Source organism: Nonomuraea sp. NPDC049695 (genome assembly GCF_040674955.1).
Taxonomy (GTDB): Bacteria; Actinomycetota; Actinomycetes; order Streptosporangiales; family Streptosporangiaceae; genus Nonomuraea; species Nonomuraea helvata.
This window is the reverse complement of record NZ_JBFANV010000018.1, coordinates 1-114352: the sequence shown is the minus strand read 5'-3', so window position 1 is coordinate 114352 and position 114352 is coordinate 1. Positions and strand designations below refer to the sequence as shown.

Below are 114352 nucleotides of genomic sequence, written 5' to 3'. Positions count from 1 at the left end.
CCTGGGGGCGTGACACCGACGCGGACGAGGCGTCCGCGCAGCTCCGCACGTTCCTGGAGGCCGGCGGCAACCTCGTCGACACGGCCGACGTCTACACCGGCGGCGACGCCGAGCGGCTGCTGGGGCGGATGCTGCGCGACTCCGTGCCGCGTTCGGAGCTGGTCATCTCCACCAAGGCCGTGGTGACGCCGGCGGGGCGCAGGCCGCGCGACGCCTCCAGGCGCCACCTGATCGCCGCGGTCGACGAGTCGCTCAACCGGCTCGGGGTCGACTACGTCGATCTGTGGCAGCTGCACACGTACGACGCCGAGGTCCCCCTGGAGGAGACCCTGGCCGCGCTCGACGCGATCGTCTCCTCGGGGCGGGCCGTCTACGCGGGCGTGTGCGACTACACGGGCTGGCAGCTGGCCGCGGCCGCGGTCACCCAGAAGTCCGTCCCCGGCCGCATCCCGATCATCTCGGCGCAGGCCGAATACTCGCTGCTGGCCCGCGAGCCCGAGCGCGAGCTGCTGCCCGCCGCCGCCCACCTGGGCGTGGGCGTGCTGGCCTGGTCGCCGCTGGGGCGCGGGGTGCTCACCGGGAAGTACCGCACCGGCATCCCCGCCGACTCCCGGGCCGCGACACCGCACTTCGCCGACTTCATCCGGCCTTACCTCGACGATCGCAGCCGCAGCGTCGTGGAGTCGGTCGTGACCGCCGCCGACGGGCTCGGCGTGTCGCCGCTGGCGGTCGCCCTGTCCTGGGTGCGCGACCAGCCGGGGGTCACCTCGGCCATTGTCGGAGCACGTACGCACGCGCAGCTCACGGGGGCCTTGACGGCCGAGGACGTGGTGCTGCCCATAGAGATTCGAGACGCCCTGGATGACGTGTCGTCACTGGACTGACCCCTCGCCCCCTGAACGAGAGGCTCTCTCGCGTATCACTACTCGATACCGAATCGCAACTTTACCCGGCAAACGCCTGCGTCCCATGCGCGATGTCCATAAAGATTTCCCCTGTAAGCGACGCAGGAGGGGATGGATGGGGAGCAGGGCCGCGATCTCGGCTGGAGTGCTCGCGGTGGCGCTGGCGGCCGTCCCGGTGGCGGCGCCTGCCGCGTCGGCCGCTCCTCAGGACTGCACGCGAGACGGTGGGCTGCTCTCCGGGGTGACCAACACGCTGTGCGACGTGGTGAACGGCATCACCGGCACGGTCGACGACCTGACGGGCGGGACGACCGACAAGGTGACGGACGGCGTCGACAAGACCACCGACGAGGTGCTCGGCCGCGTAGGGGAGGTGGTGCCCACCACCAAGACGACACCGGCTCCCAAGTCCTCCTCGCACAACACGCCCACTCCCTCCTCCACGGGGCTGGACGCCACACTGGGCGGCGTGTGCCTGCCGGTGCTGGCCTGCCAGGACCAGAGCGGGGTGGAGAAAGTGTCGCCCTCGCCCACCCTCGGCCGCACGTCACGGCCCCGGGAGTGGGGGGTGGAGTCCGTCGTGCCCACGACCGCGCCCACGCCGCCGGATGAACGGCCGCAGCTCATGGACACGGGGCGGCCGGTCTCCGAGGAGAAGACGGTCGTCGACACGGACGAGCCCCGGGTGGATCTGCTGTGGCCCAATCCGTTCGCTCATGAGCTGACGGTCCCGATGCAGGACCAGCGGGTGGTACGGCCCAGCCCGCCGGCCTCGGACGTGCTGGGGACGGCGCTGACGATCGCGCTGCTGGCGTCGGCGGTGCTGGCCACCCGGATCGTGCAGCAACGCCGGCACCGGGCGGAGCCGTCGGAGTCGATCCCCTTCGAACCGGCCCACGCCGGCAACAACGGCCGCCACCGCCTGGCCTGACCCCCGGACAGCCTCGCCCGCCCTTCTCCACGGCGCGCCCATCCACGGTGCGCGGCATGCGAGCCGAGGCAGCACCGACCACGCGCCCAGGGCCACCCCCTCCAGCACGCCGCGGACGCGATCTGGAGCATCCTCCCCCACAGCGCGACCGACGGTGCACGCCGCGCCCCCACGGCGCACGCCGCGCCCCCACGGCGCACGCCGCGCCCGACGCGCGTCGCCGCGCTGGACGCCGTGCTCATTGCGCCGGCCCCATCGCACCACATCCCACCGACGCGGCGCACCAATGCGCCATCAGCGCCACGTTCAAGGGCACTCGACGCGCGTCACAGCGCCGTGCTCATTGCGCCGGCCCCATCGCACCACGCCCCACCGACGCGGCGCACCAATGCACACCCTGGGCCGTGCTCAGCGATGTCGCGCGCTGCTGCGTCGCGGGCCGACCGCCCACCGCATGCGCGAGCCTAGGTGGCACCACCAACACGGCGGAGGCATCGCCTCCAGCAGGCACCGCCTCCAGCGCGCCACCGACACGGCCAGGATGCGCCCCCGGTACCGTGTGCGACGGCGCCGGGGGCGGGAGCCCCGAGAGCGGTCAGGCGCCGATGGCGTGGACGCCGCCGTCCACGTGGACGATCTCGCCGGTCGTGGCCGGGAACCAGTCGGACATGAGGGCCACGCACGCCTTGGCCGCCGGACCCGTGTCCGCCAGGTCCCAGCCCAGCGGGGCCTTCTCCGGCCAGCTGTCCTCGAACTCCTTGAAGCCGGGGATCGACTTGGCCGCCATCGTGCGCAGCGGGCCGGCCGCCACCAGGTTGACGCGGATGTTCTGCTTGCCCAGGTCACGCGCCAGGTAACGGCTGCACGACTCCAGGCCGGCCTTGGCCACGCCCATCCAGTCGTAGACCGGCCACGCCTTGGTGGCGTCGAAGTCGAGGCCGACGACCGCCCCGCCCTCCTTCATCAGGGGCAGGCAGGACACGGCGAGGGACTTGAAGGAGTAGGTGGACACGTGCAGGGCCGTGGCGACGTCGTCCCACGTGGTGTTGAGGAAGTTGCCGCCGAGTGCCGTCTGCGGGGCGAAGCCGATCGAGTGGACGACCCCGTCGAGGCCGTCCACGTGCTCGCCCACCCGGGCCGCGAGCGTGTCGAGGTGCTCGGTGTTCTGGACGTCGAGCTCCAGCACCGGCGCCGGCTCAGGCAGCCGCTTGGCGATGCGCTCCACCAGGCTCAGCCGGCCGAACCCGGTGAGCACCACCGTGGCGCCCTCCTCCTGCGCCAGCTTGGCCACCGAGAACGCGATCGAGGAGTCGGTGAGCACGCCGGTCACGAGGATCCGCTTGCCTTCGAGAATTCCCACGTCAGTGCCCCATTCCGAGTCCGCCGTCGACCGGGATCACGGCCCCGGTGATGTAGGAGGCGTCGTCGCCTGCCAGGAAGCGTACGACGCGTGCCACCTCCCCGGGCACGGCCTGCCGCCCGAGGGGGATCTGGGAGACGATCGCCTCGGCGTCGAGGTCGGCCGTCATGTCGGTCTTGACGAAGCCGGGCGCGACCACGTTGACCGTGATGTTGCGCGAGCCGTACTCGCGGGCCAGGGAGCGGGCGAAGCCGACGAGCCCGGCCTTGGAGGCGGCGTAGTTGGCCTGGCCGGCCTGGCCGGACAGGCCGACCACGGAGGAGATGAGGATGATCCGGCCGCGCTTGAGCTTCATCATCGGGCGGATGGCCCGCTTGGCGACGCGGTACGCGCCTGTCAGGTTGGCGTCGATGACGTCGGTGAAGGTGTCTTCCTTCATCATCGCCAGCAGCGTGTCCTTGGTGATGCCCGCGTTGGAGACGAGGACCTCGACGGGGCCCTGCTCCGCCTCGACCTTGTCGAACGCGGCCTCGACGTCGGCCATGCTGGTGACGTCGCAGCGCACGCCGAACAGGCCCTCGGGCGGCTCCCCCGATCGGTAGGTGACCGCGACGGCATCGCCGGCCGCGGCGAGTTCACGGGCGATCGCGAGGCCTATGCCGCGATTGCCCCCGGTGACGAGTACAGAGCGTGCCATGGCATCAGACGCTATCTCCTACCGGCCGGTATCCGGTTGTCCGGGTGACACAAGATCACAGGGTTAGGATCGTGGACATGCGCCAGATCGATCCCGACTTCCTGGAGCTGCCGCTGCGGCAGCTCGCGGACGCCGCTCTGCAACGCGCCCGCGACCTCGGCGCCGAGCACGCCGACTTCCGCCTGGAACGTGTCAGAGCCGAGACGCTCAGCCTCTATGACGCCCGGCTCGAAGGCGCCATGGACGCCGACGACCTGGGCTACGCCGTGCGCGTCGTCAAGGGAGGCACGTGGGGGTTCGCCGCGGGCATCCATCTGACGCCGGAGGCGGCCGCGACGGTCGCCGAGCAGGCCGTGCGGGTGGCCGAGGTGAGCGCCCCGATCAACAGGGAGCCCATCGAGCTGGCCCCCGAGCCGGTGCACGCCGACGCGGTGTGGGTGTCCGCGTACGACGTCGACCCGTTCGAGGTGGCCTCGGCCGACAAGGTGAGCCTGCTGGCCGACTGGTCGGCCGGGCTGATGAAGGGCGCCGACCACGTGTCGGCGCGGCTGCTCCAGGTCAAGGAGCAGAAGTTCTACGCCGACACGGCCGGCACGGTCACCACGCAGCAGCGGGTGCGGGTGCATCCCAAGCTCAACGCGATGAAGGCCCACGAGAGCGGCTTCGACGACATGTCCACCCTCGCCCCGCCGGTCGGGCGCGGGTACGAATACCTGACGGGCACCGGCTGGGACTGGCAGGCCGAGCTCGGCAGGCTGCCCGAGCTGCTGGCGGAGAAGATCGCGGCGCCCTCGGTCGAGGCGGGCGACTACGACCTGGTCATCGACCCGTCCAACCTGTGGCTGACGATCCACGAGTCGATCGGCCACGCCACCGAGCTGGACCGGGCGCTGGGCTACGAGGCGGCGTACGCGGGCACCAGCTTCGCCACGTTCGACCAGCTCGGCGAGCTGGTGTACGGCTCGCCGGTGATGAACGTGACCGGCGACAGGACGGTCACGCACGGCCTGTCCACGATCGGCTACGACGACGAGGGCGTGCAGGGGCAGAGCTTCGACATCGTCAAGGACGGCATCCTGGTCGGCTACCAGCTCGACCGGCGGATGGCGCTGATGAAGGGGCTCGGACGGTCCAACGGGTGCGCGTTCGCCGACTCGCCGGGCCACATGCCGATCCAGCGCATGGCCAACGTGTCGCTGGCCCCGGCGCCCGGCGGCCCTTCGACCGACGAGCTGATCGCGGGCGTCGAACGCGGCATCTACATCGTCGGCGACAAGAGCTGGTCGATCGACATGCAGCGCTACAACTTCCAGTTCACCGGGCAGCGGGCGTACCGGATCTCCCACGGGAAGCTGGCCGGGCAGGTCAGGGACTTCGCCTACCAGGCGACCACGACGGACTTCTGGTGGTCGATGGAGGCCGTCGGCGGGCCTGAGACGTACGTGCTCGGCGGCGCGTTCAACTGCGGCAAGGGCCAGCCGGGCCAGGTCGCGCCGGTCAGCCACGGCTGCCCCTCGGCGCTCTTCAGGGGCGTGCGGATCCTCAACACCGTTCAGGAGGGCGGCAAGTGAGCGAGCGGAGCGAGCGAACCAGTAAGCACGGATTCTCGGAGAGCCGATCCGGCTTGCCGGTCCAGACCTCTCCTCAGGAGATGGTCGAGAAGGCCCTGGAGCTCTCGGCGAACGACGACTGCGTGGTGCTCGTGGACGAGGGCTCCACGGCCAACCTGCGCTTCGCGGGCAACACGCTCACCACGAACGGCGTCGCCCGCTCCTCGCGGGTGACCGTGATCTCGATCGCGGGCGGGAGCACCGGGGTCGTGTCGCGGTCGGTCGTACGCGACGAGCAGCTCGCGGACGTGGTGGCGGCGGCCGACGCGGCCGCGCGGGACGCCCAGCCGGCCGAGGACGCCCGCCCGCTCGTCGAGGGCGTGCCGGAGTCGCCGCACTGGGGCTCCTCCGTCGAGCCGACCGACATCGGGGTGTTCGAGGGGTTCGCGCCGGCGCTCGGCGAGGCGTTCGCGGCGGCCGAGGCGGGCGGCAGGAAGCTGTACGGCTTCGCGGAGCACTCGCTGAACTCGACGTTCCTCGGCACGTCCACGGGCCTGCGGCTGCGCCACGACCAGCCGACGGGGCGGCTGGAGCTCAACGCCAAGTCGGCCGACCTGAAGCGCTCGGCGTGGACGGGCGTGTCCACGCAGGACTTCACCGATGTCGACGTGGCGGCGCTGGACGCCTCGCTGGCGCAGCGGCTGGAGTGGGCCAAGACCCGGGTGGACCTGCCGGCGGGGCGTTACGAGACGCTGCTGCCGCCCAGCGCGGTCGCCGACCTGATGATCTACCTGTTCTGGTCGGCCGGGGCGCGGGACGCCCTCGACGGGCGTTCGGTGTTCTCCAAGCCCGGCGGGGGCACGCGCGTGGGCGAACAGCTGGCCACGCTCCCCGTCACGCTGTCGAGCGATCCGGGGGCGGCGGGCATCGCGTGCGCGCCGTTCGTGACGGCGCACGCCTCCAGCAGGCAGAGCTCGGTGTTCGACAACGGGCTGCCGCTGGGGCCGACCGACTGGATCAAGGACGGCACGCTGGAGGCGCTGCTGCAGACCCGCTACTCGGCGGAGCTGAGCGGGCTGCGGGTGACGCCGGGGATCGACAACCTGATCATGTCGGGGCCCTCCGGTGGCGGCTCGCTGGATGACATGATCGCCTCCACGCGGCACGGGCTGCTGGTCACCTGCCTGTGGTACATCCGCGAGGTCGACCCCCAGACGCTGCTGGTGACCGGGCTGACCCGCGACGGGGTGTACCTGATCGAGCACGGTGAGGTCGTGGGCGAGGTGAACAACTTCCGCTTCAACGAGAGCCCCGTGGACCTGCTCGGGCGGCTCAGCGAGGTGGGGGCGGCCGAGCGCACGCTGCCGCGGGAGTGGAACGACTACTTCCAGCGCACCGTCATGCCGCCGGTCCGGGTGCCGGACTTCAACATGTCCACGGTCAGCCAGGCCAGCTGACCGTCTCACCCGCGCCCGCCCGTGCCCGTCGGCTCGGGCGGGCGTCCCCTGTCCGTCCCACACCGGCCGGGCGTTCCCTGTCCGTCCCACACCGGGCGGACATTCCCTGTCTGTCCCACGCCGGCCGGGCGTCCCCGACGCCGCCCCAACCGGCCGGTGTCCCCCCGACGCCGCCCCGCGTCCGGTGGACGGCTGCCGGGGCCTTCAGGGCCGCACACAGGGCCGCGGAGGCTGCCGGGAGGCTAAGCCCGGGCAGAGCGGTCAGGCGTCCTCGAGGCGGAAGCCCACCTTCATGCCGACCTGGAAGTGCGCGACCTCCCCCGCGTCGATGTAGCCGCGGATCTCCGTCACCTCGAACCAGTCGAGGTGACGCAGCGTCTGCGAGGCCCGCTTGATGCCGTTGCGGATGGCCTCGTCGACGCTCTCCCCGGACGTGCCAACGATCTCCGTGACACGGTACGTACGATCCGTCATCTCCACATCCTCCTTACTCGAAAGCCATGATCGCATGACCCCTTCCCGGCACCGGGGCGCTGTCGCGTCCTCCCCCCTCGGGGTCTACCGTGGAAGATATGAAGGGGTGGCGTAGGAGACCAGTCGTGCACCACGTCACGGACGCCAAGCCGTCCCTGACGGCCGACATCCACAAGCGCGAGATCGGCTACCTCATCAAGATGGGCATCCGTACGATCTGCCTGATCCTGGCCGTCGTGGTGCCGGTGCCGTGGCCGTACCGGCTGCTCTTCATCGCCGGGGCCGTGTTTTTGCCATACATAGCCGTAATCGGGGCCAATGAGAGGGGCAAGGGCGCCCCTCCGCCTACCTTTCACACGCCCGAAGCTAACCAAACCGAGATACCGCTGCATCGACGCGAGATCGGGTCGTGACTAAGTCTTGACGCATCCCATGGGTTGTAGGTGTACGCTTTAGCCAAGCGCTCCGGTCCCCCGTCGGAGTGCTGGTGCCGGCGTTCCGGGCCCCCGTCGGAACGCCGATGACGCGATGCCGGGTGGTTTGCCCCCGTAACCACCCGGCATCGCCTTTTCTCCGGCCGGCTTATTGATCAACATGACGACCGCCGGAGTCATCGGATCATCGGATAGGGCCGCTTTCCCGAAATCGTTTCCACTCCCTCCCGCCTCCTAATTCACAGGAAATCTTCAGGCAGGAGGGAGCTTGACTTCAAGAGTTCGTTCGAGTCTCAGCTGTCTGTCAACGTCTCGGCGGTCGCCTGTCCCCAGTTCTTCGCCAATGTGATCAGTTTCGCCACGGCGTCGTCGGGGGCGGTGCCGGCGCCCTGGGCCAGGCCCAGCAGGTACGCCGTCAGGGGCGCGGCCGGTCTGGCCACGCCGTGGGCGACCTCCTTGGTGAGATCGAGAATCAGGTCGCGGTCCACGCGGGCCGGGTCGATGCCCAGCTCCTGGCAGGCCAGGACGGTCCATTCGTTGAGCACGTTCATGCGAGCCTCCTCCAGATCGTCCATTGTGTCGCAGTCGAACCAGGGCCTGCCGGGCAGCGCCAGCCGGACGGCGACCAGCGGGCCGAGCAGTCCCTTGAGCGAGCGTCCCTGGTAGGCGGCGAGTGCCGCCTTGAGCGGGGCCGCCGGCCACGCCCCGGCCAGCCACTGCTCCCGGCCGCCGTCGTCCACCATCACGACCCCGCGGGCGATCTCACCGGGCGCCTGAGCGCCCGCCGCGGCCTCCAGCAGGGCCGTCACGTGGGCGGCGGTCATGAACGGCAGGTCGCCCGCCAGGAGCACCACCCACGGCGCGGCGACCTCGCCGAGCCCGGCGGCCAGGGCGGCGACGGGGCCGCTCCTGGGCGGGTCCTCACGGGCGAACAGCACACCGGGGATCGGGCGCTCGGGGCCGACCACGACCGTCGTGCCCGCGCCGGACACGGCCGCCACCACGTGCTCGACCAGGGACCTGCCGCCCACGGTGAGACCGGGCTTGTCGGCCCCGCCCAGCCGGCGCGCCTCTCCCCCGGCCAGGATCACCGCGTCGAAGGGCACCTGTACGGGCCCTGGGTGCGCCACCTCGCCGGCCTCGCTTTCCGCACGTGCCGATTCGTCCAAACTCGTCGCGTCATAGGCGTCGCGGCCCCGTGGCGTCACTCTCCACCCTTCCTGAAGGACCCCCGCCGAAGTGCGGTGCGAAAACGGGGGCTAGCCGCCGATGGCGGACATCGGCCGGGAGGGCTGGAGGAAGGACGGGTCGTCGATGCCGTGTCCGGCCCGCTTGCGCGCGACGGCGGCGATCCACCGTGCGGCCAGCTCCTCGTCGGACGCCCCGTCGCGCATGGCGCTCTTCAGGTCGGACTCCTCCGTGGCGAACAGGCAGTTGCGCACCTGGCCGTCGGCGGTGAGACGGACCCGGTCGCAGGAGCCGCAGAACGGCCGCGTCACCGACCCGATCACCCCGACCTTGGCGGGGCCTCCGTCCACGAGGAACCGTTCGGCCGGCGCGCTGCCGCGCTCCTCCAGGTCGTCGGCCGTGAGATCGAACGCGGCCGACAGCCGCTCGAGGATCTCGTCGGCGGTGACCATGCCCTCGCGGCTCCAGCCGTGCTGGGCGTCGAGCGGCATCTGCTCGATGAAGCGCAGCTCGTACCCCTGATCGAGGCACCACCGCAGCAGCGGCACGGCCTCGTGGTCGTTGAGGTCGCGCATGAGGACCGCGTTCACCTTGACGGGGGCCAGGCCGGCCTCGGCCGCGGCGGCGAGCCCGGCGATGACGTCGGCGTGCCGGTCGCGGTGAGCGAGCCGCTTGAACGTGGCGGGGTCGAGCGTGTCGAGTGAGACGTTGACCCGGTCGAGCCCGGCGGCGGCCAGCGGCCCGGCGAGCCGGGCCAGCCCGATGCCGTTGGTGGTCAGCGAGACCTGCGGCCTGGGGGCCAGAGCGGTGGTGCGGGCGACGATGTCGACCAGCTCACGCCGGATGAGGGGCTCACCGCCGGTGTAGCGCACCTCGGTGATGCCCAGGCGTTCGACGCCGATCGTCACGAGGCGGACGATCTCGTCGGCGGTGAGAAGCTGCGCGTTGGGGAGCCAGTCGAGCCCTTCGGGCGGCATGCAGTACGTGCAGCGCAGGTTGCACTTGTCCGTGAGGGACACCCGCAGATCCGTCGCCACCCGTCCGAACGAGTCTCGCAACACGGGGCGTCACCTCCTCTTCGCTCGCCAGAGGGCCAAGACTACGACGCCTGACCGGCGGCCCCCAAAATCACCCTTCTCCGCATGACCAACGCATCGGACCCTAGATCGATTCCACGCCGGACAGCCCGGCCACGCGGCGGCGCGGGAACCGGGTGCCGCCTACCGCGCAGCCTCGTACCACGCCTCCCGGGCGTGCATCAGCTCGGCCAGGTGCCGTCTCGACCACTCGCAGCCCGCGTTCATGGGCTCGATGAGGCTGCGGCCGAGGTCGGTCAGCTCGTACTCGACGCGCGGCGGGATCTCCTCGTACGCGGTGCGCGTGAGCAGGCCGTCGCGCTCCATGGCGCGCAGGGACTCGGTGAGCACCTTCGGGGTGATGCCGCGCAGCGTCGCCTGGAGCTCGGTGAAGCGCCGCGGGGCCGACTCCAGGCAGCGGATGATCTTCGCGGTCCACTTGTCGCCGACGCGGAAAGGCGCGGACACCGGCGGGCATCCGGTGAACATGTCCGGATCGAGAGGCTCGGCCATCCGGACATCGTACGTGCGGACTGCGCTACCTGCGGCGGAGGTGACTATCGTTGCGGAAAGCGACATCTCTCCCTTTACCGTCTGCGCGTGGCCCGGAGAGTCCGGGCACGCGGCGGGAGTGTGGTGAGAGTGAGCAGGATCGTGGTCTTCGGCGCCGGCGGGCGGGCCGGGAGGCGGGTGGTCGCGGAGGCGGCCGGGCGGGGGCACGAGGTGACGGCCGTGGTGCGGGATCCCGCGAAGTATCCGGCGCTCGCGGAGCCGCCGGGGGTGCGTGTGGTCGCCGGGGACGTCACCGACCTCGACGGCGTGGCGGAGGCGGCCGCCGGGCACGACGCGGCCGTTCAGGCGGCGGCCCGGATGGACATGCCGTCGGCGGAGTTCTACACGGCCGCGGCCCGGGCCCTGACCGGCGGGCTGGCGCGGGCCGGGGTGTCCCGGCTGGTGGCCGTCGGGATCGGCAGCCTGCTGGAGGTCTCGCCCGGGGTCCGGCTGGTGGACACGCCGGACTTTCCGGCGGACGCCCGGGCGTTCTCGCTGGGGCACGCGGCGGAGCTGGAGGTGTTCGAGAAGTCGGAGCTCGACTGGGTGGTGCTCGCGCCGCCGCCCGTCTTCCTCGACGACTCGGAGTCCAGGACGGGGCGCTACCGGATCGGCGGCGGGCAGGTGCCGGCGCTGGAGCCGCCGCTGTCGTTCGCCGACCTGGCGGTGGCGGTGGTGGACGAGGTGGAGCGGCCGGGGCACCACCGGGTCCAGGTCGCCGTCTCGTACTAGCCCCAAGCTTTCGTAGAGCACGTCGGCGGTCGTCCAGTGCATGGCATGGAAGGCCGCGTGCCCTTCCCGCCGGCGCCGGCCGGACGAAGTAGTGGGGCGGACAGACCGCCGGCGATGCCGAGGGCCGTGTACGCGCTGAACAAGATCAAGCCAAGTGTTGGTGCGACCGCCCGTGTCGCGTGCCGCCGCGTGCCCTCGTCGGGTGAGGCTGCCGTTCGGCGCCGGTGCCGGTTTCCCCCGGCCCGGTGGCTGAAGGCAGTTCTCTGCGACGAGAGGAACACCACGATGAGGCACATCCGAGTGATGTGTTACCCGGTCGCCGCCCTCGCGGCGGCGACCCTTCCGCTGACGCTGTTCGGCGCGGTCCCGGCCGACGCCGCTCCTGTCGTCACCGCCCCGGCCGCTCTGCGGGTCGCGCCGGATCCCGCCTCATGCCCCGACCAGGTGTCGCTGGTCAACGGCGGTTTCGAGCAGCCGGTCGTCAGCGGCGGGACATGGGGCTTGTTCCCCGACGCCTCGCAGACCGGCGCGCCGAACCACGTGCCCGGCTGGCTCACCACCGCCACCGACCACATGATCGAGCTGTGGGCCAGCCCGCCGAACCCGGCCAACACCCCGCCCAAGGAGGGCAGGCAGCTCGCCGAGCTGAACGCCAACCAGGTCTCGACCCTGTACCAGGACCGCGCGACCACCCCGGGGGCGAAGCTGTACTGGCGGCTGTCCCACCGCGGCCGGCTGGGGGTCGACACGATGGCCTTGGACATCGGCGCTCCGACGGCCCCGGTGCAACAGGGGGTCATGTCGGACGGCACCGGGAGCTGGGGCACCTACTCCGGCACCTACATCGTGCCCGCGGGCCAGACGACCACCAGGTTCGCCTTCCGTTCCGTCTCGGCGGCCGGAGGGAACCGCACCTTCGGCAACCTGCTCGATGACATCTCCTTCGCGACCGCGCCGTGCGTTGTCGTCACCAAGACCGCGAGCCCGCAGGGGCCGGTCGACGTCGGCGATGTGATCACCTACCGGGTCACCGCGGTCAACAAGGGAGGCGCCACGGCGGAGAACGTGCGCCTCGCCGACACCGTCCCGGCGGGGACCACCTACGTGCCCGGCTCGCTCCGGGTGGTCGACGGCCCGGGCAGCGGGGACAAGACCGATCAGGCGGGCGACGACCAGGGCGAGTTCGACGCCGCGGCCGGCAAGGTCTCCTTCACCCTGGGGAACGGCGCCACCCCCGCGGCCGGGGGCTCGCTGCCCAACGCCACGAGCCTGCCCGGCGGCACCACCGTGGAGTTCAAGGTCAAGGTCGGCCGGGACGCCGCGGGCAGGGAGGTCACCAACCAGGGGACGGTCGGCTACGAGAACCGGCTCGGCCCGGAGCCGGAGCAGCTGACCTCTACCAGCGGCGATGCCGTTACCAAGGTCAACCCGGCCGTGGACCTGAGCGTGGTCAAGTCCGCCGATGCGACCAAGGTGACCGTGGGCCAGACCGTCATCTACCGCGTCACCGTACGCAACGCCGGCCCGAACGACGCGACGGGGGTCACGGTCAAGGACATGCTGCCGTCCAACCTCACCTTCGTGTCCGCCACGGCCTCCAGCGGGACCTACACGTCGGCGAGCGGGATGTGGACGGTCGGCGCGCTGGCCAATGGCGCCTCGGCCACGTTGACGGTCCATGCCAAGGCCACAGCCGTCGGAGAGACGACCAACACGGCCACCGCCGACGGCAAGGAGCTGGATCTCGATCCCGCCAACGACTCCGACAGCGTCAAGATCTGCGTCGACCCTGAACCCTTCTGCCCGTACTGCATCAAGGGAACCGGGCAGAAGACGGAGAGCTAGACGACGAACGGAAACCTTCCTGCACATGCGAAACGCCCGGCCGGAGAACCGGCCGGGCGTTTCGCCGGGCGGTCAGCGGCGGTAGCCGACGACCCGCACCCAGTCCTTGCCCTCCGAGGGGGAGAGCCAGCGGGAGCCCTCGAAGACCGCGCGGAACGTGCCGGACGTGCGGGCGGTCACGCTCGTCGAGAAGTAGCCGCTGCTGCTGGTCCTGACGGTGTCCACGTACTGCCAGCGGTAGCCGCCGTCGGGCCGGAAGAGGATCACGATCCGCTTCCAGGACAGGCGGTGCCAGCGCTCCTCGTTGTTGCAGTTGTCGGCGTGGTGGACCGAGACGAGGCCGCTGATGTAGTCCTCGTCACACTGCACGGAGAGCTTGCCCTCGAGGTCGATGGGCCGGCCCCGCCATGCGGGCTCGGGGTTCGCGTCGAACGTCAGGCTGGTGTAGCCCGCGGCATCCGGGTCCAGGCCCGGGTCCGGGTCCGCGAGGGCGGGCGAGGCGGCGGTGGCCACCATCGTCGCGCCCAGGGCGGCAGCCGCCAGGCCGGCGGCTAGGCGTCGCATCTTCAAATCGAATTTCCTTCCCCGTCTGAAACTCGGCCCCGAGTCGAGGCACGTCATCGCCAATGACGCGTCAGGAGAAGGAAAAGTTGCGATAAAGTCGATCACGATTCGGCAACGGCCGGTTTTAGGCTACACCAGGGGCTATTTTCGGTTATTGCGTAATTTGTTGCGACTTAGAGAGATCTGGGGCGTAGTGTCCTGTTCCGAGGTAGCGGACGCGCCAGAAGCCGCCCGCGCGGCCCGTGACCGTCGTCTCGAAGGCCCCGGAGGCGTCCGTCGTCGTCTGTCCCGCCTTCTCCCAGGGTGAGGACTCGCCGAGGCGCCACAGGATCTCCAGCGACTGCTTGGCGAACGGGCCGTACCCGGTGTAGCCGCGCGGGTCCACTCTCCTCAGCGAGCCGCTCAGGCGTACCGCGCCGGAGCGGCCGGTCTCCTCGGCCGTCACCGACGTGAGCCTGGTGGCGCGCCTCAACTGGAACGAGGCGTACTCGGTGACCGTGGAGCCGTGCGCCCCCTTGGCGGTGGCGGTGATCGTCCAGGTGCCGGTCGGGTAGTAGCGGTTGAGCCGCTTGTCGGGCAGGAAGCGCCAGGTCGCCCAGCCGTCGCTCGCGCGTGGCGCCTGGAGGGTGCCCATGGCCGGCCACAGCGCCCGCGAGAGCCTCGCCGCGCTCATGTCAGCGGCGGGCGTGACCTCCACGCCGGGCTCGGGTGCCGCGGGCGGGCCGGGGGCCAGGGCCGGCGGCTGCGGCTGCGGCTCAGTCACCTCGTCGGTCACCTTGTCAGCCAGTACGGTGCCGGGCGGGGCGCCGGGCTCGACCTTCACGCTGACGCCGTCCTTGCCCCTCGCCCCCTTGGCGACCACGTCGATCACCAGGCGGATGGAGTCGTACGCCCCCACCACGGGCTCCTCGGGGCGTACCGTGATGGACCGGATGGCGAGCTCGGCCTCGGGCGGGGCCGCGGGCATGGTGAGCGGCCCCGCCGCGAGCGAGACGAGAAGAAGGCTTTTGATCATGATCGAGACGGTAGGAACCGCCCGGTAATGATCAGGACCTCGACACGCGCCGCGAATGGCAAAGCCGGGATCACCCGTGGCGGTCCGCCGGACGCGGCCCGCTGTAGAGACCTTCGATGATGTCGGCGTACTTGGCGTGGACGACCCGCCTCTTGAGCTTCAGGCTCGGGGTGAGCTCCTCCGTCTCGGCCGTCCACTCGGTGCCCAGCAGGGCCCACTTCTTCACCTGCTGCACCCTGGCCAGCTTGGCGTTGGCGGCCTCGACCGCGGCCTCCACCTCCTTGAGCACCTCCGGGTGCTCGGCCAGCTCCGCGAGCGAGGTGAAGGCGATGCCGCGCGCCTGCGCCCAGCCCGGCGCCACCTCCCCGTCCAGTGTCAGCAGGGCCACCGGGTGCGGCCGGTTGTCGCCGTACGCGAGGGCCTGGCCGATGAGCATGTGCTCCTTGAGGTGGTTCTCGATCTCGGCCGGGGAGACGTTCTCGCCGCCGGAGGTGATGATCAGCTCCTTCTTGCGGTCGATCACCCGGTAGAAGCCCTCCTCGTCGACCGTGCCGATGTCGCCGGTGTGCAGCCAGCCGTCGGCGTCGACGAGCTCGGCGGTGGCCTCGGGGCGGTTGAGGTAGCCGCGGGTGTTGAGCGGGCTGCGGGCGAGGATCTCACCGTCCTCGGCGATGCGGACCTCGACGCCCGGCTCGGCCCTGCCGACCGTGCCCAGGCGGTAGCAGGAGGGGCTGTTGCCGGTGAACGCGCCGGTCGTCTCCGTCATGCCGTACACGTCGATGACCTTGAGCCCCAGCCCGGCGAAGAAGTGCTGCACCTCCGCGGGCAGCGGCGCGGCGCCGGTGGCGGTCCACTGGGCGCGGTCGAAGCCGATCATGCCGCGGATGACCGACAGCAGCGAGGCGTCGGCCTGGTCGTAGGCGGCCTGGATCTCGGGGGTGATCGTCCGGCCGTACTGGCCCGCCTCCACGTACGCGGCGCCCGCCGCCATGGCCCGGCGTACGGCGGCCTGCTGCTCCTCCGGCTGCGTGGCGAGCACGGCGAGCAGGCGGGCCGCCATCTTCTCCCACACCCGCGGCACCCCGAAGAACATCATCGGCCTGACCTGCCCCAGCGTGGCGCCCAGGTTGGTCAGGTCGGTGCAGAAGTGCACGTGGGAGGCTTTGACCAGGGGCACGTACAGGCTGAGGATCCGCTCGGCGATGTGCGCGTACGTGAGATAGGAGACCTGGGTGCCCAGCAGGGGCAGCTCGGCGATGCGGTCGGTGGCGGCGACCTCGTAGAAGACGTTCGCGTGGGTGAGGGGCACGCCCTTGGGCATGCCGGTCGTGCCGGAGGTGTAGAGGACGGTGACCACGTCGTCGGAGGTGACCGCGCGCCAGCGGGTCTCGACCTCGTTCGGGTCCACGGCCAGCCGGGCGCGGCCCAGCTCCAGGAAGTCCTGCCAGGCCATGAACCGCTCGCCGGCGGGCGCCCCCTCCAGCATGATGATCTTGCGGAGGCCGTCGAGGCGGTCCAGCACCGGCTGCCAGCGGGCCAGCTCGGCGGGGCCGCCCAGCACGGCGTACCTGGCGCCCACGTCCCCTGCCACGAACGCGATCTGCTCGGGCGCGAACGTCGAGTAGACCGTGCAGCCCACCCCGCCCGCGTGCACCGCGCCCAGGTCGGCGAGCACGTGCTCGCTCCGGTTGACCATCATCAGCGCCACCGACTCGCCGGGCTGCAGCCCCAGTGCGGCGAACCCCGCGGCGATCTCCAGGACCCGCAGGCGCGCCTGCCCGTAGGTCAGCGTGGCCCAGCCGTCCCCGTCAGGGTCGGAGTACGCGGGCGCGTCCGGGTATCGCTCGACGGCGTGCCTGAGCTGCCCGCAGACGGTACGGCCGGCGATCTCGCGCTCGATCTCGGCCCGGACTTCGAGGACTTCGGCCATGGCACCCGCCTCCAGTCAGTGTTCACTTGCGTGAGTGGCCTGCATCGCACCACACCCGTCCCGGAGCGGCAAGAGCTCGCGGGGCAACACCCGCGTCCATCACGTACAGTAATCACACCGAATTCGTATTAGGGGGGCGAATGCGGGAAAACGCGGACAAAACGTTCTTTGGGCATCCACGGGCCCTGGCCACGCTGTTCGGCACCGAAATGTGGGAGCGGTTCAGCTGGTACGGGCTGCGGGCGATCCTCGCCACGTTCATGGCGGCCTCGCCCGCCCAGCAGGGCCTCGGCCTGCCGGACGAGACCGCGCAGGCCGTCGTGGGCGTCTACGGGGCGCTCATCTACCTGGTCGCGCTGCCCGGCGGATGGATCGCGGACCGGATCCTGGGGGCGCGCAGGTCGGTGTTCCTGGGCGGGTGTCTCATCCTGCTGGGGCACGTCAGCATGGCCGTGCCCGTGACCTCGCCGCTCTTCATCTGGCTCGGCCTGCTGCTGATCATCAGCGGCACCGGCCTGCTCAAGCCGAACATGTCGGTCATGGTCGGCAGGCTCTACCCGCAGGAGGACGACGGGCGCAGGGACGCCGGATTCTCGCTGTTCTACCTCAGCATCAACCTGGGCGCCTTCTTCGCGCCCATCGTGGTCGGCTGGCTGGCCGACGGCGACCGGTGGCACCTGGCGTTCAGCGCCGCCGCCGTCGGGATGGCGCTCGGCCTCGTCCAGTACGTACGGGGCGGCCGCGGCCTGCGGGGCATCGGCGAGCCACCGGCCCACGTGGAGCACGGCAAGCTCGGCCGCCTGGTGGCGCTCGGCGTGGGGGCGCCGGCGATCGCCCTGGCCGCCTGGGCCGCGACCGGCACCCTCACGATCGACCGGCTCACCGTGGCGATCACCGTGGTCATCGTGCTCGTGACCGTGGGGTACTTCGCCTACATCATGCTCGGCAGCCATGACCTCACCGAGGACGAACGCATCCGGATGAAGGCGTACATCTGGCTGTTCGCGGCCGCGTCCATCTTCTGGATGATCTACGACCTGGCGCCGAGCAAGCTGCTCTTCTTCGCCAGGGACCACACCGATCTGACGCTGTTCGGCATCGGCATCACACCGGCCACCACGCAGGCGTTCAACCCGCTGTTCATCATGATCTTCGTGCCGGTGTTCGCGGCGCTGTGGGTGCGGCTCGGGACGCAGGTGAGCACCCCGCAGAAGTTCGCGTTCGCGCTGGTCATGATCGGGGTGAGCTTCGTGGTCATGGCCGTCGCGGCCGCTCTGGCCGGCAACGGCCGGGTGTCGGTGTGGTGGCTGGTGCTCGTCTATCTGATCCAGGTGTTCGGCGAGCTGTCGCTGAGCCCGGTCGGGCTGTCGGTGACGACGAAGCTGGCGCCTGAGGCGTTCAAGAGCCAGATGCTCGGGGTCTGGTTCATCGCGTTCTCGGTCGGCGACGCGATCGGCGGGCAGACGGGGCGGCTCGGCCGCGTGCTGTCCGATCCGGCGTACTACCTGGTGCTGGCGTCGATGGCGGTCGTGGCGGGGCTGGCGCTGTTCATGTTCACGCGGCAGCTGCGCGTGATGATGGCCGAGCACCACGAACCTGCGATGCGATAAAGATTTCCAGTGTGACTGAGCTTCTCGATCTTGTCGGCATCTTCGTCTTCGCCCTGACGGGTGCGCTCATGGGGGTGCGCAAGCGGCTCGACGTGGTCGGGATGGCGGTGCTGGCCGAGATGACCGCCCTGGGCGGCGGCATCGTCCGCGACCTGATACTCAACGTCCGGCCCGCCGCCTTCCAGAGCCTCGGGTACGTGCTGGTGCCGGTGGTGGCGACGGTGATCGTCTTCTTCTGGCACCCGCACGTGGCCCGGGGGATGCCGGTCATCCTCGTGCTGGACGCGGCGGGGCTGGGCCTGTTCAGCGCCGTGGGGACGCAGAAGGCCCTGGAGTACGGCCTCAGCCCGCTGCACGCCGCCCTGCTCGGGGCGGTGACGGGTGTGGGCGGCGGGATGCTGCGCGACATGCTGGTCGGGGAGATCCCGACCCTCCTGTACGACCGGCAGTTCTACGCGGTGCCCGCCCTGCTGGGGGCGGGGGTGATGGCGGCGCTGTCGTCCTACGGGCTGCACGGGTGGCCGGCCACGCTGGCGGCGGCGGTGCTCGCGTTCGGGCTGCGGATCGGGGCCATGCGCCGCAAGTGGCGCGCCCCTCTGGCCCGAGGCACCGGCGAATGACGCGCGGTCCGGGGCGCGAAAGCCCTCACACCATCGCGATGAGCGCCTCCGACGGGCGCGGGGCGCCGGTGGGGCCGTGGTCGCGGGCGGCGCGGATGCGGGTGACCACGTCGGCCAGCACCTGGGGCGGCTGGGTGTAGGGCAGCCGGAGGTAGTTCTCCAGCGTGCCCTCCAGGCCGAACCACGGGCCGGGCGCGAGGCGTACCCCGTGATGGGCCGCCGCCTCCACGAGCGGGGTGGCGCCGAGGCCGTCCAGGCGCACCCACAGGGTGCCTCCGCCGCGCGGCACCGTGAACGTCCACTCCGGCAGCTGCTCGCGCAGGCCCGAGACCAGCGCGTCGCGTGAGGCGCGCAGGGTGCGGCGGCGCTCGGCGCGGGTCTCCTCCAGCCGGTCGAACAGCCGCGCCACCACGAGTTGCTCCAGCACCGGGCTGGCGATGTCCACGGCGGCGCGGAACATGGCCAGCCGGCGCGCGAGGGCCGCCGTGGTGCGCACCCAGCCGATGCGCAGCCCGCCCCACCACAGCTTGGAGGCCGAGCCGACGCTGATCACGCGGCTGTCGGTGTCGAAGGCCGCCGTCGGCGACGTGCGCGGCACCTCGTCCAGCGCCAGCTCCATCCATGTCTCGTCCACGAGCAGCACCGTGCCGGCGCGCCGGGCCGCGCCCACGACGGCGGCGCGGGTGGCGTCGTCCATGAGCGCGCCCGTCGGGTTCTGGAAGTCGGGCATGAGGTACGCCAGCCGCGCCCCCGACTGGCGCATGGCCCCGGACACCAGGTCGGCCTGCCAGCCCTCGTGCGAGATGCCCACAGGGACGACCCTGGCGCCGCGCTGCCGTGCCACGTCGATGGCGTGCGGGTACGTCGGCGACTCCACGAGCACCGGGTCGCCCGCGCCGACGAGCAGGCCGATCACGAGCTGGATGGCGTGCTGGGAGCCGGTCGTGACGAGGATCTGCTCCGGCCTGGTGGCCAGGCCCCTGGCGGTGTAGTGGGCGGCGATGCGTTCCCTGAGGACCGGCAGGCCCCTGGGGTCGTAGCCGTTGCCCATGCCGTACCGGGGGACGTCCTCCACCGCCTCCAGCATCACCTCCCGCAGGACCGTCGGCGCGGGCGGGGCGGCGCTCTGGATCTCGATGAGGCCGTCGCCGTCGGTGCCGAGCCACGGGTTGTCCACCGTGGTGGCCGGGTCGGGCAGGGCCGTCCAGCTGCCCGAGCCCTGGCGGCTCTCCAGGTAGCCGCGCTCGCGCAGCAGGTCGTAGGCCGAGGTGACGGTGGTGCGGCTGACCTTGAGGGTCTCGGCCAGGTGGCGTTCCGCGGGCATGCGTACGCGTACCGGGATCTGGCCGTCCATGATGCGGGCGCGCACGCCGTCGGCGAGCGCACGGTAGTACGGCCGCGCCGCCGGGTCGATCTGGACGAGCCGCGCCACCTGAGCAGCGGACAGATGCCTCATAATGAGGCCACTTTTCATGATTGGCCCTGTTTTGGCAAGTCGGGTCAATGCCACTGTGGGGCCACTATGAGCGAAACGACCGTCCCCAGGATCAGTCCCCTTCCCGCCCGTCTCGTCCGGTTGTACGGCGGGCTCGCGCTGTACGGCGCCGGCATCGGCCTCCAGGTGGAGTCCGGGCTGGGGAACGACCCGTGGGACGTGTTCCACCAGGGCCTGGGCATCCGGACCGGGCTGTCCATCGGGACTGTCATCATCGGGATCGGCGCGCTGGTGATGCTGCTGTGGATCCCGCTGAAGCAGCGGCCCGGACTGGGGACCATCAGCAACGTCCTCTTCCTCGGCCTGTTCGCGGACGCCGCGATCTTCCTGCTGCCCACGCCGTCGCACCTGGCCCTGCAGGGCCTGTACGTGGTGCTCGGCGTGGTCTCCATCGCCCTGGCCACGGTGCTGTACATCGGCGCCGGGATGGGGCCGGGCCCGCGTGACGGCGTCATGACCGGGCTGGTGCGGCTCGGCCTGTCGGTGCGGCTGGCGCGGTTCCTCATCGAGGTCACCGTCCTGGCCGCCGGGTGGCTGCTCGGCGGCACCGTGGGCGTGGGGACCCTGGTGTTCGCGCTGGCCATCGGCCCGCTGACCCAGCTGTTCACCCGCTGGTTTCCCCTGACGTGACCCCGTGGCCGGGACCGGACATGACGCGACATGATTGGACCCGGTCACGGGATCACCCCATGCGCGAGTAACGTCAAGGCATGCGGATCGAGGATTACGCCCTGATCGGAGACATGCAGTCCGCGGCGCTGGTCGGCAGAGACGGATCCATCGACTGGCTCTGCCTGCCCAGGTTCGACTCGCCGTCGTGCTTCTCGGCGCTGCTCGGCAGCGAGCGCAACGGGCACTGGTGGCTCGGGCCCACGGGCCGCCGCCCCGCCACGCGGCGCCGTTACCGTCCCGACACGCTCATCCTGGAGAGCGAGTGGGACACCCCGACCGGCACGGTCCGAGTGATCGACTTCATGCCGCCCCGCGACCGCAACCCCGACGTCGTCCGCATCGTCGAGGGCGTCTCCGGGAGCGTGGAGGTCTCCACGCAGCTCAGGATCCGCTTCGACTACGGCAGGATCGTGCCGTGGGTGCGCCGCAGCAACGGCCACCTGCAGGCCATCGGCGGGCCCGACTCGGTGTGGCTGCACTCCCCCGTGCCGCTGAAGGGCGGCGACTACGCGCACCGGGCCACCTTCACGGTGAAGGAGGGCGAGCGGCTGTCGTTCGTCTTCACGTGGCACCCGTCGCACGAGTCGATGCCGACGCCGATCGACGCCGACACACAGCTCGCCGAGACCGAGGCCATGTGGTCGGAGTGGGTGGGCCGATGCACGTACGAGGGGCCGTACCGCGAGGCCGTGGTCCGCTCGCTGATCACATTGAAGGGACTCACCTACTCCCCGACCGGCGGCATCGTCGCCGCGCCCACCACGTCCCTGCCCGAGGACCTCGGCGGGGTGCGCAACTGGGACTACCGGTTCTGCTGGCTGCGGGACGCCACCATGACGCTCGACGCGCTGATCAGCTCCGGCTACCTGGAAGAGGCCGCGGACTGGCGCTCGTGGCTGCTGCGGGCCATCGCCGGGCGGCCCCAGGATCTGCAGATCATGTACGGGGTCGCGGGCGAGCGCCGCCTGCCCGAGCTCCACCTGGACTGGCTCGACGGTTACGAGGACTCCCGGCCCGTGCGGATCGGCAACGAGGCGGTCAAGCAGCTCCAGCTCGACGTGTACGGGGAGGTGATGAACTGCCTCTACGTCTCACGCGCCCGCGGCCTGTCCGCCGACGACCGGGCGTGGACCATCCAGCGGCAGCTCCTCGACTACGTGGCCGAGCACTGGGACGAGCCCGATGAGGGGCTGTGGGAGGTGCGCGGGCCGCGCCGGCACTTCGTGCACTCCAAGGTGATGTGCTGGGCGGCGATGGACCGGGCGGTCAAATACGTCGAGCGGTTCGGGCGGACCGGGCCGGTGGAGCAGTGGCGGACGCTGCGGGACGCCATTCACGACGAGATCTGCACGAAGGGGTTCGACGCGCGGCGCAACACCTTCACCCAGTCGTACGGGTCGTCCGAGCTGGACGCGGCGCTGCTGATGATGCCCGTCGTCGGGTTCCTGCCGGTCGACGACCCCCGGATGGTGGGGACCGTCGCGGCCATCGAGAAGGAGCTCATGTCGGACGGGTTCGTGCTGCGGTACCCGATGGCGGCCGACAACGACGTGGACGGCCTGACGGGCGGGGAGGGCGCCTTCCTGGCGTGCAGTTTCTGGCTGGTGGAGGTGATGGCGATGCAGGGCCGCAAGGAGGAGGCCAAGGACCTGTTCGAGCGGCTGCTGGCGCTGCGCAACGACGTGGGGCTGCTGGCCGAGGAGTACGACCCGCGCTACGGCCGCCTGGTCGGCAACTTCCCGCAGGCGTTCAGCCACGTGCCGTTGATCCACGCCGCCCGCGCGCTGTCGTAGCGCCCGGGCGGGTCACGGGCCGGTGAGACGGCGCTCGCCGGCCGTGGTGATCACGAACACCTGCCAGTTGTAGTACGCGTAGTAGTTGCGCGGGTCCCGCTTCATCTGGCGGGCGTGCAGCAGGATCGCGTTCACGTACGCCTGGGACGGGTTGTACGCGTGCAGCGCCCTCTGGTAGTCGCGCGGGGCGCCCGACGCGCGCAGATAGTTGGCGGCGCCCATGACGGCGTCGCGCGGATCCCGCACGTCGCCGCCCATGCCGTACGCCTTCCAGGTCCCCGGCATGAACTGCATGGGACCCTGGGCGCCGACATAGCTGTTCGACCGCACCCGGCCGAACTTCGTCTCCGCGAACATCACCGCCGCCAGCACCTCCCACTCCACCCCGAACCGGCGCTCGGCCTTCTTGAAGTAGCCGAGCAGCTCGGCGGCGGGCCGGGGCGCCTGGACCTTGAACGTGGCCGACGGCTTGACCGGGTGGGCCAGGGCGAGCAGTTCGCGGATGGCGGCCGTGTCGTCCTTGGCCTCGGCGGCCAGTGCGGCCGGGAGTCGGGCGAAGGCCTGGGAGGCGAGCTTGGGGTGGCGGGCGGCATAGCGGTAGAGGCGCTGCTCGTGCAGGGCCAGGAGCTCGACGTCGCGAGGCGGCTTGCCGGTCTTGGGCCAGGCGTCGATGGCGGCGTCGAGCGCGGCGCTGTTCCGCTTCAGCGCGGCGGCCAGGCGGGCGGCGTCCTGAGGGATCGGCTCGTCGGGGGCGGGGAGCGTCTCACTCGCCTGCTGGCCACCCGGCGTGGCCGTGGACGGGGCCGTGGGCGGGGTCGTGGCCGTGGGCGGGGTCGAGGCCGCCAAGGGCTCCCGGGCCGCTCCCGAGGAGTGGGCCGGTGCGCCGCAGGCGGCCGCGCCGAGGAGGGCCGCGAGCGCCACCGCGCCCACGGCGCGGGTCGTGCGGGCGGGCAGGGGCTGGTGGTGCTGGCGTTCCTCCATGGTCGGCCAACCTACCCGGTCCGGGGGCCTGCTCTCACGTCACGGCGGTCACTTGCGTACCTCAAGTCGGGACGGCAAGGACGCGCGAGGTCAGGAGCCGGGCCTGCCCGCGCGCAGGGCCCGGGGTGAGGCGCCCAGCTCGCGGCGGCACACCTTGTTGAACGCCTGCAGATCCGGGATCCCCACCGCGGCCGCTATCGCGGGGATCGCGAGGGTCGAGTCGCGCAGCAGGTGCAGCGCGCGGGACATCCTTCTGCGGCGGATGTAGGCCACCACCGTCAGCCCCGTCTGGGCGCGGAACAACCGGGTGAGGTGATTGTGCGACACCCCGGCCGCGCGGGCGATGCCGGGGACGGTCAGGGGCGCGGCGAGGTCCGCGTCGATGTGCTCCATGGCGGCCGCCACGACGGCGTGCGCGCTGCCGGCCACGGGCAGGTTCGCCACCCGCCACAGCACCGTCCACACCTCCGCCGACGCCCGCGCCCTGGTGTCGGGGACGGCCGCGATGGCCTGCCGCAGCGAGGCGGCGATGAGCGGCGCCTGGTCACCGGCGTCCCGCATGACCGCGACGACCCGCCGCTCGTCCGCGCCGGGCAGCCTGAAGTGCGCGTACAGGTGCTCGGACCTGCCCCGGTAGTGGTAGTGCACCTCTGCGCCCGGCGGGATCAGGCTCACGTGGCCGGGCTTGATCGCGTGCGTGGTGCCCTCGAGCACCAGTTCGGCGGCGTACCCGTACAGGTGGAGCTGCCAGAGGTCGGGCAGCCGGAACACGTCGTGCGGGCTGACCACACCGTGCACGCCCACTCCCGCCCCGGCCACCGCGGGTGGCTCGGAGAGCGCGATCTCCACCTGCCGCACAGAGCCCTGTCTACACCAGTGAGGGAGAATGAACCAGTAGTTGATGATTACAACCCACGACACGGCTGATGTCCGGTTCTAGCGTCGAGGCATGCGAACCACTTTGCTGACGTCCGTACAGGTCGCCGGATTCGTGGCCGCCGGTTACCTGCGGCTCGACGGGGTCGTCCCGGACGAGCTCAACGACCAGGCGATCGACGTGCTCGAGGCGGGCATCCCCCGCTCGCCCTACGGAACCCCGGTCGCCAAGGCCTTCCCTGACGGGTCGTTCGCCCGGCGGCTGATCGAGTTGCCCGCCGTCGCGGGCGCCCTGCACTCGCTCGTCGGCCCCGACCCGACCGTCGACCACCACGCCGTGCACGTACGCGAGCCGCGTGAGGGCCGCGCGCAGCCGCTGCACGCCGACGCCATCATCGACACCCGCATGGACGCGTTCGACGTGCAGCTCATGTACTACCCGCGCGAGGTGAGCGCGGACATGGGCGGCACGCTGGTGGTGCCGGGCAGCCACCTGCGCCGGACCAACGAGAGCGACACCGGCCGCTACCAGAACCTGCGCGGCCAGACCCGGCTGACCTGCCCGGCCGGGACCGTGATGCTGCTCCACCACGGCATCTGGCACGGCGGCCGGCGCAACGACAGCGATGTGCGGCGCTACATGTTCAAAATCCGCTTCAACCCGACCGTGCCGCAGGTGCGGCTCTGGGACGTCTCCGACCTGGGCGACCCCGCCGTGGCGGCCGAGCTGGAGCGGCGTTTCCCCTGGTACGAGCAGGCGACGGGGCGGCTGGAGGTGCACAACCGGGTGCGGTTGTGGCGGGCCATGACGGGCGATCCCTCGTTCGACGTCGAGTACTGGAACACGCGTGTGAACAACCGCCCCGGGAGGGTCGCATGAAGCAGCAGGTGCTCGTTCTCTACCTGGCCACCTCCGCGCTCGACGCTCCCGTGGTGGGCTGGTCGCGCTACGACGGCACCGGGCGTACCGACCCGACGGCGGGCGACGGGGACGAGCCGCCGTACGAGACGGGGGTGGAGGCGTTGCGGGACGGGTGGCGGCTGTTCCAGGCGTCTCAGCTCATCCCGCCGTATCCCGGGCACGAATACGACACGTCGTTCTTGAAGCATGAGTTCTTCTTCGAGAAGCTGTCGTAAAACCGGACGTACGGGTCTTATTGTGTGATCGCCCGATGTGATCCGTGGAAGGAGCGGGATGCCGGACATGCGCCCGCTCCGGCCGGGCGATCCCGAGCGGATCGGCTCGTACCGGCTCGTCGGCGTGCTCGGCTCCGGCGGCCAAGGGGTCGTCTACCGGGGCGTCGGTGACCGCGAGGTGGCGATCAAGGTGCTGCACGGCCACCTCAGCCACGACGACGACGCCACCAAGGGCTTCCTGCGGGAGGTGGAGGCGGCGCGGCGGGTGGCCGCGTTCTGCACGGCCGCGATCCTGGACGTCGGGACGGTGGACGACCGGCCGTACATCGTCAGCGAGTACGTGCCGGGCGACACCCTGCAGGCCGTGGTCCGGACCTTCGGGCGGCGGGTGGGCGGGGCACTGGACCGGCTGGCCATCTCCACGCTGACCGCGCTGGTGGCCATCCACCAGGCCGGGATCGTCCACCGGGACTTCAAGCCGGGGAACGTGCTGATGGGCCCGGACGGGCCCATCGTCATCGACTTCGGGATCGCCAAGGCGCTCGACGCCACGACCGGCACCTCCGCGCCTGTGGGGACGCCGGCGTACATGTCGCCCGAGCAGTTCAGGGGCGAGCGGGTGGGGCCCGCCTCGGACGTGTTCAGCTGGGCGGGGACGATGGTGTTCGCCGCCACGGGGCGCACGCCCTTCGCGGGGGACACGGTGGCGGCCGTGGTGAACAGCGTGCTGAGCGGCGTCCCGGACCTTTCCGAGATGCCGCCGCACCTGCTGGGGACCATCGAGAGCTGCCTGTCCAAGGACGCCGCCGGCCGGCCGGGCCCGGCCGAGCTGCTGCAGCGGCTCATCCGGCAGGCGGGGCCGGGCGCCGGCGTCCTCCCGGGCCACGTCGCGGCCCACCCCGTCACGGGCACCCCGCCCGCCGGCTCGCCCCGACCGGCACCGGCCGCTCCGCTGGTGCCCGGTCCGCCTTCTGCGGGAGCGGCGCCGCCCGGCTCGCCATCCGAAGGAGCGAATGGAGCGGGGCCGTCGGGTTCGCCGCCTGTGGGAACGGTGCAACCGCCGAAGCCTCCGCCCGCCGGAAGCGCGCACGCCGGACCTCCGCCTCCGCGTGCTGCGAGGCCCCTTCCAGGCTCCGCGCCCACTCCGAAGGGACGGCCGCCGCTGGCCACCTGGACGGGATTGCCTGCCGGAAACGGGTCGGTGGCCGATGCGGACACGGCGCCCGGGCAGGGCCGGGCGGTCAGCCGGCGGGCCATGATCGGCGGGGCCGCGGCCGCCGCGGCCGCTCTCGGGGTGTCCGCCTTCGTCATCCTCCGGCCGCGGGACGACCTCCCTCCTCCGATCGGCCAAAGTACGACCCAGCCGGCTGTCGGGAGCCAGACCCCCACCGCCGCGTCGCCCACTCCTGCCGCGTCCGCGCAGCCTTTCGGTACGCAGCTCGCGGAGTCCGTACCCCTCCCCGCAGCGGACGGCGCCCCCACGGTGCTGGCCGCCGCCGGAGGGACCGTCGTGTGCGGGACGGCCAAAGGGGCGGTGTCCGCGTGGGACCTCGGCCAGGCGCGCACGGGGCTCGGGGACGGCGGTGGCTCGACGACGTGGGTGGCCACCGGCAGCGTCGGCGGTACGCCGGTGGCGGCCTCCGGGCACCTCGACGGCCGAATGCGGCTGTGGAGCCTGGCGGGCGAGAGCCTCGCCTCACGCAAGGTGAGCGACCCCGTCATCGGCGTCACCGTCACGGCGGGCGCGGCGGTGGCCGTGTCGCAGAAGTACGACGACATGAAAGACCTCCACAGCGTCGTACGGCTCTGGGACATCTCCACCGGAAAGCAGATCGGCCCCGCGATCAAGGACCACTTCCAGGGCGTCAGAGGGCTGGCCTTCGGGCGGATGGGCAAGGACGACGTGCTCGTCACGGGCGACGGCGGCGAACGCGTCCGGGTGTGGCGGCTGTCGGACGGGACCATGACGCACTCGTTCCGCACCGGGGAGATCGGCGGGATCGAACGGCTGGCCTGTGGCGAGATCGACGGCAAGGCCGTCCTCGTCTCGACCCACCTGGACGCGACCCTGCGCGTGTACGACCTGGCGACGGGCAAGCGCAGGAAGAAGTGGACGTTCAGCGACCGGAGCCCGGACGACCGGGGTGCCGCGGCCCTCGTCGCGGGGCGCCTGGGAGACGTGCCCTTCGCCGCCGTCGCCCATGCCCCGTGGAACGGCGACGTCATCGTCCGCGTCTGGAACCTCCGCGACGGCGACATCATCGGCGTGCTCGGCCCCGGTCGCGGCGGGGCGATCCGCACGCTGGCGCTGGCGGAGCAGGACGGCCGCCCCGTACTCGCCGGCACGGGCGACGACCGCGCGCTCCGCGTCTGGAGCCTCGGCCCGAGCTGAGCCGCCCGGACGGTGATTGCGGCGGTCCCGAAACCTATGTTTCGGGCCTGGGATGCGCAGGATCGCGGGAGCGCTCCCAGTCGTTCGATGGCCGCTTGACGTGCGGATATTTCCGGTCGTTGGACCACTTGTTCAATTAAGGTGCCTCCGCAAGCCACCGCACGCGGGCCGGGCAGGGGTCTTGACATCCCAGGCAGACCGCTCCCTACCGCTTCGTCACTAAAACGTTCCAGATTTTCATATATCGTGAAATGACGCGGCTGAACTGGTCTTTTGCCGCCACACTACGGTTAGTCAATTGGTCAGACAATTCCGGCGCGTCCGATATTTGATATTTAGATCACCACCATGGGGACAGGTGCCATACTGCGTTTGGGAGCGCTCCCGCGAGCGCTTTCCCTCATGACGCCCCTCCACGAGGACCGGCTGTGAACCATCCCGACCCCCTGCTCGAAACCCGGCGCCCATGGGCCGCGCACATCTGGTGGATCGCCCTGGCCGTCGGCGCGGCCGGCTTCGCCTTCGTCTGGCTGGCCACCCCGCACGCTCGCGAGATCGACGCCGCCTGGCAGCTGGTGGCCAAGCTGGTCGCCTTCGCCTTCCTGTGCTGCTCGATCGCGTTCTTCCCGTGGGTGTCGCCGCGCCTGAGCTGGCTGCTGTACGTCCCGTTCGTCTTCTTCACCGGTTACCTGATCCCGAGGATCAGCTGGTTCTACTACGGGGACGGCGCGCGGGCGCACGGCGACAGCTTCTACACCCACCTGTACCTGCTGTTGTACCCGGGGATCGTGCTCACGGTCGCCGCCGCGTACCGGATCGGCGGCGGCTCCCCCGGCCGCTGCCTGAAGATCATGGCCACCGGGGTGCTCATCGTGTTCTCGGGCTTCCTGGACGTGATGTGGCAGGTGGTCAACCCGGTGGAGATCCCCAAGCTCATCGACGCCCCGCACATCAACCTGTTCACCGGCGGGCCGATCCCGTTCGGCGCGGCGATCTGGTTCGCGCTCGCCCATGTCCCCTTCATCGTGGGAATCAACCTGCTTCCCCTTGACCGCTGGATCGCGCGCCTGACGGGAGCCGGCGCGGACGCCACTCGGAGGAGGTGACCCTTGCCGAACGCGCCTGCCGCGCCGCCCCTGATCGACATCTCGGTGGCGGCGCCCGCGTACAACGAGGCGGAGAACATCGCGGCCGCGGTGACGGAATGGCGGCAGTACCTGGAACGCCACCCGGCGATCGGCGCTTGGGAGATCGTCGTCTGTGACGACGGCAGCGGCGACGCGACCGGGAAGATCCTGGAGGAGCTGCGGGAGGACTGCCCGCGACTCGTCGTCGTCACGTTCGGGCGCAACCGCGGCGCGGGGGCCGCCATCGCCGCCGCGATCGCGCGTACCCGGATGGACTGGGTCGTGCTGCTGGACTCCGACGGGCAGTTCCCGATCGCCAACCTGGACCGGTTCATCGGGCGCATCCAGGCGGGTGCGGGGCTCGCGTTCTCCGGAGCCCGGATCAGGAAGGCCGACAGCCTGCCGTACCGGTGGGGGTCGGCGGCCAGCGGCGCGGTCAGCAACCTGCTGCAGCGCACCCACTACCGCGACTTCAACTCGATCTTCAAGGTGGTGTACGGGCCGCTGTTCCGCGCGCTGCCGCTGGAGTCGGCCGGGATGAACTGCTCGACCGAGATCACGGCCCGCGTGTCCGAGCTGGGGCACGCCTGGGTGGAGCTGCCGATCGAGCATCGCGCGCGGGGCGGCGGCCGCCGGGGCTGGCGGTTCTGGCGGGGAGCGCGCGACCGGGCCCTGTTCGTGGGCTACTTGGGGCTGCGCCACTGGCTGCTGCGCCGTGGCGTGCTCCGCGTCCCGGTGGTCGACGAGGAGGTTCGGTGAGGGTCTCCATGTTCAGCGGCGGCCGGGGCGCGGCCGGGATCGCCCGCGCCCTGCTGCGCCGGCCGGGGCTGGAGCTGTCCCTGCTGATCAACGGGTACGACAACGGGCTGTCCACCGGCGCGCTGCGCCGCTACCTGCCGGGCATGCTCGGCCCGTCCGACTTCCGCAAGAACCTCCTGCTCCACCTCGACCGCGGTGACCCCCGCCGGGAGCTGCTCGAACGCCGGCTCGCGCCGGGCACCACGGCCGCGGACCTGGAGCGGCTGATCGACGGGCCGCTGGACTACCGGATCACGCGCGAGCTGCGGGTCTTCGCCGGGCGGCTCCGCGCCGAGCCGGACGGGCTCGACCTGGCCGACTGCGCGCTCGGCAACCTCGTGTTCGCCGGGGCGTACCTGCGGCTGGGCGAGGACTTCAACGCGGCGGTACGGACGTGCGCGCAGACGTTCGGGTCTCCGGCGAGGCTGCTCAACGTGACGGCCGGCGAGAACGCGTTCCTGGTCGCCCTCAAGGAGGACGGGCGGCTGCTGGCCGACGAGGCGGACATCGTCGCGCCGCAGGACACGGCGGCCATCACGGGGCTGTTCCTGCTGCGGGAGCCGCTGACGGCCGCCGCACGCGCCGAGCTGGCGGGGCGGCCGCCGGAGCGGGTGCGCGAGCTGCTCGCCCGGCGCGCGGCCCGCGTCACGCCCGGCCCCGAGGCGCTGGCGGCGCTCCGGGACGCCGACCTCGTCGTGTACGGCCCCGGCACGCCGCACTCGTCGCTGCTGCCCAGCTACCTGACGCCGGGCGTGGCCGAGGCGATCGCGGAGAGCCGGGCCGCGGCCAGGGTGTTCGTGGTCAACATCGGGGGCGACCACGACATCCAGGGGCTGACGGCCACCGATCTGGTGGATCGCACGCTGGCGTACCTGGGCGACCCGGGCAACGAGCGGCGGACGATCACGCACGTCCTCAGCCATCACGGCGCCTCCGGCGGCCCCGCGGTGCCGCGCGCGGTCGTCGACCGGGGGTGCTGGGCAGGGGCGCGCTGGATCAGCGTGGACCTGGAGGACGCCGACCGTCCCGGCACGCACAGCGGCCCGCGAACCGCCGACGCGCTCCAGGCCGTGCTCGGCGAGATCCCCTTGGCACGGGCCGGATGACCGGCCCCACGGGTCCCGCTCCCGCCACCACGGAGGGCGGCGCTCCCCACGCGAACGCGCCGTCCGCCACCGCCTTGGAGGACGCCCTTTCGGTGAACGCCGCGCCCACCACCGCGCGTGCCGCCCGAGAACGCGCCGCTGCCGCGAGCACGGCCACCGGTGGGGAAGGAGGCGCCGCCGGCATGAGCCCGGCGAGTGACACTCCAGGAGGCGTCGGCACGGGCCCGGCGAGAGACGGGCGAGGAGGTGCCGCCACGAGCCCGGCGAGCGGTGGCCCCGGAGGCGGTGGCGTGGACGGGGTGCTTGCGGGGGTGGTCGCCGGGCGGAGGGTGTGGTTGTGCGATCTCGACGGGACGCTCGTGGACTCGTTCCCCGCGCACGAGGCCGCGTTCCGGCAGGCCGTCGCCGAGGTCGTCCCGGCGGCCCTCCCGTCCTTCCGGTACGCCGACCACGCGGGCGCGAGCACCGCCGAGGTGGCCGCGCTGCTGACCGGGGACCGCGAGGTGGCCGGGCGGCTGGCGCGGCGCAAGCAGGAGCTCTACCGGCGGTTCGTCGAGCAGGGCCGGGTCCGGCCGTTCCCCGGGGCGCGCCGGCTGCTCGGCCTGCTGGCCGGCGGCGGACAGGTGGCGTACCTGGTCACCAGTGGCAGCCGCGGGTCGGTGGAGAGGGTGCTGACGGGCTCGGCTCTGGGGGCGTGCTTCCGTGACGTGCTCACCGCCGACGACGTGCCGGTGAGCAAGCCGGACCCCGCGTTCTACCACCTGGCCTGCCGCCGCTGGCACGTCGATCCCGCCGAGGCCGTCGTGCTGGAGGACTCCCCGCACGGGGTGGCCTCCGCCGTCGGCGCCGGGCTGGCGACGCTGCACGTCCACACCGCCGAGCCCGCCTCCGGCGCGGTCGCGGTACGTGGGCTGGACGAGATCGTGTCCCTCTTGGAGATGATGTGAGTATCTGCGCGGTGATACCGGCCGCGGGGCGTGGCACCAGGCTGGGCCAGGGCATCCCGAAGATCATGATCGAGGTCGCCGAGGGCGTCACCGTGTGGCACCTGCTGCTGCGGCGGCTGCGGCCGTGGACCGAGCACGTCCACGTCGTCGTCTCCCCCGACGGCGAGGGCCCGTTCCGCGAGCTTGCGGCCGCGGAGATCGGCGCGGGCACGGTGTCGGTGAGCGTGCAGGAGCGGCCGACCGGCATGGGAGACGCGATCTTCGGGGCCGCGGGGCACTGGGCGGCGTACGAGACGATCCTGGTGGTCTGGGGAGACCAGGCGAACCTGTCCCCCGCCACCGTGCGCGAGGTCGTCGCCGCCCACCCGGGCAAGGGGCTGACCCTGCCGCTGGTGCCGATGGCCGAGCCGTACGTGGAGTACGAGCTGGCCGGCGGCGAGCTCGTACGGGTGCGGCAGTCCCGCGAGGGTGACGAGTGCCGCCCGGGCGGGCTCAGCGACGTCGGCGTGTTCTGCCTGGCCACCGAGGGGCTGCGGGCGGCATGGGAGCGGTACGCGGCGGAGGCGGCGCAGGGCGCGGCCACCGGCGAGGTGAACTTCCTGCCGTTCCTGCCGCACCTGTCGCTGGCCGGGGGCCTGCCGGTGACCGTGGTGCCGGTGGCCGACCCGGATGAGGCGCGCGGCATCAACACCGCGGACGACCTGGAGTTCGCCCGGCAGGCGTACCAGCGGTGCAGGTCCTGAAGACCCGCGCGGCGGGCCTGCGGCAGGCGGCCGGGCCGACGCTGGTGAGCACGGTGGCGAGCGGCACGGCGGCGGCGACGACGCTGGTCATCGCCCGGGGGGCGGGGGCGAGCGCGTTCGGCCAGTTCACGGTGGTGCTGTCGATCGCGCTGATCGTCACCGTCGGCATGCTGACGAGCCTGCACTACGTGATGCTGCAGGAGCTGCCCAGGGCGGATCCGGAGCGGCGGCCCGCGCTGGTGGCCACGGCGCTGCTGGCCACGCTCGCGGTGACCGCCGGGCTGGCCGTGCTGGGCATGCTGGCGGCGCCGGTGCTGACGGCGGCCCTGAACGTGGACACCCGCACGCTCGGCTTCGGCCTGGCGCTGGCGGCGTCGATGACGGTGAACCAGCTCACCGAGAGCTTCCTGCGCGGGCTGAAGAGGTTCGCGTTCGTGGCGGGGCTCAAGCTGGCCATCGCGATCGCCTACCTGGCCGCGGCCTCGTTCTGCCTGCTGGTGCTGGGCGTCAGGGAGGCGGAGCCGTACCTGGTGGCGCTGATCGCCACGAATGTGGCGTTCGCCCTGGCGGCGCTGGCGGCCGTGCGGGTGCGGCCGCGTCTCTGGTCGGCCCGGCTGGCGCGGTCGCTGTACCGGCACGGCATGTACGTGACGGTCATCGCCGCGCTCACCGGCGTGCTGTTCGGGATCGACGTGATCTTCCTGAACCACTGGGCGGACCCGGCGGACGTCGGCGTGTACTCGGTCTACAACGGCTTCCCGAAGCGGCTGCTCGGCGTGGTGTTCACCGACGGGATCGGGCTGGTGCTACTGCCCGCGATGGCCACCTCGGACAAGCCGCTGCTGATGCGGCGGATCGCCCGGCTGGTCCCGGCCGTGGCCGGGGTCACGGCGGTGTTCTCGTTCGCCGCGAGCACGGTGTTCTTCCTGCTGATGAGCGGCGACTACCCGTACTCGCTCGGCCTGATGGCGCTGTCGGCGCTGGGCATCGGCGCGCACACGGCGTTCAACCTGTACTCCGTCGCCCTGTCCATGGACGGGGTGCGCGGGGCGAAGGTGCTCATCGGCTGTCTGGCGGCCGGGACGCCGCCCGCGCTGGCCGCGCTGGCCGCCTGCATCCGCTGGCAGGGCCTGGCCGGCGGGCTCGCGGGGTTCGCGCTGGCCAACCTCGTCCTGCTGGCCGTCGTGGCGGCCGCGGCCGCCCGTGTCTACCGGAGCCCGATGTGAAGATCGCCTACGTCGTCAACCAGTTCCCGCCGAACATCACCGCCGGCCTGGGCCGGTACGTCGAGCTGATCACGCCGTACCTGGCCCGCGAGCACGAGCTGACGGTGTACACGCTGAACGACGGCCGGCAGCGGGTGGACGAGACCGTCGGCGGCATCCGCGTGTACCGGCCGCGGACGGCCTTCTTCAGCGGCAAGCGGCTCAACCGCACCAGGCGCGCGGAGTTCCTGCTGCTCGCGTTGCAGGTCGTGGTCAGCAACTGGCGTTACTTCCTGCGGCTGTGCCGCCGCCGTGAGCGGCCCGACCTGGTGGCCGTGCACGACTCCACGAACTTCCTGTCGGGCCTGCTCTGCCACTACGTGCTGCGGCTGCCGGTGGTCTTCCACGTGCACACCACGGAGTACGGCGTCGCGCCGCAGCGCAGCATCACCGACCCGCTCAACGTGTTCGCCGCGCTGGAGCGCCGGCTGGCCAGGATCTCCCGCCGCGTGGTGGTGGCCACGCCGGAGGTGGGCGACCAGCTCCGCGCCGCGGGCTGGGACCGGACGCCCATCGACGTCGTGCCGCTGGGCGGGACGTTCGAGGCGGTGCTCCCGTCGTACGAGCGGGACGCGCTGCGTGCCGGGGCGCGGGCCCTGCGCGAGAGGCTGGGGCTGCCGGAAGGGGATCCCGTCCTGCTGTTCGTGGGCAGGATCGAGCGGCAGAAGGGCGTCTACCAGCTCCTCGAGGCGATGCGGGAGGTGGTGGACGCGGTGCCGGGGCTGCGGCTGCTGATCGTCGGCGAGGGCGACGTGGCGGGCGTGGAGCGGATCGTCGCCTCGACCGGGCTGCGGGGGCGGGTGCTGGCCTCCGGCAGGTTCGTTCAGGGGCGGGAGCTGCTGGAGCACTACGAGCTGGCCGACGCGTGCGTGTTCCCGTCGCTGTTCGAGCCGTTCGGGCTGGTGGCGACCGAGGCGATGGCGATGGGGCGGGCGGCGATCCTGGGTGACGGCTTCTCGCGGCTCTTCCTCGGCCCCGACCCGGACGCGCCCGCCGCGTACGTGGTGCGGGCGGGCGAGCCAGCCGACATCGCGCGCGGCGTGATCGCGGTCATGACCGAGGCGGTGCTCCGCCGCGAGCTGGCCGAGCGGGGCGAGCGGTTCGTCAGGGAGAGCCTCAGCTGGTCCCGCGCCGCCGCCGAGACGGCGGAGGTGTACCGGCAGGCCGCGAAGACTGCCGCCCGGTGAATTCACCGCCATTTCGATAACGCTAGGTCATTGACGGAATGCGGAGAGTGATCGCGCCATCTGCGACACGCCCGCGGCTGTTCGTGGTGAAGTTTTACCTGCGCACTCCGCGCCTGGAACCGCGCGAAACTCGCCGCATATTCGGGAATCAAATCGGCGGCCGGGAAACGGGTATTCAAATAATTCCGCCCCGGCCGCGGGGAGCGTTTTGCGGCAGCACTCGGGAGTCGGTTGAGTCACCCGGGAAGGCCGACTTCCGTTTCGCGCGCTTTGCGGGGTCTCATCCGTATTGTCCTATCGCCCTGGAGCCGCATATTCGCGGCGGGACGGGCACTGTACAATCATCGTGGTCAAGCTCGCGGCCAGGACATTCGGCCGTGAGTCGAGGAGGGTTGACCCTCGATATGAGTGGCAATTCTTTCTCCGCCATGATTCCGGCGCGACTGTCTGCTGACTCCAGGGGGGGCGCCGGGACCAGTTGAAAACAGAGAGGTCTCCCGGGCAAACGGGAGACCTCTCCGTCATTTCTCCCCGCGAGCGCCATTCCGGCCCGCACGGAGCGCGACCTGTCATGCCATGCTGATGACCACGAGGAACTCTCACATCCCTGTTTGCCCAGGGGTCGTAAGCCAAGGTTCGTCGTAAGCCGGCGCCTCGAAAGCGGCCATTCCGCGATCGGCGCTCCCACCTGGAGTCGACAAGAACCAAGGAGGTCGCTCATGGCGACGTCGACCGCACCTTCCGCCAGGAGCCGCGGGCGTGCCCCTCGCCGGGCCGCGCAGCCGTCCGGTGGCCGCCCTCTCAGGGAGCAGCGCGCTGCCTGGGTGGTCGTTTTCGTGGGCGTACTGGTGACGTACGTGACATTCGTGCTCATGCTGCTCCCCCAGGGATACGACCTGTGGGTCGTCCTCGGCGCCGCGACCACGACCTGTCTGGTCGCGGGGCAGGTCACCCGGACGGTGACGCTCATCTCGGCCGGGCAGGGCACGGCCGGGGCCGTGGCGCCTCGTTCGCTGCTCGGACGGGTGGTGGCGTCGTGGATCAGGGCCGTCGTCGCGGACGTCCCGGCGCGCGACGCCGACTCGCGGGAACTGTGACGCGCGCCGTCAGGCGGGGGCTCTCCTGAGCACGCGCAGGGAGCCCACCGCCAGGCCCGTGACGAGCACCACGTGGACCGCCAGGTGGACGGCCATGAAGTAGGCAGTGAAGGCCGCCCCGCGCTGCCGGTGCACGAAGCGCAGCAGCTCGGGGTCCGCCACGACGAACCACCCGACCAGCGCCACCGGCACCAGGAGCAGCGCCGGATGCAGCAGCGCCAGCGGCAGGCAGGCCAGCGCGAGCGCGCAGGCGAGGATGCCGGCCCGGCTGTTGGCGTTCTCCGGTTTGGCGGCGCCGCGCCTGGCCGTGGCCAGCGCGAGCGGGATCAGCGGCAGGGCGCGCCGCCACTGCTCGGCGAGGACCGGCAGGAACCGGTGGCCCTCGTCGTGGCGGCCCATCACGGCGTCGCTCAGCAGGATCCGCGTGCGCACGGCCAGGCGGCTGCTGTACTCGACGTCCTCGCTGTCACGCAGGCCCTCGTCGAGCCGGCCCGCCTCCAGCCACACCGCGCGGCGGATCGCGGCCAGCGCGAACACGACGCTGTTGACCTCGCCGAGGTGCCTGCGCCGCCAGTGGACCTGGTGGAGCAGGCGGTAGTGCTCGACGGGGCCGTCGTCGATGAGCGGCTCGGTGTCGTAGACACCGTGCACGCAGCCGAGACCGGGATCGTCCTCCAGCAGCCGCACGGCGTTGGCGACCGCGTCCGGCCCCAACGCCACGTCGCTGTCGAGGAAGAAGATCACATCGCCGGTGGTGCTCTCCACCCCGGCGTTCCTGGCCGCCGAGACGCCGCGGTTGGCGGGCAGCCGTACGACGCGGCAGCCGAGCTCCTCGGCGATGGCCGCAGAGCCGTCGTCGCTGGCGTCGTCCACCACGACGATCTCGTCGGGCAGCCGGGTCTGGGACAGCACGGACTCCAGGCACAGACGCAGGGTCCTGCTCGCGTTGTAGCACGGCACGATCAGCGAAACTCTTGTCACGGAGGCAACCCTTCGCGAGTCCCGGGGGGCCTCAATGATCTCGCAGAACGCCCCCTCCGCGCATCATCGGACGGCCACCTCCTGCCGCAGGCGCAGGTCCCTGGAGGAGGAGCCGACGTGGACCGTACGGCGACCGCCCGCGAGCACCCATCGGCCATCCGACCAGTACTGCAGCGCGCGCCGGGATACCGTCACGGTGAGGCGGCGCCGCTCGCCCGGCCACAGCCGCACCCTGGCGAACCCGGCCAGCGCCCGCGGCGGCATCGGGACCGGCGGACGGGGCGGCGGACCGAGGTAGACCTGCGCCACCTCCGTGCCCTCCCGGCGGCCGGTGTTCGTGACGGTGAAGGACACGCTCAGCCCGCCGTCCGCGGCCCGCACCGACAGACCGCCGTACGCGAAGCGGGTGTAGGACAGGCCGTGCCCGAACGGGAAGAGCGGCTCGACGTCGTTGGCGTCGTAGTGCCGGTAGCCGACGAAGACGCCCTCGCCGTAGACGGCGACGCCGCCCTCGCCCGGGTAGCGCTCGGCCGGCGCGGTGGGCGCGTCCTCGGCCCGCCGCGGGAAGGTCACCGGCAGCTTGCCGCCCGGGTCGGCGCCGCCGAGCAGGAGTGTGGCGGTGGCGTCCGCGCCCTCCTGGCCCGGGTACCACATCTGCAGGATCGACGGCACGCGCTCCAGCCAGGGCATGAGCACCGGGTCGCCGGTGTTGAGCACCACGGCGGTGCGGGCGTTGGCGGCGGCCACGGCCTCGATGACCGCGTCCTGGCCCTTCGGGAGGGCGAGGCTCGCCCGGTCGGCGCCCTCGGTGCCCTCGTTGAAGGCGAACACGAGCGCCGCCCGCGCCCCCGCGGCCAGGGCGGCGGCCTCCCGCAGCGCCTGCTGGCGGCGCCGCGGGGTGATCCAGGCCAGCCTGACCTGCAGCGGCGTGCCGGGCGCGCCGGTGGCCGCGATGGTGATCGGCGTGGGCCGGCCGGACTCCAGGTGGACGACGCCGCCGGCGTTGGTCAGGCCGCCGGAGGTCGCGATGAGGCTGCTGTTGCCGCCGATGAGGGCGCCGACCGAGCCGGTCCTGACGCCGCCGACGGTCAGCGAGATCGAGCCGTTGAACGCGGGCACGCCGCCCGCGCCCTGGATGCGCAGGTCGTAGTCGCCGGTCTCGGGCGCGGTCAGCGTGCCCGTCCACGTCCACGACGTGCCGGGGGGCAGGGCGTTCGCGCCCGTGTGGTCGACCTGGGCGGCGGCCTGCGGCGTGCCGCCCCGAGGGGTGCGCCGCAGCGAAAGGGCGGAGGCGGGCACCGGGACGCCCTCCAGGTCCACCCCGGTCGCCCAGCTGATGCGGCCGCCTGGCCCGGCCTGACGGCGCAGGGCGTCCAGCGGGCTCTCGGCGCGGGCGGGGAGCACCCGGGCGCTGCCGCCGCCGCCCGCCAGCGGGTGGGCCGCGGTGGGGCCGATGACGGCGAGACCGGCGAGGTCGGCGCGGTCCAGCGGCAGCAGGTCGAGCTCGTTGCGCAGCAGCACCGCGCCCGCCAGCGCGATCTCCCGCGCGGTCCGGGCGCCCGCCCGCGGGTCGAGGGCCGGTCGCGGCCTGGGGCCGCCGAGCAGGCCGAACCGGTCGAGCTGGACGAGGACGCGGCGGACCGCGGTGTCCACCGCGGACCCGGCCAGCTTCCCCGAGGTGACGGCGGCGGCCAGGCCGGCGAAGTTGACGCCGGACGGCATCTCCATGTCCAGCCCGGCGGTGACGGCGGGCACGCCGCTGTGCGTGGCGGACCAGTCGGACATCACCCAGCCGGCGAAACGCCAGTCGTCACGCAGGATCTCGGTCAGCAGGTACGCGCTCTCGGCGGCGTACACGCCGTTGACGCGGTTGTAGGCGGCCATGACCGAGCCGACTCCCGCCGCCACGGCGGCCTCGAAGGCCGGCAGGTAGATCTCGCGCAGGGTCCGCTCGTCCACCTGGGCGTCGACGCTCTGGCGGTCATGCTCGAAGTTGTTGGCGGCGTAGTGCTTGGCCGTGGCGATGAGGCCCTCGCCCTGGATGCCGCGCACCTCTCCCGCGACCATCGCGGCGGCCAGCAGCGGGTCCTCACCGAGCGTCTCGAAGTTCCTGCCCGCCTGCGGCACCCGCACGATGTTGGTCATGGGCGACAGCAGCACGTCCATGCCCAGCGCCCGGCCCTCCCTGCCGATGACCGCGCCGAACCGCCTGGCGAGGTCGGGGGCGAACGTCGCGGCGAGCGCGACCGGGGCGGGCAGGGCGGTGGCGCTCGCCGTGACCCGCACCCCGGCGGGCCCGTCGGCCAGGCGCACCTCGGGGATGCCGAGGCGGGGCACGCCGGGCAGGTAGCCCGCCTGGCCCCTGGAGGCCGGATCCCGGGCGCCGTGCAGCAGCGAGATCTTCTCCTCCAAGGTCAGCTGCCCGAGCAGGGCGTCGACGTCCGCGCGGCGGGTCAGCCGCGGTGCGGGTGCGGCGGCGACGGCCAGGGCCGCCCCGAGGAGCCGGGCCACGTCGCGGCGGGTCAGCGACCGAGTGAGCGCCATGTCGTCCATGGCAGCAAATCCCCGGTCCGGCGGAGATCGACGGGCGGGCAGTGGCGGTTGACGTTGCGGCAAAAACTTGCGCCCGCAAGGTGATATGTGATGTTGTCCGCCCTGATCCCCTTATCGAGTCCAGGAGGCTTGGACGTGCCGTTCATTGTGGATCTGACCAGCGGAAGCGTGGAGAAGGAGCATCGCTCGGCCGAGCGGGGGCATTTCGGCGGGTCGATACTCGGTCTGCGGCTGATGGCCGAGCGCACGCCCGCGGGGCTCGATCCGTACGACCCGCGGGCCCTGCTGTACGTGGCGGCCGGGACGCTGGGCGGGACGGCGGCGCCCGGGCTGGCCAAGGCGGTGTTCCTGGCGAAGTCCCCGCTGACCGGGGTGGCCGGCGAGACGCACGCGCTCGGGCCGTTCGCGGCGGGACTACGCGGGGCGGGCGCCAGGGCGCTGGCCGTCGTGGGGCGGGCCGAGCAGCTGTCCTACCTGCTCGTCCAGGGCGGCGAGGTCACCTGTCACCCCGCCGAGGAGCTGCGGGGGCTGGGCACGGCCGCCACCACGGACGCGCTGCGGGCCAGGCACGGCCGGGCCGCGCACGTCGCGGCGATCGGGCCCGCCGGGGAGAACCTCGTCCGGTACGCGAGCGTCGTCACCGACCACGCCTACGCCGCCGGGCGGTACGGGATCGGCGCCGTCTTCGGGGCCAAGAACCTCAAGGCCATCGTGTGCGTGGGCGACGCGCCCGCCGAGGTGGCCGACCCCGAAGCGGTCGCCAGGATCGCCGCCTACTACCGGGAGTCGCTGACCACGAACCCGCTCGCGGCGCTCCAGGCGGGGCTGCCGGGGTTCGCCGGCTGGGTCGGGGAGCCGCCCGCCCCGGGGTACGCCTCGGTGCGGAACTTCTCGGTGCCCGGCGCGTCCGGGCTGCGGGTTCCCGAGGCGCGGGACTACGAAGGCCGGGCGGTGGCGACCACCGGCGCCTGCCCCGGCTGCCCGAACGACTGTCTCAAGGTGTACGCGCCGCCGGGCGCAGGGGAGCGGCGGGCGGGCGGGCTCGGGCAGGAGGCGTTCCTGTCGCTCGGGTGGAACCTCGGGATCGACGACCTCGACGCCGTGCTCGGCGCGAACGCCCGCTGCAACGACCTCGGCCTCGACCCGGTCTCCCTCGGCGGGACGCTGGCGTTCGCCATGGAGTGCGCCGAGCGCGGCCTGCTGCCCGGCGGTCCCGCGTTCGGCGACGCGGCGGCGCTGCCGGAGCTCATCGAGGGCGTCGCGACGCGCACCGGCGCCATGGGCGATCTGCTCGCCGAGGGCGCGGCGCGGGCGGCCGCCACGCTCGGTCCCGCCGCCGTCCCGTACGCGATGACCGTCAAGGGCGCCGAGTTGCCCTGCTTCGACCCCCGTGTCCAGCCGGGCATCGGCCTCGGCTACGCGATCGCCCCGGGCGGGCCGCGCTACGACGCGCTGGAGCACGACCTCGACTTCGACCCCGTCGCCGGGCTGGCCTACAGCTTCGGCGAGGCCGCGCGGATCGGGGCCGAGCCCGCCCCGGTGGCCGAACTCGACGCCGAGCGGGGGCGGCGCACCGCCCGGCTGCTGCGGCTGTGGAGCGGGCTCGACGCGCTGAACCTGTGCGTCTTCGCCTCCTCCCCCACCCGCCCGCTGACCGTCGACCATCTGACCGCCCTGGTCACCGCCGTCCTCGGGGACGCGTTCACCTTGGAGGACCTGCTGGCGGCCGGGCAGGCGCGGCTCGACGCGATGCGCGCGTACGCGGCCCGCGAGGGCGGCGGCCCAGATGAGTTGCCGGATGAGCTGCCCGCCCGGATGCACGACGAGCCCGTCACGGATGGGCCCCACCGGGGGGCCGTGCTGGACCGCGCCTCGTTCGGGCGCGCCCGCGACGCCTTCTACGAGGAGCTCGGCTGGGGCTGAGCTTGATCAGCCTCTTGTCCGGTTTGTGGTGACGGGTTATGGTCTGGTCAATCGTTTGACCCGAAGGGAGTCCATCGGGGATGGCTGTCACCATCGACCTGAGCGGGCGGACGGCGCTCGTCACGGGTGGGGCCGGAGGTCTCGGCCTGGCGTGCGCCCGCGCGCTGGCCGAGGCCGGAGCGGAGGTCGTGCTCTCCGACCTGGAGGGCCCGCGACTGGCCGAGGCGGCCGCCGAGCTGGGCGTCGAGGCACACGCGGCCGACCTCACCGACCGGGCCCAGGCGACGGCGCTGGCGGGCGCGCGCGAGCGGATCGACGTGCTGGTGAACTGCGCCGGGATCATGCGTACCACGCCGCTGCTCGACATCGAGCCCGGCGAGTGGCTGCGGATCGTGGACGTCAACCTCAACGGCACGTTCTGGCTGACTCAGGCCGTGGGGCGCGGGATGCTCGAACGCGGCGGCGGCTCGATCGTGACCCTGGCCTCGGTCGCCGCCCGTTCTGGCCGCCCGAACGCCGCCCACTACTCGGCCGCCAAGACGGCTCTGCTCTCCCTGACGAAGTCGGCCGCCGAGGCGCTCGCCCCGGTACGGGTGAACGCCGTCTGCCCCGGCGTCTTCCTCACCCCCATGTGGGACGAGATCATCGCCGACCGCGACCGGCGGTTCGGCCCTGAGGCGGGCGCGGCCTACCTGAAGGAGGTCGGCGACCGCTCCCCGCTGCGCCGCCCCGGCCGTCCCGAGGAGGTCGCGTCCGCGGTGCTGTTCCTGGCCAGCGACCTGGCGTCGTTCGTGACGGGCCAGGCGCTGAACGTCGACGGCGGACTGGAGATGAACTGACCGTGCGCCAGACGTTCAAGCTGCTGCCCGAGCTGTTCGGCGACGGCGCCATGGCCGAGATCTTCTCGGCCGAGCGCACCGTGCTCGCCTGGCTGCGCACGGAGGCCGCGCTCGCCCGCGCCCAGGCGGAGGCGGGCGTCATCGCCGAGGCCGACGCCCGGGCCATCGAGGCGGCCTGCGTGCTCGGGAACATCGACCTCCAGCGCCTCTGGCCGGAGGCCGGCAACGTGGGCTACCCCATCCTGCCCCTGGTACGGATGATCGCGGCCGCGCTCCCCGAGGGCCCGAACGGCCGCGTCCACTACGGCGCGACCACGCAGGACATCATGGACACCGGGCTGGCCCTGCAGATGGGCGAGGCCCTCGATCACCTGGGAGCGCTGCTCGGCATGTTCGGCGACGCGCTCGCCCGGCTGGTCTCCGAGCACGCGGGCACCGTCATCGCCGCGCGCACGCACGCCCAGCAGGCGGTGCCCACGACGTTCGGGGCGAAGACCGCGGTGCTGCTGGCCGAGGTGACGCGCCAGCGCGAGCGGGCGCGCGACGCGGCGCGGCGGGTGCGGGTGGTGTCACTGTTCGGCGCGGGCGGCACGTCCGCCGCGATGGGCGAGCACTCCAAGCAGGTACGCGAGCACGTGGCCGCCGCCCTCGCCCTCCGGGCCACCGACGTGCCGTGGCACGTGGCCAGGGACGGCGTGGCCGAGTTCGGCCTGACCTGCGCGGGCCTGGCGGCCACGGCGGCCCGCTTCGCCCGCGAGGTCGTGGACCTGTCCAGAACCGAGGTCGGCGAGGTGCGCGAGGCGGGCGGCCACCACCGGGGCGCGTCGTCCACGATGCCGCAGAAGGCCAACCCGATCGGCTGCGAGGCCGTCATCGGCATGTCGGGCACCGCGGGGGCGCTGAGCTCGGGCCTGTTCCGCGCGATGGAGGCCGGGCACGAGCGGGCCGCCGGAGAGTGGCAGGTCGAGTGGTACGTGGTGCCGCTCCTGGCCGAGCTGGCCGCGGGCGCCCTGGCGACGGCCGCCGAGGTCGCCGCCGGGCTGCGGGTCTACCCGGAGGCCATGCGGGCCAACCTGGGCGCCGAGGGCGGCCTGATCATGGCGGAGGCGTACATGATGCGGCTGGCCCCGGCACTGGGCCGGGAGCGGGCGCACGACCTGGTCTACAAGGCGGCGCACGAGGCGCGGGAGAGCGGGCGGGCGCTGGCGGACGCGCTGCGCGACGTGGCGGGGCCCGAGGACCTCGCGAGCCTGGGCCCGCTGCCCATCCCGCCCGAGTCCTACATCGGCGAGGCCGGGGCGATCTGCGCCGCGGCGCTGGACGCCTGGAGAGATGAGCGAGGATGAGTGAGAGAAGGCTCGCGGACCTGCTGGCCATGTGGCGGATCCGCGCGTTCGAGGAGAAGGTGCGCGACCTGCGCGCGGACGGCTCGATCGTCGGTTCGGTCCACCTGTGCGTCGGCCAGGAGGCCGTCCCGGTCGGCGCGTGCGGCGAGCTGGAGCCGCACGACGCGCTGTTCGCCACCTATCGCGGGCACGGCTGGGCGCTGGCCAGGGGCGTGCCGGCGCAGCCGCTGTTCGCCGAGCTGACGGGCCGGGCGAGCGGCGTGAACGGCGGCAGGGGCGGCTCGGCGTACTTCACGGCCGCCGAGCACGGCTTCCACGGCGAGAACTCGATCGTGGGCGCGGGCGCGCCGATCGCCTGCGGCGCGGCGCTGGCGGGCCGCTTCGACGGCTCGAACCGGGCCGCGGTCAGCGTCTTCGGCGACGGCGCGATGAACCAGGGCGCGGTGCACGAGGCGATGAACTTCGCCGCCGCTCTCTCCCTGCCCGTGGTGTTCGTCTGCGAGAACAACCGCTACTCCGAGCTGACCCCGATCGCCGACATGGTGCGCAACCCGCGCCTGGCCGACCGCGCGGCGGCGTACGGGATGCCCGGTCACCGGATCGACGGCAACGACGCCGAGGCCGTGCGCTTCCACGTGCGGGACGCGCTCGAGGTGGCCCGCGAGGGCGGCGGGCCGACGCTGCTGGAGTGCATGACCGAGCGCCTGGTCGGCCACTACATCGGCGACGCGGAGACCTACCGGCAGCCGGGAGAGCTGGACCGGATCAGGCGGCGCGAGCCGATCGCCCGGCTGCGCGAGGGCCTGCTGGCCGACGGCGTGCCGGCGGCCGAGGTGGAAGCGGTGGAGCGCAGGGCGCGGGCCGAGATGGACGCCGCCGCGGCGGCCGCGCTCGCCGCGCCGCCCGCCGACCCCGCCACCGCGAGGGAGCACCTGTATGCGTGAACTGTCCTACGGCGAGGCCGTGAACGCGGCCCTGCACCGGCTCATGGCGGAGCTGCCCGAGACCCTGGTGTACGGCGAGGACGTCGCCGTGCCCGGCGGCGTGTTCGGCGTGACCAGGGGGCTGCGCAAGCAGTACGGCGACCGCGTGTTCGACACCCCGATCAGCGAGTCGGCGATCCTCGGCAGCGCGGTGGGCGCGGCGATGATGGGCCGCCGCCCGATCGTCGAGATCATGTGGGCCGACTTCTCCCTGGTGGCGCTGGACCAGATCGTCAACCAGGCGGCCAACGTCCGGTACGTGTCGGGCGGCCGGCTGCGGGCCCCGCTGACCATCCGCACCCAGCAGGGCAACGCGCCGGGCGCGTGCGCGCAGCACTCGCAGTGCCTGGAGGCGCTGTTCCTGCACGTGCCGGGGCTGCGGGTGGGCATGCCGAGCACGCCGCAGGACGCGTACGACCTGCTGGTGAGCGCGGTCCACTGCGACGACCCGGTGCTGGTGATCGAGAACCGCACGCTGTACGCCGGCCCGAAGCAGCCGGTCAGGACGGACGGCCCGGTCCCGCCGCTGGGCGGGGCGCGCACCCGCCGCGCGGGCTCCGACGTCACAATCGTCACCTGGGGCGCGATGACGCACCGGGTGCTGGAGGCGGCCGGCGCGCTGGCCCGCGAGGGGATCGAGGCGGAGGTGCTGGAGACGCCGTGGCTCAACCCGTTCGACACCGAGGCGGTGATCGAGAGCGTGCGCCGCACCCGCAGGCTGGCGGTCGTCCACGAGGCGAACGTCACCGGCGGCTTCGGCGCCGAGGTCGTCGCCCGCGTCGCGGGGGCCGGAGTGCCGCTGGCCGCGCCGCCGATCAGGATCGGCACCCCCGACGTACGAATGCCCGCCGCGCCCGTCCTCGCGCAATCCCTCGTCCCCGACGCCGCGCGCATCGCGGAAGAGGTCAGGCGGTCGATCGGCGGATGAGAGGCGTCTGGCACTTCTCCTTCACGGTCGCCGACCTCGACAGGTCCGTGGCGTTCTACCGCGACCTGCTCGGGTTCGCGCTGGTGCACCGGCAGGAGCAGGACAACGACTACACCCGCAGGCTCGTCGGCTACCCCGACGCCGTCCTGCGGGTGGCCCAGCTCGCCGTGCCCGGGCAGCCCCGCGGCCTGTCCACGCACGACCTGGAGCTGGTCGAGTACGTACGCCCGAAGGGCGCGCCCCGGGACCCCGCACGCCACCTGCCGGGCGCGGCCCACCTGGCGCTCACCGTCGAGGACGCCCGCGCCGAGCACGCCCGGCTGTCGGCGGCCGGCGTGCGCTTCGTCAACCCGCCCGAGGCGATCACCGCGGGCGTGAACGAGGGTGGCTACGCCTGCTACTTCCTCGACCCCGACGACATCACGCTGGAGCTCGTGCAACCGCCTGAGGAGACCCGATGACCGTCGTCGACGCCCACCAGCACTTCTGGAACCTGGAGACGGGCTCGTACCCGTGGCTGACGCCGGAGCACGGGCCCATCCACCGCACCTTCGAGCTCCCTGAGCTGATCCCGCAGCTCGCGGCGGCCGGGATCGACCGCACGGTCCTGGTGCAGTCGATGGACTCCTACGCCGACACCGACGCCATGCTCGCGCAGGCCGACGCGCACGACGTCATCGGCGCGGTGGTCGGGTGGGTGCCGCTGCACCGCCCCGGCGAGGCGGCGCAGGCGCTGGAACGCTACCGGCGACACCCCAGGTTCGCGGGGGTGCGGCATCTCATCCACGACGAGCCCGACCCGGACTGGGTGGTGCGGGAGCCGGTGATCGAGGGGCTCCGGCTGCTGGCCGCGGCCGGGCTGCCGTTCGACGTGGTGGCGGTGCTGCCCCGGCACCTGGAGCACGTGCCGGTGCTGGCCGAGCGGGTGCCGGGACTGCGGATGGTGATCGACCACCTCGCCAAGCCGCCGATCAGGGAGAAGGGCTGGGAGCCGTGGGCGTCGCTGCTCGCCCGCGCGGCCGAGTGCCCCGGGGTGTACGCGAAGGTCTCCGGGCTGAACACGGCGGCCGACGCCGAGAGCTGGACCGGCGAGGACCTGCGACCCTACGTGGAGCACGCGCTCGAGGTGTTCGGCCCGGAGCGGCTGATGTTCGGCAGCGACTGGCCGGTGGCGCTGCTCGCCGGCGACTACGCCAAGGTGTGGCGGGAGACGAACGCCGTGCTGGCGGGTCTGCCGGACGCCGACCGCGCGGCCGTGCTCGGCGGCACCGCGACCCGCTTCTACGGCCTCCAGGAGGCGTCATGACCCGGAAGGGCACCGCATGATCGACGTGTTCGCGCCCATCGCCGCCGCGGCCGACCTGACGATCCCGGCCGGGCACCGGCTGCCTGTCGCCGTCGTCGGCGCGGGAGCCATCGTGGACGTGGCCCACCTGCCCGCCTACCGGCAGGCGGGGCTGGAGGTCACCGGCCTGTACGACCTGGACGCCGCCCGCGCCGCCGAGGTGGCGGGCCGCCACGGGGTGCCCAGGACGTACGCGTCGCTGGAGGAGCTGCTGGCCGACGAACGCGTGCGCGTCGTGGACATCGCGGTCGCGCCGCGGGCGCAGCCCGGGATCGCGCGGGCGGCGCTGGCGGCGGGCAAGCACCTGCTGTGCCAGAAGCCGTTCGCGCCCGACGTCGCGACCGGGCGGGGCATCGTCGACCTGGCGGCGGCCAGCGGCCTGAAGGTCGCGGTGAACCAGCAGCTCCGCTTCGACGAGGGCATCGCCGCCGCCCGCGCCATGGTGCGGGCGGGGTGGATCGGCGAGCCGACGGCGATGACGTTCACCGTGAACATCCTGACCGACTGGAGCGCCTGGGACTGGCTCGTCGCCACCGAGCGGCTGGAGATCGTTTACCACTCCATCCACTACCTGGACGCCATCCGCTCGGTCCTGGGGGACCCGGAGCTCGTCTTCTGCACCGGCAGCCGCACGCCTGGACAGCTCGCCAGGGGCGAGACGCGGACGATGAGCACGCTCGTGTACCCGGGCGACGTGCGGGCGCTGGTCCACGTGACGCACGAGAACCGCACGGGCGACCAGGAGGCGTCCTTCCGCATCGACGGCACGCAGGGGGCGATCAAGGGCACGCTCGGCCTGCTGTACGACTATCCGCACGGCCGCCCCGACACCCTGTCGGTGAACAGCCGGACGCTGCCGACGGACGGCTGGCTGCCGTACCCGGTGACCCGGCGCTGGCTGCCCGACGCGGTCGCCGGCCCGATGGGGTCGCTGCTGAAGGCCGTCGCGGAGGGCGGCGAGCCGGAGACGTCCGGCGCGGACAACCTCGGCACGCTGCGCCTGCTCGACGCCCTCTACCGCTCGATGGACACGGGCCAGAGCGTGCGGCCAGGATCGTCGGCATGAAGAGTTCCCGGGTCACGCTGGCCGACGTCGCCGCCGTCGCGAAGGTCGACCGGGCCGTCGTCTCCCGCGTCGTCAACAAGGACCCCACGCTCAACATCCGGCCGGAGACGCGCGAGCGGGTGCTCGCGGCGATCGAGGAGCTCGACTACCGGCCCAACGTGGCCGCGCGGAGCCTGCGCACGGCACGGGCGCACATGTTCGGGCTGTTCATCCCCGACTTCGCCAACCCGGTCTACGCGGAGATCATCAAGGGCGCGGAGGCGGAGGCGGCCGCCGAGGGGTACGTGCTGGTCACGGGCAGCGCGTCGAGCGCCGCGCTGGGCGACTACATGGACCGGATCGGGCAGGGCCGCATCGACGGCCTGCTGCTGGCCGGCACCGGGGACGAGTCGGAGCTCATCGGCCAGCTCGACCGGGCCGCCATCCCGTGGATCATGCTCAACAACCGCAGCAGGAGCGTCAAGCGGTACGTCGTCCTCGACGACGCCCGGGCCGCCGCCCTCGCGGTCGAGCACCTCGTACGGCTCGGCCACCGCCGCATCGCCCACCTCGCGGGACCGTCCCGCTCCGACACGGCCACGCGCAGGTCGGCGGGGTACTCGGCGGCGATGCGCGAGGCCGGCCTGCCGGAGGGTCCGATCGTGGCGGCCGACTACACGCCGGCGGGCGGGGCGGCGGCGATGGCCCGGCTGCTGGCCGCTCCCGAGCGGCCGACGGCGGTGTTCGTGGCGAACGTGGCCTCGGCCATCGGAGCCATGGAGGGCGTGCGCTCGGCCGGGCTGGAGATCCCCCGGGACCTCTCGATCGTGGCCGTGCACGATCTCGAGCTGGCCGGCTACCTCCACCCGCCGCTCACGACGGTCCGCATGCCGCTGGGCGAGCTGGGCCGCCGCGGGGTGAGCCTGCTGGCCGGCCTGAAGCCGGACGACACGGTGGCCGAGGTGCTGGCCGGGCCCATCCAGCTGATCCAGCGCCAGTCCACCGCTCCCCCGCCGTGAACAACACTCCGCACGAAGAGCGGTGTTTAGGACGCCCGATTTCACCCCATTGACAGCCCCGCAAAGCGGACCCTAGGTTGTGCGAAACGTTTCGATCCAGGGAATCGGCAGGGGATGTCTTCGATACGTGACGTGGCCGAGCGGGCGGGGGTGGCGGTCAGCACCGTGTCCGCCGCGCTCAACGGCACCCGTCCGGTGGCGGCGGGCACCAGGCGGCGCATCGAGCGGGCCGCGGCCGACCTCGGATACCGCCCGAGCCTGCTGGCCCGCGGGCTGCAGAGCAAGCGCACCCGCATCCTCGCCCTGCTCTATCCGGCTCCGCGCAGCGGCTTCGGGGTGACCGAGATGCAGTTCGCCACCGGCGCCGCCGAGGCGGCCCGCGAGCTGGGCTACCACCTGCTGCTCTCCCCCGAGCACGCCGACCCGGTCGAGGAGCTGCGCCACCTCACCGGTCTGGGGCTGGTGGACGGCGTGCTGCTGATGGAGGTCGGGCTCGACGACGAGCGCACGGAGTTCCTCATGGAGGCCGGGGTCCCGTTCAGCATGATCGGCCGGACCCGCGACCCCGGCTCGATCGACCACGCCGACATCGACTTCGCGGCCACGGCCAGGCAGGCCGTCGCGCACGTGGCCGGGCTCGGGCATCGCAAGCTGGCCTTCTTCAACCTCGCCGCCGACGCGTACGCGGCGCAGTACGGCCCCGCGATCCGGGCCGGGGCGGAGTTCGCCGAGGCCGCCCGCGCGGCCGGGATCGGCTACGTGGACGACTTCCGGCCCGGCTCCGCCGAAGAGGGCAGGCAGGCGTTCGACCGGCTGGTCGCGGCGCATCCGGACGTGACGGCGCTGGCGGTGATGGACGACCACGCGGCGGCCGGTGTGATCGCGGCTGTCGCGGCGCGCGGGTGGCGAATCCCCGAGGACCTGACGTTGCTGCTGGTGCTGTCGTCGGCGGCCGTCGCCGAGATGTTCCATCCCCGGCTCACCACGCTGGAGCCGCCGAGCGCGGAGCTGGGCGGGCTCGGCGCGCGCATGCTCATCGACCGGCTGGAGGACGACGGCCCGCCCCGGCACCGGCTGCTGCCCTGCCGCCTGGTGATCGGCGACAGCTCCGGACCCCCAAGAGGGAGATCATGAACATGCACACGCTCACCGCCGGACGCGGCCTGCTGTTCGGCGGCGACTACAACCCCGAGCAGTGGCCGGAGCACGTGTGGGAGGAGGACGCCGAGCTGATGCGGGCCGCCGGGGTCAACCTCGTCACGGTCGGCGTCTTCAGCTGGGCGCGGATCGAGCCCGAGCCGGACAAGCGGGACTTCGCCTGGCTGGACCGGGTGCTCGACCTGCTCGGCAAGGCCGGGATCGCGGTGGACCTGGCCACCCCCACGGCCTCCCCGCCTCCGTGGCTGGGGCACCGGTGGCCGGAGACGCTGCCGGTGGACGAGTCGGGGCACCGCCTCTGGTACGGCTCGCGCAACCAGTTCTGCCCGTCGTCCCCCGTCTACCGGGAGCGCGCGCTGGCCCTGGTCGAGGACCTGGCCGAGCGGTACGCGGGCCACCCGGCCCTGGCCCTGTGGCACGTGGGCAACGAGTACGGCCAGGTCTGCCACTGCGACGAGTCCGCCAGGGCGTTCCGCGCCTGGCTGAAGGAGCGCTACGGCGACCTGGACACGCTCAACGAGGCATGGGGCACCACGTTCTGGAGCCAGCGCTACAGCGAGTGGGCCGAGATCGTCACCCCCCGCCGCGCCCCCTACATCATCAACCCGTCACAGCAGCTGGACTTCTGGCGCTTCTGCTCCGACGCCCTGCTCGCCCACTTCCGCGCCGAGCGCGACGTCCTCCGCGCGCGGACCCCCGACATCCCGATCACCACCAACTTCATGGGCCTGTTCAAACCGGTCGACTACTGGTCGTGGGCGCAGGAGGAGGACATCGTCTCCAACGACCACTACCCCGACCCGGCCGACCCGCTCGCGCCCGCCCGCAGCGCGCTCACCCACGACCTCATGCGCGGCCTCGCGAAGGGCAGGCCGTGGCTGCTGATGGAGCAGTCCACGAGCGCGGTCAACTGGCGCCCGCACAATCCGCCCAAGCCGCCCGGCCGGCTCAGGCTGGAGGCGCTGCAGGCGGTCGCCCGGGGCGCGGACGGGCTGTGCTACTTCCAGTGGCGGGCCTCCCGGTTCGGCGCCGAGCGCTTCCACTCCGCGATGGTCCCGCACGCGGGCGTGGACACCCGCCTGCACGCCGAGGTGCGCGCGCACGGCCAGGAGCTGCGCGGGCTGAGCGAGGTGGCCGGGCAGCCGGTGCCGGCGCGGGTGGCGATGGTGTTCGACTGGCCGAGCTGGTGGGCGCTGGAGGAGCGCGGCCGGCCGAGCGACCGGCTCACCGCGACCGACCAGCTCTTCTCCTACTACCTGCCGTTCTGGGAGCGCGGGGTGAGCGTGGACCTGGTGCCGCCGTCCGCCGGGCTCGACGGTTACGCCCTGGTCGTGGTCCCGAACCTCTTCCTGATCGGCGACGCGGACGCCGCGGCCATGACCGCCTACGTCCGCGACGGCGGGGTCCTGGTCGTGGGCCCGTTCTCGGGCGTCGTGGACGAGCGGGCGCACGTGCGTACCGGACGGTTTCCCGCGCCGCTGCGCGAGGTGCTCGGCGCGTCCGGCGAGGAGTGGCGGCCCGTGGAAGGGCCCGTGCGCTGCCGGTGGGCGGGCGGGGCGGAGTTCGCCGCGCACACCTGGACCGAGCTGATCGAACCGGAGGGCGCCGAGACGGTGGCCGCGTTCGCCGACGGCGGCCCCGCGGTGCTGCGGCACCGCGCCGGGAAGGGCGTGGCCTGGTACGTGGCCACGATGCCCGAGCCGGACGCTCTCGGCGAGCTGGCCGAGCGCGTGCTGGCCGACGCGGGCGTGCGCGGGGTGCTGCCGGAGCTGCCGCGCGGTGTCGAGGCGGTGCGCCGCGGCGACGTCCTGTTCCTGCTCAACCACGGCGCGGACGCGGTAGGCGTGCCGCTCCCCCACGCGGCGACGGACCTGCTGACCGGATCCGCCGTGGACGGCCGGATCACGCTGGCACCGCAGGCCGTCGCGGCCCTCGTCCAAGGAGAGGCATGAAGTTCAAGGACGGCTACTGGCGGCTGCGTCCCGGGGTGCGGGCCCACTACGCCGCGCAGGCCCACGACGTGACCGCGGACGCCGGCTCGCTGCGGATCCTGGCCCCGGCCAGGCCCATCACCCACCGGGGCCACACGATCGACGGCCCGGTGCTGCGGGTGGACCTGTCGTCCCCGATGCCGGACGTGATCCGCGTACGCACGGTGCACTTCGCCGGATCCGTCCCCGCCTCCCCCGCCTTCGAGGTACGCGACGACGCCCCGGACGTGGACATCGCCGTGGACGGCGAGCAGGCGAGCCTGACCAGCGGCGCGCTCACCGTGCGGGTGCGCAGGGACACGCCGTGGGAGATGACCTTCAGCGCGGACGGGCGCGAGCTGACCCGCAGCGGCGGCAGGAGCCTCGCCGCCATGCGTGACGCCGACGATCGGCACTTCATGGTCGACCAGCTCCGCCTCGGAGCCGGGGAGCTCGTGTACGGGCTGGGCGAGCGGTTCGGCGCCTTCGTGCGCAACGGGCAGTCCGTCGACATCTGGAACGAGGACGGCGGCACCAGCAGCGACCTGGCCTACAAGAACATCCCCTTCTACCTCACCAACCGCGGCTACGGCGTGTTCGTCAACCATCCCGGGCGCGTGTCGTTCGAGGTCGGCTCGGAGTCGGTGTCGCAGGTGCAGTTCAGCGTCGAGGGCCACGACCTCGAGTACCTCGTCATCCACGGAGCCACGCCGAAGGACATCCTGCGCCGCTACACCGCGCTGACCGGCCGTCCCGCGCTGCCGCCCGCCTGGTCGTTCGGGCTGTGGCTGTCCACGTCGTTCACCACCGACTACGACGAGGCGACGGTGACGTCGTTCGTGGACGGGATGGCCGAGCGGGACCTGCCGCTGAGCGTGTTCCACTTCGACTGCTTCTGGATGCGCCCGTACCGGTGGTGCGACTTCGAGTGGGACCCGGAGGTGTTCCCGGATCCGGAGGGCATGATCCGGCGGCTGAAGGAGCGGGGACTGCGCGTCTGCCTGTGGATCAACCCGTACATCGGGCAGGCGTCGGCGCTGTTCGACGAGGGGATGGCGGCCGGTCACCTGCTGCGCCGCCCCGACGGGACCGTCTGGCAGGACGACCACTGGCAGGCGGGCCGGGCGCTGGTGGACTTCACCTCCCCGGCCGCCAGGCAGTGGTACGCGGGCAAGCTGCGCGGGCTGCTCGACATGGGGGTGGACGCGTTCAAGACCGACTTCGGCGAGCGCATCCCCACCGACGTCGCCTACGCCGACGGCTCCGACCCTGAACGCATGCACAACTACTACACGCTGCTCTACAACCGGACCGTGCACGAGGTGCTGGCCGAGCGGGGCGCGCCCGTGCTGTTCGCCCGCTCGGCCACGGTGGGCGGGCAGCGGCTGCCGGTGCACTGGGGCGGCGACTGCGAGTCGACGTTCGAGGCGATGGCCGAGTCGCTGCGGGGCGGGCTGTCCTTGGGGCTGGCCGGGTTCGGGTTCTGGAGCCACGACATCGGCGGGTTCGAGGGGCGGCCCGATCCGGCCGTGTTCAAGCGGTGGGTGGCCTTCGGGCTGCTGTCGTCGCACAGCCGGTTGCACGGGAGCGGCTCGTACCGGGTGCCGTGGCTGTTCGACGAGGAGTCGGTGGACGTGCTGCGGTCGTTCACGCGGCTGAAGGCGCGGCTCATGCCGTACCTGTACGGCGCCGCGGCCGAGGCGGTCACCGACGGGCTGCCGATGATGCGGGCCATGCGGCTGGAGTTCCCCGGGGACCGGGGCTGCGACTACCTGGACGCGCAGTACATGCTCGGGCCCGACCTGCTGGTGGCGCCCGTCATGTCGGCGGATGGTGAAATTTCTTACTACGTCCCTGAGGGGGTCTGGACGCCGCTGCTCGGCGGGGAGAGCGTGAGCGGACCCGGGTGGCGTACCGAGCGGCACGGGTTCGATAGCCTGCCGCTGCTGGTGCGGCCGGGTGCCGTGGTGCCGACGGGCGCCCGCGAGGACCGGCCCGACTACGACTACGCCGACGGGGTCACCCTGAACGCCTACCGCCTCCCCGACGGCGCCCGCCGCACCGTCACCGTGCCGGCCCCAGACGGAACCACCGCCGCCGTCTTCGAGGTGTCGCGCACGGGCGACCGCGTCCGGGCCCGCCGCCTGGCGGGCGCGCCCAAGAGCTGGAGCCTGCGGCTCTTCGGAGAACGCCAGGCGACGGAGACCACCCAGGGCGACGACATTGAGATCACCCTGTAAGGATTTTAAGGAGCAGCATGCCCACATTCCCCGAGAACTTCGTGTGGGGCACCGCCACCGCCGCCTACCAGGTGGAGGGCGCCTGGAACGAGGACGGCCGCGGCCCGTCGATCTGGGACACCTTCTCCCACACCCCGGGCCTGGTGGCGGGGGGCGACACCGGCGACGTGGCCTGTGACCACTACCACCGGCTGGAGGAGGATCTGGACATCCTCTCCGCCCTGGGCGTGGGCGCGTACCGGTTCTCGATCTCCTGGCCGCGGGTCCGTCCGAACGGCACGGCCAACCGGCCGGGGCTGGACTTCTACGAGCGGCTGGTGGACGGGCTGCTGACCCGCGGGATCGCCCCCGTGGCCACCCTCTACCACTGGGACCTGCCGCAGGAGCTGGAGGACGCGGACGGCTGGGCCAACCGTGACACCGCCTACCGCTTCGCCGAGTACGCGGCCCTCATGGGCGAGACGATCGGCGACCGCGTGCGCACCTGGATCACCCTGAACGAGCCGTGGTGCTCGGCCTACCTGGGCTACGCCTCCGGCGTGCACGCCCCCGGCAGGACCGAGCCCGCCGCCGCGCTGGCCGCCGTCCACCACCTCAACCTCGGCCACGGCCTGGCCGTCCAGGCGCTGCGCGCGGTCGTCGACCCGGCCGCGCAGATGTCGGTCACGCTCAACCTGCACCACGTGCGCGGCGTGTCCGAGGCCGACGCCGACGCCGTGCGGCAGGTGGACGCGCTGGCCAACCGGGCCTTCCTCGGCCCGATGCTGGAGGGCGCCTACCCGCGCGACCTCATCGCCGACACGGCGTCGGTGACCGACTGGTCGTTCGTGCGCGACGGCGACGAGGCGACCGCGTGCCAGCCGCTGGACGTGCTGGGGGTCAACTACTACAACCCCACGCTCGTGCGCCGGTGGGACGGTTCCTCCGACCGGGCGACCGCCGACGGGCACCAGGACGGGGCCGCCTCGCCGTGGATCGCGTGCGAGAACGTCGAGTTCATGCCACAGCCGGGCCCGTACACCGAGATGGGGTGGAACATCGACGAGACCGGCCTGACCGAGCTGCTGCTGCGGCTGCACCGCGACTACCCCGCCATGCCCACCATGATCACCGAGAACGGCGCCGCGTTCGCCGACGTCGTGACGCCCGACGGGCGGGTCCACGACGAGCGGCGCGTCGACTACCTCCACCGGCACCTGACCGCCGTGGCCGAGGCGATCTCGGCCGGGGCGGACGTGCGCGGATACTTCGTGTGGTCGCTGATGGACAACTTCGAGTGGGCGCACGGGTACGCCAAGCGGTTCGGCATCGTCCGCGTGGAGCCCGGCACGCTGGAGCGCGTCTGGAAGGACAGCGCCCACTGGTACCGCGACGTGGTCGCCTCCGGCAAGCTGCCCGGCTAGGGTTTGCGGGCCACCCCTCCGACGAAGGTGTGGTACGTGATGCCCGGCGTGGCGCGGTCGTCACTGCCCGGGCGCCACTCGGGCAGCGGCACCAGGCCGGGCTCCAGCAGTTCGAGGCCGTCGAAGTAGGAGAGGATCTCCTCCCGGGTGCGCCACCGGCCGGTGCCGAGGTGCTCGTTGAAGATCCTCTCCGCCTCGTACGCCTGCTCCGACACCTCGGGATGCGCCTCGCCCGGGTTGTGGAAGTGCGAGATCACCACGTGGCTGCCCGAGGCGAGCGGCCGGAGCAGGGCGGCCGCCACGCCGGCCGGGTCCTCGTCGTCGGCCAGGTGGTGCAGGATCCCGAACATCAGCAGCCCGACCGGCTTGTCGAAGTCGATCAGGGAGCGCGTCTTCGGGTCCTCGAGGATCTTCTCCGGCTCGCGGGCGTCGGCCTCGACGATCGTGGTGCTGGCGTCCACGGCGAGCAGGGCCCGGCCGTGCACGAGCACGATCGGGTCGTGGTCGACGTACACGACCCTCGACTGCGGGGCCACCGCCTGGGCGATCTCGTGCACGTTGCCCTGGGTGGGCAGGCCCGAGCCGATGTCCAGGAACTGGCGGATCCCCGCCTCGGCCGCCAGGTGGTGGACCGTGCGGCGCAGGAACTCCCGGTTCGCCCTGGCCGCCTCGGGCGCGTCGGGAGCGATCTTCAGCGCGGCCGCGGCCACCTGGCGGTCTATCTCGTAGTTGTCCTTGCCGCCGAGCATGTAGTCATAGACGCGGGAGACACTGGGTTTGGTCGTGTCGATCCCGCGGGGCGCGCGCTCCTGCTCGCTCTCGGACACTGTCGGCTCCTCGGTCGGTGGCTAGATCCGTGATCCTATTTTCTGAACCCCCGATTTATGCGGACATTTCATCATGTGTGAGGAGCCGCCGTCCTCTTTGGGCCGCGCGCCTACCAGCGATCGACGTGCAGCACCTCGTCGAGCGGCTGCCGCCCCGCGGGCCCGAACGTCTCGCCGAGGTAGTGGGCGGTCGGGATGAGCACGCCCTGGCGGACGTCGTCCGGGATGCCGAGCAGCTCGGCGATCTCGCTCTCGTACGCCAGGTGCAGCGTCGTCCAGGCCGTGCCGAGCCCGCGGGCCCGGGCGGCGAGCATGTAGCTCCAGGCGGCGGGGAGCAACGACCCCCACAGACCCGCCTGATTGCCCTGCGGCAGGCCGCCGCCCGGCAGCGTGATGCAGCCGATCACCAGCACCGGCACGTCGGGCATGTGCTCGCCCAGGTAGGCGGCGCTCTCGGACACGCGCTGCTGCGTCGCCGCCCTGGCCGGGTCGTCCTGGAACTGCGAACCGGCGGCGGCGCCGGACTCGAAGTAGGCCTGCATCGAGCGGGCGTAGTAGTCGCCGATCGCCCGGCGCAGCTCGGGGTCGGTCACCACGATCCAGTGCCAGCCCTGCCGGTTGCCGCCGGTGGGCGCCTGGAGCGCGACCTCCAGGCACTCGCGCACCAGGTCCATCGAGACGGGACGGGTGAGGTCGAGGCGCTTGCGCACGCTGCGGGTGGTGGTGAGCAGCTCGTCGGGGCTCAGTTCGTTGATCGCCATAGGGCCATGATGCCAACAAGGTCAGGCGGAATCGCGGATCACCAGCTCCGTGGGCAGTATCACCGGGTCCACGTGCTTCGCGCCGTCGATGAGCGCGAGCAGCAGGCGTACCGTCTCCTGGGCCACCTCCGCCAGCGGCTGGCGGATCGTGGTCAGCGGCGGGTGCGTCGAGAGGGCCACCGACGAGTCGTCGAAGCCGCCCACCGCCACGTCGTCCGGCACCCTGCGCCCGGCGGCGCGCAGGGCGGCCAGGGCGCCCGCGGCCATCAGGTCCGAGGCCACGAAGACGGCGTCGATGTCGGGCGTGCGGGCCAGCAGCTCGGCCATGGCCCGCTCGCCGCTGGCCTGCGTCCAGTCCCCGTGCGCGATCAGTTTCTTGGACGCCTTGCGGCCCAGCACGTCGGCGAAGCCTTCGAGGCGCTGGATGCCGCCAGGCGTGTCCATCGGGCCGGTGATCATGGCGATGCGCCTGCGGCCCTGGCTCACGAAGTACTCGGTCATCTGGCGGCCGCCCAGGCGCTCGTCGGCGGCGGCGTACGGGATGACGCTCTCGCGGCCGATGACGGCGCCGCAGGAGACCGCGGGCGGCCCCGACTGCAGCGCGTCGACGAACGGGTCGCCGGCGTGCGTCGAGAGCAGCAGCACCCCGTCGGCGTGGCCGCCCCGGACGTAGCGGACCGCCCGCTCGCGGTCGCCCTCGTCGCCCGCCAGCATCATCACCAGCGACAGGTCGCGCTCGGCCAGCATCCTGATGGCGACCCGGATGGTCGTGCTGTAGTTGGGGTCCTCGAACAGCATCTCGTGCGGCTCCGACAGCACCATCACGACCGAGCCGGTGCGCTGGGTGACGAGGCTGCGGGCGGCCCGGTTGACCACGTAGCCGGTCTCGGAGATGGCCCGCTCGATGGCCACGCGCGCCGCCGGGCTCACGTACTTGTCGCCGTTGAGCAGCCGGGAGACCGTGCCGCGTGACACGCCCGCGGCGGCGGCGACGTCGTGGATCGTAGGGCGCTTCATTTGACGGCTCCGGAGGACAGGTCGGTCTTCCAGTATCGCTGCATGGTGAGGAAGAGCGCGATCAAGGGGACGAGCGACAGGAACGCTCCGGTGAGGATCAGGTTGTAGAGGGAGGGCTGGTTCGCCCCCGACTTCAGCAGCGTGAACAGGCCCACCGTGAGCGGGAACTTGCCGTCGTCGCCGAGCATGATGAACGGCAGCAGGAAGTTGTTCCAGATGGCCACGAACTGGAACAGGAAGATCGTCACCATGCCCGGCACCATCAGCGGCACCGCCACCCGGTACATCAGCCGCCACTCGCTCGCCCCGTCGATCCGCCCCGCCTCCAGCAGCGAGTCGGGGATGGCCGCCGTGGCGTAGATGCGGGCCAGATAGATGCTGTACGGGTGCAGGATCTGCGGCAGCAGGACGGCCCAGTACGTGTCGGCCAGCCCGATCTTGGAGAAGACCAGGTACTGCGGGATCGCCAGCACCACGGCGGGCACGAGGATGCCGCCGATGAGCAGGTTGAAGATCAGGTTCCGGCCGGGGAAGCGGAACTTCGCCAGCGCGTACCCCGAGATCGCCGAGACCGCGGTCGACAGCAGCGCGCCGCCGCCCGCGTACAGCAGGGTGTTGACGCCCCAGAGCCAGAACACCCCGTCCCGGTAGGCGAACAGCTGGGTCATGTTGTCGAGCAGGCCGGTGCCGAGGGCGAACGTCGAGGTGCTGAACAGCTCCCCCGGCGACTTGGTCGCCGCGACGAACACCCAGAGCACCGGGAACAGGCAGTAGAGCGCGCCGAGCAGGAGCAGCCCGGTCGGCGCCACGCCCCATGGCCCGCGCGCGGCCGTCCGGCGGTGTGCGGTGGCCATCAGCCCTCCCCGAAGGCGTGGTTGCGGACCACGCGCAGGAACCCGAACGACAGGACGAGCGAGATCGCCGCGATGACGATCGAGGTGGCGGCGGCCGAGTACAGGTCGCCGGTGACGAACGCGTCGCGGTAGACCTTCATGAGCGGGCTCCACGTGGAGCTGATCGTGTTGGTCAGCGGCCGCAGCGTGGTGGGCTCGGTGAACACCTGGATCGTCGCGATGATCGAGAACACGGTGGTGAGGATGATCGCCGGGGTGAGGATCGGGATCTTCACGCGGACCGCGATCTGGAGCTCGGAGGCACCGTCCAGCCGCGCGGCCTCGTACAGGTCGCGCGGGATGGCCCGGAGCGTCGTGTAGAGCACGAGCATGTTGAAGCCGACGCCGCCCCACACCGCCACGTTCGCCATGGAGTACGTGACGGTGCTCGCCCCGAGGAAGTCGACGTCCAGGACGTCCCTGATGGGGCTGAGCGAGGGCAGGTAGAGGAAGCCCCACAGCAGCGTGGCGGCCACTCCCGGCACCGCGTACGGCAGGAAGATCGCGATCCGCGAGAACCTGGCCAGCCTCGCCCGCGCCGAGTCCAGCAGCAGCGCGAACAGCAGCGCCAGCCCGAGCATGACGACCAGCACCAGCGTGCCGTAGCCGAGCACGCGCAGCCAGCCGTGCCACAGCTCCGGGTCGGACAGGGCGGCGGAGAAGTTGTCGAAACCGACGAAGATCTCCTTACGTGCGCCCTTGCCCAGCCCGAGCCCGGACACCTTGGTGCGCCGCAGCGCCAGCCAGGCGGTGTACCCGATGGGCACGGCGAGGAAGAGGGTGAACAGCACGATCGCGGGGGTCAGGAACAGGTACGGCCACGCACTCCTGCCGGACTGCTTCATGAGGCGATCTGGAAGCCGGACTTGCGCATGTCGGCGACCGTGGCGTCCTGCATGGCCTGCACCGCGTCGGCGAACGGCGTCTTGTTCTGCAGCGCCTTGTCGAAGTTGTCCATGAAGGCGTTGTACGTCACGCCGACGTTCGGGCCGAAGGTGAAGCCGCGCGCGACGGCGGAGACGGCGGCGGCCTGCTGCCAGAAGTCGGGCTGGTTGGAGAAGTAGTCGGGCGCCTGGCCGAGCGACGCCTGGGCCTTGGTCGCGGCCGGGTAGATCGCGGCCTCCTTGACGAGCAGGCCCAGGGCCGCGGGGTCGGTGTTCATCCAAGTGGCGAACTGGGCGGCGGCGGCCCTGTTCGGCGACTTGGCGGACACGGCCGTGGACGAGCCGCCCCAGAAGCCGCTGAAGCTCTCACCTGCGTTCCACTGCGGGAGCGGGGCGGCGGCCCACTTGCCCTTGGCCTTGGGCGCGTTGGCCGACAGCACGCCCGGCGCCCAGACCGCCGACGGCCAGGTCAGCAGCTTGCCGTCGTTGAGCGCCTTGTTCCACTCGGGGGTGAAGTACGGCATGTCGTCGATGACGCCCTCCTTCACCAGCCCGCCCCAGTAGTCGGCGACCTTCTTGGTGGCCTCGTCGGCGATGTTGACCTTCCACGACTCGCCGCTGATCGACCACCACTGGGCGCCGGCCTGCTGCGCCAAACCTGTGAACGCTCCCGGGTCCTTGCTGGAGAACGTGCCGAGGTACGTCTTGGGGTCCTTCTTGTGCAGCGCGCGGGCCGCGTCGGCGTACTCCTGCCAGGTCTTCGGGACCGCGAGGCCGTACTTGTCGAACAGGTCCTTGCGGTAGAAGAGCATCATCGGGCCGCTGTCCTGCGGGATCCCGTACACGCCCTCCGTGCCCAGCGTGACCAGGCTCCACAGGCCCTGCGCGAACTCGCCCTTGACCGAGGCGGTCTCGGCCTTGAGGTCGGCCACCGCGTCGGCGGCGACGAACGAGGGCAGGTGCTGGTACTCGGCCTGCACGAGGTCCGGCGGGTTGCCCGCCTTGGCCGCGGTGAGGAACTTGGCCGCCGCGTCGTCGCCGCCCGCCTGCTTGCTGACCGTGACCTGGATGTCCGGGTGCGCCTGGTTCCAGACCGCGGCGATCTTGTCCATGTTGGGGGCCCAGGTCCAGTACGTCAGCTTGACCGATCCCTTGGCGGCGGCACTGGGACTCTGCGCCGCCTCGGTGCTTGGGGCGGGCTCGCCGGACGACCCGCAACTCGCGAGAGCAGCCGTGAGCACGACGGCCAGGGCGGCTCCAAGGCGGTTGGCGCGCATGCGTACCTCCAGAAAGTTCTGTGAACGTGCACAGAGTGAAACAGCCACGAAACACCCGTCAAGGGGTCGTTATGTTCTCGTTAATCGGCCATCATCGGAGGAGCCAGGGCGGCCGTTCCCTCGAAGGCGGGGTAGGCGCTACTGTGCACGTTCACAGAAGATTCTCAAGGGGGATGGATGTACCCGGAGCGTCCTGCCGGTATCGCCTTCGGCGGCGACTACAACCCGGAGCAGTGGCCACGCGAGGTCCTGGAGGAGGACGTGGCCCTGATGCGCCAGGCCGGGGTGAACCTGGTCAGCCTGGGCCTGTTCTCGTGGGCGTTGATGGAGCCCGCGGAGGGGCGCTACGAGTTCGGCTGGCTGGACGAGATCGTGGACCGGCTGCACGAGGGCGGGGTCGCGGTGGACCTGGCCACGCCGACCGCGGCCCCGCCCGCCTGGTTCATCCGGAAATATCCTGACGTGCTGCCGGTGACCAGGGAGGGGACGCGGATCGGGTTCGGCGGCAGGCAGAGCGCCTGCTCCAGCGCCCCGGCCTTCCGGGCGGCGACCGCGCGGCTGGTGCGCGCGCTGGGCGAGCACTATCGCGGGCATCCGGCCGTGGTCATGTGGCACGTGCACAACGAGTACGGGGCGCCGCTCGGCGAGTGCTACTGCGACCACAGCGTGGCGGCGTGGCGTGAATGGCTCCGCACCCGATATCGCGATATTTCGGCATTGAACGACGCCTGGGGCACCACGTTCTGGGGCCAGACGTACACCGACTGGGCGGAGATCGACGCCCCCCGCTTCAACCACACGGCCGTCAACCCGGCCCAGCGTCTCGACTACGCCCGCTTCAGCGACGGCCAGCACCGCGAGCACTACGCGCTCCAGCGCGACATCCTGCGCGAGCTCACCCCCGGCATCCCCGTCACCACGAACTTCGCGGGCACCGTGAACTGCAAGTCCGCCGACCTGTGGCAGTGGGCCCGCGAGCTGGACGTGATCGCCAACGACCACTACCTGAAGGCCGAGCGGCCCGACAACCACATCGACCTGGCCATGTCCGCCGACCTCGCCCGCTCGGTGGCGGGCGGCGCGCCGTGGATGCTCATGGAGCACTCGGCGGGCGCGGTGAACTGGCAGCCGCGCAACATCGCCAAGCGGCCCGGCGAGATGCGCCGCAACAGCCTCGCGCACGTGGCGCGCGGCTCCGACAGCGTGCTGTTCTTCCAGTTCAGGGCCTCGCGCTTCGGGGCCGAGAAGTTCCATTCGGGGATGGTGCCGCACGCCGGGACCGATTCCGGGCAGTGGCGCGAGGTGGTCCGGCTCGGCGCCGACCTGCGCAGGCTCGCCGGTCTTCAGGGGAGCCGGGTGCGGGCCGAGGTCGCGATGGTCTGGGACTGGGAGTCGTACTGGGCGCTGGAGCTGGACTGGCGGCCGTCGGTCGATCTGACGTTCAGGGAGCGGGTGGACGCCTTCTACGAGGCGCTGTGGCGGGAGCACGTGACGGTGGACTTCGTCCACCCTTCCGCCGATATTTCGGGATATCGGGTGGTGGTGGCGCCCAGCTCGTACCTGCTGACCGAGGCGTCCGCCAAGAACCTCCACCGGTACGTCGAGGCGGGCGGCACCCTCCTCGTGTCGTACTTCTCCGGCATCGTGGACGAGCACGACACCATCCACCCGGGCGCCCACCCCGGCGCGCTGCGCGAGCTGCTGGGCCTGTCGATCGAGGAGTTCCACCCGCTGCGCGAGCACGAGACGGTGGCGCTGACCGGCGGCGGCAGCGGCGACGGCGGCGACACGGCCCGCGTCTGGTCGGAGCGGGTCCGACCGGCCGGCGCGGTCGCCGTACGCGACTTCGCCACCGGACCCGACGCCGGGCACCCCGCCTTCACCCGCCACGACCTCGGCGCGGGCACCGCCTGGTACCTCGCGACCGCGCCTGTCGCCGGTCTGCGCGAGTTGCTCGGTCAGGTGCTCGACCACGCGAACGTGTCCCGGCCCCGCGGCCTCCCCGAGACGCTGGAGCTGGTACGCCGGGGCGACCACGTCTTCCTGATCAACCACGGCGAGGAGCCCGTGACGGTCGAGGGGGTGAGCGGGACGAGCGTGTTCGACGACGTGCGCCACGACGGGCCGGTCACCGTCGCGCCCGGCGCGGTCACGGTCATCGCCGTGGCCCCTTAGGGAATCGTCCACCGCGACCCCAAGGCCTTGCGCCGCGCCTCACCCAGAGCCTTGCGCCGCGCCACCTTAGCGCCGTCGCCTGGAGCCGCGACGGATGCCGTCGCTTGGGCTGCCGGGCGGCGGATGCCGTCGCTTGGGCTGCCGGGTGGCGGGCGCCGTCGTCCGGACTGCCGGATCCGTCCGCGCCGTGCCATGCCCGCCATGAGGGCCCTCGGTCACGGCCGGCCTTTCCCAGCGGCCACCGGACCTGGTGACGAGCAGGAGAGTCAGGCCGCAGGGTGTCTCCACAGCGAAACGGCCGGGGCACGAGGCCCCGGCCGTTCAAGGTTCTCTCATCCGCCGCCCGTGCTCAGGAGCAGGAGTGCGGGTGGATCCGGGCCGCGCACGCCGGGCGGTGCCGGGTGAGCGTCGGCTTCTCGTGCTTGACGTTCTGCACCTTCACCGCGGTGGGCCTGGTCTTCACCGTGCTGGGCCGCGCCGGCACGGCCGGCGAGTGGCTCGACGTGGAGGGCCTGGTCAGCACGAGCGGCTTGGCCGGAGCGACCGGCTTGACCGCCGCGACGGGGTGGACCTGCACGGCGGGCTTGGCCGGGACGGCGGGCTTCGCCGGAACAGCAGGCTTGGCCGGAACGGCAGGCTTCGCCGGGACGGCAGGCTTGGCCGGCACGACCGACGACTTGCTTTCGCCGGGAGTGAGCGGCGCGCAGGCGTCGGTGGACACGGCCGGCTTCACCACGGGCTTGGCCGGAGCGGCCGGCTTGATCGGCATGGCCGGCTTGACCGGAGCGGCAGGCTTCGCCGGGGCGGCGGGCTTGACCGGGGTGGCAGGCTTGACCGGGGTGGCAGGCTTCGCCGGGGTGGCGGGCTTGACCGTCACGTTCGTCACGATCGCCGGCTTGGCCGGGCGCTGCTGCACCGCCGGGGCCGCGGGCTTGACCGCGATGCTGCTCGTCTGGGTGACGAGCTCCTCGTCGGTACCGGCGCACGGGGCGCACGCGGCGCACGCGTCCACCGGGGCCGCCGGAGCGGCCTGGACGGCCGTGCTGGAGAGGCCGCACCCGGTGGCGGACTCGTCAGCCGGGGCGGTCACGACCGCCGGGGCTGCGGGAGCGGCCGGGGCGGCGCACAGGACCTCGGCCCCGCACGCGTTCCCCACCGTGTAGTCGGAGTCCGTGGCGTACCCGGTGTAGGCGCCGGCCGCCTGGCCGAGAGCGCCGCCGCACCCCTCGACCTTCATGAGCGCGAACCCGTTCAGCAGAAGGGAGTCGCGACTCGGACAGGGGCTGACCTGCGTCCAGGAGCGGACGCCGGCGGGGCGGATGCCGCTGATCGTCTGCGTCTGCACGAAGCCGAGTTCGTACATCTGCGTGAAGGCGGTCGCCTCCGGGGGTGGCTCGGTGGGGGCGGCAGCGGCGGGCGTCGCCAGTGCCACGGACATGAGCATGAACGGCAAAGCGGTAGCCGCTACCGTCGTGTGCCGTGAACGCAATATTTGCATAGGCACACCAGTAGCGCCCGGGCCCACGGCGACGGGAGGGCGACACCCCCTCCCAGACGCCAACCGGAATGGATGTTGTCCTTCTCTTGGTGTCCGGCCCGGCTAGCAGGGTTTTCCCGCAGGGCCGCTTTGACGGAGAATCCTGACCGAAATTTACGACTAATGCGGAAATGTGGTCAGCCCATCAGTAAGATCGCTGTCAGCCACCTCAGCGGCACAGTGCGTACCCGAAGGAGCCGCCCATGGCCGACCGCCGGCAGAAGCGTGCGTCCAGGGGAGTAGACACCTCCAGACCCACCACCTCCCGCCTCTACGACTTCATGCTCGGCGGCAAGGACAACTACGAGGCGGACCGCCGGCTGGCGCTGCGCGTGCTCGAGATCATGCCGGACGCCCGCGAGGCGGCGCGGGCGAACAGGGAGTTCCTCGCCCGGGTGGTCAGGTTCATGGCCGCGGAGGCGGGCGTCAGGCAGTTCCTGGACATCGGCGCCGGTCTGCCCGCACGGGACAACGTCCACGAGATCGCCCGGTCCGCCGCCCCCGGCTCGAGGGTCGTGTACGTCGACCACGACCCGATCGTCCTGGTCCACGGCCGCGCACTGCTGGCCGTGGACGGCCGCACCACGATCGTCGAAGGCGACGCCAGGGACCCGGACGCGATCGTCGACGATCCGGAGACCAGGCGCCTCATCGACCTCGGCGAGCCGGTCGGGCTGCTGATGCTCGGCGTCCTGCACCACCTGCCCGACCACGAGGGCCCGGCCGGGATCGTGGCCCGGCTGGTGAAACGCCTCCCGTCCGGCAGCCACGTGGCCGTCTCCCACTTCCACAATCCCGTGGATCATCCGGAGGCGTCCCGGCAGGCGTACACGGCCGAGAAGCTCTTCAAGGAGAGCCTCGGGACGGGCCGCTGGCGCACGCGCGAGGAGATCCTCACCTGCTTCGACGGCCTGGAGTTGCTGGAGCCCGGCCTCGTGCCGGTGCCGGAATGGCGGCCGGACCCCGGCGACAGCGCCAGGCCCGGCCTGTCCCGTCACACGCTGGTCGGAGCCGTCGCCCGCAAGCCGTGAGTGCGGGTGACCGCAGGGGTCACACCACGCCCGCGTACACCCAGCGGTCCTCGAGACGGACGAAACGGCTGTTCTCCTCCAGCACGCCCGGCCGCCCGCGCTCGGCGTAGTGGGCGCGGAAGCGGACCGTGCCCTCGGTGTGCACGACGCTGCCGCCGGTCGTCTCCAGCACCTCCAGGCGTACCCACCGGATCTTCCTGTCGAGGTCGAGCGAGGCGGGCCGCGCGGCCGGGTGCCAGGTCCGCAGCAGGTAGGCCGCGTCGCCCACCCCGAACGCGCTGAACCTCGACCGCATGAGCTGCTCGGCGGTGGCGGCGGCCGCCGCGCCCCGGTGGAGCTTGCCGCAGCAGTCCTGGTAGGGGGCGGGCAGGCCGCACGGACAGGTACGAGACATGCGCCCTATTGTGCCGCCCCCTCATGTGCCGCGGGCCGGCCGGGCAGCCGCGCCGTGAGGTCGGTCAGCGTCGGGCCGAGCGGGGCGTCCAGGGTGAGGGAGGCGTCGGCGTCGCCGCCGGTCGGGCCCTGGTTGACGATGGCGATCGGGATGCCGAGCGCGGCGGCCTTGGTGACGAACCGCAGCCCCGACCTGACCGTCAGCGACGACCCCAGCACCAGCAGCGTCCGCGCCCCCGCCACCACGGCGAAGCACTCGTCCACGCGGGGCTTGGGGACGTTCTCGCCGAAGAAGACCACGTCGGGTTTGAGCAGCCCGCCGCACGCCGCGCAGTCGACCACCTCGAACCCGGCGACCTGTCCGTCGGTCAGCACGGCGTCGCCGTCGGGGTTGATCTGGCCGCTGGCCGCCCAGCCCGGGTTGGCCGCGCGCAGCCGCCGCTCCAGCTCGGCGCGGGGTGTGCGCTCCCGGCAGGACAGGCAGACGACCCGGTCGAGCCCGCCGTGCAGCTCGATCACCCGCCTGGCCCCGGCCGCCTGGTGCAGGCCGTCGACGTTCTGGGTGACGATGCCGGCGAGCAGCCCGCGCCGCTCCAGCTCGGCCACGGCCCGGTGACCGGCGTTGGGCCGGGCCTCGCCGATCTGCCGCCAGCCGACGTGGCTGCGCGCCCAGTAGCGCTGCCGGGCCTCCGCGCTGCCGACGAAGCGCTGGTACGTCATCGGCTCCGCGCGCCGGGCCCGGCCGGTCGGCCCCCGGTAGTCGGGAATGCCGGACTCGGTGGACAGGCCGGCCCCGCTGAGCACGACCACCCCTCCCCCGGCGACCAGCTCGGCCAGTCGTGTCACTGTCACAGATGCCATCGTGCCCGATCCAGAGGTTTGTACGGAATGGAGATCAGCGGGATCACGCAGGGCGGGGGCGGCGATCGTCGGCGTCGTATCCTGCCCGGGCCTCCTCGACCTTGCCCATGTTGGCGCCGGCCCAGTCGGCCAGGGTGGCGAAAAGAGGAGCCAGGCTGCGTCCCAGATCGCTGATCTCGTACTCCACCCGCGGCGGCACCTCGGGATGGTAGGTGCGCACCACGAGACCGTCACGCTCCAACTGCCGCAGCCGCTGGGTCAGCACCTTGGGCGTGATCGTGGCGATGCGCCGCTGCAGCTCCACGAAACGCTGCAGGCCGTACTCGTTGAGGGTCCAGAGGATCGGGGTGGTCCAGCGGCTGAAGACGATGTCGACGACCGGAGCGATCGGGCAGGCCTGCTCGGGCTCAGCCGGCACAGTCGCCGTCCGGGTCGCGTTGCCGCTCATGCGGACCCCCCTCTGACATAGTTACTTTCCTCTAGGTACCTACTATACAAACGATGCTAGCTTCGCCGAGTCGCCGATTCGGAACGGAGCTGTTCATGATCGTAGTAACCGGATGACCACGCCACCGCTGCCGGCCTCCGCGGAGCGCTTCCTGGCCGAGCCGCATCTCGCCACCCTGACCACCTTCCGGCCGGACGGGTCTCCCCACGTGGTGGCCGTCCGTTTCACCTGGGACCGTGAGGCGGGACTGGCCCGCGTCATGACGGTCGGCTCGTCCCGCAAGGCCAGGAACCTCCTGTCGGCCCCCGGAAGCCGCGCCGCGCTCTGCCAGGTCGCGGGTTTCCGCTGGATCACGCTCGAGGGTACGGCCACCGTGTCCGGCGACCCGCTGCGGGTCGCCGAAGGAGTACGGCGCTACACCAGGCGCTACTCCTCACCGCCGCCCAACCCGCCCGGGCGGGTGGTGGTCGAGATCGCCGTCGACCGCGTGATGAACCTGAACACCTGATTTGTCGTAACGGAAAGGTCTGCCATGCCAACCGCGCACATTCTCGACTCGACGATGTTCTATCGGGAGCTCGGGACGGGGACACCGATGGTCTTCCTGCACGGAAACCCGCACTCGTCCTATTTGTGGCGTCACATCATGTCCGCCGTCGGTGACCCCGGCCGACGCCTTGCCCCCGACCTGATCGGAATGGGGGACTCCGGGAAGCCCGACATCGACTACACATTCAGCGATCATGCCCGCTATCTGGATGCGTGGTTCGACGCCCTGGAGCTCGATGACGTCGTCCTCATCGGGCACGACTGGGGCGGCGCGCTCGCCTTCGACTGGGCCGCCCGCCACCCCGGGCGCGTGCGCGGCATCGCGTTCACCGAGACGATCGTGAAGCCGATGTCCTGGGAGGAGTTCCCCGAAGCCGGGCGGGAGCTCTTCAAGGCGATCAAGACGGAGGGCGCCGGCGAGGCCATCCTCTTGGACGACAACCTGTTCATCGAAGGCAGCGGCCTCCCTGAGGAGGATCTCGCCGTCTACCGCAAGGCGTTCCCCACCCGGGACAGCCGTCTGCCGATCCTGCGATGGGCACGATCGATGCCGCTCGGCGGCGAGCCGGCCGACGTCGTGGCCATCGTCGAGGCGTACGACACGTGGCTGGCGGCCAGCAGCGACGTGCCCAAGCTGTTGATCGCGTTCGAGCCCGGCCACGGCGCCATGATGGGCCCCGAGATGGTCGAGTGGTGCGCCGGCACCATGGCCGCTCTCGAGATCGAGAAGCATGGCGTCGCCGGTCACACCACTCCGGCGGAGCACCCTCAGGCGATCGCCACCGCCATCACCGGCTGGATGGGCAGGCACGGGCTGCGCTGAGGCGGCGTGGGGCCGCGACGAGCCGCGCGCCGCTCACCCCCGGCCTCGCAGCACTCCCGCCTGGGCCAGCCCCGCGGTCAGCTCCGTGCGGGCGGGTTCGGTGAGGGCGTCGAGGGCGTGCGGGTCGTCGGCCGCCAGCCGGGAGACGGGCGCGACCTGGTACGGGCGGAGCCGCAACGACCGCCCCGACCGCAGGCTGACCGCGAACGTCCCCGGCCCGTCCCCGTCGGGCCCGGCCCCTCCCTGGACCACCTCCGCACACGGATCCCACGCGGGAGCCGGCCCGTCCCCTCCGCGCTCCTGCCCGGGCGCGGGCTCCCTGCCGGCGACGGAGCAGGCGGCCAGCCGGCCGGCCGGCAGCCCGGGGAGCCGGCCCAGCCAGCTCCTGATCATGGCCGCGACCTCGTACGCCCGCATGGTGTCCGGCGCGTTGAAGTCGATCCACCTGGCCAGGTCGTCCCCGGCGTGCGGCGGGAAGCGCACGCTCTGCCCCGCCCATTCCGTGCGGATCGCCATCCGGTACGGCCGCAGCCCGGCGAGCCGGACCCCGCCCGCGCCCGCCGCCAGCAGCTCCACGGACTCTCCGACGACGCCCGCTTCCATGCCCGGCGCCCCGAGCACCAGCTCGCACGTCACCGGCACGCCGGGCGGGATCCCGGCCAGCAGCCGCCGCAGGTCGACGGTCACGCCGTTCAGCCCGGTCACGGCGGCCAGGAAGTCGATCCGCGTCACGATGATCGTCAGGCCGCGGCAGCGGGCCAGCACCTCCTCGGGGAACGCGGCCACGCCCACCGCGTCCAGCCACCCGGCCCACGGTCCGCTCGCGGGAGGGGGGCACGCCCCGGTCACCCAGCGCACACGCTTCCCCGGCTGGGTGTCCGGGGCGTCGCACAGGCGCGCCCTCCCGGCGGGCGCGACATCCGGGCACACCCACTCGAACGGCGCGGCGTCGTACCACAGGGGGCGGACGACCCGCTCAGGCGACCACGCCAGCAGCTCGACGCCGGCCAGCGCGGGCACGCGCCGCAGCGCCGCGCCCTGCTGGGCCACCAGCCGCCCGCACAACGTCACCCGTCCCGCTCCCAAGGCGCCCACCAGCGCGAACGCCGCGGGAAGCTGCCGGCCGTCGTCCACCACGACGTGCGCCCGCCGCCCTCTGGCCACGTCCACGGCCAGCTCCGTCTCGGGGCGGAACAGCTCGCACCGCCCGGCCGCCCCGAGCACGTCCCCGCTGCTCTGCGTGCTCCCCTCGGCCAGCTCCAGGTCGTCGATGCTGAGCCGCACGGCGGGGTCGGCGGCCAGCCGCAGCGCCGTGCCCACCGCTCTCAGGTGGGCGTCGTCGAACGCCTTGCGCTCCAGGACGGCCGCCGCCGCCCGCTCGAGCAGCGCGGCCAGCGGCCCGCCGTCGAGCCGCTCCGCGGCGGCCTTGAGCCGGGACGGGTCGGCGAGGCGTTCGACGACCCGTTCGTTGAGGTCGAGCACCTCGACCCCGGGGGGCGGCAGGACCGCGGTGGTGAAGTCGGTGAGCGGCGGTACGACGATCAGGTCCATCAGCGGCCCTCCCCCGAGGTGCGGACAGTGGAATTGGCATCCGGCCCGCTTCGACTTCAAATGCTTACAAGACAATTTTTGCTTGTCAATAAGATGGAGGGTGGTAAACAAAAGAGCAGGACAATGTCGTTCACTGTCCACATTCATCCGCTATCGTCCCAGTACAGAGCCATAGAGCAGTGATCGACCGGGCGCATTTCACAATTCCTCCCGGCCGCCCGGAAAAGCGGGCCGTTATGCTTTTCACCGAGAGGGGATGAAGGACTCGTGACGGAAGGCGGGAGACGCGAAGCCCCTTATCTCTCGACGCCGGTCTTCGTCACCGGGCTCGTCGTCATCACCGCGACGGTGGCCACGCTGGACATCCTCACGAGCACGGCGGTCCGGCTGTTCCCGCTGCTGATCTTCCTGCCCGGGATCGTCGCCGGACTGGGCACGGTCCGGCAGACGGTCCTGGCGTCGGCGTGGGTGACGCTGGTGGTGGCCGGGCTCGGCACCTACCTGGGCGCCGAGCTGGACGACGAACTGCTGGCGGTCGGCTTCACCGCCGCGTTCGGGGGGCTGGCCGTGCTCGGCTGCCGCTACCGCGTGCGGCGCGAGGAGGAGGTGCGCCGGCTGCGTTCGGCGGCCTCCGCCCTGCAGCGGCTGATCGTGCGCCCGCTGCCGCTGCGCACCGCCGACGTGGTCGTCGACGGCCTCTACCAGCCGGTGGAGGAGGAGCCGATGGTGGGCGGCGACATGTACGAGGTGGCCGTCTCCCAGCACGGCACCCGCGTGCTCATCGCCGACGTGCAGGGCAAGGGACTGCCCGCGATCGGGACCGCGCTGGCGGTGCTGGGGTCGTTCAGGGAGGCCGCGTACCGCGAGGACACCCTGAACGGCGTCGTGGACGCGCTGGAGAAGGCCGTGGTCAGGCAGAACACCTTCGCCGCCACCACCGGGGAGCCGGAGCGCCTGGTCACCGCCCTCGTGCTCGACATCGGCGCGGGGCTGGGCGTCGAAGCGGTCAACTGCGGGCACATCGTCCCGTACATGATCCACTACGGCGTCGCGCGGCAGGTGCGCCTCGGGGATCCGTCCGTGCCGCTCGGCGTGGCGGCGCTGACCACGGAGCCGCGGACGAGCGCGCGGTTCGCGTTCCCGCCGGGCGCGACGCTGGTGCTGTGCACCGACGGCGTCACCGAGGCCCGCGACCCGGGGGGCGCCTTCTACCCGCTGGCCGAGCGCCTGCGCGCGTGGGCGTCCGACCCGCCCGACAGCCTCGCCCATGTGCTGGGCGCCGACGTGCGCGCCTTCACCAGGACTGACCCGCGCGACGACATCGCGATCGTCACTCTGCGCAGGCGGCGGGCGCGCGACGACAGGTCATGAACCGGCCACTCCGACGGCGCGTACCTACACACATCGGACATGTTCCATGGAGGTGTCGTGGAGCTCAGCCTCTTGCGGGCACAGGCTCACAGCCCGTCGTTCTTTTCACTGATGCGCGCCTCGTCGGGAGAGCGCGCGCCGGTCGACTTCTGCATTCCGTGCAACCCGTACTTCCCGACCCCGGAGATCTTCGATCACCTTGGGAGGAACCTGGAGACGATCCTCAAGTTCTATCCGAGCGACGCGGGCACGATCACCGAGGAGCTCTGCGCCACGTTGGGGCTCCACCCCAAGACGGTCGCCATGGGCAACGGGTCGACCGAGCTGATCACCTGGATCGACCACCTGCTGGTGCGCGAGAGCCTGGCGGTGCCCATCCCCACTTTCGGCCGCTGGACCGACCAGCCGCTGGAGACGGGCAAGCGGGTGGACATGTACCCGTTGATGGAGAGCCGCAACTTCACGCTGGACGTGAACGACTACGTGTCGTTCATCCGCATGCGCGGCTCCCGGGTGGCGGTGATCTGCAACCCCAACAACCCCGACGGGGGCTACCTGCCCAGGCACGAGGTCCTGCGCCTGCTCGACGAGCTGATCGACCTGGATCTGGTGATCGTGGACGAGTCGTTCGGCGACTTCGTGGACGCCGAGCCGTACCCGGGGCTGGCGGCGGAGGCGGCGGTCCGGCCGAACGTGATCGTGCTGCGCAGCCTGGGCAAGAACTTCGGCCTGCACGGCATCCGCTTCGGCTACATGGTCGCGAACCCGGCGCTGGCCGCCCGCGTGCGCGACGCGCTGCCCAAGTGGAACCTGAACTCGTTCGCCGAGGTCGTGGTGTTCATGATGCGGCAGTTCATGCCCGAGTACCAGGAGAGCCTCAAGCGGGTGAGCCACGACAGGCGGGCGATGTTCAAGCAGCTCAGCACCATGCCGGGGCTGTCGGTGTTCGCCTCGCAGGGCAACTTCCTGCTGATCAAGCTGCCGCCCGGGTACGACGGGGTGCCGCTGCGCGACCACCTGCTCAGCGAGCACGGCGTGTACGTCCGCGAGTGCGGCAACAAGCTGGGCACGACGAGCCAGTTCATCCGCCTGGTCGTGCGGCCCCAGGACGACGTGCGGCGGCTGCTCATCGGCCTGACGCAGTTCCTGTACTCGGGCAGCCTCCACGAGGTCCCGGTGATCGGGCTGCACCACCGGCACGCCAATCCGTTGTCCGCATAGGAGTCGTATAGCGTACGGTACGATGTACGGAACCCATGAAATGTCCGGGGCGCGCTGTAGGCTGTCCCGGCTTTCCCCCCGTACGGCATGAACATCAGACGATGGAAGGGTTCCGTGGCCGTCTCCAGCCGCCAGGCCAGCACCGCTCAGCACCGTGATCACAGCGCCGCCGACAGCCACGACCTCATCCAGGTCCGCGGCGCCAGGGAGAACAACCTCAAGGGCGTCTCCCTCGACCTCCCCAAGCGCCGGCTCAGCGTCTTCACCGGCGTGTCCGGCTCCGGCAAGTCCTCGCTCGTCTTCGACACGATCGCCGCGGAGTCGCGCCGGCTGATCGACGAGACGTACACCGCGTTCATCCAGTCGTTCATGCCGAGCCTGGCCCGTCCCGACGTGGACGCGCTGCACAACCTCAGCGCGGCGATCATCGTCGACCAGGAGCGGATGGGCGCCAACCCCCGCTCGACGGTGGGCACCGCCACCGACGCGCACACCATGCTGCGGCTGCTGTTCAGCCGGATCGGCGAGCCCTATGTCGGCCCCGCCTACGCCTTCAGCTTCAACCGGGCCGAGGGCATGTGCCCGCAGTGCGAGGGGCTGGGCAAGGCGTCGGAGATCGACGTGGACGCGCTGGTCGACAGGGAGCTGTCGCTGAACGAAGGGGCGATCAAGGTCCCCGGCTTCCCGGTGGACAGCTGGCAGTGGCAGGTCCTGGCCAACTCCGGCCTGTACGACCCCGCCGTCAAGCTGAAGGACTTCACCCCCGAGCAGTGGGAGGACTTCCTTCACAAGCCGCCCGTCAAGCTCAAGTACGGCACCAACAACTTCACCTACGAGGGGCTCGCGAGCAAGGTCAGGCGGACCTACCTCGGCAAGGACCTGGAGTCGATGCAGCCGGGGGCGCGGGCGTTCGCCGAACGGGCGATCAAGCTGACCGTCTGCCCTTCCTGCGGCGGCTCCCGGATCAACGAGGCCGCCCGCTCGGCCAGGATCGACGGGCTGAACATCGCCGAGTGCGCGGCCATGCAGATCAACGACCTGTCCGGCTTCATCCGCGGCATCGGCAACGCCGCGGTCGGCCCGGTGCTGGACGGGCTGCACTCGACGCTGGACTCGCTCGTGGAGATCGGTCTCGGCTACCTGAGCCTGGACCGTGAGTCCGGCACGCTGTCGGGCGGCGAGGCACAGCGGGTGAAGATGGTGCGGCATCTCAACTCCAGCCTCACCGACGTCACCTACGTCTTCGACGAGCCGACGGCCGGGCTGCACCCGCACGACATCCAGCGGATGAACACCCTGCTGCTCCAGCTCCGCGACAAGGGCAACACGGTGCTCGTGGTCGAGCACAAGCCGGAGCTGATCGAGATCGCCGACCACGTGGTCGACCTGGGCCCGGGTGCGGGCACGGCCGGCGGGAGCATCTGCTACGCGGGGGACCTCGACGGGCTGCGCGCCTCCGACACGCTCACCGGCCGCTATCTCGACCACCGGGTAGGCCTGCGGGAGCGCTTCCGCGAGCCGGCCGGGCACCTGTCGATCAAGGGTGCCACCCTGCACAACCTGCGCGACGTGAGCGTGGACATCCCGCTCGGCGTGCTCACCGTGGTCACCGGCGTGGCCGGGTCGGGCAAGAGCTCGCTGATCCACGGCTACGTCGCGGGCCGCGAGGGCGTGGTCATGGCCGACCAGTCGCCGATCCGCGGCTCGCGCAGGAGCAACCCGGCCACCTACACCGGGCTGCTCGACCCGGTCCGCGCGGCGTTCGCCAAGGCCAACGGGGTCAAGCCGGGCCTGTTCAGCGCCAACTCCGAAGGCGCCTGCCCCGCCTGCAAGGGCATCGGCCTGATCTACACGGACCTGGCGATGATGGCCGGGGTGGCGTCGGTGTGCGAGGAGTGCGAGGGCAAGCGGTTCACGCCGAAGGTGCTGACGTACACGCTGCGCGGCAAGAACATCAGCGAGGTGCTCGCCATGCCGGTGGCCGAGGCCCGCGAGTTCTTCACCGAACGGCAGGCCCGCACGATCCTCGACCGCATGGTCGCGGTCGGCCTCGGCTACCTGGGCCTGGGCCAGCCGCTCACCACGCTGTCGGGCGGCGAGCGGCAGCGGCTCAAGCTCGCCATCCACATGGCCAAGAACGGCACCACGTACGTGCTGGACGAGCCCACCACGGGCCTGCACCTGGCGGACGTGGACCAGCTCCTGGCGCTGCTCGACCGCCTGGTGGACGACGGCAACACGGTCATCGTGATCGAGCACCACCAGGCCGTCATGGCCCACGCCGACTGGATCATCGACCTGGGCCCTGGAGCCGGTCACGACGGCGGCCAGGTGGTCTTCTCCGGCACCCCCGGCGAGCTGGTCGCCACCGGCACCTCGCTCACGGCGATCCACCTGCGCGACTACGTGGCCAAGCCCTGACCCCGTCCGCCGCTCAGGAGCGGCGGGCGGTCTCAGACGGCCAGGCGGGCCAGGACGCGGGCGAACTCCGGCGGGGGCGCCACCACGAGCCGGGTCTGGCCGTCCTGGGCGACGATGTCGGCCCTGATGTGCGTCAGCCGCTGCTCGTGCCACCAGTGCACCTGGGAGCTGAGCCCGTCCGTGCGTGCCGCGTGCACCCGCAGCCGCTCGATCGCCCGTACCACGCCGATCCCGTCCACCGGGTGCACGAGCAGCGTGTACGGGTCGGGCAGCACCACGAGCACCCCGTCGGAGGGAACGGGCAGGTACTCGCCCAGCCACCGCAGATGGGTGGCGGCCGACGGCGTCATGGCGGTCAGCCGGGTCACCGGCGTGCCCGACAGCTCGATGGACTCGACCTCCAGCCGCTCCTCGCGGCGGACGTTCGCGACGGCCAGGTCGAGCGCCTGCGCGGTGGGCACGGGCCAGCACCCGGCCTGCTCGGGCCGTACGGCGCGCGAGCCCACGAAGAGCAGCTCCACCAGGTCGGCGTTGAGGTGGCGGCCCACCACGCGGGTCAGGTCGGCCACCTCGTCCACGGCCTCCACGCGGGTCCGGATCAGCGGCCCGGCCTGCTCGAGGTCGCAGACGTCCAGCCGCTCCCCCGCCGTGGCCACGGCGTGCGACAGGTGCTCGGAGACCAGCGTGGGCCAGTCCTCCCTGGCCCGGCGCCCGGCCTCACGGCGCAGGCCCGTGAGCCTGACCACCAGCTCCATGTCGCCACGGAGCGTCACGGAGCCGCCGTCAGCGGCGAACTCGAAGGAGTATCCGAGGGACTCGGCGACGAGCGCGAGCAGCGAATCGAGATCGACGTCCTCGACCGGCCGGCGTGAGGGCTCTCGGTGTCGCCTGAACAAACTCACGCGCCATGTCCCTTTCTGTCGGATTCGTCCCTTCTACCTTGCCTGCTCCCCATCACCGACAATGGCAGCTAGGGAGCACGATTCGGTATCGATAACCCCAAGTCTCCCCAGCCACACGCTCATCTGCGGTGACCCGTGCCCCACCGGAAGCCCCGCGAGAACGGGGACGCCGAGCCCGCAGAGCCGGTCCTCGAGCACCGGGTACGGATCGCCGCAGTCGACCCACGAGCCGAGCGCGATCCCGCGCACCCCGTCGAGCGCCCCCGCCTGCAGGAGCTGGGTGAGCATCCGGTCGATCCGGTACGGCTCCTCCCCGATGTCCTCCAGGAACGCGAGCTTGCCCGCGAACGACGGCTGCCACCGCGTGCCGCACATCGAGGCAAGCAGCGACAGGTTCCCCCCGGCCAGCACGCCCTCGGCCCGCCCCTGGACCAGCGCCCGCTCGCCCTGGACCGGCTCCTGCGCGCCGAACAGCGCCGCCTGCAGGCTCTGCCAGCTGCGCGGCTCGGGCCCCTTCTCGCCGGCCAGGATGTCGCAGGCCGCCATCGGCCCGTGCAGCGTGGAGACGCCCAGCTCGGCGGCGAACGCGTTGTGCAGCGCCGTGATGTCGCTCGACCCGAGGAGCACCTTGGGCCCGGCCGCCCGCATGGCGTCCCAGTCGAGCAGGTCCAGGAGCCGGGCGGCGCCGTACCCGCCCCTGCAGCAGAACACCGCGGAGACGGCGGGGTCGCACCAGGCGGTCTGCAGGTCGGCGGCCCTGGCGGCGTCGTCGCCCGCCAGGTAGTCGAGCCGCTGGCGGTCGAGCGCGTGCGCGCCGACCACGACCTTCAGCCCGAGACCCTCCAGACGCTCGACGCCGCGCATGAGCAGCGCCGCGTTGGGCGGCCCCGACGGCGAGACGACCGCGACGGTGTCACCGGGTCGCATCGATCAACTCCTCGATTGGCTCGTTCGCGTGGAAACGATTGGCTCATCCACGTGGAAAACGGTGTCACACTTGTGCTCCAGTATGCGACTTCCGCCCCACATACTCGTCGTCAACGGCATCAAGGTCCGCCGGCCGGTCTTCCTGGTCGGAGCGCCGCACTCCGGCACGGACCTGCTCGCCCGCGCCCTGAAAAGATCCCCTGGCTTCCACGTGACGATGGGCCGCGCGAGCGTGGCGCACGTGGTGTACGCCTTCGCCAGGAAGCCGTCCATCGGCCGGACCTCCGGCGCCGTACGCGTCATGCGCGACGCGCTGGCCGAGTCGTGGCAGGTGCTGCCCGGATCCTGCGGCTGGTGCGCCGAGTCGTGCAGGGACGCGGGCGGCGTCACCGGGAGCGGCCCCTGCGTGTCCACGAGCGAGATCACCAGGTTCGGCGACGGCAGCCCCGACCTGCTCTACAGCGCTCCCGTGCTGCTCCAGGCCTTCCCCGACGCGCGGTTCGTGCAGCTCATCCGCGACGGCAGGGACGTGGTGGCCGGCATGCTCGCCGATCCGGACTGCCTGGCCTGGTTCAAGCCGGCGATGCTGTCGGAGCAGACCGAGTTCCCCAACGCGTTCCTCGGCGTCAACAAGGACGAGCACCTCGAGCGGTGGAAGGGCATGCCGGCGGCGGGCAAGAGCGCGCTGCGCTGGCGCAGCGCCGTCCGCCTGAGCGCCGAGCTGCGCAGGACGCTGCCCGAGGAGCAGCTCCTGACGCTGCGCTACGAGGACCTGCTGCAGAAGCCGGCGCAGTCGGTGGCCACGCTGGCGGAGTTTCTGGAGACGCGGGTGTCCAAGGTCGTCCTGTACGACACCGCCGTCCCCAAGGTCGGCGCCTGGCGCACCAAGCTCAGATCGGCCGACCTGGAGCTCGTGGAGAAGGTGGCCAGGGAGGAGCTCAAGCGCCTGGGCTACCTGAGGAAGTGAACTGGGTGCGGTAGAGCTCGGCGTAGAGGCCGCCGCGGGCCAGCAGCTCCTCGTGGCGCCCCCGCTCGGCGATGCGGCCCTCGTGGATCACGAGGATCTCGTCGGCCTCCCTGATCGTGGAGAGCCGGTGCGCGATCACCAGCGACGTGCGGCCCTCCAACGCGGTCTTCAGCGCCACCTGCACGGCCGCCTCCGACTCCGAGTCGAGGTGGGCGGTGGCCTCGTCGAGCACGACCACGCGGGGCGCCTTGAGCAGCAGCCTGGCCAGCGCGAGGCGCTGCTTCTCGCCCCCGGAAAGCCGGTAGCCGCGGTCGCCGACGACCGTCTCGAGCCGGTCGGGCAGGCCCTCGATGAGGTCGCCGATCTGCGCGGCCCTGAGAGCCTCCCAGATCTCCTCGTCGCTCGCCCCCGGCCTGGCGTAACGGAGGTTGGCTCCGATCGTGTCATGGAAGAGATGAGCGTCCTGCATGACCACTCCGACGGTGTCGCGCAGGGAGGCGAGGGTGGCGTCGCGCACGTCGAGCCCGTTGATCCGCACCGCGCCCTCGTTGACGTCGTACAGGCGGGACACCAGGGACGTGATGGTCGTCTTGCCCGCGCCCGAGTGGCCGACCAGGGCGACGAGCCGTCCCGGCTCGGCGGTGAACGAGATGCCCTTGAGCACGGGGTACGACGGGCCGCTGTCCTGCCTGGCCACCGACTCCAGCGAGGCCAGCGAGACCTCCTCGGCGGCCGGGTAGCGGAAGCGCACGTCGTCGAACTCGATGGTCACGGGCCCGTCCGGAACGGCGGTCGCGCCCGGCTTCTCCGCCACCATGGGCTTGAGGTCGAGGATCTCGAAGACCCGGTCGAAGCTCACGAGGGCGGTCATCACGTCGATGTGCACGTTGGACAGGGACGTGAGCGGGCCGTACAGGCGCATCAGGAGCGCGGCCAGGGCCACCAGCGTGCCCAGCTCGAAGACGCCGGAGACCGACAGCACGCCGCCGATGCCGTACACGAGGGCAGTGGCGAGCGCGGCGACGAGCCCGAGCGCGACCCTGAACACCGTGCCGTACATGCCGACCGTCACGCCCACGTCGCGCACCCGGGCGGCCCTGTGGCCGAACACCTCGGCGTCGTCCTCCGGGCGGCCGTAGAGCTTGGCGACCATCGCCCCGGCCACGTTGAACCGCTCGGTGGTGACCGAGCTCATCTCGGCGTCGAGCTGCATCTGCTCGCGGGTCAGCGCCGACATGCGCCGCCCGACGAACTTGGCGGGCACGATGAAGATCGGCAGCAGCACCAGCGCCACCAGCGTCACCTGCCACGACAGCGCCAGCATCGCGCCCAGCACGAGCACCAGACTGACCACGTTGGAGACCACGGACGACAGGGTGCTCGTCAGCGCCCGCTGCGCGCCGATCACGTCGGTGTTGAGCCTGCTGACCAGCGCGCCGGTCTGGGCCCGCATGAAGAACGCCACCGGCATGCGCTGCACGTGGTCGAACACCTCGGTGCGCAGGTCGTAGATCAGGCCCTCGCCGATGCGCGCGGAGAACCACCGCTGCACCAGCGTCAGCCCGGCGTCCACCAGCGCCAGCGCGCCGATCGTCACGGCCAGGCCGACCACGACGCCCGGCCGCCTGGCCAGGATGCCGTCGTCGATGATCGCCTTCATCAGCAGCGGGTTGGCGATCACGATCACCGCGCCGGCCACGACGAGCAGCAGGAACGCGGCGATGTGCGTGCGGTGCGGCTTGGCGTAGCGCACGATGCGGCGGACCGTGCCGGGCCGTAGCCGCTGCTTGGCCACCGAGTCGTCGCGCCGCAGGGACGCCATCGTGTGGGGACCGAAGCCCCCTCCCATCATCGTCATTCGGGGGATCCTCCTCCTCCCCCGGACTCAGCGTCGCCGTCGCGCCTGGCGATTCCCCCGTCCGCTCACCGCGAAACCCGCCCCTGGCCCACACAACGGACCCCACACCACAAAGGCGGCAAATCCCCTCTTACCCCGGCAGAGACGGAAGCCACGCCGTCGGTCGGGTCAGCCGAAGATGGCTTTGATGCGGGCTGCCTGTTCGAGCCCCTCGGCGACGCACTGCTCCTCCAGGGTGCGGCCCTGCGCCCCCTGGAGGAGTCGCTTCGTCGCGACCGCCGCGTCCCGGTTCACGGCAAGCAGCTGCGCGACCTTGTCTCGTACCGCTTGATCCAGGTCGCCCCCGGCGACCACTTGCTCAGCGAGGCCGATGCGCATGGCCTCGTCCGCGTGCACGGTCCTGGCGGTCAGGCAGATGTCGATCGCCTTGGCCAGGCCCACCAGCTCGACCAGGGGCTTGGTCCCCGTCAGGTCGGGCACCAGGCCCAGTGCGGGCTCCTTCATGCAGAAGGAGACATCGTCGGCCACGATCCGCAGATCACAGGAGAGCGCGAGCTGGAACCCCGCACCGATCGCGTGCCCCTGCACTGCGGCGATGGAAACGATCTCCGGGCGGCGCAGCCACAGAAATCCCGCCTGTGCCTGCCGGATGCGCTGCTCGAAGGTTGCGTCGTCGCTCTTGGCCGCCGAGCTGAACGAGCCCTGTCCGGGCACCCCCTCAGATGTGAACATTCGCAGGTCGATCCCTGCCGAGAAGGACGGTCCCTCACCTTTCACGACGACTACGCGCACCTGCTCGGGCAGGCTCTCGCCGATCCGAGCCAGCGCCGACCATGTCGCGAACGTCTGAGCGTTGCGCTTTTCCGGCCGGTCCAGCGTGATCGTCGCTATCTCACCGTCCACCTCGAAGCGGACTCCGCCCTCCGCCGCAACGGAGACCTCGTCCGTATACCCCCCGCGCTGTCGCGCCTGCGCTCCCGCCATCGCCCGCTCCCTTCAGTCCTGGTCGCGCAAGGGGTGCGCGCCCAGTGGGCTGACCGTCGCGCCCGAGCCTACAGAATGTCGTTCTGGCCCGGGCGCGACGGATGGCTGACTAGGGACGGGCGGCTGCGGTCGCACGTTCCGAGGCGGCCGTCAGCGCTTGGACTTGCCTCGGGTCGCCCCGCCGCGCCCGCGCAGAGTCACTCCGGACTCGCTCAGGATGCGGTGGATGAACCCGTAAGACCGACCGGTAGAAGCGGCCAGGGCGCGAATGCTCTCGCCCGCGGCGTAGCGCTTCTTGAGATCGCCGGCCAGTTTTTCCCGGTCGGCCCCGGTGACCCGGGTGCCCTTCTTCAGTGTCTCGGCCACGAGTACCTCCTGTAGTGCCGGACTTCCGCAGCGTTACTCCGCCATGATCAGTCATTTCAGCGGGATCGGCTACCTACTCCACGGGAAAAGATCCGTACCCACTCAAATTAAGATCAGGCAAGTGCCACAAGATCGGAAAATTCGTCGCTCCATGCGTCTTCAGTTCCGTCAGGTAGCAAGATCACCCTATCCGGTGACAGGGCGTCAACGGCACCCTCGTCATGTGTGACTAGGACGATTGCTCCTGAATACGACCTCAGAGCATTGAGAACCTGCTCGCGGCTGACCGGATCGAGGTTGTTCGTGGGCTCGTCGAGAAGGAGGACATTGGCGCTCGAGAGCACCAGTTGCGCGAGCGCCAGCCGGGTCTTCTCCCCGCCGGACAGCACCCCAGCGGGCTTGTCGACGTCGTCGCCCGTGAACAGGAAGGAGCCGAGCACCTTGCGCAGCTCGGTGTCGGTGAACTCGCCGCCGGCCGAGCGCATGTTCTCCAGCAGGGTGCGGCCGGCGTCGAGGGTCTCGTGCTCCTGGGCGTAGTAGCCGATCTTGAGTCCGTGGCCGGGACGGATCTCGCCCGTGTCGGGCGTCTCGATGCCGCCGAGCAGGCGCAGCAGCGTGGTCTTGCCGGCGCCGTTCAGGCCCAGGATGACGACCCGGTGACCTCGGTCGATGGCCACGCTGACGTCGGTGAAGACCTCCAGCGAGCCGTACGCCTTGGACAGCCCCTCGGCCGTGAGCGGGGTGCGCCCGCACGGCTGCGGCTGGGGGAAGCGCAGCCGCGCCACTTTGTCGCTTTGACGCTCTTCCTCGGTGCCCGACAGCAACCGGTGCGCACGCCGCATCATGTCCTGGGCGGCCTTGGCCTTGGTGGCCTTGGCCCGCATCTTGTCGGCCTGCGCGAGCAGCGCACCCGCCTGTTTCTCGGCGTTGGCGCGCTCGCGCTTCCTGCGCTTCTCGTCGGTCTCGCGCTGGGCGAGGTACGCCTTCCAGCCCACGTTGTAGTGGTCGATCACCGAACGGTTGGCGTCGAGGTGCAGGACCTTGTTGACCGTCGCTTCAAGAAGACCGACGTCGTGGCTGATGATCACCAACCCACCTTGATGGGATCGCAAAAAATCACGAAGCCACCCGATTGAGTCGGCATCTAGGTGGTTTGTCGGCTCGTCGAGAAGGAGAGTTTCCGCCCCGCTGAAAAGAATTCGCGCCAATTCCACGCGCCTGCGCTGACCGCCGGAAAGCGTTTGCAACGGCTGCGACAGCACGCGGTCCGGCAGTCCGAGGCTGGAGGCGATGGAGGCCGCCTCGGCCTCGGCCGCGTATCCGCCCAGGACGTGCATCTGGTCCTCGAGCCTGCCGTACTGCCTGACCGCCTTCTCCCGCGTGCGGTCGTCGGCGGAGGACATGCCGAGCTCGGCCTGACGCAGCTTGCGCAGCACCTCGTCCAGGCCGCGCGCCGACAGGATGCGGTCGCGGGCGAGCACCTGCAGGTCACCGGTGCGCGGGTCCTGGGGGAGGTAGCCCACGTTGCCGGTGGTGGTGACGGTGCCCGCGGCCGGCAGGCCCTCGCCCGCCAGCACCTTGGTCAAGGTCGTCTTGCCGGCGCCGTTGCGGCCGACGAGCCCGATCTTGTCGCCCGGGTTGACCCGGAACGAGGCTTTCTCAATGAGCAGCCGCGCGCCCGCGCGCAGCTCGATGTCACTGGCGATGATCATATTGGCGGAACACTCCCGAGCTAGGAAAACGGAGGATTGGGGCGTACGACGCCAGATCAATCGGGAGTATGCATAGACATCAGTGTAGGGCCCCGGCCGGGGGCCCCACCTCTGGTTAACGCCCTGCCAGGTGCTTGCCGATCAGGGCCAGGTTGTGGATGGCGGCCAGGCCGTACTGGCTGGCGTCGTTCGTGCTCACGAACGGCGCCTCCCGCACGGGAGACAGCACGTGCGGCCCGTCCACCGGGGTCAGGCGCCAGTCCTTCTGCCGTTGCAACCCGTTGCGGTTGAGCTGGTCGCCCTCGTCCACGGAGAACTTCCGCCACGCCCAGGCCGCCAGTTCGGCGTCCCCGGTGCGGGCGGCCGCGTACGCGGTGAGCCTGCTGTGCGCCTGGATCAGCGAGATCCCGCTCAGCCGCTCCCCCACCTCGGCCTCCTGCTGCTCAGGCGTCGCGAGGTAGAGCCGGCAGTACTGCAGCCACGCCTGCTCGAACCCCGGCACGTCCAGGTCGAGCGCGATCAGCTCGGCGCACATCTCCGGCAGACCGAACAGCGACGACAGATGCGAGACGGAGATCTTGTCGCGCGAGGTGTCGAACCGTCCGGTCGCCAGGTCGAGCCGGGCCTCGCCGGTCAGGAAGCCGTGCGGCAGCGCCCCGATGTCGGCCATCGTGCCCAGCAACCGGTCCCTGGCCCGCTCGTCGCCGTGCCGCTCCCAGCGCGTCAGCCACGCGGCGGCCAGCGACCCCCAGTCTGTCCCGAGGCCGACCGACAGCGCCGACGGGTCCGGGGTGTAGACGTCCTCGCGCACCTTGCGCGTGGGGTCGATGACCACGAACGTCTCCTCGGGCGTGCTCAGCTCGTCCAGCAGGTCGCCCGTGCGCTCGTCGGCCGTCAGGTAGTAGTAGAACCGGCGGTAGGCGGCGTTGGAGATGCGCAGCTGCTTGCAGCTGCACCCCCAGTGCTGCACGTTGTGCCTGGTGCCCAGGCCCTTCCACCTGCCGGCGTGGTAGACGTCGACCTCGCCGGTGTGGCGGGTCATCGACTCGGCGAAGCGGAAGACGTCCGATCTTCCCGTGCGCAGGTACTGCAGCCACAGCCACAGGTCGGGCGAGAGCTCGGAGTTGTCCCAGGCGTAGCCGCCCACGTCGTAGCGCCAGGTGTGGCGGTCCGGGTCGTAGGTGTGCATCACGTCGCCGTAGTCCCAGAAGCCGTACCACCTGCGCTGCTCGCGCTCGCGCACGTACAGGTCGAACAGGAAGTCCAGGCGGTCCTCGATCTCGGCGTGCGCGGGCGTGGAGCGGTCGGGCAGCTCCCACACGCCGAACACGCCGGCCTCGCGCATCCGCGAGGGGCTGACGGCCGGCAGTCCCGGCTGGTTCATCGCGGCCGCGTGCTCCGCGAGGGCCCGCGACGCCGGCGTGGCGTCGTGGGCGCGCAGGGTCAGCTCGTGCGTGCGTGCCACGCCGTGGGCGTCGCCGAAGCCGGGCTCGTAGTCCTCGTACGTGACCTCCAGGCCCTCGAGCTGCTCGGCGAACGTGTCCTGGCCCATGCCGTCGTGGTAGAAGCGCACGTCCATGGCCGGCGCGGACGGCGACCACATCCAGACGGTCACGGTGGCCAGGTCAGTGGCCGCGTTCCTGATGTCGAGGCGGGTGGGGTGCAGGCGCCAGAAGTCGCGCAGCCCGAAGCCGAGGCCGCCGCTGACGCCGCCGACGTAGCCGTACCCGGCCGAGCGGGTGCCCGAGGGGATCGTCACCCAGGCGTGGCCAGGCGCGGTGCGCTTGCGCAGCGTGAAGCCGTCGGCGGAGCCCTGGTCGAGCGTGTAGTCGTTCCAGGCGGGGATGAGGTGCAGGCGGCCGGCGACGTCGGGGGCGATCTCGCCGGCCGGGCGGCCCTCGACCTGGGCCCGGCGTGCGGGCTCGCCGGGGTCGCGGCGCAGCCCGGTCAGGCCGCGCACGGCCTCGGTGAGGAAGCCGCCGCTGCCGGCCAGGCGTACGTGCCGGTCGTGCGGCTCGTCGCGCATGACCACGTCGGCGCGGAGCCCGAGCCCGGCCAGGAAGTCGCGCTCGGGATCGCCGTCCCAGACGAACGTGTGCATGATCCGCACCTGTTCGGCGCCCGCGTGGAAGTACAGGCGCACGGTGAACGGCAGCCAGTCGCCGTGCCTGCCCTCCAGCCGGACCACGGCACGCAGCGGCCCGTCCTGCTCGACCGTGACCGCGGCGACGTGCCCGGTGGTCTCCGAGCGTGCGACCGGGCCGCCCTCGTCGGGCGTGGGCTCGCTCTGGCGGAGGCTGACCAGGCGGACGTCCCTGGCGATCTCGCGGCTCCCGCGCGAGATCGAGCGGGCCAGCGTGCCGCCGGACTCCTCGATCGTCCAGGTGACCACGCCGGTGCTCACGGTGAGCAGACCCTTTTCACGGACGACGGTGACAGGCGTATCCGTTGTGGCGGGCTCGCGTCCCGGCTCGATCCGGTACGCGTACGCGGCCGGCTGCGCGCCGATCGCGTGGGCCGACCACTTGACCGAGCCGTCCGGCCAGGTGGCGGTCACCCAGCTCTGCACGGGCACCTCGCGCCCGTCCGCGTCGGCCAGCGCGAACGGCGCGTCCCGCTCGACCGTGCCGCGCGGCCACGGAACCCCCCAGGTCACCCCCTGCTCTCCTGGTCGGTCCAGCCAGCGGAGTGCGGTCACGAGGCCTCCTTCGTCGGCCTCGCGACCAAGGTGCTGTGTCTCATTGTTCACTCGCTTCGCTCGCTCACGCAGTGATCTCCTTCAGTCGTTCGGCGACGATCGCGGCCACCTCGTCGGCGCCGCGGAAGCTGAAGTGGGTGTCGTCGGCCACCCCGTCGGGGTAGAGCGGGTGCCGTCCCGGCGGGAAGTGCGTGAACAGCGCCTTGGAGCCGTCGGGGCCGAGCCGCTCGTACAGCTCGGTCGTGGCGGCGGTCAGGTCGATCAGCGGCACGTCCTCGGCGGCGGCCAGCGCGCGCACCCGGTCGGGACAGTCGCCGTGCGTGGGCACCAGCCGCTCCCCCTCGAACCTGCGCCGCTGCACCGGCGTGCAGAGCACCGCCAGCGCCCCCGCCCCGCGCGCCTCCTCGACGAAGGCGCGCAGGTTCTCCTGGTACGGGATCGCGGGATCCTTCTGGTCGTTGTGCCCGAACTGGATCACGACCGTGTCTCCCGGCACGACCTCGAGCAGCAGCGCCGCCCACAGCCCCTCGGCCCGGTGGCTGGCCGTGGTGGCGCCGCCCTTGGCGAGGTTGCGCACGGGCGCGCCCACGTACGGGCCGAGCTGCGCTCCCCACCCGGACATGGGCGCCTCCCACGCCGGGCACGAGGCGACCGTCGAGTCACCTGCCAGCAGGATGGCGCGGGTCACTCCTTGACGCCCCCGATCAGCACGCCCTTGGTGAAGTGCTTCTGCAGGAACGGGTAGAAGAACAGGATCGGCAGCGTGGCGATCACCACGACCGCGAACTTGAGCCCCTGCTCCGGCGGCACGAACGTCCTGTCCATGTTCGCCAGCGCGTCGGCCTGGTCGGCGCTGGTCAGCTGGCGCACCAGGACCTGCAGCGTCCATTTGCTGGGGTCGGTGATGTACAGCAGCGGCGACATGTAGTCGTTCCAGATGCCCACCGCGTAGAACAGCGCGAAGGTCGCGATGATCGGTTTCGACAGCGGCAGGACGATCTTGAAGAAGACGCCCATCTCGTTGCAGCCGTCGATGCGCGCCGCCTCCTCCAGCGCCTGCGGCAGCTCCTGGAAGAAGCTCTTCACGATGATCAGGTAGAACGGGTTGATCGCCAGCGGCAGGATCAGCGCCCAGTAGCTGTCCAGCAGCCCCATGTCGCGCACCACCAGGTAGGTGGGGATCATGCCGCCGGAGAAGACCAGCGTGAAGATCACCAGGTTGAGCACGAGCGTCCGGCCCGGCAGGTACCGCTTGGCCAGCGGATACGCCATGCTGAACGTCAGCACCAGCTGCACCACCGTGCCGACCGCCGTCACGACGATCGTCGTGAGCAGGGCGCGCACGAAGGTGGGGGTGGAGAAGATGAACGTGTACGTGTCCGTGACGAACTTCTCCGGCCACAGGAAGAACGGCCGCGAGGAGATCTCCGCCTCGCTCGCGAAGGACCCCGCCAGCACGTACAGCAGCGGCAGCACCGTGACCAGCGCCAGGCCGACGAGTACGGCGACGTTGATCACGTCGAACACCCGGCTGCCCACGGTGCTGTATTCGGTGTTCAGCTTCTTGTGCTTCATGCTGTTCATATCCAGGGCCCCCTAGAGCAGTCCACGCTGGCCGAGGCGCTTGGCCAGCCAGTTGGAGCCGAAGATCAGGATGCAGCCGACGACGCCCTTGAACAGGCCGACGGCGGTGGAGTAGCTGATGGCGCCCTGGGTGATGCCGGTGTAGTAGACGTAGGTGTCGAACACGTCGGCCACCGAGCGGTTCAGCGAGGTGGTCATGAGCCAGATCTGCTCGAAGCCCGTGTCGAGCAGGTTGCCCGAGGTGAGGATGGCCATGACGACGATCGTCGGGCGGATCGCGGGCAGCGTGACGTGATAGAGCTGGCGGAAGCGGCTGGCGCCGTCCATGCGCGCCGCCTCGTACAACTGCGGGTCCACACCGGCCAGCGCGGCCAGGTAGATGATCGTGCCCCAGCCGGTCAGCTTCCACAGCTGCTGCACGATGATCAGCGGCCGGAACCACTCCTCCTGCGCCATGTAGTCGATCTTCGCGGTGTCGCCGAGTATGTCGCGGATCCATCCGGCGACCACCCCGAAATCCGCCGAGAACAGCAGATACGTCAGCGACGCGACGATCGTCCAGGACAGAAAGTGCGGGATGTACATCACCGACTGGACCGAACGCTTGAGCACGTTGATCCGCAGCTCGTTCAGCAGCAGCGCGATGACGATCGGCGCGGGGAAGACGAAGACCACGGTCAGGAGCGCCAGGAACAGCGTGTTGAACATCAGCCGGCCGAAGTCCGGCCCGGTGAACAGATCCTGGAAGTGCTGGAAGCCCACCCAGGGGCTGCCGGAGTACCCGAGGAACGGCAGGAAGTCCTGGAAGGCGATGGTGATGCCGTACATCGGCAGGTATTTGAAGAGCGCGAAGTAGACGACGCCCGGGATGAGCATCAAGTAGAGCCAGCGATAGCGCGCCAGGGACGCGCCCAATCCCGGCCTCCGGCGTCGGCCGGGCTTGCTCGCCGCCCTCGCGGGAGGCGGCGCCAGGTCGGTGGCCACAGCGGCCTCCTTTTTTATCCGAAGACTCCGTCGTTCATGGCAAGAAAGACCCTGCAAAGTGTTGATGGGTGCTTTTGTCCGGCGATGGACAGGGTCGTGCGGTTGACGTGAGGGGCCCGGGCACAGCGGCCCGGGCCCCGAGGGCGGGTCAGTTCGTCTTGCCGAGCTTGGAGACCAGATCGTTGATCTCCTGGGCGACCTGCGTGCCGCCGCTGTCGTACCAGCGCTTGATCTCGCCCTTCAGCTGCTCTTCGGTCATCTCGCCCGACAGGTACTTGATCCGGGCGTCGGGGATGATGTCGTCGAGCTGCGCACCCTTGGCGACGGCCGTGGGTGAGACCACGGGCAGCGCCGGGTTGAACACCGCCGTCTTGAGGTCCTCGTTCATCAGATCCAGGCCCAGCTTGATCATGTCCTTGTACGGCTGGCCGGACGGCGTGCGCGCGTAGGCGAGGCCGCCGTACGTCGTGTCGCCCTGGAAGCCGAGCTGGGTGAAGGCCTGGTCGACGTTGTCCTGGACGACCCGGACCGCGGGGTCGGTCTCGTTGATCAGCGCGGCGGTGTCACCCTCGGCCTTGAAGTTGCGGCCCTCGATGCCGTTCTGGACCAGGACCTGGCCCTCCTTGGAGCCCAGCTTGTCCAGGACCTTCAGGAGGTTGTCCAGGTCCTGCTCGGTCCGCACGTTCTGCTTGGAGATCGCGATGGCGTCGTTGTAGCCGGTGAACGGCAGGGAGAACTTCTTGCCGTCGGAGCGCTTGAGGTTGCCGACCATGGCGACCCTGTCACCGTAGTTCTTGTCGCCGTCGTCCCTGAACTTGTCGAGCAGCGCCCTGGAGCGGACGTTCACGTCGATGATGATGCCGCCCTTGCCCTGGAAGAACGGATCGTCCCACTTGGCCGTGTCATAGCTGGCGAAGTCCGGGTTGACCAGGCCCTCGTCGATCATCTTCTTCAGGAACTTGTTGGCCTCGAGGAACTCGGGGGTGTCGAAGCCGGGGACCAGCTTGCCGCTGCGCTCGCCCCAGCCGTTCGGGGCGCCGAACCAGGTCTCGAGCGTGTCATAGGGGCTGGAGCTGGCGTACTTGCCCGGCCACTTCGGGATGATCAGGCCGTAGGTGTCCTTCTTGCCGTTGCCGTCGGGGTCCTTCTCGGTGAACGCCTTGGCGATGTTGTAAAGGTCGTCGACGGTCTCGGGCTGCTTCAGGCCGAGCTTCTCCAGCCAGTCCTTGCGGATCATGACCGCCGAACGCAGCATAGGCCGCATCCGGGGGATGGAGTAGGACTTGCCGTTGATGGAGGCGTTGAGCACGCGGCGCGGGTCCGTCGGCTTCAGGTTCGGGTACTTGTCCAGCTTGTCGGTCAGGTCCCAGAACGCCCCGGCCTGCGCGGCCTTGACGAACGCCGGGCCGTGCGGGTCCACGACCATGAGTTGCGGCACGTTGCCCGAAGCGAGCGTGACGTTGACCTTGTCGGCATACTCGGCGTTGGGAACCCAGGTGATCTGGAGCTTCTTGCCGAGGAACTTCTCGACCGCCTGCTGCATCTCGCCCTTCGGGTCGGGCGCGGCCCCGAACAGCTTGGTCATGATGGTCACCGTGTTCGGATCGGTGGCGGGCGCGTCACCGCCTGAGCAGGCCGAAGCGGTGAGTGCAGCCGTTAGCGTTAACACCCCGGCAATGAGACGCCGGCGACGGGATGCGCTCATGAGTTCCCTTTCGAATGCAGGTGCGCCTCGTTCTCCGCGAAGAAGCGCTGGCAGAGCCACGTATTGAGGTAGATCCACGCGCCGAAGCTGATCAACGGGGCGAGGATGGGCGCCGCCGAGGTCGCGTAGGCGATGGCTAGGAGCGCTAGCAGCAACAGCACGGACGAGGCCGGACGCATGAGCGCTAGCTGTGCGGCCTTGGGCCAGTAGGCCCGTAGCGGCAGATCGTAGTGCGCGTAGAGCGGCCCTACGTACGCTCCCACACCGGCCAGTGCGATGAGCGCCACGAAGGTCGCGATCCGCAACGCTCCCATGCTGGGCCCGAGTGCGGAGAGGTACAGATAATTGCCGACCAGGACGGCGGTCAGCGCCGCGGCCGGCAGAACCAGCAGCGAAGCCCGGACGAATTCCCGTCGGTAGACGGTCCAGAATTCGGGCCAGGCATGAAACGTTTCATTGCGAGCATGCCGCCGAGCCAGCGTGTAAGCGGCCACAGTGGCAGGCCCGAGCCCGAGAACCACGCCTCCAGCGAGCGTGAAGACGAGCCACAACAGGTTCAGGCGGACCGCCCAGATAAGCTCTGAGCAGGCAGCTTGGATCCTGATCGACATGGCGGGATGATTCATCCGGCACCACCTCTCGTGGCATGTGCACGGATACGGGGGTGGGGTTGTTGCACCGTGGTTCCTGCCCAGTTACAAGCCAGTGAACGGCGGTTGGTGCGAAATTAGTGTTGAATCGACTCAAAGTCAATGACGAGAGACCCGGAGATTTGCGTACTCTCCGATCAGCGGTGCCATCTGCCGAAACCCGATCTTGCCTCCTGCCAGGGCGGAGCCGCCGACAGAGCCGTCGTCCTGCCACCGGAACGAGACCAAATCGTTGACCGCGAACGTGATCGTCCCGGCCTTGACCTCGAGGCGCATGGCGTACGGGCCTTCGGCGTCGAGCACCGCCGGCAGCGGGTCGGGACCCTGCGCGACCAGGTGGAAGCCGTGGCTCTTGCGCAGGTTGCAGGTGTGCAACGAGCGTTCCGAGGCCCACATGCGGCGGAAGTAGGAGACGTGGTAGGCGTCGATGTCGCCGTGGTGGTACTGGTCGTAGGGGCCGGTGCGCTCCGGCAGGCCGGGGTCGAACAGGTCCTCGCCGTTCCTGCCCCTGGCGTGGAAGAACATGATGGCCAGGCCCGGCTCTCTTATGGGCCAGAAGTCCCATTCGATCCGCACGTCGGCGGGGAACTCCTCGGGGCACCAGAGGACCAGGTTGGCCGCCTGGCCGTCTGAAGGCGGCCTGAGGCTCTCCAGGCGCAGGCGTCCCTGAGGGAAGGACGTGGCCCCGTCCCCCTCCATGCGGAAGCCTGCCAGGTCAGCGGGGGTGGCCAACGGGTTGCGGTACAGCTCGGTCAAGGGGACTCCTACAGCGCGCTCGTCCGGTTGAGGGCAGGCGGCAGCGCTGAATGAAACGGTTCATGGAAAGACGGCGCCGGCGTCAGGCGTCGCGGCGCAGCGCGCTCGACTCGCGGATCACCAGGTCCGGCTGGAAGATGACCTGCCTGTGCCGGTGCTGCTCGGGGTCCGCGACCTCCTCGAGCAGCAGGTCGATGGCCGTACGTCCGAGCAGCTCACGCGGCTGCCGGACGGAGGACAGCGGCACCGCCGCCGCCGCGGCGAAGTCGATGTCGTCGTACCCGATGATGGCCAGATCCTCGGGCACGCGGAGTCCGTGCGTGGCCATCGCCTGTAAGAAGCCCAGCGCCATCATGTCGTTCGCGCAGAACGCCGCGGTGGGACGCTCCTCGGGGGGCAGGGCGGCCACGCGCTCGCCGACGGCCCGGCCCTCCGCGACGGTCAACGTCGGGGACGTGGAGGTGAGCAGCTCGACGGCGCCGTCGGCGGCCGCGACGGCGCTGCTGACGCCCGCGTGCCGGTCGGCCACCTGTCTTATGGACGTCGGCCCCCCGACGAACAGGATCTTCCGATGCCCTCTCTCGATCAGGTGGGCGCCGGCGATCTGCCCGCCGAGCCGGTCGTCGACCGCCACCGAGCACTGCAGCCCGGTCGCCGGGCTGTCGACCAGCACCACGGGCGTGCCGCGGCCGGCCAGCTCCTCCAGCCAGGGGCTCTCCATCTCGACGGGGGTGATCAGTATGCCCATGACCCGCTGCTGTTCGAGCTGGTCGAGGTGGCGGCGCTCGCGGCCGGGGTCGCCGGCGCTGTTGCAGAGCACCACCATCGAGTCGTGGTCGTCGGCCACCGACTCGGCGCCCTGGGCCACGTCCACGAAGAACGGGTTGGAGACGTCGAGCACGACGAGACCGACCGTGCGGCTGCGGCCCACCCGCAGGTGGCGGGCCACCTCATTGCGGACGAAGCCGAGTTTCTTGATCGCTTCGAAGACGCGTTCGCGTGTGGCAGGCGACACGATCTCCGGGCGGTTGAGCACATTGCTCACCGTGCCCACAGAGACTCGCGCCAGCTGCGCGACCTCCTTGATGTTTCTGGTCGCCATCGATCCTCACGAGGCCGTGCTGCTCTTGGATGCAGAAAACGCTGGTGGACCGCTGGGCGCGGCCCATCGTGAACTCTGGCATCATAGCGGCATTCAAGATTCTTTTGAATCGTCTCAAACTCTCAAAGCGGTCACGAGGGGCCGTGAGCGGACACCGCATTGAATCTGCGCGCGGCCCTCAGAGCGGATCGACGACGCGGATGCGGGCGGCGCGGAAGGACGACGGGGTGTCGCGGAGCACGGCCGGCTTGGCGCGAGCAGCGGGGCGAAGCACTGGTGCGACCCACCCACCCGCCGCCGTGCCTCCCTGCGAGGTCCTGACTCCGACAGGTCTTAACGCTGGGAGAAGACGGCGGTGTCGAGGTCGAAGCCAATCGGGTCGGGGATGTGCACCGTGGAGCCCATGGCGACGCGGGTGACGGTCTGGTATTCGCCTTCTTTGGCGTCGCTGAGCACAGTGACGGTGGGCGGTGTGGCGATCGGGTCCACCAGAAGCATGACCGGAACGCCGCCTGCGGCGTACATGGGAGGCTTCTTCACCCGATCGTCTTCGGCGCTGCTCGGCGAGATCACCTCGGCCACCATCAGCAGACCCGAAGACAGCAACTCCCGGTCGCCCCAGCGACGGCAGTCAGGCGGGGCGAGCACGAAATCGGGCTCGACCGGGGTCCGCGGTCCATCGATGCAGACATCCACATTGCCCGCGAAGCCGTCCCAGCCGCGTTGAACGACCAGAGGAAGCAACGCACGGTAGATCAGCATCGCGATTCTTGCGTGCTCGGGGGTGCCGACGGGGCTCACGATCAATCTCCCATCGATGACTTCGGTACGGAGGCCGGGAAGGGGCGGCAGCGCGTCGAACAGCTCGCGGGCTGTGGCGGGAAGCGGTGCGGTGTCGGTCTCGGGCGTGAGCCTGCAGGGGCGCCTGCGTGAGGCCATGACCATGATGGGCTCCCTACGTGTTCGTTCAGACACGAAGAGTATCGCATGGTCGGGAGCTGTACCGCCGATAGGTACAGCTGCCCGATGTCGCAACGGAACCCCTGTCGCCGCCTCCCTCCAGCCCCAAGCGATTGTCACCCTCAGTGCGCGCCCTCGCCCGCGAGGTGCGCTGCCCTCCGGACGGTCGTGGTCAAGGACGTCGAGGTCATCCCGGAGGGCTGACGCCGGGGGGATCCACCACGCGGATGCGGGCGGCGCGGAAGGACGACGGGGTGTCGCGGAGCACGGCCAGCTTCGGATCCGGGACCACCAGGAACGGCCCCGCCTCCAGCGCGAGGAGAGGGGCGAGACGCCGGTCGTCGCGCAGGGCGTCCACAGCCCGGCGGTCCCCGCCCAGCACCACCCCGTCCAGCTCCCCCAGGTACGGGGTCAGCACCCGCACCGCGGTCTCCACCGCGTCGTCGTACGCCTGGGCCGCCTGATTCTGCCGGCGCCGGGCGAAGCGCTGCTGCGACCACCCGCCCGCCGCCGTGCGCCCCTGCACCAGCCGCGACCCCACCTTGGAGACCACCAGCGACGCCCCGGAGAAGACCCCGGCCGCGTAGCCCCCGAGCCGCACCAGGAACACCCCCACCCGCCGCTCCGCCCGCGCGTGAGCGACGAGCCGGGTGACGTGCGGCGGCCCGGGCGGCCTCATGGGCGGGAACGGCACGTGCAGCTCGGCCAGCGCCCCGTCGGCGGCCTCGAGCCGTACGACCCGGTCGTCACCGGAGGCCGAGAAGGGCCCGTGGCGGTCCGCGAACCCGTCGATCCACGGATGCAGGCGCTCCGGCGGCACCGTCACCCACCGGCCGCCGCCCCTGGCCGGACGCGCACTCATGCTCCGAAGGCTAACGGAACGCGGCCGTTCCCCCAGCACCCGCCGAGTCAAAACGAAATGTCGGTTAATTCTGGCTCGCGGGGCTTCTGCGCCCCACGGGGTTGCAGCAGCATCTGTACGTGTCCTCCCTGCTCACCAGCCCCGTGGTGGATCTCGACACCGGGGCGGTCATCGCCCACCCGGCGGTCGTCGACTCCACGGGAACGCTCAGGGCGGCCCCGCTGCCCATGGTGCTGGAGCTGCCCATCGGGATCGTCCTGGCCGGCGCGGGCGCGCTGGCCCCGCTGCACGAAGCCCTCAGAAGGGCGGGCAGGCATCCGCGCGAGGCCATCCTGCTGCTGACCGGACCGTGCCAGGAGCAGGACCGCCCGCTCCTGAAGGTCGGGCTCGACGGCCTGCGCACGATCGGCTACCTCCTCGGCTTCGCCGACGTCGGGACGGTCGGCGCGGCCCTCGATCTGGCCACGGAGGCGGGCCCGTACCTGCTGGCCCTCGATCCCGAGCTGGTCGCGCGCATCCCGGGCGACCACCGCGCGTCGGCGGTGGCGCGGGCGGTGGTCACGCTCGCCCGCGGCATCGGCGCCCACGTGCTCGCACCGGGCGTCGAACGCGAGCCGCAGCTCGCGGCGGTCCGCGGCCTCGGCGTACGCCTCGCGCACGGCCCCTTGCTCGCCCCCCGACCCGACGGCAGGGTACGGGTGCCGCTCCCCGTCACCGACGAGCCCGCCGCGGCCATGCTCGGCCCGCGCGTCCAGGAGCTGCTCATCCCGGCGGTGACGCTGCCCGCGGAGGCCAAGGCGGAGGAGGCCGTGGCGGCGTTCGGGCAGGAGCCGACGATCACCAGCGTGATCCTGGTGGACGAGTTCCAGCGGCCCAAGGGGAGCCTGGACAGGAGCCGCTTCCTGCTGTCGTTCGCGGCCCGCTACGGGCACGCCCTGCACGGCCAGAAACCGGCGCGGCGCCTGGCCGACCCGCCGCGCACGGTGCCGCGGACGACCCCGGCGATCGCGGCCATGCAGGCCGCGGGCAGGGACGCGACCCGCGTCTACGACGACCTGGTGGTCACCGACGAGATGAACCGCTGCCTCGGCATCGTCCGCGTCTCCGACCTGATCAGGCAGGTGACCTCGATCAGCGGCAGATGATCCCGGCCCGGCCTGCGCCAGGAGTGTCCTGAAGCTCTTCGGTCGGCCAGGCGGCGGAGGTTCGGAGCGGCGGCGCAAACCGAATTATGGAAAAGGCCCGAGAGCAAGACGGTTCGCCCCCTATAGTTCATGGCCGCCGACCCTGCGCATGATCAACGATCGAGGCTGGATGATCAGCTATACCCATGGCGTCCGCGTGCTGGAGCTGGACGAGCGGCGCGTGCGCCTGCGTGTGTTCCTGGCCGACTACGATCCGTCCCAGCCTCACAGGGATCTCCTTCCTGAGGGGCGGAGCTTCTTCTTCGGCGTGCTGTGGCAGGCCGCCGACGGGGAGGCGGGACGGCGGCGCGGCCCGCTCAACGGCCTCGTCCCGCTTGAAGACGCCCTCGACCGGGACTGGGTCGACGCGAACGCGGGCCGCTTCATCGAGAGCGTGGAGAGGGTCGCTGCCCGGAACCTCCCCGCCGGCGATGAGCTCGCAGGCTTGTACGAAACCCACCACACGGAACTCGATCGGCGCCTCCACCGGTGGCATGAACGGTGGGAGCACGACGACAAACTCGTCCAAGCTGACTACGACGTCGTCGTCACCGACGCGCGCTGGCTGGAGCCGCTCCGCGAGGGCCAGGGAATGGGCACCGGCTTCGCCTCATGGGGCTGGACGGTGGCGGGCGGTCAGTTGGTGCGTCGCGGCCTGATCCTCAAGGACCGGGGCGACAGGGAAGGGGCGGCTGACGCGTTCCGGCGCGCGACCGCTGTCGACGACCCCGAGGCCACGGTGCGGGCGCTCCTGGCTCTTGACGATCTCGACATCGACCTCGACGCCCTGAACTTCGACGACCGGGTCACCCACGAGGCGAGGGCGGCCTTGGAGCTCTGCGTCCGGCTCTCCCGGGATGGCCGGGACGCGGACGCGCGGGCCGCGTACCTGATCGTGCACGCGATCGGAATGCCCGAGTTCATGGGCGAGGCCCGCGAGCGCGCGGGCATGGTGTCCCCCGCCGAGCGCGCGTATCGGCTCATGAGCGCGGGTGACCGCTTCGGGGCGCTGAACGAGCTGAGGCGCGCGTACGACGGCGGGGACGAAGTGATCGACTTCGCCATGGCCCTTCTCGACGGCGACTTCGAGACCGCCGACGGGACGGGGCCCGGCGGCGCCCTCGACCACACCCGGATGGCCCTGATCGCCGCCGACCTGGCGTTCGCCCATGCCCGCGAGGGCGACGACGACACAGTGGCCGCCCTGCTGGAGTTGCGTGTTGCGGCCGAGTTCGGGTCGACGATGTGGCGGTACGCGCTCGAAAGCGGGAACGCCTACCCGGAGGAGGTCGCCGCCGCCATCGGTGAGCGCCTGATGCGGACGATGGTGGCCATGCACTCGCCCGAGGAGGTGAGGTGCATCGCGGAAATGGCCGGTGCCCGCTTCCCGGGGCTGGCGGCAGCTGCCTACGCCGAGCTCAGCGATCACTACGCGACCTTTGGCGAGCCCGAGGACGAGGCCGGGGCCTGGGCCCTCGCGGCCTACTGGACGAGCGTCGACGAGCTCGGCGGGACGGAACCGGCCGCACAGGCGCTCGTCACCCTGGCCCGGATTCTGGACGAGACCGGCGATCCGGTGGTTGCGGAGGCGGCGCGGAAGACGGCGATCGAGAAGGGCGGCCCGGAGCTTGCCGCCGGGGACTCGTACGCGGCCTTCGCCCACGCGCGCCTCCTCCACCGAGCAGGACGCGAACACAGGGCACGGTCCCTGCTTGTCAAGATCGCCGAAGAGGGCGACGAGGGCGCGGCCGAGGCGATGATGTTTCTCGGGGATCGTGCGCAGAGCGTCGACGACATGGAAACGGCCCAGGAATGGTGGCTGCGCGCGGCGGCGAGCGGTCGACCGGCAGTGGTCCATCGGGCAGCGATGCAGCTGGGCTATCTGTCCAAGATCGCCCGCGATCTGCCCGACGCGGTGCGATGGTACGGGCCGGTCATCGAATCCGGTGACGAGAATGCCGCGCTGGCAGCGGCACATCTGGGCGAGCTCTGTTATTGGCTCGGAGACGAAGAAGAGTCCCTTCGATGGTATGACCTCACCTTGAGGGCAACGGACGACCCTGAGTTGGTCGCCGAGGCTGCCTTCCGGGTGGGTGAGATGCGGGGCGACCGCGCTGCGCTTCGACGCGCGGCCGATTCCGGTCACGCGGGTTTCGCCGAGCAGGCTCTGGCACTTCTCGGCGAACTGGAGCGGTAATCTTTGGAAGACGCGGCCTAGAGCCACCCTTGCGCCTTGGCGCGCTGCACGGCCTCGATGCGGTTGCGGGCGTGCGTCTTCTGGATGGCCGACGACAGGTAGTTGCGCACGGTCCCCTCCGACAGGTGCAGCTTGAGTGCGATGTCGCCGATGGTCGAGCCGTCCGCCGCCGCCCCCAGCACGTCCCGCTCCCGTCCCGACAGCGGGTTCGGCCCCGCGCTGAGCGCGGCCGCCGCCAGGCCGGGGTCGATCACGCGCTCCCCCGCGTGCACCCGCCGGATCGCCGCCGCCAGTTCCCTGGCCGGGCTGTCCTTGACCAGGAACGCCGACGCTCCCGCCTCCATGGCGGTACGCAGGTAGCCGGGCCGCCCGAACGTCGTCAGGATCATCACCCGGCACCCCGGCACCTCCTGGGTGATCTTCGCGCAGGCCGCGAGCCCGTCCATGCCGGGCATCTCGATGTCCAGCAGCGCGATGTCGGGCCGGACCTCGGCCGCGACCGCGACCGCCTCGACCCCGTCGGCGGCCTCGCCGGCCACCTCGATGTCGGGCTCCAGGCCCAGCAGGGACGCCAGCGCGCCGCGTACCATGCCCTGGTCCTCGGCCAGCATCACGCGGATCACTCGCCCGCCTCCGTCCCGGCCGGGACCAGCACCCGCAGCCGGTGGCCGCCTCCCGGCACGGGGCCCGCCGCCACCGTGCCGCCCGCGCCCGCCACCCGTTCGTGGAGCCCGCTCAGCCCGCTGCCCATCGTGTACGGCCCGTCGCCGCCTTTTCCGTTGTCCACGATCTCCAGGGTGGCCTGCCGGCCGTCGTACGTCACCTTGATCTCGCACCGCGTGGCCCGCGCGTGGCGCACGACGTTGGTCGTGCCCTCGCGTACGGACCAGCCGAGCAGCCCGTCGAGCAGGCCGGGCAGCGGCGTGCCCGAGACCCGCACCTCGGCCTCCACGCCCGCCGCCCCTAACACGGACCTGGCGCTGTCGAGCTCCTCGGGCAGGCTGCGCTGCCGGTAGCCGGTGACGGCCTCGCGCACCTCCTCCAGCGCCTTCCTGGCGACGGACTCGATGTCGGCGATCTCCTTGTGCGCCTGCGGCGAGTCCTCGGCCAGCCGCCCGGCCAGCTCGCTCTTGAGCACGATCAGCGACAGGCTGTGCCCCAGCAGGTCGTGCAGGTCGCGGGCGATGCGCAGCCGCTCCTCGGTGGCCGCCAGCCGGGCCATCTCGTCCTGGGCCCGGCGGAGCTTGACGGAGAGCACCCTGGTGTTGCGCACGCTGATGAACAGCACCCCGAGCGTCAGCACCTGCAGCCCCAGCACGATCATCGTGTCAGCCTCGGTGTGGTTGATCAGCCCGGCGCCGACGACGACCGCGAGGCTGGCGAGCATGGCCCAGACGGCCCAGAGGGCCGGCAGCGTGAACCCGTACAGCACGACGCAGTAGACCGGCAGGCTCAGCCAGGAGTCGCCGAAGGTGAGCGCGCCTGTCATGCCGAGCACGGTGGTCAGCACGAGCAGCGGATAGGTCAGGCGGCTGCGCTCGAAGAAGCTCCTGTTGGCCAGCACCGTGGCGAGGAAGGACGCGATGAACGCGCCCAGCAGCACCGCCGCCCAGACCGCCCGGGTCCCGGCCATGGTGCCCGACACGATCTCGGTGATGGGGAAGACCAGATAGACCAGGCCCACCGAGACACCGAGCAGCCGCCGCTTGCGCGACGGCCTGCCATCGGCGTCCCCGAAGCTGATCTTCTCGGCGAAGCTCATGCTCGTACGGTAGCCCGCCGGTAGAGGAAGACGGCCACGGCCCCGAGAGCGACGCCCCATCCGGCGACGACCAGCAGGTCCGTCATAGGCAGGCCGTGGCCTGCGGCGAGGCTCTGGCCCAGCCGGGCGTAGTGGAAGGACGGGGTGAAGTCCGCGATCGTGCGCAGGGTGTCGCCGAACACCTCGGGCGGGAACCACAGCCCGCCGGCGATCGCCAGCGCGAACATGCAGAGCATCGCGGCCGGCTGGGCCGCGTCCGCCGACAGCACGGATCCGATGGCCAGCCCCAGCGCGACGAACGGCAGCACGCCCAGCCACATCGCGAGCAGCACAGACGCCCACGTGCCGGGCGACAGCGACACGCCCTGCTGCACCACCGCGACCACGCTCACCAGCACCAGCGAGGGCAGCACGAGCAGCATGGCGGTGGCCAGCTTGGTCGCGATGATCGACCAGTTCGGGAGCGGGGTGATCTGGAGCTGGCGCAGCCAGCCGGACTGCCGCTCGGTGGCCCAGGGCACCGCCGTGCTCATCATGGAGGAGGCCAGCGCCCCGTAGGCGGCCATCGAGACCATCAGGATGACGCTGTACCGCACGCCGCCCGCGTCGGTCTGCTTGCCGTAGATGTTGGCGTTGATCACGTAGAGCAGGACGGGGAAGGCGACGACGAAGATGAGGTAGCGCCGGTTGCGCAGCATCCTCATCGCCTCGGTCTTGGCGTAGAAGAGCATCAGGACTCCTTGGTGAGGGCGAGGAAGGCGGCTTCGAGGTCGGCGCCGGAGACCTTCAGCTCGCGCACGTCGAGCGTGGTGCCCCGGTAGAGACCGGCCAGGGTGGCGTCGGTGTCGGTGGTGTGCAGGGTGGCGGTGCCGGCGACGACCTCCACCACGGTGACCCCGGGCAGCCGGTCGAGGCCGGCCGCGGGCTGGTCGCCGAGGGCGAAGCTGACGGTGTGGCCGCCGGCCGCGGCCTTGATCTCGGCGGCGGTGCCGTCGGCGGCCAGCCGCCCCTTGGCGATGACGATCACCCGGTCGGAGTGCTCGTCGGCCTCCTCCAGGTAGTGGGTGGCGAACAGCACGGTCCTGCCGTCCGCCGCGTAGTCGTGCATGCCGGCCCAGAACCGCAGCCTGGACTCCACGTCCATGGCGGCGGTCGGCTCGTCGAGCAGCAGGATCTTGGGCGCCCCCGCGATGGCCAGGGCGAACCTGACGCGCTGCGACTGGCCGCCGGACAGCTTGTTCGCCCGGCGGTTCGCGAGGTCGGTCAGGTCGGCCAGCTTGAGGATCTCCTCAAGGCCGAGCGGCCGGGGGTAGAGCCGGCGTACGAGGTCGATGAGCTCCTTGACGGACAGCTCGGGGATGAGCGCGCCGTTCTGGAGCATCGCGCCCATCTCGCCGGCCCTGACCGCCTGGTCGGAGGTGCGGCCGTGGATGGAGACCGTGCCGCGGGTGGGCTTGAGCAGGCCGAGCAGCAGGTTGATGGAGGTCGACTTGCCGGCGCCGTTGGGGCCGAGCAGGGCCACGGTCTTGCCTGGCTCGATGGCGAGCGAGAGGTCGTCGACGGCGAGCACGTCCCCGTAGTGCTTGCTGACGTGGTCGAACACGATGGCGTTCATGAGGAGAACGCTAGGGGCGGGGATTTGCGGGGGTTAGTGTGTTCCCTCCGGCGTTGGCCATGACATTTGTCAGACCGGCGCCGGAGGGCGAGGCCTCACAGGCGGCAGGCGTAGATGTCGGTGACCAGGATGGCCCGCGCGCCGATGTCCCAGAGCTGGTCCATCACCCGCTGGTGGCCGTGGCGGCGGACCATGGCCCGCACGGCGACCCAGCCCTCGCGGTGCAGCGGCGAGACCGTGGGGCCCTCCATGCCGGGCGTCAGCGCGATGGCCTCCTCGATGCGCTCGGCGCGGATGTCGTAGTCCATCATGACGAAGTCGCGGGCGTGCACGACGCCCTGGAAGCGGCGGACGAGCTGCTCGAGGCCGGGCGTCTCCGACGAGCCCTGCTGCTTGATCAGCACGCCCTCCGAGCGCATGATCGGCTCGCCGAACACCTCGAGGCCGACGTTGCGCAGCGTGGTGCCGGTCTCCACGACGTCGGCCACCGCGTCGGCCACGCCGAGCCGGATGGCGGTCTCGACGGCGCCGTCCAGCTTGATCACGCGGGCGTCGACGCCCTGGTCGGAGAGGTACTTGTCGAGCAGGCCCGCGTAGGAGGTGGCGACGCGGCGGCCGTTGAGGTCCTCGGCCGACGTCATGGTGCCCGCCGCGGCGGCCAGGCGGAAGGTGGAGGCGCCGAAGCCGAGCGGCATGATCTCCTCGACCGGCGCGCCGGAGTCGACCAGCATGTCCCTGCCGGTGATGCCGACGTCGAGCGTGCCCTCGCCGACGTAGACGGCGATGTCGCGGGGGCGCAGGAAGAACAGCTCGCAGCCGTTGGCCTCGTCGACGACGACGAGCTCCTTGCTGTCCCTGCGGGGCCGGTAGCCGGCCTCCTTGAGCATCTGCTGGGCGGCCTCGCTGAGCGCGCCCTTGTTCGGTACTGCCAGACGCAGCATGTTCAGGTCCTCGAATTGTCTCGCGGTTGCTTCTCCAGGGGCTTGGTGGCGGGCGCCGGGCGCCCTAGAGATGCTTGTAGACCTGGTCGAGGCCGATGCCCTTGGCGATCATGAGCACCTGCACGTGGTAGAGGAGCTGCGAGATCTCCTCGGCTGCCCTGTCGTCCGACTCGTGCTCGGCGGCCATCCAGCTTTCGGCGGCCTCCTCGACGACCTTCTTGCCGATGGCATGGACGCCTGCGTCGAGCGCGGCCACGGTGCCCGAGCCCGCGGGCCGGGTCCTGGCCTTCTCTGACAGCTCGGCGAACAGCTCTTCGAAGGTCTTCATGGTCTCTCTCGTAGGTTGGCTGACGTGCGGTCAAGCCTAGTCTGCGGGAGAGGGTGACGCCGCCCCGCGTCCGCCACGCGAGACGGCGCCGTCCTCGCTCATCTCATCCGAGGGCTTTCCGCGCCATCGCGATGCGCTCCATGGCCTGCGCGGACTCGCCGCCTTCGTGCCCGTTGTACGGGTAGACCTTGATCTCCTTCTCACCGGCGTAGTGGTTGTGGGCGGCGAACACCGTGGACGGCGGCGTGATCCCGTCCTGCAGCCCGACCGAGAACAGCGCGGGCGTGGTGGCGCGGGCGGCGAAGTTGACGCCGTCGAAGTACGCCAGGGTCTCGAAGACCGGCTCCACCCGCTCCTTGAACGCCCGGCAGTAGGCGGCGATCTCGGCGTAGGGATGTTCGCCGGTGACCTCGGTGGCGTGCCTGATGTGGCACATGAACGGCACGTCGAGGAAGGCGCAGGCGAGACCGGGCACCAGCGCCGAGGCGGCCAGCGCGATGGCCCCGCCCTGGCTGGCGCCGCTGACGGCGACCGCGCCCACCATGGGGTGCGACCTGGCGGCCTCCACCGCGCGCACCGCGTCGGTGTAGAGCCGCCGGTAGTAGTAGGCGTCCGGGTCGTGGATGCCGCTGGTCATGACGCCCGGCGTGGTGGGGCCGGTGCCGGGGAAGGGGTCGGCGGTGTCGCCGCGCCGCCATCCGCCGGCGCCCTGGCCTCTGCTGTCCATGACGAAGACCGCGTAGCCGAGGCTGGGCCAGAGCAGCCAGTCGATCGGCAGGCCGCGCCCGCCGCCGTACCCCTGGTACTCGACCACGCACGGCACGGGCCCCGCTGCGTGGCGCGGGAGCAGGAACCAGCCCTTGATCGGGTGGCCGCCGAACCCGGCGAAGGTGACGTCGTACACCTCGGCGACGGTCAGCGGGGACGGCACCGGGGTGAACTCGGCGGCAAGGTCGTGGGTGCGGGCCTCGGCGAGCGTGCGTTCCCAGAAGGCGTCGAAGTCGGCGGGCTCGGTGCGTTCGGGGAGGTACTCGCGCAGCTGCGCGAGCGGCATGTCAACGAACATCTGGACTCCATAAGGCACAGGGGATCGGCTGACATGCCATCACCAAACCCGTTCAGTGGCAATGGCCGTCACTCCTCCGTTGCTGAACCGCTTCATGGCCGCCTGGCACATCACCCCACCCCCGTGTCTTGCGGAGGCCGAATACGCCAAGGCGGCGGACACTATCGCTGATACGGTTCAGTCAGTTCGCGAGAGGAGCACGGGGTGAAGAGGCCAACGATCGCCGACATCGCCAAGCGGGCCGGCGTGTCCAAGGGCGCCGTCTCCTATGCCCTGAACGGCCAGCCCGGGGTCTCCGCGGAGACCAGGGCGCGCATCCAGGCGATCGCGCAGGAGATCGGCTGGCGCCCCAACCTGGCCGCGCGCTCGCTCAGCGGCGCCAGGGCCGACGCCATCGGCCTCGTCCTGTGCCGCCCCGCGCGCTTCCTCGGCGTGGAGCCGTTCTTCATGGAGATGATCAGCGGCATCGAGGACGAGCTGGCGGCCAGCTCGTGCGCGCTCATGCTGCAGGTGGTGCCCGACCACGAGACCGAGATCGCGGTCTACCGGCGCTGGTGGGGCGAGGGCAGGGTGGACGGCGCGATCCTGGTCGACCTGCACGCCGACGATCCCCGCGTGCCGGTGGTCGAGCGGCTCGGCATGCCGGCGGTCGTGACCGGGCACCCGTCGGGCGCCGGCTCGCTGCCCGCGGTGTGGTCGGACGAGGTGGCCGTGCTGCGCGAGGTGATCGAGTATCTCGCGGCGCTCGGCCACCGGAGCATCGCCAGGGTGGCCGGACTGCCGGCGCTGCTCCACACCAGGATCAGGGACGAGGCGTTCTCGGAGATCTGCGCCGAGCTGGGCGTGACCGAGCATCCGGTCGCCCACACCGACTACACGGGCGAGCAGGGCGCCCGGGCGACCCGGCGGCTGCTCAGCTCCCGGGCCAGGCCCACCGCGATCGTCTACGACAACGACATCATGGCGGTGGCGGGGCTGTCCGTGGCCCAGGAGATGCGCCTGGACGTGCCCGCCGACCTGTCAATCGTGGGCTGGGACGACTCGCCGCTCTCCCAGGTGGTGCGGCCGTCACTCACGGCGGTGACCCGCGACATCCCCGCCTCCGGCGCCCACGTCGCGCGGACCCTTCTCCGGCTGATCGAGAGCGGGGAGACGGGGAGCCTGGAGGGGCCGCCTGCACGCTTGCTGCCCCGGGGCAGCACCGCTCCCGCAGGCCGTGACCGAACCGTTTCACGGGCCATGTAGCCACAGGTCAGCGGCGCTGCGAGGGGAAACATTTTGGCAACCTCGCAGGCTGGCTATTGTAACTTATCCGTTTAAGTGGTGAGATCCCTACACCATAGAAATTGGGCACCGGTCGTGGGGATGCCCTCGCACATCCGCACGCCCCGCCAACAGGGAGCCCCGGCGCCCATCCGACCGATAGATCGGATAGCCCCCATGCGACGAACGATGGCAGCGTGCAGCACGGTCCTGCTGACGGTCCTGAGCGCGGCCTGCGCCACGAGTGGCCAGACGGAGACCAAGCAGGCAGACCAGAACGCCCCCCAGGCCCTGTCCTTCTGGTCCACGGGCGGGGATGACGAGACCGCGACCTTCCAGAAGGCGGCCGACCTCTATCACCAGAAGCACCCGAACGTCACGATCAAGGTGCAGACCCTGGCGTGGAGCGACGCGTACGCCAAGCTCCTGGCGGCGGCCACCAGCCGCAGCGGGCCCGACATCATCTCCGGCGGCATGACCTGGACCATCCAGTTCGGCACCAGGGGCGCCATGGTCGATCTGCGCAAGTACGGGGCCGACGCGCTCAAGGCGCAGGCGCTGCCCGCGCAGTGGGAGTCGGCCGTCTCCCCCGACGGCTCGGTGTACGGCGTGCCGCTGGACATGTCGACCCTCGCCCTCTACTACCGCACCGACCTGCTGGAGAAGGCCAAGGTCCAGCCGCCCAAGACCTGGGAGGAGCTGACCGCGGCCATCGACAAGCTCAAGGCGGCCGGGGTGAAGAAGCCCTTCAGCCAGGACTGGGGCAACCTGGACTGGATCGGCTACTTCAACTACCTCTACCAGGCCGGCGGCTCCTTCTACACCGCCGACTGCAAGCCCTCGCTCAACACCCCCCAGGCCGAGCAGGCACTGAAGTACTGGGTGGACCTCTACCAGAAGCACGGCGCGCCCACGGCCACCGTGGAGGGCTCCGACGCGCTGGACACCGGCACCGCGCTGGTGGAGGCGGGCAACTGGATCGCCAAGGGCATCGACGTCAACAAGCCGAAGCTCAAGGGCAAGTGGGCGATGACCACGATCCCCGCGGGCCCGGCCGGACCGACGGCGTTCATCGGCGGCCGCGCGATCGGCGTGACCTCCTTCAGCAAGTACGTCCAGACCAGCGCCGACTTCGTCAACTTCATGTACAGCGACGAGGCCATCGCGGCGATCGCGGACGAGGCCAAGAAGCGGAACATCTCCTACATCTCACCGCGTCCCGACAAGATCGTGAACGGCTCGGTGTTCACGCCCGAGCAGGCGACGGTGTTCGAGGCCTCGATCAAGACCGGCAAGGCCGCGCCGGGGTGCCCCGGCTGGGACGAGAGCGCCCCGGACGTGACCAAGCAGCTCCAGTCGGCGATCCTCGGCAAGTCAGACATCAAGACCGCACTGGCGGAGGCCGCCAAGGTCATGGAGCGCAACGCCGGATAGCCGTCCGCCGGGACCGGCGCGACCGGTCCCGGCCCTCCGATCCAGGAGTCTGAAATGGCCTCCCCCATCCCCCTGCGCAGTAGGTTGCGCCGCTACGGCACCTCGTACGCGATGCTGCTGCCCTTTCTCGCGCTGTTCGCGGGGTTCCTGCTCTGGCCGCTGGCCAACTCGCTCTACCTGAGCTTCACCAAGTTCGACGGGATCAATCCCGCGGTGTTCACCGGGCTGGACAACTTCGTCCAGCTGGCGCAGGATGCCAGGTTCCGCCACGCGCTCAGCAACACGGCCCTGTACGTCGTGGGGTCGGTCGTGCTCGGCACGCTGCTGTCGCTCTGCCTCGCCCTGGCGTTCAACGGCACCGGCTGGCTGCACCGGATCATGCGCACCGTGTTCTTCCTCCCCTCGGTGACCTCCTCCATCGCGCTCATGCTGATGTGGAAGTGGGTCCTGTTCCCCAGCGACGTGGGCCTGGCCAACACGATCGTGAGCTGGTTCGGCGGCAACGCCGTCGCCTGGCTGGCCACGCCGGCCCTGGCGATCCCGATCCTGGTGCTGATGTCGGTGTGGGGCGGCATGGGCTACGGCATGGTGCTGTACGTGGCGGGGCTCGGCTCGATCCCCGAGGAGTACTACGAGGCCGCCAGGATCGACGGCGCGTCCACCTGGCGGCAGTTCCGCCACATCACGCTGCCGCTGCTGCGCCCCGTCACCACGTACGTCGTGGTGACCGGCCTGATCGGCGCGTTCCAGGTGTTCGAGGCCGTCTACATCGTCTTCTCGACGGGCGCCAACACCGTGGGCGGCGTGCTCGACTCGGGCCTGATGATCGTTCCCTACCTCTACGACCAGGGATTCACCCACTTCAGGCTGGGCTACGCCTCGGCGATCGCCTGGGTGCTCTTCCTGATCATCTTCGTGCTGAGCCTCGTCAACCTGCGCGTGGGCCGCGCCATGAAGGAGCTGTGATGGCCGTCGCCCCGATGGACACGATCGCCCCGGTCCAGCCGCCCAAGCACCGGGCGGAGACCGGCGCGAGCCGGAGCTCCCGGATCAACAGGCATCTGCTGCGGCTGCCGTTCTACCTGCTGTCGCTGACGATGATCGCGCCGTTCTACTGGCTGATCATCACGGTGTTCAAGCCGCCGAGGGAACTGGCCCAGACGCCGCCGTCGTTCGTGCCGAAGTCTCCCACGTTCGACAACTTCTACGACCCGGACTGGACCCCCAAAGGGGTCACCGGCCACCTGCAGGGCATCTTCCAGCGCTACCAGGTGGACTTCGGGTTCTGGCGATTCCTGTTCAACAGCCTCCTCATCACGACGACCATCACCGTCGGGTCGCTGCTGATCTGCTCGCTGGCCGCGTACGTGATCGCCAAGCACGACATCAAGGGCCGCCGGACGATCTTCCTGATGATCATCGCCTCGATGATGGTGCCCTGGCAGACCACGCTGATCCCCAACTACGTGATCATGCGGAACCTGGGCTGGCTGGACAGCTACACCGCCTACATCATCCCGGCGCTGGCCAAGGCGTTCGTGCTCTTCTTCCTGGTGCAGTTCCTGCAGTCGCTCCCGAACGAGCTGATCCAGGCGGCCAGGGTGGACGGCGCCGGCGAGTGGCGGATCTGGTGGAAGATCGTGCTGCCGCTGCTGCGACCGGCGCTCGCCGCGATGTCGATCTTCATCGTGCTCGCGGAGTGGAACAACTTCCTCTGGCCGCTCATCATCGTGCAGAGCGACGAGATGGCCAACGTCCCCGTCGCGCTGGCCAGGCTCAACTCCTATTTCACCGGACCCGACCACCAGGGCGCGATCATGGCGGGCGGACTGATCGCCTCGGCCCCGACGATCGTCTTCTTCCTGATCTTCCAGAAGTACTTCACCAGAGGCATCGCGCTCAGCGGCCTGAAGGGCTGACCCGGTGCGCTTGGAGCAGCTCCAGGAGGTCCCTGTCGACCGGGAACCCGTCGAGCTGCTCGAAGCGCCCGCCGGGCCGCCGGTGGCCGATCACCCCGAACGGCCCCTCGAACTGCCAGAGCGCGTACCCCCAGCCGAACGAGGCGAACACGCCGAGCACGTCGGACAGCCAGCGCAGCGCGACGTCGTTCGGCGTGTGCTCGTAGCAGCCGAACTCCCCCACGTGGACGGGCACGCCCTCATCGGCCACCGCCCGCCACGGGGCGTAGAAGTCGCGCAGCCCGGCCCGGTCCCAGTGCCGCCCCTCGTAGTCGCAGGGATAGGCGGGCTCACCCAGGCCCTGTGAGCCGGGCCACCACTCGGCCCGGTAGTGGCTCACGCTCATCGGCTGGTAGCCGCGGGTGCTGTGGACCACGCCGAGGTCGGCCAGCTCCGGCATGGCGAGGTGACCGCCGCCCAGCCCGTCGATCACGATCGGCCGGTCCGGATCGGCCTGCCTGATCTCGGCCACCACGCGGCGGATGACCGCCTCGTGCGCCGCCCTGGTGAACCCCCGCTCCCCCACGGAGGGCGGCTCGTTGACGAGGTCGAAGGAGAGCTCGTCGGCGGGCACGCCCCGGTACCGGCGGGCGAAGCCGGTCCAGATGGCGCTGAAGCCGTCCTGCGCCGCCCGGTCAGCCCAGAGGTTGTGGTGCTCGCTCTCCCAGCCGGTGATCACGTAGCCGGGGGCGCGGTGGAGGTTGAGCGACAGGTGCAGGCCGCGCTCGCGGCAGGCCTCGAGGTAGGTGTCGAGCACCTCGAGCACCCGCTCGTCCGGGTTGGCGTAGTCGAGCCCGTCGGTCCAGAACCGGTAGTCGCACGGCATGCGGACGAACTCGAAGCCCCACGAGGCGATCGCGTCCAGCACCCGCTCGTCCACCGGCGCCGGCTTGACGCCCGGCTCCTTCCAGAACATCCACTGCAGGTTGAACCCGTACCGCCTCATGCTCATCACCACATCATTCACAGAACGTCATTCACGCAGCTCAGCACCGGCGCGCTGACCAGAGCTCGCTCGTCCAGCCCCGCCGTACTGATCAGGAACTCGGCCCGCTCACCGGGCAGCAGCGTGACGAGCTGGTCGTCGACCTCGGCGTCCGGGTCGAGCCGGTCGGGGAAGACGGCCAGGTCGCGCAGGAGCGTACGGGCGATGACCGTCAGCCGCAGCCCGTCCGTGGTGGGCTCGGCCGCCGTGTCGTAACGCGGCTCCGGCAGGCGCAGGTCCCGGTCGGGCGCGAAGAACCACAGCGCCCGGCCCACCGGCTGATCGCTGATCTCGACGACGACCAGCTCGCCCGCCGGGTCGCCCGGCTCGGCGACGGAGGCGGCCAGCGGCAGGGTGACGGCGGTACGCGGCGGCACGTCCAGCTCGAGGGACTGTGCCGCGATCGTGGTGCCGTCGAAGCCGTGCCGTACGGCCCGCGCCGAGGCCCGCCACGGCCGCCCGGTGTCGTTGACGGCGACCACCGCCAGGCCGCCGTCGCGCGGCTGCACGGTCAGCAGCCGGTCGGCGTAGGCCCTGCGCAGCGCGTGGAACAGCGGCTTCTTCCTGCCGTCCCCGTCCACGGCCGACCACGAGGTGACCGGCCAGCAGTCGTTGAGCTGCCACACCACGCTGCCCGCGCAGTGCGGCCAGAGCGACCTGAAGTGCTCCACCCCGAGCTGGATGGCACGCGCCTGGTTGAGCTGGGTGAGGTAGTGCCAGTCGTCGAAGGTCTCCGGGACGGGGAAGTACGGCTTGAGCCCGGCGGCCAGCTTGAGGTTGCCGTCGATGGCCTTCTGGTGGTGCAGCAGCCCACGGGAGTCGGGCAGCAGCGGCTCGTCGCTGATCGCCCTGCGGATGGTGGCGTACGCGGCAGGTCCCTGGAAGCCGAACTCGGCGGCCATGCGGGGCCGGTAGTCGCGGTAGACGGCGTAGTCGCGCTGGTTCCACACGTCCCAGATGTGCATGGTGCCGTGGCCCGGGTCGTTGGGCGGCAGGTCCATGGAGCCCGAGTAGGGGCTGCCCGGCCAGTACGGACGGGTCGGGTCCAGCTCGGCCACGATGCTCGGCAGCAGCTCGAGGTAGAAGTGCCCGCCCCAGCTGCGTCCCTCGAGCGAGTCCTGCCAGCCCCAGTCGAAGTAGCCCTCGATGTTCTCGTTGTTGCCGCACCACAGGACCAGGCTCGGGTGCGCGCTCAGCCTGGCGACCTGCTCGCGCGCCTCCGCCTCCACCTCGGCCCTGATCGGCTCCTCCTCGGGGTAGGCGGCGCAGGCGAACGGGAAGTCCTGCCAGACCAGCAGGCCGAGCCGGTCGCACAGGTCGTAGAAGTCCTCGCTCTCGTACAGGCCGCCGCCCCACACCCGGATCAGGTTGACGTTCGCCTCGCACGCCTCGGCGAGCCTGGTGGCGTAGCGGTCGCGGTCCACCCTGGTGGGGAAGCAGTCGTCGGGGATCCAGTTGACCCCTCTGACGAACACGTCGGCGCCGTTGACGGCCAGCGTGAACGCGCCGCCCTCGGTACGCAGGCTCACCTCGCGCAGCCCGATCTCGCGGCGCCACACGTCGTCGCCGGCCCGCACCTCGAGCTCGTGGAGCGGCTGCTCACCGTACCCTCTCGGCCACCACAGCTCCGGGTCGGGCACCTCCAGCGTGATCACGGCCTCGCTCCGGCCCTCGGGGATCACGGCACGCCCCGAGACGCCCTTGATCGCCGCGGTCACCTCGACGGTCCCCGCCTTCTCCACCTCGACGTGGACGTCCACCCTGGCGGTGCCGTCGCCGAGGGTGACGAGCGGCCGCACCCCGGCGATCCTGGCCCCGCTCCACTCGTGCAGCCCGATCGGCTTCCAGATGCCGGCCGTGATCAGCGTCGGCCCCCAGTCCCAGCCGAAGTTGCAGGCCATCTTCCTGATGAACTGGTAGGGCTGGGTGTAGGAGCCGGGGCGGTCGCCGAGCTCCTCTTTCAGCCGCTCGGCGTACTCGAGGGCCGACCCGAACGTGACCGTCAGCCGGTTGGTCCCGACCCGCAGCGCGCGGCGGACGTCGAACCGGTAGGAGCGGTGCATGTTGGCGCTCTCGCCCACCCGGACGCCGTTGAGCTCGATGGCGGCCACGGTATCGAGCCCCTCGCACACCAGGTCGGTGCGCTCGTGCTCGGTGCCGTCCCACGAGAACTCCGTCTCGTAACACCATGCGGTGCGTCCGATCCAGGCCAGGCGGGTCTCGTTGTCGTCGAGATAGGGATCGGGGATCAGACCCGCGGCGAGCAGGTCGGTGTGCACGCAGCCGGGCACGACGGCCGGGGCCCGCACGTCGCCGCTCGCCGAGCGGACGGTCCAGGCTTCATGCAGGGGGCGGAACGGGCTCATCAAGCCTCCGAGCTCGAGCGGCGGAGATTGACATCGCATCACTAAACCCGTTTAGTTGCAATGCCGATCATGAGGTTTCTGCGCGGTCACCTGGCGGCGGAGCGGTACTGCCCCTGGAGACGAGGCGCGGGTCGCCCTGGCGCGTGTCGGCCACCTCGCGGCCCTGGACCAGGTCGAGCAGGGATCGGGCGGCATGGGCGCCGTAGGCGGCGATGTCCCTGCTGACCGCCGTCAGGTGCGGCCTCGCGAGCAGGCACAGGGCGGAGTCGTCCCAGGCCACGACGGAGAGCTCGCCGGGCACCGAGATCCCCGCCTCGCGGGCGGCGGCGGTGCCGGCGACGGCCATCACGTCGTTGTCGTACACGATGGCGGTGGGCCTGTCGGGTCCGCGCAGGAGGTCGAGCGTGGCGCGCTCGCCGCTCTCGCCGCTGTAGTCGGCGTACACGGTGACGCTCTCCACGCCCAGTCTTGCGGCCGTCTCGCGCATGGCGGCGGTCCTGACGCCGGTGTGCATGAGCTCCTCCGGGCCCGCGACCCTGGCGATCCTGCGGTGCCCCAGCCCGGCCAGGTGCTCGACCACGGCGGCGAGCGCGCCGCCGTCGTCGATCCAGACGGCGGGCAGCCGCCCCGTCCTCTCGGGGCCGCCGATGACCACGGCGGGCAGCCGCAGCTCCTCCAGGACGTCGATCCTGGCATCCTCGGTACGCAGATCCACGACGAACACCCCGGCCACCCGGTGCTGTGCCCACCATTTCCGGTATATCGCGATCTCGGCCTCGTGGTCCTCGGTCATCTGCAGCAGCAGCCCGACGGACACCGCCGACAGCGTGGCCTCGATGCCGGAGATCAGCTGCATGAAGAACGGCTCCAGCCCCAGCGTGCGCGCCGGCCGGTCCACGACCAGCCCCAGCACGTCGGGCCGACCGTCGAACAGGGCCCGCGCGAGGCTGTTGGGCTGCCAGCCCAGCTCGGTGGCGATGGCCTGGATGCGGCGGCGCGTCTCGCTGGAGACGCCGGGCCGGCCGTTCAGCGCGAACGACACCGCCCCTTTCGAGACGCCGGCCCTGCGTGCGATGTCGTCGATCGTGGGTCGCTTCATCGGCCGTTCCTTGGGGTTTACCGGTTCACGTCTGGCACCAGCGCGACTCTACGCCTCATGACACTGCCCGCCGCACTCCCCTTGACGGGGAGGCGACGGGCAGTTCGACGATCAGAACCGGGCACCCAAGGGCGCGGCCCTCGGACGCCGCACTCAAAGGCACGGCGCCCCAGACGTCACGCTCGAGCATCCAGAGGCGGGGCAGGGCGGGGCGCCGTCAGGCCGGGCCTCGGGTCAGCGGTCGAAGCGACGGCCCGAGTTGCGGCGGTAGCCGCCGCCGGTGCCGCGCTCGTCCGAGCGGCCGCCGGGGGCGCGGTAGCCGTCACGCGGGCCGTCGGCGCGGTAGCCGCGCTCGCTGCGGTCGGCCGCGACGCTGCGGTCGGCCGCGACCGGGCGGCCGCGGTCGCCGTAACGCCCGCCCCGGTCGTCGGAGCGGAAGCCACCGCGCGGGCCGCGGTCGTCCTGGCGGGCCGGCCGGTCGTCGGAGCGGTACGCGCCACGCGGGCGCCCGTCGCGGCGGCGGTCGTCGCCGACGGTACGCGGCTCCGGCGAACGCCCGAACGGCCGCTCGCCATCGGCATGCCGACGGGGACGACGGTCCTCACCGGACGCGAACGGCCGGTCACCGTCCTCGTGGCGGCGCGGCCGACGGTCCTCACCCGAACCGGACCCGAACGCGCGCGCCCCGTCCTCGTGACGCCGAGGACCGCGGTCACCGTCGAAGTCGCGGCGCGGACGACGGTTGCGGCGCTCGCCGGGCCCGCCGTCGCGGCGCTGGCGGAGCGGCTTGCGGACGTCCGGCTCCCAG

99 protein-coding genes and 2 pseudogenes (1 of these 101 cut by a window edge) are annotated in these 114352 nt (G+C 71.3%); 49 read left to right on the top strand and 52 right to left on the bottom strand.

The features are described 5' to 3' along the window. Both AB0J64_RS18450 and AB0J64_RS18445 read left to right on the top strand, forming a co-directional pair. Positions 1 to 884, top strand: partial view of an aldo/keto reductase gene (locus AB0J64_RS18450; protein ID WP_364028117.1) — the 3' portion only. Its footprint begins 64 nt before the window's first position; 884 of the gene's 948 nt are visible here — the last part of the coding sequence; its start codon lies beyond the left edge, outside the window; the stop codon is at positions 882 to 884. Between the two features lie 136 nt (positions 885 to 1020). Next, entirely contained in the window at positions 1021 to 1836 is an 816-nt protein-coding gene (locus AB0J64_RS18445; RefSeq protein ID WP_364028115.1) for a hypothetical protein, read from the top strand. 595 nt (positions 1837 to 2431) lie between these two features. On the opposite strand, the gene fabI is transcribed toward AB0J64_RS18445, so the two are convergent. Together fabI and fabG are read right to left on the bottom strand one after the other, a co-directional pair. After that, positions 2432 to 3196 (bottom strand): enoyl-ACP reductase FabI, encoded by a 765-nt coding sequence (gene fabI, locus AB0J64_RS18440; RefSeq protein WP_364028113.1) that lies wholly within the window; start codon positions 3194 to 3196, stop codon positions 2432 to 2434. A 1-nt stretch (position 3197) separates the two neighbouring features. Continuing rightward, positions 3198 to 3893, bottom strand: a complete 696-nt coding sequence (fabG, locus tag AB0J64_RS18435; protein WP_364028111.1) for a 3-oxoacyl-ACP reductase FabG — start codon at positions 3891 to 3893, stop codon at positions 3198 to 3200. 77 nt (positions 3894 to 3970) lie between these two features. Here fabG and AB0J64_RS18430 point away from each other — a divergent pair, with 77 nt between their 5' ends. Beyond that, complete coding sequence (locus AB0J64_RS18430) at positions 3971 to 5464, top strand: TldD/PmbA family protein (protein ID WP_364028109.1); 1494 nt, start codon at positions 3971 to 3973, stop codon at positions 5462 to 5464. Between the two features lie 80 nt (positions 5465 to 5544). Continuing rightward, a complete protein-coding gene (locus AB0J64_RS18425; protein ID WP_364028107.1) occupies positions 5545 to 6900 on the top strand; it encodes a metallopeptidase TldD-related protein in 1356 nt (451 codons plus the stop codon). Positions 6901 to 7161: 261 nt separating this feature from the next. Here AB0J64_RS18425 and AB0J64_RS18420 read toward each other — a convergent pair whose 3' ends face one another. Further along, complete coding sequence (locus AB0J64_RS18420; protein ID WP_344995469.1) at positions 7162 to 7374, bottom strand: dodecin; 213 nt, start codon at positions 7372 to 7374, stop codon at positions 7162 to 7164. Between the two features lie 125 nt (positions 7375 to 7499). On the opposite strand from AB0J64_RS18420, the gene AB0J64_RS18415 reads away from it, so the two are divergent. Continuing rightward, positions 7500 to 7787 (top strand): DUF3099 domain-containing protein, encoded by a 288-nt coding sequence (locus AB0J64_RS18415; protein WP_364028105.1) that lies wholly within the window; start codon positions 7500 to 7502, stop codon positions 7785 to 7787. A 314-nt stretch (positions 7788 to 8101) separates the two neighbouring features. Here the strand turns inward: AB0J64_RS18415 and AB0J64_RS18410 are convergent, their stop codons facing one another. From AB0J64_RS18410 to AB0J64_RS18400, 3 genes are all read right to left on the bottom strand, one after another. After that, the gene (locus AB0J64_RS18410; protein ID WP_364028103.1) at positions 8102 to 9016 is read right to left on the bottom strand and encodes an NTP transferase domain-containing protein; all 915 of its coding nucleotides are present in this window, start codon (positions 9014 to 9016) and stop codon (positions 8102 to 8104) included. A 51-nt stretch (positions 9017 to 9067) separates the two neighbouring features. Continuing rightward, the gene (moaA, locus tag AB0J64_RS18405; protein ID WP_364028101.1) at positions 9068 to 10057 is read right to left on the bottom strand and encodes a GTP 3',8-cyclase MoaA; all 990 of its coding nucleotides are present in this window, start codon (positions 10055 to 10057) and stop codon (positions 9068 to 9070) included. 159 nt (positions 10058 to 10216) lie between these two features. Further along, positions 10217 to 10585 (bottom strand): helix-turn-helix domain-containing protein, encoded by a 369-nt coding sequence (locus tag AB0J64_RS18400; RefSeq protein ID WP_364028099.1) that lies wholly within the window; start codon positions 10583 to 10585, stop codon positions 10217 to 10219. A 129-nt stretch (positions 10586 to 10714) separates the two neighbouring features. On the opposite strand from AB0J64_RS18400, the gene AB0J64_RS18395 reads away from it, so the two are divergent. After that, positions 10715 to 11356 (top strand): NAD(P)H-binding protein, encoded by a 642-nt coding sequence (locus AB0J64_RS18395; RefSeq protein WP_364028097.1) that lies wholly within the window; start codon positions 10715 to 10717, stop codon positions 11354 to 11356. A gap of 285 nt (positions 11357 to 11641) precedes the next feature. Next, entirely contained in the window at positions 11642 to 13201 is a 1560-nt protein-coding gene (locus AB0J64_RS18390; protein WP_364028095.1) for a CARDB domain-containing protein, read from the top strand. A gap of 72 nt (positions 13202 to 13273) precedes the next feature. On the opposite strand, the gene AB0J64_RS18385 is transcribed toward AB0J64_RS18390, so the two are convergent. From AB0J64_RS18385 to AB0J64_RS18375, 3 genes are all read right to left on the bottom strand, one after another. Next, complete coding sequence (locus tag AB0J64_RS18385) at positions 13274 to 13765, bottom strand: hypothetical protein (RefSeq protein WP_364028093.1); 492 nt, start codon at positions 13763 to 13765, stop codon at positions 13274 to 13276. 151 nt (positions 13766 to 13916) lie between these two features. Beyond that, a complete protein-coding gene (locus AB0J64_RS18380) occupies positions 13917 to 14780 on the bottom strand; it encodes a hypothetical protein (protein WP_364028091.1) in 864 nt (287 codons plus the stop codon). 70 nt (positions 14781 to 14850) lie between these two features. Then, positions 14851 to 16710, bottom strand: a complete 1860-nt coding sequence (locus AB0J64_RS18375; protein WP_364028089.1) for an AMP-dependent synthetase/ligase — start codon at positions 16708 to 16710, stop codon at positions 14851 to 14853. Between the two features lie 140 nt (positions 16711 to 16850). Between AB0J64_RS18375 and AB0J64_RS18370 the strand changes: the two genes are divergently transcribed. Then, positions 16851 to 18320, top strand: a complete 1470-nt coding sequence (locus AB0J64_RS18370; RefSeq protein WP_364028087.1) for an oligopeptide:H+ symporter — start codon at positions 16851 to 16853, stop codon at positions 18318 to 18320. An 11-nt stretch (positions 18321 to 18331) separates the two neighbouring features. After that, on the top strand, positions 18332 to 18940 hold the full coding sequence (locus AB0J64_RS18365) for a trimeric intracellular cation channel family protein (RefSeq protein ID WP_364028085.1): 609 nt from the start codon (positions 18332 to 18334) through the stop codon (positions 18938 to 18940). Between the two features lie 25 nt (positions 18941 to 18965). On the opposite strand, the gene AB0J64_RS18360 is transcribed toward AB0J64_RS18365, so the two are convergent. Continuing rightward, entirely contained in the window at positions 18966 to 20396 is a 1431-nt protein-coding gene (locus AB0J64_RS18360; RefSeq protein ID WP_364028083.1) for a PLP-dependent aminotransferase family protein, read from the bottom strand. 66 nt (positions 20397 to 20462) lie between these two features. Here AB0J64_RS18360 and AB0J64_RS18355 point away from each other — a divergent pair, with 66 nt between their 5' ends. Both AB0J64_RS18355 and AB0J64_RS18350 read left to right on the top strand, forming a co-directional pair. Continuing rightward, the gene (locus tag AB0J64_RS18355; protein WP_364028081.1) at positions 20463 to 21065 is read left to right on the top strand and encodes a hypothetical protein; all 603 of its coding nucleotides are present in this window, start codon (positions 20463 to 20465) and stop codon (positions 21063 to 21065) included. An 80-nt stretch (positions 21066 to 21145) separates the two neighbouring features. Then, positions 21146 to 22900 carry a glycoside hydrolase family 15 protein gene (locus tag AB0J64_RS18350; protein ID WP_364028079.1) on the top strand — a complete coding sequence of 585 codons (1755 nt, stop codon included), beginning with the start codon at positions 21146 to 21148 and terminating at the stop codon, positions 22898 to 22900. A 12-nt stretch (positions 22901 to 22912) separates the two neighbouring features. Here the strand turns inward: AB0J64_RS18350 and AB0J64_RS18345 are convergent, their stop codons facing one another. Both AB0J64_RS18345 and AB0J64_RS18340 read right to left on the bottom strand, forming a co-directional pair. Further along, positions 22913 to 23881, bottom strand: coding sequence for a lytic transglycosylase domain-containing protein (locus tag AB0J64_RS18345; protein ID WP_364028077.1), 969 nt, complete (start codon positions 23879 to 23881; stop codon positions 22913 to 22915). A 90-nt stretch (positions 23882 to 23971) separates the two neighbouring features. After that, complete coding sequence (locus tag AB0J64_RS18340) at positions 23972 to 24739, bottom strand: helix-turn-helix transcriptional regulator (protein WP_364028075.1); 768 nt, start codon at positions 24737 to 24739, stop codon at positions 23972 to 23974. A gap of 91 nt (positions 24740 to 24830) precedes the next feature. On the opposite strand from AB0J64_RS18340, the gene AB0J64_RS18335 reads away from it, so the two are divergent. The 11 genes from AB0J64_RS18335 to AB0J64_RS18285 all read left to right on the top strand — a co-directional run bounded on the left by AB0J64_RS18335 (position 24831) and on the right by AB0J64_RS18285 (position 36556). After that, complete coding sequence (locus tag AB0J64_RS18335) at positions 24831 to 25637, top strand: phytanoyl-CoA dioxygenase family protein (protein WP_364028073.1); 807 nt, start codon at positions 24831 to 24833, stop codon at positions 25635 to 25637. Further along, positions 25634 to 25894 carry a hypothetical protein gene (locus AB0J64_RS18330; protein ID WP_357614847.1) on the top strand — a complete coding sequence of 87 codons (261 nt, stop codon included), beginning with the start codon at positions 25634 to 25636 and terminating at the stop codon, positions 25892 to 25894. Before AB0J64_RS18335 ends, AB0J64_RS18330 begins: the two co-directional genes overlap by 4 nt. Positions 25895 to 25952: 58 nt before the next feature. Further along, on the top strand, positions 25953 to 28286 hold the full coding sequence (locus AB0J64_RS18325) for a protein kinase (protein ID WP_364028071.1): 2334 nt from the start codon (positions 25953 to 25955) through the stop codon (positions 28284 to 28286). A 428-nt stretch (positions 28287 to 28714) separates the two neighbouring features. Beyond that, positions 28715 to 29392 carry a hypothetical protein gene (locus AB0J64_RS18320; RefSeq protein ID WP_364028069.1) on the top strand — a complete coding sequence of 226 codons (678 nt, stop codon included), beginning with the start codon at positions 28715 to 28717 and terminating at the stop codon, positions 29390 to 29392. Positions 29393 to 29395: 3 nt separating this feature from the next. Continuing rightward, a complete protein-coding gene (locus AB0J64_RS18315) occupies positions 29396 to 30172 on the top strand; it encodes a glycosyltransferase family 2 protein (protein ID WP_364028067.1) in 777 nt (258 codons plus the stop codon). Continuing rightward, complete coding sequence (locus tag AB0J64_RS18310; RefSeq protein WP_364028065.1) at positions 30169 to 31317, top strand: 2-phospho-L-lactate transferase CofD family protein; 1149 nt, start codon at positions 30169 to 30171, stop codon at positions 31315 to 31317. Before AB0J64_RS18315 ends, AB0J64_RS18310 begins: the two co-directional genes overlap by 4 nt. Further along, the gene (locus AB0J64_RS18305) at positions 31314 to 32264 is read left to right on the top strand and encodes an HAD family phosphatase (protein WP_364028063.1); all 951 of its coding nucleotides are present in this window, start codon (positions 31314 to 31316) and stop codon (positions 32262 to 32264) included. The genes AB0J64_RS18310 and AB0J64_RS18305 overlap by 4 nt, the downstream gene beginning before the upstream one ends. Next, positions 32261 to 33007 carry an NTP transferase domain-containing protein gene (locus tag AB0J64_RS18300; protein ID WP_364028061.1) on the top strand — a complete coding sequence of 249 codons (747 nt, stop codon included), beginning with the start codon at positions 32261 to 32263 and terminating at the stop codon, positions 33005 to 33007. The genes AB0J64_RS18305 and AB0J64_RS18300 overlap by 4 nt, the downstream gene beginning before the upstream one ends. Next, positions 32995 to 34233 carry a hypothetical protein gene (locus AB0J64_RS18295; RefSeq protein ID WP_364028059.1) on the top strand — a complete coding sequence of 413 codons (1239 nt, stop codon included), beginning with the start codon at positions 32995 to 32997 and terminating at the stop codon, positions 34231 to 34233. The genes AB0J64_RS18300 and AB0J64_RS18295 overlap by 13 nt, the downstream gene beginning before the upstream one ends. Continuing rightward, the gene (locus AB0J64_RS18290) at positions 34230 to 35459 is read left to right on the top strand and encodes a glycosyltransferase family 4 protein (RefSeq protein ID WP_364028057.1); all 1230 of its coding nucleotides are present in this window, start codon (positions 34230 to 34232) and stop codon (positions 35457 to 35459) included. Before AB0J64_RS18295 ends, AB0J64_RS18290 begins: the two co-directional genes overlap by 4 nt. Before the next feature lie 719 nt (positions 35460 to 36178). Next, a complete protein-coding gene (locus AB0J64_RS18285; RefSeq protein ID WP_364028055.1) occupies positions 36179 to 36556 on the top strand; it encodes a hypothetical protein in 378 nt (125 codons plus the stop codon). Between the two features lie 9 nt (positions 36557 to 36565). Here the strand turns inward: AB0J64_RS18285 and AB0J64_RS18280 are convergent, their stop codons facing one another. Together AB0J64_RS18280 and AB0J64_RS18275 are read right to left on the bottom strand one after the other, a co-directional pair. After that, positions 36566 to 37537: a glycosyltransferase family 2 protein gene (locus AB0J64_RS18280; protein ID WP_364028053.1), complete on the bottom strand. Its 972-nt coding sequence runs from the start codon at positions 37535 to 37537 to the stop codon at positions 36566 to 36568. Between the two features lie 63 nt (positions 37538 to 37600). After that, positions 37601 to 40081, bottom strand: a complete 2481-nt coding sequence (locus AB0J64_RS18275) for a glycoside hydrolase family 3 C-terminal domain-containing protein (RefSeq protein WP_364028051.1) — start codon at positions 40079 to 40081, stop codon at positions 37601 to 37603. Between the two features lie 144 nt (positions 40082 to 40225). Here AB0J64_RS18275 and AB0J64_RS18270 point away from each other — a divergent pair, with 144 nt between their 5' ends. From AB0J64_RS18270 to AB0J64_RS18210, 13 genes are all read left to right on the top strand, one after another. Further along, a complete protein-coding gene (locus AB0J64_RS18270; protein ID WP_364028049.1) occupies positions 40226 to 42013 on the top strand; it encodes an aldehyde ferredoxin oxidoreductase C-terminal domain-containing protein in 1788 nt (595 codons plus the stop codon). Positions 42014 to 42093: 80 nt separating this feature from the next. Next, positions 42094 to 42852, top strand: coding sequence for an SDR family NAD(P)-dependent oxidoreductase (locus AB0J64_RS18265; protein WP_364028047.1), 759 nt, complete (start codon positions 42094 to 42096; stop codon positions 42850 to 42852). A gap of 2 nt (positions 42853 to 42854) precedes the next feature. Then, positions 42855 to 44198 (top strand): lyase family protein, encoded by a 1344-nt coding sequence (locus AB0J64_RS18260; RefSeq protein ID WP_364028045.1) that lies wholly within the window; start codon positions 42855 to 42857, stop codon positions 44196 to 44198. Continuing rightward, entirely contained in the window at positions 44195 to 45142 is a 948-nt protein-coding gene (locus tag AB0J64_RS18255) for a thiamine pyrophosphate-dependent dehydrogenase E1 component subunit alpha (protein WP_364028043.1), read from the top strand. The genes AB0J64_RS18260 and AB0J64_RS18255 overlap by 4 nt, the downstream gene beginning before the upstream one ends. Next, positions 45135 to 46109 carry a transketolase C-terminal domain-containing protein gene (locus tag AB0J64_RS18250; protein ID WP_364028041.1) on the top strand — a complete coding sequence of 325 codons (975 nt, stop codon included), beginning with the start codon at positions 45135 to 45137 and terminating at the stop codon, positions 46107 to 46109. The genes AB0J64_RS18255 and AB0J64_RS18250 overlap by 8 nt, the downstream gene beginning before the upstream one ends. Then, positions 46106 to 46570 carry a VOC family protein gene (locus AB0J64_RS18245; RefSeq protein WP_364028039.1) on the top strand — a complete coding sequence of 155 codons (465 nt, stop codon included), beginning with the start codon at positions 46106 to 46108 and terminating at the stop codon, positions 46568 to 46570. The genes AB0J64_RS18250 and AB0J64_RS18245 overlap by 4 nt, the downstream gene beginning before the upstream one ends. Continuing rightward, entirely contained in the window at positions 46567 to 47415 is an 849-nt protein-coding gene (locus tag AB0J64_RS18240; RefSeq protein ID WP_364028037.1) for an amidohydrolase family protein, read from the top strand. The genes AB0J64_RS18245 and AB0J64_RS18240 overlap by 4 nt, the downstream gene beginning before the upstream one ends. Positions 47416 to 47431: 16 nt before the next feature. Continuing rightward, on the top strand, positions 47432 to 48520 hold the full coding sequence (locus AB0J64_RS18235; RefSeq protein ID WP_364028035.1) for a Gfo/Idh/MocA family oxidoreductase: 1089 nt from the start codon (positions 47432 to 47434) through the stop codon (positions 48518 to 48520). Then, the gene (locus AB0J64_RS18230) at positions 48517 to 49518 is read left to right on the top strand and encodes a LacI family DNA-binding transcriptional regulator (RefSeq protein WP_364028033.1); all 1002 of its coding nucleotides are present in this window, start codon (positions 48517 to 48519) and stop codon (positions 49516 to 49518) included. Before AB0J64_RS18235 ends, AB0J64_RS18230 begins: the two co-directional genes overlap by 4 nt. Positions 49519 to 49632: 114 nt before the next feature. Continuing rightward, a complete protein-coding gene (locus AB0J64_RS18225) occupies positions 49633 to 50652 on the top strand; it encodes a LacI family DNA-binding transcriptional regulator (protein WP_364028031.1) in 1020 nt (339 codons plus the stop codon). Beyond that, positions 50649 to 52628, top strand: a complete 1980-nt coding sequence (locus AB0J64_RS18220) for a beta-galactosidase (RefSeq protein ID WP_364028029.1) — start codon at positions 50649 to 50651, stop codon at positions 52626 to 52628. Before AB0J64_RS18225 ends, AB0J64_RS18220 begins: the two co-directional genes overlap by 4 nt. Further along, positions 52625 to 54886, top strand: coding sequence for an alpha-xylosidase (yicI, locus tag AB0J64_RS18215; RefSeq protein WP_364028027.1), 2262 nt, complete (start codon positions 52625 to 52627; stop codon positions 54884 to 54886). Before AB0J64_RS18220 ends, yicI begins: the two co-directional genes overlap by 4 nt. 17 nt (positions 54887 to 54903) lie before the next feature. Further along, positions 54904 to 56289 (top strand): GH1 family beta-glucosidase, encoded by a 1386-nt coding sequence (locus AB0J64_RS18210; protein ID WP_364028025.1) that lies wholly within the window; start codon positions 54904 to 54906, stop codon positions 56287 to 56289. Here the strand turns inward: AB0J64_RS18210 and AB0J64_RS18205 are convergent. The 6 genes from AB0J64_RS18205 to AB0J64_RS18180 form a co-directional block, all read right to left on the bottom strand. After that, positions 56286 to 57116, bottom strand: a complete 831-nt coding sequence (locus AB0J64_RS18205; protein WP_364028023.1) for an SAM-dependent methyltransferase — start codon at positions 57114 to 57116, stop codon at positions 56286 to 56288. The two genes, AB0J64_RS18210 and AB0J64_RS18205, sit on opposite strands and share 4 nt — an antisense overlap. 110 nt (positions 57117 to 57226) lie before the next feature. Continuing rightward, entirely contained in the window at positions 57227 to 57877 is a 651-nt protein-coding gene (locus AB0J64_RS18200) for a nitroreductase family protein (RefSeq protein WP_364028021.1), read from the bottom strand. A gap of 21 nt (positions 57878 to 57898) precedes the next feature. Then, entirely contained in the window at positions 57899 to 58894 is a 996-nt protein-coding gene (locus AB0J64_RS18195; RefSeq protein WP_364028019.1) for a LacI family DNA-binding transcriptional regulator, read from the bottom strand. Then, the gene (locus AB0J64_RS18190; protein ID WP_364028017.1) at positions 58891 to 59748 is read right to left on the bottom strand and encodes a carbohydrate ABC transporter permease; all 858 of its coding nucleotides are present in this window, start codon (positions 59746 to 59748) and stop codon (positions 58891 to 58893) included. Before AB0J64_RS18190 ends, AB0J64_RS18195 begins: the two co-directional genes overlap by 4 nt. Next, positions 59748 to 60632 carry a sugar ABC transporter permease gene (locus tag AB0J64_RS18185; protein ID WP_364028015.1) on the bottom strand — a complete coding sequence of 295 codons (885 nt, stop codon included), beginning with the start codon at positions 60630 to 60632 and terminating at the stop codon, positions 59748 to 59750. Before AB0J64_RS18185 ends, AB0J64_RS18190 begins: the two co-directional genes overlap by 1 nt. Next, on the bottom strand, positions 60629 to 61948 hold the full coding sequence (locus AB0J64_RS18180; protein ID WP_364028013.1) for a sugar ABC transporter substrate-binding protein: 1320 nt from the start codon (positions 61946 to 61948) through the stop codon (positions 60629 to 60631). The genes AB0J64_RS18185 and AB0J64_RS18180 overlap by 4 nt, the downstream gene beginning before the upstream one ends. A 177-nt stretch (positions 61949 to 62125) precedes the next feature. Between AB0J64_RS18180 and AB0J64_RS18175 the strand changes: the two genes are divergently transcribed. After that, the gene (locus AB0J64_RS18175) at positions 62126 to 64123 is read left to right on the top strand and encodes a beta-galactosidase (RefSeq protein ID WP_364028011.1); all 1998 of its coding nucleotides are present in this window, start codon (positions 62126 to 62128) and stop codon (positions 64121 to 64123) included. Between the two features lie 349 nt (positions 64124 to 64472). On the opposite strand, the gene AB0J64_RS18170 is transcribed toward AB0J64_RS18175, so the two are convergent. Continuing rightward, complete coding sequence (locus tag AB0J64_RS18170; protein WP_364028008.1) at positions 64473 to 65555, bottom strand: hypothetical protein; 1083 nt, start codon at positions 65553 to 65555, stop codon at positions 64473 to 64475. A gap of 308 nt (positions 65556 to 65863) precedes the next feature. Here AB0J64_RS18170 and AB0J64_RS18165 point away from each other — a divergent pair, with 308 nt between their 5' ends. Then, on the top strand, positions 65864 to 66691 hold the full coding sequence (locus AB0J64_RS18165) for an SAM-dependent methyltransferase (RefSeq protein WP_364028005.1): 828 nt from the start codon (positions 65864 to 65866) through the stop codon (positions 66689 to 66691). A 19-nt stretch (positions 66692 to 66710) separates the two neighbouring features. Here the strand turns inward: AB0J64_RS18165 and AB0J64_RS18160 are convergent, their stop codons facing one another. Genes AB0J64_RS18160 through AB0J64_RS18150 form a run of 3 tightly spaced genes read right to left on the bottom strand, consistent with a single transcriptional unit; the run spans position 66711 to position 68393 of the window. Beyond that, the gene (locus AB0J64_RS18160) at positions 66711 to 67085 is read right to left on the bottom strand and encodes a YchJ family metal-binding protein (RefSeq protein WP_364028002.1); all 375 of its coding nucleotides are present in this window, start codon (positions 67083 to 67085) and stop codon (positions 66711 to 66713) included. A 5-nt stretch (positions 67086 to 67090) separates the two neighbouring features. Beyond that, positions 67091 to 67945: an NAD-dependent protein deacetylase gene (locus AB0J64_RS18155; protein ID WP_364027999.1), complete on the bottom strand. Its 855-nt coding sequence runs from the start codon at positions 67943 to 67945 to the stop codon at positions 67091 to 67093. Between the two features lie 43 nt (positions 67946 to 67988). Further along, a complete protein-coding gene (locus AB0J64_RS18150; protein WP_364027996.1) occupies positions 67989 to 68393 on the bottom strand; it encodes a helix-turn-helix domain-containing protein in 405 nt (134 codons plus the stop codon). A gap of 112 nt (positions 68394 to 68505) precedes the next feature. On the opposite strand from AB0J64_RS18150, the gene AB0J64_RS18145 reads away from it, so the two are divergent. Then, the gene (locus AB0J64_RS18145; RefSeq protein WP_364027993.1) at positions 68506 to 68901 is read left to right on the top strand and encodes a TIGR03618 family F420-dependent PPOX class oxidoreductase; all 396 of its coding nucleotides are present in this window, start codon (positions 68506 to 68508) and stop codon (positions 68899 to 68901) included. A gap of 21 nt (positions 68902 to 68922) precedes the next feature. Next, positions 68923 to 69765, top strand: a pseudogene (locus tag AB0J64_RS18140) (haloalkane dehalogenase); the annotation flags it as partial. 33 nt (positions 69766 to 69798) lie between these two features. Here AB0J64_RS18140 and AB0J64_RS18135 read toward each other — a convergent pair. Beyond that, positions 69799 to 71316 carry a hypothetical protein gene (locus AB0J64_RS18135; RefSeq protein ID WP_364027990.1) on the bottom strand — a complete coding sequence of 506 codons (1518 nt, stop codon included), beginning with the start codon at positions 71314 to 71316 and terminating at the stop codon, positions 69799 to 69801. 267 nt (positions 71317 to 71583) lie between these two features. On the opposite strand from AB0J64_RS18135, the gene AB0J64_RS18130 reads away from it, so the two are divergent. The 3 genes from AB0J64_RS18130 (at position 71584) to AB0J64_RS18120 (ending at position 76329) form a co-directional block, all read left to right on the top strand. Continuing rightward, on the top strand, positions 71584 to 72687 hold the full coding sequence (locus AB0J64_RS18130; protein WP_364027987.1) for a PP2C family protein-serine/threonine phosphatase: 1104 nt from the start codon (positions 71584 to 71586) through the stop codon (positions 72685 to 72687). 57 nt (positions 72688 to 72744) lie between these two features. Next, positions 72745 to 73908, top strand: a complete 1164-nt coding sequence (locus AB0J64_RS18125) for a histidinol-phosphate transaminase (protein WP_364027984.1) — start codon at positions 72745 to 72747, stop codon at positions 73906 to 73908. Positions 73909 to 74022: 114 nt separating this feature from the next. After that, positions 74023 to 76329 carry an excinuclease ABC subunit UvrA gene (locus AB0J64_RS18120; RefSeq protein WP_364027981.1) on the top strand — a complete coding sequence of 769 codons (2307 nt, stop codon included), beginning with the start codon at positions 74023 to 74025 and terminating at the stop codon, positions 76327 to 76329. A 32-nt stretch (positions 76330 to 76361) separates the two neighbouring features. On the opposite strand, the gene AB0J64_RS18115 is transcribed toward AB0J64_RS18120, so the two are convergent. Then, a complete protein-coding gene (locus AB0J64_RS18115; RefSeq protein WP_364027978.1) occupies positions 76362 to 77231 on the bottom strand; it encodes a hypothetical protein in 870 nt (289 codons plus the stop codon). A gap of 33 nt (positions 77232 to 77264) precedes the next feature. Then, positions 77265 to 78158 (bottom strand): LD-carboxypeptidase, encoded by an 894-nt coding sequence (locus AB0J64_RS18110; RefSeq protein ID WP_364027975.1) that lies wholly within the window; start codon positions 78156 to 78158, stop codon positions 77265 to 77267. An 82-nt stretch (positions 78159 to 78240) separates the two neighbouring features. On the opposite strand from AB0J64_RS18110, the gene AB0J64_RS18105 reads away from it, so the two are divergent. Further along, positions 78241 to 79125, top strand: a complete 885-nt coding sequence (locus AB0J64_RS18105) for a sulfotransferase (protein WP_364027972.1) — start codon at positions 78241 to 78243, stop codon at positions 79123 to 79125. Here AB0J64_RS18105 and AB0J64_RS18100 read toward each other — a convergent pair. From AB0J64_RS18100 to AB0J64_RS18035, 14 genes are all read right to left on the bottom strand, one after another. Continuing rightward, on the bottom strand, positions 79097 to 80983 hold the full coding sequence (locus AB0J64_RS18100; protein ID WP_364027969.1) for an ABC transporter ATP-binding protein: 1887 nt from the start codon (positions 80981 to 80983) through the stop codon (positions 79097 to 79099). The genes AB0J64_RS18105 and AB0J64_RS18100 overlap by 29 nt on opposite strands. 168 nt (positions 80984 to 81151) lie before the next feature. Further along, the gene (locus tag AB0J64_RS18095) at positions 81152 to 81967 is read right to left on the bottom strand and encodes an enoyl-CoA hydratase/isomerase family protein (RefSeq protein ID WP_364027966.1); all 816 of its coding nucleotides are present in this window, start codon (positions 81965 to 81967) and stop codon (positions 81152 to 81154) included. Between the two features lie 150 nt (positions 81968 to 82117). Beyond that, positions 82118 to 82333, bottom strand: coding sequence for a helix-turn-helix domain-containing protein (locus tag AB0J64_RS18090; protein WP_020547488.1), 216 nt, complete (start codon positions 82331 to 82333; stop codon positions 82118 to 82120). A 113-nt stretch (positions 82334 to 82446) separates the two neighbouring features. Then, complete coding sequence (abc-f, locus tag AB0J64_RS18085) at positions 82447 to 84045, bottom strand: ribosomal protection-like ABC-F family protein (protein ID WP_364027963.1); 1599 nt, start codon at positions 84043 to 84045, stop codon at positions 82447 to 82449. Between the two features lie 115 nt (positions 84046 to 84160). Then, positions 84161 to 86743: a Tat pathway signal sequence domain protein gene (locus AB0J64_RS18080; protein WP_364027960.1), complete on the bottom strand. Its 2583-nt coding sequence runs from the start codon at positions 86741 to 86743 to the stop codon at positions 84161 to 84163. Between the two features lie 64 nt (positions 86744 to 86807). Continuing rightward, a complete protein-coding gene (locus AB0J64_RS18075; RefSeq protein ID WP_364027957.1) occupies positions 86808 to 87431 on the bottom strand; it encodes a rhamnogalacturonan acetylesterase in 624 nt (207 codons plus the stop codon). Next, positions 87428 to 88327 (bottom strand): carbohydrate ABC transporter permease, encoded by a 900-nt coding sequence (locus tag AB0J64_RS18070; protein WP_364027954.1) that lies wholly within the window; start codon positions 88325 to 88327, stop codon positions 87428 to 87430. Before AB0J64_RS18070 ends, AB0J64_RS18075 begins: the two co-directional genes overlap by 4 nt. 12 nt (positions 88328 to 88339) lie before the next feature. After that, a complete protein-coding gene (locus tag AB0J64_RS18065) occupies positions 88340 to 89311 on the bottom strand; it encodes an ABC transporter permease subunit (RefSeq protein WP_364027951.1) in 972 nt (323 codons plus the stop codon). 148 nt (positions 89312 to 89459) lie between these two features. Continuing rightward, positions 89460 to 90896 (bottom strand): extracellular solute-binding protein, encoded by a 1437-nt coding sequence (locus AB0J64_RS18060; protein WP_364027948.1) that lies wholly within the window; start codon positions 90894 to 90896, stop codon positions 89460 to 89462. A gap of 116 nt (positions 90897 to 91012) precedes the next feature. Then, positions 91013 to 91627, bottom strand: coding sequence for a DUF624 domain-containing protein (locus AB0J64_RS18055; RefSeq protein ID WP_364027945.1), 615 nt, complete (start codon positions 91625 to 91627; stop codon positions 91013 to 91015). Positions 91628 to 91765: 138 nt separating this feature from the next. After that, entirely contained in the window at positions 91766 to 92422 is a 657-nt protein-coding gene (locus AB0J64_RS18050; RefSeq protein ID WP_364027942.1) for a DUF1961 family protein, read from the bottom strand. An 82-nt stretch (positions 92423 to 92504) separates the two neighbouring features. Then, positions 92505 to 93524, bottom strand: coding sequence for a LacI family DNA-binding transcriptional regulator (locus AB0J64_RS18045; RefSeq protein ID WP_344995281.1), 1020 nt, complete (start codon positions 93522 to 93524; stop codon positions 92505 to 92507). Between the two features lie 333 nt (positions 93525 to 93857). After that, positions 93858 to 94469, bottom strand: a complete 612-nt coding sequence (locus AB0J64_RS18040; protein ID WP_364027938.1) for a Uma2 family endonuclease — start codon at positions 94467 to 94469, stop codon at positions 93858 to 93860. A 202-nt stretch (positions 94470 to 94671) separates the two neighbouring features. Next, positions 94672 to 95346 carry an acVLRF1 family peptidyl-tRNA hydrolase gene (locus AB0J64_RS18035; RefSeq protein ID WP_364027935.1) on the bottom strand — a complete coding sequence of 225 codons (675 nt, stop codon included), beginning with the start codon at positions 95344 to 95346 and terminating at the stop codon, positions 94672 to 94674. Positions 95347 to 95465: 119 nt separating this feature from the next. On the opposite strand from AB0J64_RS18035, the gene AB0J64_RS18030 reads away from it, so the two are divergent. Both AB0J64_RS18030 and AB0J64_RS18025 read left to right on the top strand, forming a co-directional pair. After that, positions 95466 to 96491, top strand: a complete 1026-nt coding sequence (locus AB0J64_RS18030) for an EAL domain-containing protein (RefSeq protein WP_364027932.1) — start codon at positions 95466 to 95468, stop codon at positions 96489 to 96491. 196 nt (positions 96492 to 96687) lie between these two features. Next, positions 96688 to 98727: a hypothetical protein gene (locus AB0J64_RS18025; protein WP_364027929.1), complete on the top strand. Its 2040-nt coding sequence runs from the start codon at positions 96688 to 96690 to the stop codon at positions 98725 to 98727. 17 nt (positions 98728 to 98744) lie between these two features. Here AB0J64_RS18025 and AB0J64_RS18020 read toward each other — a convergent pair whose 3' ends face one another. From AB0J64_RS18020 to AB0J64_RS17990, 7 genes are all read right to left on the bottom strand, one after another. After that, positions 98745 to 99350 carry a response regulator transcription factor gene (locus AB0J64_RS18020; RefSeq protein WP_344995269.1) on the bottom strand — a complete coding sequence of 202 codons (606 nt, stop codon included), beginning with the start codon at positions 99348 to 99350 and terminating at the stop codon, positions 98745 to 98747. Continuing rightward, positions 99347 to 100489 carry a histidine kinase gene (locus AB0J64_RS18015; protein WP_364027926.1) on the bottom strand — a complete coding sequence of 381 codons (1143 nt, stop codon included), beginning with the start codon at positions 100487 to 100489 and terminating at the stop codon, positions 99347 to 99349. Before AB0J64_RS18015 ends, AB0J64_RS18020 begins: the two co-directional genes overlap by 4 nt. Further along, positions 100486 to 101220 carry an ABC transporter permease gene (locus AB0J64_RS18010; protein WP_364027923.1) on the bottom strand — a complete coding sequence of 245 codons (735 nt, stop codon included), beginning with the start codon at positions 101218 to 101220 and terminating at the stop codon, positions 100486 to 100488. The genes AB0J64_RS18015 and AB0J64_RS18010 overlap by 4 nt, the downstream gene beginning before the upstream one ends. Beyond that, positions 101220 to 102104, bottom strand: coding sequence for an ABC transporter ATP-binding protein (locus AB0J64_RS18005; protein WP_364027920.1), 885 nt, complete (start codon positions 102102 to 102104; stop codon positions 101220 to 101222). Before AB0J64_RS18005 ends, AB0J64_RS18010 begins: the two co-directional genes overlap by 1 nt. Positions 102105 to 102199: 95 nt before the next feature. Further along, positions 102200 to 103045: an ATP phosphoribosyltransferase gene (gene hisG / locus AB0J64_RS18000; protein WP_364027918.1), complete on the bottom strand. Its 846-nt coding sequence runs from the start codon at positions 103043 to 103045 to the stop codon at positions 102200 to 102202. Positions 103046 to 103109: 64 nt separating this feature from the next. Further along, positions 103110 to 103373: a phosphoribosyl-ATP diphosphatase gene (locus AB0J64_RS17995; RefSeq protein ID WP_020547470.1), complete on the bottom strand. Its 264-nt coding sequence runs from the start codon at positions 103371 to 103373 to the stop codon at positions 103110 to 103112. A gap of 103 nt (positions 103374 to 103476) precedes the next feature. Further along, positions 103477 to 104439 (bottom strand): acetylxylan esterase, encoded by a 963-nt coding sequence (locus AB0J64_RS17990; RefSeq protein ID WP_364027915.1) that lies wholly within the window; start codon positions 104437 to 104439, stop codon positions 103477 to 103479. A 204-nt stretch (positions 104440 to 104643) separates the two neighbouring features. Between AB0J64_RS17990 and AB0J64_RS17985 the strand changes: the two genes are divergently transcribed. The 4 genes from AB0J64_RS17985 (at position 104644) to AB0J64_RS17970 (ending at position 109055) form a co-directional block, all read left to right on the top strand. After that, positions 104644 to 105684 carry a LacI family DNA-binding transcriptional regulator gene (locus tag AB0J64_RS17985; RefSeq protein ID WP_364027912.1) on the top strand — a complete coding sequence of 347 codons (1041 nt, stop codon included), beginning with the start codon at positions 104644 to 104646 and terminating at the stop codon, positions 105682 to 105684. Positions 105685 to 105879: 195 nt separating this feature from the next. Further along, entirely contained in the window at positions 105880 to 107136 is a 1257-nt protein-coding gene (locus tag AB0J64_RS17980) for an extracellular solute-binding protein (protein WP_364027909.1), read from the top strand. Between the two features lie 54 nt (positions 107137 to 107190). After that, entirely contained in the window at positions 107191 to 108102 is a 912-nt protein-coding gene (locus AB0J64_RS17975; protein ID WP_364027906.1) for a sugar ABC transporter permease, read from the top strand. Beyond that, positions 108102 to 109055: a carbohydrate ABC transporter permease gene (locus tag AB0J64_RS17970; protein ID WP_364027904.1), complete on the top strand. Its 954-nt coding sequence runs from the start codon at positions 108102 to 108104 to the stop codon at positions 109053 to 109055. Before AB0J64_RS17975 ends, AB0J64_RS17970 begins: the two co-directional genes overlap by 1 nt. Here the strand turns inward: AB0J64_RS17970 and AB0J64_RS17965 are convergent. The 4 genes and pseudogenes from AB0J64_RS17965 to AB0J64_RS17950 all read right to left on the bottom strand — a co-directional run. Next, on the bottom strand, positions 109036 to 110046 hold the full coding sequence (locus AB0J64_RS17965; protein WP_364027901.1) for a cellulase family glycosylhydrolase: 1011 nt from the start codon (positions 110044 to 110046) through the stop codon (positions 109036 to 109038). The two genes, AB0J64_RS17970 and AB0J64_RS17965, sit on opposite strands and share 20 nt — an antisense overlap. An 11-nt stretch (positions 110047 to 110057) precedes the next feature. Further along, positions 110058 to 112445, bottom strand: coding sequence for a glycoside hydrolase family 2 protein (locus tag AB0J64_RS17960; RefSeq protein WP_364027898.1), 2388 nt, complete (start codon positions 112443 to 112445; stop codon positions 110058 to 110060). 67 nt (positions 112446 to 112512) lie between these two features. Next, entirely contained in the window at positions 112513 to 113544 is a 1032-nt protein-coding gene (locus AB0J64_RS17955; protein ID WP_364027895.1) for a LacI family DNA-binding transcriptional regulator, read from the bottom strand. A gap of 234 nt (positions 113545 to 113778) precedes the next feature. Then, positions 113779 to 114352, bottom strand: a pseudogene (locus tag AB0J64_RS17950) (RNA helicase); the annotation flags it as partial.

Bases quoted from the DNA above. Each gene is read 5' to 3' on its own strand.
- AB0J64_RS18445 (WP_364028115.1), top strand. From the start codon at position 1,021: ATGGGGAGCAGGGCCGCGATCTCGGCTGGAGTGCTCGCGGTGGCGCTG.
- fabG (WP_364028111.1), bottom strand. From the start codon at position 3,893: ATGGCACGCTCTGTACTCGTCACCGGGGGCAATCGCGGCATAGGCCTC.
- AB0J64_RS18430 (WP_364028109.1), top strand. From the start codon at position 3,971: ATGCGCCAGATCGATCCCGACTTCCTGGAGCTGCCGCTGCGGCAGCTC.
- AB0J64_RS18425 (WP_364028107.1), top strand. From the start codon at position 5,545: ATGGTCGAGAAGGCCCTGGAGCTCTCGGCGAACGACGACTGCGTGGTG.
- AB0J64_RS18420 (WP_344995469.1), bottom strand. From the start codon at position 7,374: ATGACGGATCGTACGTACCGTGTCACGGAGATCGTTGGCACGTCCGGG.
- AB0J64_RS18400 (WP_364028099.1), bottom strand. From the start codon at position 10,585: ATGGCCGAGCCTCTCGATCCGGACATGTTCACCGGATGCCCGCCGGTG.
- AB0J64_RS18390 (WP_364028095.1), top strand. From the start codon at position 11,642: ATGAGGCACATCCGAGTGATGTGTTACCCGGTCGCCGCCCTCGCGGCG.
- AB0J64_RS18385 (WP_364028093.1), bottom strand. From the start codon at position 13,765: ATGCGACGCCTAGCCGCCGGCCTGGCGGCTGCCGCCCTGGGCGCGACG.
- AB0J64_RS18380 (WP_364028091.1), bottom strand. From the start codon at position 14,780: ATGATCAAAAGCCTTCTTCTCGTCTCGCTCGCGGCGGGGCCGCTCACC.
- AB0J64_RS18375 (WP_364028089.1), bottom strand. From the start codon at position 16,710: ATGGCCGAAGTCCTCGAAGTCCGGGCCGAGATCGAGCGCGAGATCGCC.
- AB0J64_RS18370 (WP_364028087.1), top strand. From the start codon at position 16,851: ATGCGGGAAAACGCGGACAAAACGTTCTTTGGGCATCCACGGGCCCTG.
- AB0J64_RS18360 (WP_364028083.1), bottom strand. From the start codon at position 20,396: ATGAGGCATCTGTCCGCTGCTCAGGTGGCGCGGCTCGTCCAGATCGAC.
- AB0J64_RS18355 (WP_364028081.1), top strand. From the start codon at position 20,463: ATGAGCGAAACGACCGTCCCCAGGATCAGTCCCCTTCCCGCCCGTCTC.
- AB0J64_RS18350 (WP_364028079.1), top strand. From the start codon at position 21,146: ATGCGGATCGAGGATTACGCCCTGATCGGAGACATGCAGTCCGCGGCG.
- AB0J64_RS18345 (WP_364028077.1), bottom strand. From the start codon at position 23,881: ATGGAGGAACGCCAGCACCACCAGCCCCTGCCCGCCCGCACGACCCGC.
- AB0J64_RS18335 (WP_364028073.1), top strand. From the start codon at position 24,831: ATGCGAACCACTTTGCTGACGTCCGTACAGGTCGCCGGATTCGTGGCC.
- AB0J64_RS18330 (WP_357614847.1), top strand. From the start codon at position 25,634: ATGAAGCAGCAGGTGCTCGTTCTCTACCTGGCCACCTCCGCGCTCGAC.
- AB0J64_RS18325 (WP_364028071.1), top strand. From the start codon at position 25,953: ATGCCGGACATGCGCCCGCTCCGGCCGGGCGATCCCGAGCGGATCGGC.
- AB0J64_RS18305 (WP_364028063.1), top strand. From the start codon at position 31,314: ATGACCGGCCCCACGGGTCCCGCTCCCGCCACCACGGAGGGCGGCGCT.
- AB0J64_RS18285 (WP_364028055.1), top strand. From the start codon at position 36,179: ATGGCGACGTCGACCGCACCTTCCGCCAGGAGCCGCGGGCGTGCCCCT.
- AB0J64_RS18275 (WP_364028051.1), bottom strand. From the start codon at position 40,081: ATGGCGCTCACTCGGTCGCTGACCCGCCGCGACGTGGCCCGGCTCCTC.
- AB0J64_RS18265 (WP_364028047.1), top strand. From the start codon at position 42,094: ATGGCTGTCACCATCGACCTGAGCGGGCGGACGGCGCTCGTCACGGGT.
- AB0J64_RS18255 (WP_364028043.1), top strand. From the start codon at position 44,195: ATGAGTGAGAGAAGGCTCGCGGACCTGCTGGCCATGTGGCGGATCCGC.
- AB0J64_RS18250 (WP_364028041.1), top strand. From the start codon at position 45,135: ATGCGTGAACTGTCCTACGGCGAGGCCGTGAACGCGGCCCTGCACCGG.
- AB0J64_RS18245 (WP_364028039.1), top strand. From the start codon at position 46,106: ATGAGAGGCGTCTGGCACTTCTCCTTCACGGTCGCCGACCTCGACAGG.
- AB0J64_RS18240 (WP_364028037.1), top strand. From the start codon at position 46,567: ATGACCGTCGTCGACGCCCACCAGCACTTCTGGAACCTGGAGACGGGC.
- AB0J64_RS18235 (WP_364028035.1), top strand. From the start codon at position 47,432: ATGATCGACGTGTTCGCGCCCATCGCCGCCGCGGCCGACCTGACGATC.
- AB0J64_RS18230 (WP_364028033.1), top strand. From the start codon at position 48,517: ATGAAGAGTTCCCGGGTCACGCTGGCCGACGTCGCCGCCGTCGCGAAG.
- AB0J64_RS18225 (WP_364028031.1), top strand. From the start codon at position 49,633: ATGTCTTCGATACGTGACGTGGCCGAGCGGGCGGGGGTGGCGGTCAGC.
- AB0J64_RS18220 (WP_364028029.1), top strand. From the start codon at position 50,649: ATGAACATGCACACGCTCACCGCCGGACGCGGCCTGCTGTTCGGCGGC.
- yicI (WP_364028027.1), top strand. From the start codon at position 52,625: ATGAAGTTCAAGGACGGCTACTGGCGGCTGCGTCCCGGGGTGCGGGCC.
- AB0J64_RS18210 (WP_364028025.1), top strand. From the start codon at position 54,904: ATGCCCACATTCCCCGAGAACTTCGTGTGGGGCACCGCCACCGCCGCC.
- AB0J64_RS18200 (WP_364028021.1), bottom strand. From the start codon at position 57,877: ATGGCGATCAACGAACTGAGCCCCGACGAGCTGCTCACCACCACCCGC.
- AB0J64_RS18195 (WP_364028019.1), bottom strand. From the start codon at position 58,894: ATGAAGCGCCCTACGATCCACGACGTCGCCGCCGCCGCGGGCGTGTCA.
- AB0J64_RS18190 (WP_364028017.1), bottom strand. From the start codon at position 59,748: ATGGCCACCGCACACCGCCGGACGGCCGCGCGCGGGCCATGGGGCGTG.
- AB0J64_RS18185 (WP_364028015.1), bottom strand. From the start codon at position 60,632: ATGAAGCAGTCCGGCAGGAGTGCGTGGCCGTACCTGTTCCTGACCCCC.
- AB0J64_RS18180 (WP_364028013.1), bottom strand. From the start codon at position 61,948: ATGCGCGCCAACCGCCTTGGAGCCGCCCTGGCCGTCGTGCTCACGGCT.
- AB0J64_RS18175 (WP_364028011.1), top strand. From the start codon at position 62,126: ATGTACCCGGAGCGTCCTGCCGGTATCGCCTTCGGCGGCGACTACAAC.
- AB0J64_RS18165 (WP_364028005.1), top strand. From the start codon at position 65,864: ATGGCCGACCGCCGGCAGAAGCGTGCGTCCAGGGGAGTAGACACCTCC.
- AB0J64_RS18160 (WP_364028002.1), bottom strand. From the start codon at position 67,085: ATGTCTCGTACCTGTCCGTGCGGCCTGCCCGCCCCCTACCAGGACTGC.
- AB0J64_RS18155 (WP_364027999.1), bottom strand. From the start codon at position 67,945: ATGGCATCTGTGACAGTGACACGACTGGCCGAGCTGGTCGCCGGGGGA.
- AB0J64_RS18150 (WP_364027996.1), bottom strand. From the start codon at position 68,393: ATGAGCGGCAACGCGACCCGGACGGCGACTGTGCCGGCTGAGCCCGAG.
- AB0J64_RS18145 (WP_364027993.1), top strand. From the start codon at position 68,506: ATGACCACGCCACCGCTGCCGGCCTCCGCGGAGCGCTTCCTGGCCGAG.
- AB0J64_RS18135 (WP_364027990.1), bottom strand. From the start codon at position 71,316: ATGGACCTGATCGTCGTACCGCCGCTCACCGACTTCACCACCGCGGTC.
- AB0J64_RS18110 (WP_364027975.1), bottom strand. From the start codon at position 78,158: ATGCGACCCGGTGACACCGTCGCGGTCGTCTCGCCGTCGGGGCCGCCC.
- AB0J64_RS18105 (WP_364027972.1), top strand. From the start codon at position 78,241: ATGCGACTTCCGCCCCACATACTCGTCGTCAACGGCATCAAGGTCCGC.
- AB0J64_RS18100 (WP_364027969.1), bottom strand. From the start codon at position 80,983: ATGACGATGATGGGAGGGGGCTTCGGTCCCCACACGATGGCGTCCCTG.
- AB0J64_RS18095 (WP_364027966.1), bottom strand. From the start codon at position 81,967: ATGGCGGGAGCGCAGGCGCGACAGCGCGGGGGGTATACGGACGAGGTC.
- abc-f (WP_364027963.1), bottom strand. From the start codon at position 84,045: ATGATCATCGCCAGTGACATCGAGCTGCGCGCGGGCGCGCGGCTGCTC.
- AB0J64_RS18070 (WP_364027954.1), bottom strand. From the start codon at position 88,327: ATGAACAGCATGAAGCACAAGAAGCTGAACACCGAATACAGCACCGTG.
- AB0J64_RS18060 (WP_364027948.1), bottom strand. From the start codon at position 90,896: ATGACCAAGCTGTTCGGGGCCGCGCCCGACCCGAAGGGCGAGATGCAG.
- AB0J64_RS18055 (WP_364027945.1), bottom strand. From the start codon at position 91,627: ATGTCGATCAGGATCCAAGCTGCCTGCTCAGAGCTTATCTGGGCGGTC.
- AB0J64_RS18045 (WP_344995281.1), bottom strand. From the start codon at position 93,524: ATGGCGACCAGAAACATCAAGGAGGTCGCGCAGCTGGCGCGAGTCTCT.
- AB0J64_RS18040 (WP_364027938.1), bottom strand. From the start codon at position 94,469: ATGGTCATGGCCTCACGCAGGCGCCCCTGCAGGCTCACGCCCGAGACC.
- AB0J64_RS18035 (WP_364027935.1), bottom strand. From the start codon at position 95,346: ATGAGTGCGCGTCCGGCCAGGGGCGGCGGCCGGTGGGTGACGGTGCCG.
- AB0J64_RS18015 (WP_364027926.1), bottom strand. From the start codon at position 100,489: ATGAGCTTCGCCGAGAAGATCAGCTTCGGGGACGCCGATGGCAGGCCG.
- AB0J64_RS18010 (WP_364027923.1), bottom strand. From the start codon at position 101,220: ATGCTCTTCTACGCCAAGACCGAGGCGATGAGGATGCTGCGCAACCGG.
- AB0J64_RS18005 (WP_364027920.1), bottom strand. From the start codon at position 102,104: ATGAACGCCATCGTGTTCGACCACGTCAGCAAGCACTACGGGGACGTG.
- hisG (WP_364027918.1), bottom strand. From the start codon at position 103,045: ATGCTGCGTCTGGCAGTACCGAACAAGGGCGCGCTCAGCGAGGCCGCC.
- AB0J64_RS17995 (WP_020547470.1), bottom strand. From the start codon at position 103,373: ATGAAGACCTTCGAAGAGCTGTTCGCCGAGCTGTCAGAGAAGGCCAGG.
- AB0J64_RS17990 (WP_364027915.1), bottom strand. From the start codon at position 104,439: ATGTTCGTTGACATGCCGCTCGCGCAGCTGCGCGAGTACCTCCCCGAA.
- AB0J64_RS17980 (WP_364027909.1), top strand. From the start codon at position 105,880: ATGCGACGAACGATGGCAGCGTGCAGCACGGTCCTGCTGACGGTCCTG.
- AB0J64_RS17975 (WP_364027906.1), top strand. From the start codon at position 107,191: ATGGCCTCCCCCATCCCCCTGCGCAGTAGGTTGCGCCGCTACGGCACC.
- AB0J64_RS17970 (WP_364027904.1), top strand. From the start codon at position 108,102: ATGGCCGTCGCCCCGATGGACACGATCGCCCCGGTCCAGCCGCCCAAG.
- AB0J64_RS17965 (WP_364027901.1), bottom strand. From the start codon at position 110,046: ATGAGCATGAGGCGGTACGGGTTCAACCTGCAGTGGATGTTCTGGAAG.
- AB0J64_RS17960 (WP_364027898.1), bottom strand. From the start codon at position 112,445: ATGAGCCCGTTCCGCCCCCTGCATGAAGCCTGGACCGTCCGCTCGGCG.
- AB0J64_RS17955 (WP_364027895.1), bottom strand. From the start codon at position 113,544: ATGAAGCGACCCACGATCGACGACATCGCACGCAGGGCCGGCGTCTCG.